This window comes from Pseudomonas sp. 2995-1 (assembly GCF_002742505.1).
Classification (GTDB): domain Bacteria; phylum Pseudomonadota; class Gammaproteobacteria; order Pseudomonadales; family Pseudomonadaceae; genus Aquipseudomonas; species Aquipseudomonas sivasensis.
The window spans coordinates 230,687-341,781 of the sequence record NZ_LJSA01000604.1; the positions used below are offsets into that span (position 1 = coordinate 230,687).

116 protein-coding genes (2 of these 116 running past the window's edge) are annotated in these 111,095 nt (G+C 60.0%); 48 read left to right on the top strand and 68 right to left on the bottom strand.

Annotated elements, in window-relative coordinates; genetic code table 11:
* Positions 1–709: the 5' portion of a DUF6515 family protein gene (locus AOA61_RS29310; protein WP_095186217.1), read on the bottom strand. 365 nt of this gene lie to the left of the window's left edge; the window shows 709 of its 1,074 coding nt (coding positions 1–709); its start codon is at positions 707–709; its stop codon lies beyond the left edge, outside the window.
* 416 nt (positions 710–1,125) lie between these two features.
* Here AOA61_RS29310 and AOA61_RS29315 point away from each other — a divergent pair, with 416 nt between their 5' ends.
* Both AOA61_RS29315 and AOA61_RS29320 read left to right on the top strand, forming a co-directional pair.
* The gene (locus AOA61_RS29315; protein WP_003176264.1) at positions 1,126–1,605 is read left to right on the top strand and encodes an Lrp/AsnC family transcriptional regulator; all 480 of its coding nucleotides are present in this window, start codon (positions 1,126–1,128) and stop codon (positions 1,603–1,605) included.
* Between the two features lie 196 nt (positions 1,606–1,801).
* On the top strand, positions 1,802–2,011 hold the full coding sequence (locus AOA61_RS29320) for a DUF2788 domain-containing protein (protein ID WP_032884769.1): 210 nt from the start codon (positions 1,802–1,804) through the stop codon (positions 2,009–2,011).
* On the opposite strand, the gene AOA61_RS29325 is transcribed toward AOA61_RS29320, so the two are convergent.
* The 4 genes from AOA61_RS29325 to AOA61_RS29340 all read right to left on the bottom strand — a co-directional run bounded on the left by AOA61_RS29325 (position 2,006) and on the right by AOA61_RS29340 (position 8,496).
* The gene (locus tag AOA61_RS29325; RefSeq protein ID WP_099603267.1) at positions 2,006–2,641 is read right to left on the bottom strand and encodes a pseudouridine synthase; all 636 of its coding nucleotides are present in this window, start codon (positions 2,639–2,641) and stop codon (positions 2,006–2,008) included. The two genes, AOA61_RS29320 and AOA61_RS29325, sit on opposite strands and share 6 nt — an antisense overlap.
* Before the next feature lie 72 nt (positions 2,642–2,713).
* Positions 2,714–4,186 carry an AMP nucleosidase gene (gene amn, locus AOA61_RS29330; RefSeq protein ID WP_163033266.1) on the bottom strand — a complete coding sequence of 491 codons (1,473 nt, stop codon included), beginning with the start codon at positions 4,184–4,186 and terminating at the stop codon, positions 2,714–2,716.
* 195 nt (positions 4,187–4,381) lie between these two features.
* Complete coding sequence (locus AOA61_RS29335) at positions 4,382–6,037, bottom strand: acyl-CoA dehydrogenase family protein (protein WP_099603268.1); 1,656 nt, start codon at positions 6,035–6,037, stop codon at positions 4,382–4,384.
* Positions 6,038–6,105: 68 nt separating this feature from the next.
* Entirely contained in the window at positions 6,106–8,496 is a 2,391-nt protein-coding gene (locus AOA61_RS29340) for a hybrid sensor histidine kinase/response regulator (RefSeq protein ID WP_099603269.1), read from the bottom strand.
* 275 nt (positions 8,497–8,771) lie between these two features.
* Between AOA61_RS29340 and AOA61_RS29345 the strand changes: the two genes are divergently transcribed.
* From AOA61_RS29345 to AOA61_RS29360, 4 genes are all read left to right on the top strand, one after another.
* Positions 8,772–9,569 (top strand): hydroxymethylpyrimidine/phosphomethylpyrimidine kinase, encoded by a 798-nt coding sequence (locus AOA61_RS29345; RefSeq protein ID WP_032884614.1) that lies wholly within the window; start codon positions 8,772–8,774, stop codon positions 9,567–9,569.
* A 31-nt stretch (positions 9,570–9,600) separates the two neighbouring features.
* A complete protein-coding gene (gene thiE, locus AOA61_RS29350) occupies positions 9,601–10,224 on the top strand; it encodes a thiamine phosphate synthase (protein WP_032884613.1) in 624 nt (207 codons plus the stop codon).
* A gap of 18 nt (positions 10,225–10,242) precedes the next feature.
* Entirely contained in the window at positions 10,243–11,526 is a 1,284-nt protein-coding gene (hemL, locus tag AOA61_RS29355; RefSeq protein ID WP_099603270.1) for a glutamate-1-semialdehyde 2,1-aminomutase, read from the top strand.
* A gap of 225 nt (positions 11,527–11,751) precedes the next feature.
* Positions 11,752–12,306, top strand: coding sequence for a tetratricopeptide repeat protein (locus AOA61_RS29360; protein WP_032884611.1), 555 nt, complete (start codon positions 11,752–11,754; stop codon positions 12,304–12,306).
* Between the two features lie 8 nt (positions 12,307–12,314).
* On the opposite strand, the gene AOA61_RS29365 is transcribed toward AOA61_RS29360, so the two are convergent.
* A complete protein-coding gene (locus tag AOA61_RS29365; protein ID WP_003236992.1) occupies positions 12,315–12,641 on the bottom strand; it encodes a DUF1820 family protein in 327 nt (108 codons plus the stop codon).
* Between the two features lie 131 nt (positions 12,642–12,772).
* Between AOA61_RS29365 and miaB the strand changes: the two genes are divergently transcribed.
* From miaB to lnt, 5 genes are all read left to right on the top strand, one after another.
* A complete protein-coding gene (gene miaB / locus AOA61_RS29370) occupies positions 12,773–14,101 on the top strand; it encodes a tRNA (N6-isopentenyl adenosine(37)-C2)-methylthiotransferase MiaB (RefSeq protein ID WP_099603271.1) in 1,329 nt (442 codons plus the stop codon).
* 193 nt (positions 14,102–14,294) lie between these two features.
* On the top strand, positions 14,295–15,299 hold the full coding sequence (locus AOA61_RS29375; protein ID WP_099603272.1) for a PhoH family protein: 1,005 nt from the start codon (positions 14,295–14,297) through the stop codon (positions 15,297–15,299).
* Positions 15,292–15,750, top strand: a complete 459-nt coding sequence (ybeY, locus tag AOA61_RS29380) for an rRNA maturation RNase YbeY (RefSeq protein ID WP_032884608.1) — start codon at positions 15,292–15,294, stop codon at positions 15,748–15,750. The genes AOA61_RS29375 and ybeY overlap by 8 nt, the downstream gene beginning before the upstream one ends.
* Positions 15,751–15,781: 31 nt before the next feature.
* Positions 15,782–16,621 (top strand): HlyC/CorC family transporter, encoded by an 840-nt coding sequence (locus tag AOA61_RS29385; RefSeq protein WP_005791724.1) that lies wholly within the window; start codon positions 15,782–15,784, stop codon positions 16,619–16,621.
* A gap of 8 nt (positions 16,622–16,629) precedes the next feature.
* A complete protein-coding gene (lnt, locus tag AOA61_RS29390) occupies positions 16,630–18,153 on the top strand; it encodes an apolipoprotein N-acyltransferase (RefSeq protein ID WP_099603273.1) in 1,524 nt (507 codons plus the stop codon).
* Positions 18,154–18,227: 74 nt separating this feature from the next.
* Here the strand turns inward: lnt and AOA61_RS29395 are convergent, their stop codons facing one another.
* Together AOA61_RS29395 and AOA61_RS29400 are read right to left on the bottom strand one after the other, a co-directional pair.
* Entirely contained in the window at positions 18,228–18,989 is a 762-nt protein-coding gene (locus tag AOA61_RS29395) for a YdcF family protein (protein WP_095186210.1), read from the bottom strand.
* A 98-nt stretch (positions 18,990–19,087) separates the two neighbouring features.
* Complete coding sequence (locus AOA61_RS29400; RefSeq protein ID WP_099603274.1) at positions 19,088–19,405, bottom strand: hypothetical protein; 318 nt, start codon at positions 19,403–19,405, stop codon at positions 19,088–19,090.
* A 261-nt stretch (positions 19,406–19,666) separates the two neighbouring features.
* Here AOA61_RS29400 and leuS point away from each other — a divergent pair, with 261 nt between their 5' ends.
* From leuS to AOA61_RS29425, 5 genes are all read left to right on the top strand, one after another.
* Positions 19,667–22,273, top strand: coding sequence for a leucine--tRNA ligase (leuS, locus tag AOA61_RS29405; RefSeq protein WP_032884604.1), 2,607 nt, complete (start codon positions 19,667–19,669; stop codon positions 22,271–22,273).
* An 88-nt stretch (positions 22,274–22,361) separates the two neighbouring features.
* Positions 22,362–22,967, top strand: a complete 606-nt coding sequence (gene lptE, locus AOA61_RS29410) for an LPS assembly lipoprotein LptE (protein WP_032884603.1) — start codon at positions 22,362–22,364, stop codon at positions 22,965–22,967.
* A 39-nt stretch (positions 22,968–23,006) separates the two neighbouring features.
* Positions 23,007–24,044: a DNA polymerase III subunit delta gene (gene holA / locus AOA61_RS29415; RefSeq protein ID WP_099603275.1), complete on the top strand. Its 1,038-nt coding sequence runs from the start codon at positions 23,007–23,009 to the stop codon at positions 24,042–24,044.
* A 228-nt stretch (positions 24,045–24,272) separates the two neighbouring features.
* Positions 24,273–24,437: an alternative ribosome rescue factor ArfA gene (gene arfA / locus AOA61_RS29420; RefSeq protein ID WP_003176285.1), complete on the top strand. Its 165-nt coding sequence runs from the start codon at positions 24,273–24,275 to the stop codon at positions 24,435–24,437.
* Positions 24,438–24,498: 61 nt separating this feature from the next.
* Positions 24,499–25,824, top strand: coding sequence for a lytic murein transglycosylase (locus AOA61_RS29425; RefSeq protein WP_032884601.1), 1,326 nt, complete (start codon positions 24,499–24,501; stop codon positions 25,822–25,824).
* A 120-nt stretch (positions 25,825–25,944) separates the two neighbouring features.
* On the opposite strand, the gene AOA61_RS29430 is transcribed toward AOA61_RS29425, so the two are convergent.
* The 13 genes from AOA61_RS29430 to AOA61_RS29490 form a co-directional block, all read right to left on the bottom strand.
* On the bottom strand, positions 25,945–26,865 hold the full coding sequence (locus AOA61_RS29430) for an LD-carboxypeptidase (protein ID WP_099603276.1): 921 nt from the start codon (positions 26,863–26,865) through the stop codon (positions 25,945–25,947).
* Between the two features lie 139 nt (positions 26,866–27,004).
* A complete protein-coding gene (lipA, locus tag AOA61_RS29435) occupies positions 27,005–28,006 on the bottom strand; it encodes a lipoyl synthase (protein WP_162163623.1) in 1,002 nt (333 codons plus the stop codon).
* 26 nt (positions 28,007–28,032) lie between these two features.
* Complete coding sequence (gene lipB, locus AOA61_RS29440; RefSeq protein ID WP_032884599.1) at positions 28,033–28,680, bottom strand: lipoyl(octanoyl) transferase LipB; 648 nt, start codon at positions 28,678–28,680, stop codon at positions 28,033–28,035.
* A complete protein-coding gene (locus AOA61_RS29445) occupies positions 28,680–28,955 on the bottom strand; it encodes a DUF493 domain-containing protein (protein WP_032884598.1) in 276 nt (91 codons plus the stop codon). Before AOA61_RS29445 ends, lipB begins: the two co-directional genes overlap by 1 nt.
* Before the next feature lie 84 nt (positions 28,956–29,039).
* Positions 29,040–30,197, bottom strand: a complete 1,158-nt coding sequence (locus AOA61_RS29450; RefSeq protein WP_032884597.1) for a D-alanyl-D-alanine carboxypeptidase family protein — start codon at positions 30,195–30,197, stop codon at positions 29,040–29,042.
* A gap of 180 nt (positions 30,198–30,377) precedes the next feature.
* Positions 30,378–31,379 carry a septal ring lytic transglycosylase RlpA family protein gene (locus AOA61_RS29455; RefSeq protein WP_032884596.1) on the bottom strand — a complete coding sequence of 334 codons (1,002 nt, stop codon included), beginning with the start codon at positions 31,377–31,379 and terminating at the stop codon, positions 30,378–30,380.
* Positions 31,379–32,389, bottom strand: a complete 1,011-nt coding sequence (mltB, locus tag AOA61_RS29460) for a lytic murein transglycosylase B (protein ID WP_032884595.1) — start codon at positions 32,387–32,389, stop codon at positions 31,379–31,381. Before mltB ends, AOA61_RS29455 begins: the two co-directional genes overlap by 1 nt.
* 17 nt (positions 32,390–32,406) lie before the next feature.
* Complete coding sequence (gene rodA / locus AOA61_RS29465) at positions 32,407–33,510, bottom strand: rod shape-determining protein RodA (protein ID WP_050442794.1); 1,104 nt, start codon at positions 33,508–33,510, stop codon at positions 32,407–32,409.
* Between the two features lie 31 nt (positions 33,511–33,541).
* Positions 33,542–35,440, bottom strand: a complete 1,899-nt coding sequence (gene mrdA, locus AOA61_RS29470) for a penicillin-binding protein 2 (RefSeq protein ID WP_032884594.1) — start codon at positions 35,438–35,440, stop codon at positions 33,542–33,544.
* 15 nt (positions 35,441–35,455) lie between these two features.
* Entirely contained in the window at positions 35,456–35,923 is a 468-nt protein-coding gene (gene rlmH, locus AOA61_RS29475; RefSeq protein ID WP_003176297.1) for a 23S rRNA (pseudouridine(1915)-N(3))-methyltransferase RlmH, read from the bottom strand.
* Between the two features lie 9 nt (positions 35,924–35,932).
* Positions 35,933–36,427: a ribosome silencing factor gene (rsfS, locus tag AOA61_RS29480; protein WP_003176298.1), complete on the bottom strand. Its 495-nt coding sequence runs from the start codon at positions 36,425–36,427 to the stop codon at positions 35,933–35,935.
* A 69-nt stretch (positions 36,428–36,496) separates the two neighbouring features.
* Positions 36,497–37,141, bottom strand: a complete 645-nt coding sequence (gene nadD / locus AOA61_RS29485; RefSeq protein WP_099603277.1) for a nicotinate-nucleotide adenylyltransferase — start codon at positions 37,139–37,141, stop codon at positions 36,497–36,499.
* On the bottom strand, positions 37,141–38,406 hold the full coding sequence (locus tag AOA61_RS29490) for a glutamate-5-semialdehyde dehydrogenase (RefSeq protein ID WP_032884592.1): 1,266 nt from the start codon (positions 38,404–38,406) through the stop codon (positions 37,141–37,143). Before AOA61_RS29490 ends, nadD begins: the two co-directional genes overlap by 1 nt.
* A gap of 174 nt (positions 38,407–38,580) precedes the next feature.
* On the opposite strand from AOA61_RS29490, the gene AOA61_RS29495 reads away from it, so the two are divergent.
* Positions 38,581–39,264: a DNA-3-methyladenine glycosylase gene (locus tag AOA61_RS29495; protein ID WP_099603310.1), complete on the top strand. Its 684-nt coding sequence runs from the start codon at positions 38,581–38,583 to the stop codon at positions 39,262–39,264.
* A 25-nt stretch (positions 39,265–39,289) separates the two neighbouring features.
* Entirely contained in the window at positions 39,290–40,606 is a 1,317-nt protein-coding gene (locus tag AOA61_RS29500; protein WP_099603278.1) for a bifunctional DedA family/phosphatase PAP2 family protein, read from the top strand.
* On the opposite strand, the gene AOA61_RS29505 is transcribed toward AOA61_RS29500, so the two are convergent.
* Genes AOA61_RS29505 through AOA61_RS29515 form a run of 3 tightly spaced genes read right to left on the bottom strand, consistent with a single transcriptional unit; the run spans position 40,600 to position 42,281 of the window.
* Positions 40,600–41,193: an LON peptidase substrate-binding domain-containing protein gene (locus AOA61_RS29505; protein ID WP_099603279.1), complete on the bottom strand. Its 594-nt coding sequence runs from the start codon at positions 41,191–41,193 to the stop codon at positions 40,600–40,602. The two genes, AOA61_RS29500 and AOA61_RS29505, sit on opposite strands and share 7 nt — an antisense overlap.
* Positions 41,194–41,214: 21 nt before the next feature.
* Complete coding sequence (locus AOA61_RS29510; RefSeq protein ID WP_032884589.1) at positions 41,215–41,931, bottom strand: LrgB family protein; 717 nt, start codon at positions 41,929–41,931, stop codon at positions 41,215–41,217.
* Positions 41,928–42,281 (bottom strand): CidA/LrgA family protein, encoded by a 354-nt coding sequence (locus AOA61_RS29515; protein ID WP_032884588.1) that lies wholly within the window; start codon positions 42,279–42,281, stop codon positions 41,928–41,930. The genes AOA61_RS29510 and AOA61_RS29515 overlap by 4 nt, the downstream gene beginning before the upstream one ends.
* A 164-nt stretch (positions 42,282–42,445) precedes the next feature.
* Here AOA61_RS29515 and AOA61_RS29520 point away from each other — a divergent pair, with 164 nt between their 5' ends.
* From AOA61_RS29520 to AOA61_RS29530, 3 genes are all read left to right on the top strand, one after another.
* Positions 42,446–42,901: a MaoC family dehydratase gene (locus AOA61_RS29520; RefSeq protein ID WP_032884587.1), complete on the top strand. Its 456-nt coding sequence runs from the start codon at positions 42,446–42,448 to the stop codon at positions 42,899–42,901.
* Positions 42,902–43,006: 105 nt separating this feature from the next.
* Positions 43,007–44,725, top strand: coding sequence for a C13 family peptidase (locus AOA61_RS29525; protein WP_099603280.1), 1,719 nt, complete (start codon positions 43,007–43,009; stop codon positions 44,723–44,725).
* A 29-nt stretch (positions 44,726–44,754) separates the two neighbouring features.
* Positions 44,755–45,396, top strand: coding sequence for an oxidoreductase (locus AOA61_RS29530; protein ID WP_032884585.1), 642 nt, complete (start codon positions 44,755–44,757; stop codon positions 45,394–45,396).
* Positions 45,397–45,533: 137 nt separating this feature from the next.
* On the opposite strand, the gene AOA61_RS29535 is transcribed toward AOA61_RS29530, so the two are convergent.
* The 4 genes from AOA61_RS29535 to AOA61_RS29550 form a co-directional block, all read right to left on the bottom strand.
* Positions 45,534–45,818, bottom strand: a complete 285-nt coding sequence (locus AOA61_RS29535; RefSeq protein WP_032884584.1) for a YceK/YidQ family lipoprotein — start codon at positions 45,816–45,818, stop codon at positions 45,534–45,536.
* Positions 45,811–46,440 carry a flavin prenyltransferase UbiX gene (ubiX, locus tag AOA61_RS29540; RefSeq protein WP_032884583.1) on the bottom strand — a complete coding sequence of 210 codons (630 nt, stop codon included), beginning with the start codon at positions 46,438–46,440 and terminating at the stop codon, positions 45,811–45,813. Before ubiX ends, AOA61_RS29535 begins: the two co-directional genes overlap by 8 nt.
* Positions 46,437–47,786, bottom strand: coding sequence for a UDP-N-acetylmuramate:L-alanyl-gamma-D-glutamyl-meso-diaminopimelate ligase (mpl, locus tag AOA61_RS29545; RefSeq protein ID WP_032884582.1), 1,350 nt, complete (start codon positions 47,784–47,786; stop codon positions 46,437–46,439). Before mpl ends, ubiX begins: the two co-directional genes overlap by 4 nt.
* Before the next feature lie 79 nt (positions 47,787–47,865).
* Positions 47,866–49,767, bottom strand: a complete 1,902-nt coding sequence (locus AOA61_RS29550) for a sigma-54-dependent Fis family transcriptional regulator (RefSeq protein ID WP_099603281.1) — start codon at positions 49,765–49,767, stop codon at positions 47,866–47,868.
* 272 nt (positions 49,768–50,039) lie between these two features.
* Between AOA61_RS29550 and AOA61_RS29555 the strand changes: the two genes are divergently transcribed.
* The 14 genes from AOA61_RS29555 to AOA61_RS29625 all read left to right on the top strand — a co-directional run bounded on the left by AOA61_RS29555 (position 50,040) and on the right by AOA61_RS29625 (position 65,860).
* Entirely contained in the window at positions 50,040–51,560 is a 1,521-nt protein-coding gene (locus AOA61_RS29555; protein ID WP_032884580.1) for an aldehyde dehydrogenase family protein, read from the top strand.
* Positions 51,561–51,705: 145 nt separating this feature from the next.
* Positions 51,706–53,139: an ethanolamine permease gene (eat, locus tag AOA61_RS29560; protein WP_099603282.1), complete on the top strand. Its 1,434-nt coding sequence runs from the start codon at positions 51,706–51,708 to the stop codon at positions 53,137–53,139.
* 52 nt (positions 53,140–53,191) lie between these two features.
* Complete coding sequence (locus AOA61_RS29565) at positions 53,192–54,586, top strand: ethanolamine ammonia-lyase subunit EutB (protein ID WP_099603283.1); 1,395 nt, start codon at positions 53,192–53,194, stop codon at positions 54,584–54,586.
* Positions 54,583–55,416, top strand: a complete 834-nt coding sequence (eutC, locus tag AOA61_RS29570; RefSeq protein ID WP_032884577.1) for an ethanolamine ammonia-lyase subunit EutC — start codon at positions 54,583–54,585, stop codon at positions 55,414–55,416. Before AOA61_RS29565 ends, eutC begins: the two co-directional genes overlap by 4 nt.
* Before the next feature lie 91 nt (positions 55,417–55,507).
* Entirely contained in the window at positions 55,508–55,966 is a 459-nt protein-coding gene (locus AOA61_RS29575; protein ID WP_032884576.1) for an N-acetyltransferase, read from the top strand.
* A gap of 300 nt (positions 55,967–56,266) precedes the next feature.
* Positions 56,267–56,923, top strand: a complete 657-nt coding sequence (locus AOA61_RS29580) for a DedA family protein (protein WP_032884575.1) — start codon at positions 56,267–56,269, stop codon at positions 56,921–56,923.
* A gap of 6 nt (positions 56,924–56,929) precedes the next feature.
* Positions 56,930–57,745, top strand: coding sequence for a zinc-dependent peptidase (locus tag AOA61_RS29585; protein WP_032884574.1), 816 nt, complete (start codon positions 56,930–56,932; stop codon positions 57,743–57,745).
* A 108-nt stretch (positions 57,746–57,853) separates the two neighbouring features.
* Positions 57,854–58,381 carry an inorganic diphosphatase gene (gene ppa / locus AOA61_RS29590; protein ID WP_003176323.1) on the top strand — a complete coding sequence of 176 codons (528 nt, stop codon included), beginning with the start codon at positions 57,854–57,856 and terminating at the stop codon, positions 58,379–58,381.
* Positions 58,382–58,592: 211 nt separating this feature from the next.
* Positions 58,593–59,369, top strand: coding sequence for an XRE family transcriptional regulator (locus AOA61_RS29595; RefSeq protein WP_095186197.1), 777 nt, complete (start codon positions 58,593–58,595; stop codon positions 59,367–59,369).
* A 425-nt stretch (positions 59,370–59,794) separates the two neighbouring features.
* Positions 59,795–60,427, top strand: a complete 633-nt coding sequence (gene ycaC / locus AOA61_RS29605; protein WP_027605204.1) for an isochorismate family cysteine hydrolase YcaC — start codon at positions 59,795–59,797, stop codon at positions 60,425–60,427.
* Between the two features lie 265 nt (positions 60,428–60,692).
* A complete protein-coding gene (locus tag AOA61_RS29610) occupies positions 60,693–60,935 on the top strand; it encodes an exodeoxyribonuclease VII small subunit (RefSeq protein WP_003176346.1) in 243 nt (80 codons plus the stop codon).
* Entirely contained in the window at positions 60,932–61,819 is an 888-nt protein-coding gene (ispA, locus tag AOA61_RS29615) for a (2E,6E)-farnesyl diphosphate synthase (RefSeq protein WP_032884572.1), read from the top strand. Before AOA61_RS29610 ends, ispA begins: the two co-directional genes overlap by 4 nt.
* Before the next feature lie 111 nt (positions 61,820–61,930).
* Positions 61,931–63,829 (top strand): 1-deoxy-D-xylulose-5-phosphate synthase, encoded by a 1,899-nt coding sequence (gene dxs / locus AOA61_RS29620; protein ID WP_095186196.1) that lies wholly within the window; start codon positions 61,931–61,933, stop codon positions 63,827–63,829.
* 141 nt (positions 63,830–63,970) lie between these two features.
* Complete coding sequence (locus tag AOA61_RS29625; RefSeq protein WP_099603284.1) at positions 63,971–65,860, top strand: TonB-dependent receptor; 1,890 nt, start codon at positions 63,971–63,973, stop codon at positions 65,858–65,860.
* Positions 65,861–65,879: 19 nt separating this feature from the next.
* On the opposite strand, the gene AOA61_RS29630 is transcribed toward AOA61_RS29625, so the two are convergent.
* From AOA61_RS29630 to nrdR, 11 genes are all read right to left on the bottom strand, one after another.
* Positions 65,880–66,668, bottom strand: a complete 789-nt coding sequence (locus AOA61_RS29630) for a cobalamin-binding protein (protein WP_178075229.1) — start codon at positions 66,666–66,668, stop codon at positions 65,880–65,882.
* Entirely contained in the window at positions 66,665–67,081 is a 417-nt protein-coding gene (locus AOA61_RS29635; protein ID WP_095186193.1) for a nuclear FMR1 interacting 1 family protein, read from the bottom strand. Before AOA61_RS29635 ends, AOA61_RS29630 begins: the two co-directional genes overlap by 4 nt.
* Positions 67,078–67,695 carry a GTP cyclohydrolase II gene (gene ribA, locus AOA61_RS29640; protein ID WP_032884567.1) on the bottom strand — a complete coding sequence of 206 codons (618 nt, stop codon included), beginning with the start codon at positions 67,693–67,695 and terminating at the stop codon, positions 67,078–67,080. Before ribA ends, AOA61_RS29635 begins: the two co-directional genes overlap by 4 nt.
* A 128-nt stretch (positions 67,696–67,823) precedes the next feature.
* Entirely contained in the window at positions 67,824–68,552 is a 729-nt protein-coding gene (locus AOA61_RS29645) for an ABC transporter substrate-binding protein (RefSeq protein ID WP_099603286.1), read from the bottom strand.
* Between the two features lie 66 nt (positions 68,553–68,618).
* The gene (gene thiL / locus AOA61_RS29650) at positions 68,619–69,584 is read right to left on the bottom strand and encodes a thiamine-phosphate kinase (RefSeq protein ID WP_032884565.1); all 966 of its coding nucleotides are present in this window, start codon (positions 69,582–69,584) and stop codon (positions 68,619–68,621) included.
* Between the two features lie 18 nt (positions 69,585–69,602).
* Complete coding sequence (gene nusB / locus AOA61_RS29655) at positions 69,603–70,103, bottom strand: transcription antitermination factor NusB (RefSeq protein WP_032884564.1); 501 nt, start codon at positions 70,101–70,103, stop codon at positions 69,603–69,605.
* Entirely contained in the window at positions 70,100–70,576 is a 477-nt protein-coding gene (gene ribE / locus AOA61_RS29660; protein WP_003176356.1) for a 6,7-dimethyl-8-ribityllumazine synthase, read from the bottom strand. Before ribE ends, nusB begins: the two co-directional genes overlap by 4 nt.
* An 88-nt stretch (positions 70,577–70,664) precedes the next feature.
* Entirely contained in the window at positions 70,665–71,756 is a 1,092-nt protein-coding gene (ribBA, locus tag AOA61_RS29665) for a bifunctional 3,4-dihydroxy-2-butanone-4-phosphate synthase/GTP cyclohydrolase II (RefSeq protein ID WP_032884563.1), read from the bottom strand.
* 15 nt (positions 71,757–71,771) lie between these two features.
* Complete coding sequence (locus AOA61_RS29670) at positions 71,772–72,434, bottom strand: riboflavin synthase (RefSeq protein ID WP_032884562.1); 663 nt, start codon at positions 72,432–72,434, stop codon at positions 71,772–71,774.
* A 47-nt stretch (positions 72,435–72,481) separates the two neighbouring features.
* On the bottom strand, positions 72,482–73,618 hold the full coding sequence (gene ribD / locus AOA61_RS29675) for a bifunctional diaminohydroxyphosphoribosylaminopyrimidine deaminase/5-amino-6-(5-phosphoribosylamino)uracil reductase RibD (protein ID WP_099603287.1): 1,137 nt from the start codon (positions 73,616–73,618) through the stop codon (positions 72,482–72,484).
* On the bottom strand, positions 73,615–74,085 hold the full coding sequence (nrdR, locus tag AOA61_RS29680) for a transcriptional regulator NrdR (RefSeq protein ID WP_163033267.1): 471 nt from the start codon (positions 74,083–74,085) through the stop codon (positions 73,615–73,617). The genes ribD and nrdR overlap by 4 nt, the downstream gene beginning before the upstream one ends.
* 139 nt (positions 74,086–74,224) lie before the next feature.
* Here nrdR and AOA61_RS29685 point away from each other — a divergent pair, with 139 nt between their 5' ends.
* The 3 genes from AOA61_RS29685 to trxA are packed head-to-tail and all read left to right on the top strand — an operon-like array spanning position 74,225 to position 76,244.
* Complete coding sequence (locus AOA61_RS29685; protein ID WP_032884559.1) at positions 74,225–74,680, top strand: YbaY family lipoprotein; 456 nt, start codon at positions 74,225–74,227, stop codon at positions 74,678–74,680.
* Positions 74,677–75,339: a methyltransferase gene (locus AOA61_RS29690; RefSeq protein ID WP_099603288.1), complete on the top strand. Its 663-nt coding sequence runs from the start codon at positions 74,677–74,679 to the stop codon at positions 75,337–75,339. Before AOA61_RS29685 ends, AOA61_RS29690 begins: the two co-directional genes overlap by 4 nt.
* 32 nt (positions 75,340–75,371) lie before the next feature.
* A complete protein-coding gene (gene trxA / locus AOA61_RS29695) occupies positions 75,372–76,244 on the top strand; it encodes a thioredoxin (protein ID WP_032884557.1) in 873 nt (290 codons plus the stop codon).
* Here the strand turns inward: trxA and AOA61_RS29700 are convergent.
* Complete coding sequence (locus AOA61_RS29700; RefSeq protein ID WP_099603289.1) at positions 76,241–76,588, bottom strand: hypothetical protein; 348 nt, start codon at positions 76,586–76,588, stop codon at positions 76,241–76,243. The two genes, trxA and AOA61_RS29700, sit on opposite strands and share 4 nt — an antisense overlap.
* A gap of 132 nt (positions 76,589–76,720) precedes the next feature.
* On the opposite strand from AOA61_RS29700, the gene AOA61_RS29705 reads away from it, so the two are divergent.
* The 5 genes from AOA61_RS29705 (at position 76,721) to AOA61_RS29725 (ending at position 80,633) form a co-directional block, all read left to right on the top strand.
* Positions 76,721–77,323, top strand: coding sequence for a DUF2796 domain-containing protein (locus AOA61_RS29705; protein ID WP_099603290.1), 603 nt, complete (start codon positions 76,721–76,723; stop codon positions 77,321–77,323).
* 6 nt (positions 77,324–77,329) lie between these two features.
* Entirely contained in the window at positions 77,330–78,040 is a 711-nt protein-coding gene (locus AOA61_RS29710; RefSeq protein WP_099603291.1) for an ABC transporter ATP-binding protein, read from the top strand.
* Position 78,041: 1 nt separating this feature from the next.
* The gene (locus AOA61_RS29715) at positions 78,042–79,307 is read left to right on the top strand and encodes an ABC transporter permease (RefSeq protein ID WP_027605183.1); all 1,266 of its coding nucleotides are present in this window, start codon (positions 78,042–78,044) and stop codon (positions 79,305–79,307) included.
* 11 nt (positions 79,308–79,318) lie between these two features.
* Positions 79,319–79,840 (top strand): DUF3299 domain-containing protein, encoded by a 522-nt coding sequence (locus tag AOA61_RS29720; RefSeq protein WP_032884553.1) that lies wholly within the window; start codon positions 79,319–79,321, stop codon positions 79,838–79,840.
* Positions 79,841–79,934: 94 nt separating this feature from the next.
* Complete coding sequence (locus AOA61_RS29725) at positions 79,935–80,633, top strand: OmpW family protein (protein WP_095186186.1); 699 nt, start codon at positions 79,935–79,937, stop codon at positions 80,631–80,633.
* A 126-nt stretch (positions 80,634–80,759) separates the two neighbouring features.
* Here AOA61_RS29725 and AOA61_RS29730 read toward each other — a convergent pair whose 3' ends face one another.
* The 5 genes from AOA61_RS29730 to AOA61_RS29750 form a co-directional block, all read right to left on the bottom strand.
* A complete protein-coding gene (locus tag AOA61_RS29730; RefSeq protein ID WP_032884551.1) occupies positions 80,760–81,644 on the bottom strand; it encodes a sugar nucleotide-binding protein in 885 nt (294 codons plus the stop codon).
* 112 nt (positions 81,645–81,756) lie between these two features.
* Entirely contained in the window at positions 81,757–83,841 is a 2,085-nt protein-coding gene (locus tag AOA61_RS29735; RefSeq protein ID WP_099603292.1) for a mechanosensitive ion channel family protein, read from the bottom strand.
* Between the two features lie 58 nt (positions 83,842–83,899).
* A complete protein-coding gene (locus tag AOA61_RS29740) occupies positions 83,900–84,730 on the bottom strand; it encodes a hypothetical protein (protein WP_099603293.1) in 831 nt (276 codons plus the stop codon).
* Positions 84,731–86,296 carry a hypothetical protein gene (locus AOA61_RS31010; RefSeq protein ID WP_122822295.1) on the bottom strand — a complete coding sequence of 522 codons (1,566 nt, stop codon included), beginning with the start codon at positions 86,294–86,296 and terminating at the stop codon, positions 84,731–84,733.
* Between the two features lie 18 nt (positions 86,297–86,314).
* Positions 86,315–87,757, bottom strand: coding sequence for an OmpA family protein (locus AOA61_RS29750; protein ID WP_218197413.1), 1,443 nt, complete (start codon positions 87,755–87,757; stop codon positions 86,315–86,317).
* A gap of 266 nt (positions 87,758–88,023) precedes the next feature.
* On the opposite strand from AOA61_RS29750, the gene AOA61_RS29755 reads away from it, so the two are divergent.
* Genes AOA61_RS29755 through AOA61_RS29765 form a run of 3 tightly spaced genes read left to right on the top strand, consistent with a single transcriptional unit; the run spans position 88,024 to position 91,002 of the window.
* Entirely contained in the window at positions 88,024–88,803 is a 780-nt protein-coding gene (locus AOA61_RS29755) for an endonuclease/exonuclease/phosphatase family protein (RefSeq protein ID WP_032884548.1), read from the top strand.
* Positions 88,800–90,068, top strand: a complete 1,269-nt coding sequence (gene clsB / locus AOA61_RS29760) for a cardiolipin synthase ClsB (protein ID WP_099603295.1) — start codon at positions 88,800–88,802, stop codon at positions 90,066–90,068. Before AOA61_RS29755 ends, clsB begins: the two co-directional genes overlap by 4 nt.
* Positions 90,058–91,002, top strand: coding sequence for a lysylphosphatidylglycerol synthase domain-containing protein (locus AOA61_RS29765; protein WP_099603296.1), 945 nt, complete (start codon positions 90,058–90,060; stop codon positions 91,000–91,002). The genes clsB and AOA61_RS29765 overlap by 11 nt, the downstream gene beginning before the upstream one ends.
* 5 nt (positions 91,003–91,007) lie before the next feature.
* On the opposite strand, the gene AOA61_RS29770 is transcribed toward AOA61_RS29765, so the two are convergent.
* From AOA61_RS29770 to AOA61_RS29780, 3 genes are all read right to left on the bottom strand, one after another.
* Positions 91,008–91,763, bottom strand: coding sequence for a S9 family peptidase (locus AOA61_RS29770; protein ID WP_032884545.1), 756 nt, complete (start codon positions 91,761–91,763; stop codon positions 91,008–91,010).
* Positions 91,753–92,862, bottom strand: a complete 1,110-nt coding sequence (locus tag AOA61_RS29775; RefSeq protein ID WP_099603297.1) for a DUF3182 family protein — start codon at positions 92,860–92,862, stop codon at positions 91,753–91,755. Before AOA61_RS29775 ends, AOA61_RS29770 begins: the two co-directional genes overlap by 11 nt.
* A gap of 171 nt (positions 92,863–93,033) precedes the next feature.
* Entirely contained in the window at positions 93,034–93,993 is a 960-nt protein-coding gene (locus AOA61_RS29780; RefSeq protein ID WP_099603298.1) for a GlxA family transcriptional regulator, read from the bottom strand.
* Positions 93,994–94,089: 96 nt separating this feature from the next.
* On the opposite strand from AOA61_RS29780, the gene AOA61_RS29785 reads away from it, so the two are divergent.
* Positions 94,090–94,653, top strand: a complete 564-nt coding sequence (locus AOA61_RS29785; RefSeq protein WP_032884542.1) for a cysteine hydrolase family protein — start codon at positions 94,090–94,092, stop codon at positions 94,651–94,653.
* Positions 94,654–94,673: 20 nt separating this feature from the next.
* Here AOA61_RS29785 and tam read toward each other — a convergent pair whose 3' ends face one another.
* The 4 genes from tam to AOA61_RS29805 all read right to left on the bottom strand — a co-directional run bounded on the left by tam (position 94,674) and on the right by AOA61_RS29805 (position 98,373).
* On the bottom strand, positions 94,674–95,435 hold the full coding sequence (gene tam, locus AOA61_RS29790) for a trans-aconitate 2-methyltransferase (RefSeq protein WP_099603299.1): 762 nt from the start codon (positions 95,433–95,435) through the stop codon (positions 94,674–94,676).
* Between the two features lie 89 nt (positions 95,436–95,524).
* Positions 95,525–96,331, bottom strand: coding sequence for a hypothetical protein (locus AOA61_RS29795; RefSeq protein WP_143521280.1), 807 nt, complete (start codon positions 96,329–96,331; stop codon positions 95,525–95,527).
* A gap of 122 nt (positions 96,332–96,453) precedes the next feature.
* On the bottom strand, positions 96,454–96,969 hold the full coding sequence (locus AOA61_RS29800; protein WP_003232445.1) for a single-stranded DNA-binding protein: 516 nt from the start codon (positions 96,967–96,969) through the stop codon (positions 96,454–96,456).
* A gap of 9 nt (positions 96,970–96,978) precedes the next feature.
* Entirely contained in the window at positions 96,979–98,373 is a 1,395-nt protein-coding gene (locus AOA61_RS29805) for an MFS transporter (RefSeq protein ID WP_095186176.1), read from the bottom strand.
* A 178-nt stretch (positions 98,374–98,551) separates the two neighbouring features.
* On the opposite strand from AOA61_RS29805, the gene uvrA reads away from it, so the two are divergent.
* The gene (gene uvrA, locus AOA61_RS29810) at positions 98,552–101,386 is read left to right on the top strand and encodes an excinuclease ABC subunit UvrA (RefSeq protein WP_032884538.1); all 2,835 of its coding nucleotides are present in this window, start codon (positions 98,552–98,554) and stop codon (positions 101,384–101,386) included.
* A gap of 63 nt (positions 101,387–101,449) precedes the next feature.
* Here the strand turns inward: uvrA and bfr are convergent, their stop codons facing one another.
* From bfr to rpsN, 16 genes are all read right to left on the bottom strand, one after another.
* On the bottom strand, positions 101,450–101,914 hold the full coding sequence (gene bfr / locus AOA61_RS29815; protein WP_032884537.1) for a bacterioferritin: 465 nt from the start codon (positions 101,912–101,914) through the stop codon (positions 101,450–101,452).
* A 155-nt stretch (positions 101,915–102,069) separates the two neighbouring features.
* Positions 102,070–103,518, bottom strand: coding sequence for a catalase (locus tag AOA61_RS29820; protein ID WP_099603301.1), 1,449 nt, complete (start codon positions 103,516–103,518; stop codon positions 102,070–102,072).
* Positions 103,519–103,755: 237 nt separating this feature from the next.
* Positions 103,756–104,142: a 50S ribosomal protein L17 gene (gene rplQ / locus AOA61_RS29825; protein ID WP_003176402.1), complete on the bottom strand. Its 387-nt coding sequence runs from the start codon at positions 104,140–104,142 to the stop codon at positions 103,756–103,758.
* 41 nt (positions 104,143–104,183) lie between these two features.
* Positions 104,184–105,185 (bottom strand): DNA-directed RNA polymerase subunit alpha, encoded by a 1,002-nt coding sequence (rpoA, locus tag AOA61_RS29830; RefSeq protein WP_003176403.1) that lies wholly within the window; start codon positions 105,183–105,185, stop codon positions 104,184–104,186.
* Positions 105,186–105,207: 22 nt separating this feature from the next.
* Positions 105,208–105,828 (bottom strand): 30S ribosomal protein S4, encoded by a 621-nt coding sequence (gene rpsD / locus AOA61_RS29835; RefSeq protein ID WP_003176404.1) that lies wholly within the window; start codon positions 105,826–105,828, stop codon positions 105,208–105,210.
* Between the two features lie 18 nt (positions 105,829–105,846).
* Entirely contained in the window at positions 105,847–106,236 is a 390-nt protein-coding gene (gene rpsK / locus AOA61_RS29840; protein WP_002555466.1) for a 30S ribosomal protein S11, read from the bottom strand.
* Between the two features lie 30 nt (positions 106,237–106,266).
* Positions 106,267–106,623, bottom strand: a complete 357-nt coding sequence (rpsM, locus tag AOA61_RS29845; protein WP_003210063.1) for a 30S ribosomal protein S13 — start codon at positions 106,621–106,623, stop codon at positions 106,267–106,269.
* 129 nt (positions 106,624–106,752) lie between these two features.
* Positions 106,753–106,869: a 50S ribosomal protein L36 gene (gene rpmJ, locus AOA61_RS29850; protein WP_002555468.1), complete on the bottom strand. Its 117-nt coding sequence runs from the start codon at positions 106,867–106,869 to the stop codon at positions 106,753–106,755.
* 27 nt (positions 106,870–106,896) lie between these two features.
* The gene (gene secY, locus AOA61_RS29855) at positions 106,897–108,225 is read right to left on the bottom strand and encodes a preprotein translocase subunit SecY (protein WP_017736663.1); all 1,329 of its coding nucleotides are present in this window, start codon (positions 108,223–108,225) and stop codon (positions 106,897–106,899) included.
* Positions 108,226–108,663, bottom strand: coding sequence for a 50S ribosomal protein L15 (gene rplO / locus AOA61_RS29860; protein ID WP_003176407.1), 438 nt, complete (start codon positions 108,661–108,663; stop codon positions 108,226–108,228).
* Positions 108,664–108,666: 3 nt separating this feature from the next.
* The gene (gene rpmD, locus AOA61_RS29865) at positions 108,667–108,843 is read right to left on the bottom strand and encodes a 50S ribosomal protein L30 (protein ID WP_003176408.1); all 177 of its coding nucleotides are present in this window, start codon (positions 108,841–108,843) and stop codon (positions 108,667–108,669) included.
* A 2-nt stretch (positions 108,844–108,845) separates the two neighbouring features.
* Positions 108,846–109,346, bottom strand: coding sequence for a 30S ribosomal protein S5 (rpsE, locus tag AOA61_RS29870; RefSeq protein ID WP_003176409.1), 501 nt, complete (start codon positions 109,344–109,346; stop codon positions 108,846–108,848).
* 3 nt (positions 109,347–109,349) lie between these two features.
* Positions 109,350–109,700: a 50S ribosomal protein L18 gene (gene rplR, locus AOA61_RS29875; protein ID WP_003176410.1), complete on the bottom strand. Its 351-nt coding sequence runs from the start codon at positions 109,698–109,700 to the stop codon at positions 109,350–109,352.
* A gap of 10 nt (positions 109,701–109,710) precedes the next feature.
* Positions 109,711–110,244 carry a 50S ribosomal protein L6 gene (gene rplF, locus AOA61_RS29880; protein ID WP_003176412.1) on the bottom strand — a complete coding sequence of 178 codons (534 nt, stop codon included), beginning with the start codon at positions 110,242–110,244 and terminating at the stop codon, positions 109,711–109,713.
* A 12-nt stretch (positions 110,245–110,256) separates the two neighbouring features.
* Positions 110,257–110,649, bottom strand: coding sequence for a 30S ribosomal protein S8 (gene rpsH, locus AOA61_RS29885; RefSeq protein WP_010566853.1), 393 nt, complete (start codon positions 110,647–110,649; stop codon positions 110,257–110,259).
* A gap of 208 nt (positions 110,650–110,857) precedes the next feature.
* Positions 110,858–111,095, bottom strand: the 3' portion of a protein-coding gene (gene rpsN / locus AOA61_RS29890) for a 30S ribosomal protein S14 (protein WP_003176414.1). It continues 68 nt past the right edge of the window; only the last 238 of its 306 coding nucleotides appear in the window; its start codon lies off the right edge, out of view; its stop codon occupies positions 110,858–110,860.

The following is a 111,095-nucleotide window of genomic DNA, read 5'->3' on the forward strand; positions in this document are numbered from 1 at the left end:
GCACCCGAATGCCATACGGCGGCGCCACGACTACATAGCGCGGGCCTTGAGGGCGGTACCAGTAGCCGCCGGAGAAGAAGTAATCCTGGCCACGGTACGGCACGCGGTAATTGCGGTCGGGGAAGCGGTCGACGATATAACCGGGACGATATTGCGGGCCAGGGCCCCAGCCGTTGCCATGCCCATCGGGACGGCCTGGCCAACGGTTATCGCCGGGATGGCCGTTGTTGTAACCGCCGCCGTTGTTGCCTGGACGTGAACCGGGACCACCGGCCTCCCAATGCTGGTTGCCGTCGTTACGACGCGGGATGTCACGGTAGTAACCCTGGCGTGGCTCCTGGGTCTGGCGCACGGTATCGGGGCGGCTCTGGATCGGCAGGTTATTCGCAGGCTGCGGTGCTGGCCGAGGCTGTTCGGCACCTTGCGGGCGACCTTGTCCTTGTCCGCCACCGTGCTGTTGTTGCTCGGCGCGATCAAAATGCGGGTTCTGTGGACGCGGCTGATTGTTTTCCGGCCGTGGTTGATTGTTCTGAGGCTGCGGGCGCGGCTGGTTATTTTGCGGGCGCGGCTGTTCGTTACCCTGCCGACCACGCTCCGCCCCTCTTTCATGCTGGCCGCCCGCTTCAGGGCGTTGCTCTTCAGCCATCACTTGCGTGCCGACGGTGACCACCAGCAAACCAACACCTGCCATACGCCAGATGCGCTTCATGCTATTCCTCACTGCGGATTAGGGCTTGAACATGAGACTGGAAAAGCCTCGCCCGGTTCTGAGACAGGTTATCAGTCACGAGAACAATTTTCTTAAGGCAAAAGAAAAGGGGTGACCCGTCGGCCACCCCTTGAGAACTTCGTCCATGCTCAACGCTTTTGACGTTGGCTCACCTCACGCCGTCTCGTGGACAGTGTGCAGCCTGGAGGCCGGCTCAACCCTGCTGGGGTGGCGGCCGCAGCAGGCCTGATTGGGCGAGCTGCTGTGGACTGTTGTCCAGGCGGTGATTCTGTTGATAAAGATACCCGCCAGCGCCCGACAGATGATTGCGAAGATTGCGTCAATAAACAGTGCTTGCGCAATTTTTAACCCTTCATGGATAATTCGCCGCAATAGTTACGACAAAGGCCAACCCAATGAGCAAGCTTGACCGATACGACCTGAGTATTTTGGCGGAATTGCAGCGCGACGCGAGGATCTCCAACCAGGAGCTGGCCGAGCGCATCGGCTTGTCGCCGTCGCCGTGCTCGCGCCGGGTCAAGCAGTTGGAGGACGACGGCTACATCTCCCGCCAGGTCGCTCTGCTCGACCGCAAGATGCTCGGCCTGAGCCTCACCGCCTATGTACTGATCGGTATGGACCGGCATACACCGGAGCGCTTCGAGAATTTCGAAGCAGCCATCCGCACCTTGCCCCAGGTGCTGGAGTGCAGTTTGGTGACGGGGATGGATGCTGACTATCAGTTGAAAGTGGTGGTGCCGGACATGGATCACTACCAGAAGCTGCTGCTGGGCCACCTCACTCGCATTGAAGGCGTGACCAGCGTCCGGTCGAGCTTTGTGCTGAACCAGGTGCTCAACAGCACCGAATTGCCGCTGACCCACCTGCGTACTTAAGATCGGTGAAGGTCAACTGTGGGAGGGGGCTTGCTCCCGATGACGGTGTGTCAGCCACAGATTAGCTGACTGACACACCGCCATCGGGAGCAAGCCCCCTCCCACATTTGGAACGCACTTCGATCCAAGTCAATGTTGCACCTGTGACGCTGCCGTATACTTGCCGCCTGCCCCGTCGGAAGCCCCCATGAATAACATCGACCCCGCACTCTTCGAAGAATGGATGATGACCGGCCTGGTCACCGTCCTGATCATTTTCATGGGCTTTATCGTCTGGGACCTGGCGAAGAAATCCAAGGCCGGGCGCTTTGGTTCGTTCATCCTGTTTTTCGTGCTGGGCCTGGGCGTGGCCGCGTTCATCATCAAGAGCGTGGTGATCGGCCTCATCGAGTCCGGCGCTTTATAAACGCGCGGGTACTTCCTTCCATTGGCCTTGGTCCAGGCCGTCGATTGTCCAATCGCCAATACGCACCCGTACCAGACGCAAGGTCGGCAGGCCCACGGCGGCGGTCATGCGTCGCACCTGGCGGTTACGCCCCTCTCGAATCACCAGTTCAAGCCAGTAAGTCGGTAGGTTTTTGCGAAAGCGCACCGGCGGGTTACGCGGCCATAACTCAGGCTCATCCAAACGCCGGGCCTCGGCGGGCAAGGTTTTGCCGTCGTTGAGTTCTACTCCGTCGCGCAGGCGTTGCAGTAATGCTTCGGTGGGTTCGCCTTCCACCTGCACCCAGTACGTTTTCGCCAGTTTGTGCTTGGGATCGGCAATACGCGCCTGCAACTGGCCATCGTTGGTCAGCAGCAAGAGGCCCTCGCTGTCACGGTCCAGGCGGCCTGCCGGGTAAATGCCGGGGATGTCGATAAAGTCCTTGAGCGTCGCGCGCCCGCCTTCGTCGCTGAACTGGGTCAGCACATCGAAGGGTTTATTGAACAGGACTAACTTCGGCTCGGTAGGCGGAGCCTTGGCAACACGGCGCGCAGCAGAATACGGAGGTTTCACGCCAGGGCGGCGCGAATCGGGGCGAGTAGGACGGGACATGGCAAAAGGAACATCTAACGGTCAGGACCGACAATGCTAGTGGCCTGACCGCTAAATGACCATCCCAACCGCTTAGCGGAACGGCGGCTCGTCGAAGCTGCGCAGCTTGCGCGAGTGCAGCGAGTTGAGTTCGGTGCGCAACAGGTCCACCGCCTCGATGCCAATCTTCAAGTGCTGGCTGACCGCACGTTCGTAGAACGCGTTGGCCGAACCCGGCAATTTGATCTCACTGTGCAGCGGCTTGTCCGACACACACAACAACGTGCCGTACGGTACGCGCAAGCGGTAGCCCTGGGCGGCGATGGTGCCGCTTTCCATGTCCACCGCCACGGCGCGGGACAAGTTGATCAATGGCCGTTCCTGTGCCCAGCGCAGTTCCCAGTTGCGATCGTCGTAGGTCAGCACGGTGCCGGTGCGCAGGCGCTTTTTCAGCTCTTCGCCTTTTTCGCCGGTGACGTTGGCGGCGGCTTGCTGCAAGGCCATCTGCACTTCGGCCAGGGCCGGGATCGGAATGTTCGGCGGCACCACGCGGTCGAGAATCCCGTCGCGGCGCATATAGGCGTGGGCCAGTACGTAGTCGCCAATGGTCTGGGATTGGCGCAGGCCGCCGCAGTGGCCAATCATCAGCCAGCAATGCGGACGCAGCACGGCCAGGTGGTCAGTGATGTTCTTGGCGTTGGACGGGCCGACGCCGATGTTCACCAGCGTTACGCCGTGACCATCGCTGGCCTGCAGGTGATAGGCCGGCATCTGATAGCGATGCCAGACCACGCCCGCGGCAATGGCCGATGCTTCGCCGTGGTCCATGCTCTTATCGATCACCACGTTGCCCGGCAGCACCATGCGGATAAAGCGCGGGTCGCTGCGCAGTTGCTCCAGGCCATGCAGGATGAACTGGTCGACATAACGGTGGTAGTTGGTGAGCAGGATCCATGGCTGCACATGGCGCCAGTCGCTGCCGGTGTAATGCACCAGGCGGCGCAGGGAGAAGTCCACACGCGCCGCATCGAACAGTGCCAGGGGCAGCGGGTCGGTGTTTTCCCAGTCGTAGAGGCCGTCGGCGATGCCATCGGTGGCGGCCGACAGATCGGTGCTGGGGAACACACGGGCCAGGGTGGCCGCGGTTACGCCAGAGCCGGCCAGTTCGTCGCCCTGCTCTACCACGTACGGGTACGGAATATTCTGCTGGCTGACGCCCACTTCCACCGTCACGGTGAAGTCGTGCATCAGCGGCACCAATTGTTCCAGCAAATACTTACGAAACGCCGCCGGATGGGTGACGGTAACGCTGTAGGTCCCTGGTAGCTGGACCTTGGCATACGCCCGGGTAGTCTGTGGGACTTCGCCGTGGCAATGGTAGGTCAGGCGCAATTCTGGATAACGAAACAACGCGCGTTGTGCGGCGTCGGGTTCGACGCGGTCCTTGAGGTATTGCTTGAGGGCTTGATTGAGCGCGCCGGTAGCCCGCTCATGCAGGGCCGCCAGCCGATCCACGGCCTCTTCGGCGGTTTGAACGACAACAAAAGCTTCGGTCACGGTAAGCATCCTGTGTTCTGACTTGCAGGCCTTTATCTTGCCTGTATCCCTGTCAGACGCAAACCTTGAATTGGAGTGCCCTCTCAAGATGGCTGCAATCCCTGTGGGAGGGGGCTTGCTCCCGATAGCGGTGGGTCAGTTTATAGATAGGCTGACGGACACTCAGCCATCGGGAGCAAGCCCCCTCCCCCATTTGGACCGTGTCTATTCAGAGACATTGGGGCTTGAGCGCGCGACGATGGCCCCGACATCGACGCCACGCGGCAAGGTGCCGTAGACGCGGCCAGACGACTGGCCCAAACGGCTGGCGCTAAACCCATCGCTGACCGCCCCATGACCGGCCTCCAGCAATAACTTGGCCTGCAGTGCCACGGCGATGTCCTCAGTCAACTGCCGCGCGCGATACTGAATGTCCTGGGTGTCCATGAACGCCGACTTCAGTTGTTCGATGTGCCGCGCCAGCTGCTTATCGCCATGCCCGTCACCGAGTTCGACAAACAGCGCTTCCAGCACGCCGGGCTCTTTGGACAGAGCGCGCAGCACGTCCAGGCACTGCACATTGCCGGAACCTTCCCACGTCGAATTTACCGGGGCCTCACGGTACAAGCGCGGCAGGATGCTGTCCTCGACATACCCCGCGCCGCCCATGCACTCGGCGGCTTCATTGATCATCGCCGGGGCGCGCTTGCAGATCCAATATTTGCCCACCGCTGTCACCAGCCGGGCGAATTTGGCCTCCCGCTCATCACCCAGATTATCCAGGGCGCAGCCCATGCGCATGCTCAAGGCCAGCGAGGCTTCGCTTTCCAGGGCGAGGTCGGCCAGCACGTTTTGCATCAGCGGTTGCTCACTGAGTACACGGCCACCTACCAAACGATGGGCGCAATGATGACTGGCCTGGGTCAACGCCTGGCGCATCAAGGCGCTGGAGCCGACCATGCAGTCAAAGCGGGTCATGGCGACCATCTCGATGATGGTCGGCACGCCACGGCCTTCTTCGCCGATCATCCAGGCCAGGGCACCGCGAAACTCCACTTCGCTGGAGGCGTTGGAGCAGTTACCGAGCTTGTTTTTAAGGCGCTGGATATAGAACTCGTTGCGCGTGTCATCCGGGCGGTGCCGAGGCAGTAGGAAACAGGTCAGGCCCTTGTCAGTCTGAGCCAGCGTCAGGAACGCATCGCACATCGGCGCCGAGCAGAACCACTTATGCCCGACCAGCTCATAAGCTTGCCCTGGACCGCCGGCCCCTACCGGATACGCGCGAGTGGTATTGGCCCGCACATCGGTGCCGCCCTGTTTTTCGGTCATGGCCATGCCGATGGTGGCGCCGGTCTTATGGGCGATACCGACATTGCGCGGGTCATATTCGGTGCTGAGGATTTTCGGCAACCACGTCTTCGCCAGGTCCGATTGCAGGCGCAGGGCCGGGACGCAGGCGAAGGTCATGGTCAGCGGGCAGCCAGTGCCGGCTTCGGCCTGGCTGTGGAGATAAGTCATCGCGGCCCGCGCCACATGAGCGCCGGACTGCGGGTGTGCCCACGGCAACGACGGCAGGCCGTGTTCGACGGCGATACGCATCAGTTCGTGGTAAGCAGGATGAAATTCCACCAGGTCGATGCGATGACCATAACGGTCATGGCTGTTGAACACGGGCTTGTTCTGATTCGCCAGGAAACCGGCCGCCATCAACGGCCCACCGGCCAGCGCGCCATAGGCATCGAGGCGCGGTTGTGCCCAGCCGGCACCAAAGCGGCGCGACCACTCTTGCAACGGCAGATCGATGCGGTAAAGGTTGGTGCCATCCAGGGATGGGGGCTGGTTAGTGACGTCGTGGGTTTCGGCGAACGGGTGCAGGTTCATGACGGGGCCTCATGGAAAAAGCCCCGTTGAGTTGAGGCCTGAATTTCAGTTAAGCACCGTCACCCGCCTTAAAAAAGTGACATACCCGCCGAATGCCCGGCGCTTTCACCCTCTTGCGGACACAGCACCCGGCGCTCCAACACCACCCGCAAGGCCTCAAAACGCACAGGTTTGGCGAGGCGGTCGGACACGCCGATGCCATGACAGTGCTCGCGCTCAGACACATTCAGCGACGTGCTCAAGGCAATCACCGGCAACTCTGCGCAGCCCGGCAGTGCACGGATCTGACAGCACAATGAGAAGCCGCCCTCAGGTATATCCAACACCACCGCATCGAAATTGCCTCTCTGCAAGGCCGCCAATGCGCTCGGGCCGCTGTCCACGTTTTTCACTCGGTAACCGAGCTTGAGCAACATGCCGCGCACCACCAGTTGGCCGATGCTGTTGTCATCCACCAGCAGCACCGCGCAATCCTGAGGCGCGCGCTGCCGATCCGCCGCCGGTTTTGCTTCAGGCGCCACCGGGCTGACTTCCACTTCCAGTTGAAAACGACTGCCCTTGCTTGGCTCGGAATGGTGCGTGAGGCGCCCGCCCAACAGCTCGATCAATTGCCGGCAGATAGCCAGGCCGATACCCATGCCGCCGTATTCACGAGTCATGGAGCCATCGAGCTGGAAAAACCGCTGGTACAGGGTGGCCTCGTCGAGGAAGGCGAAGCCAATACCGGTGTCGGTCACAATAAAGCTCAGGCGCAAGCCACCGTCGCTGTGGGGCACGCCCACCACCCGCAGGCGCACGGCGCCTTCGTGGGTGAATTTGAATGCGTTGTCCAGCAGGCAATCCAGGCACTGGATAAGTTTATCTGCGTCGCCCACCACGCGGTCCGGCAGTTCATCGGCCACATCGATGGAAAACGCCAAGCCTTTGGCTTGGGCGCTGGCGCTGAATTGCTGGCGCAAGGTGTCGAGCACGCCGCGCAGGCTGAACACCTGAAGCTGTGCACTGAGGCGCCCGGCCTGCAGTTCGGTGAGGGTCAGAATGCCGTTGACCATGCGCATCATGTCCCGCGCCGAGCCGGCGGCGGTTTGCTGGTATTGCGCGAGGTCGTCGTCCAGTGGGACGGTTTGCATCAACTCAAGGGAGCCGATCACGCCGTTCATAGGGGTGCGCAGTTCGTGGGTCAGGGTGGCGAGGAACTCATCCTTGAGCCGGTTGCTGCGGGCGAGTTGCTGGTTGAGCACTTCGAGCTTTTGGCTGGCGTCGAGCAGAATCTGCGCCTGTTGCTCACGCATGGCATTGATGCGATCAGCCAACGCCAAGGACAACAGCGCCACTTCAATCGCCGAGCCGATCTGGCTGGCGTACATCGTAAGGAACACATTGGGCAGGTAGCCCAGCACCATCAGCGTATTCACCACTCCGCCCAGCAGGAAGGCCGACCAAGCAATGATGAAATAGCGCGCCACCCGCTGCCCGCAGTACCAGGCCTTGATGGCGGCGACAAAGATAGTCACGGTAAACACCAACGCCAAGCCGGTAGCCAGGCGCAGCGCCAGGGCGTAGCTGGTCATCAGCGATAACAACATCACCACAGCACCGCAGGCCACCAACGCCAGCAGTAAGCGGTTGATCCAGCGACTGTGCTGCGCCGTATGCAGGAAGCTGCGCGCGAACAAGCTGCCAAACAACGCAGCCGCACCTATCAGGAACGGCGTCGCGGCATTCGCCCACCAGGGGTTGTTCGGCCAGAAATACTCCACTGCCGCGCCGTTGACCGACAACTGGTACATGCCGAACGAGGCGATATAGAAGATGTAATAGAGGTAGCTGGTGTCGCGCACGCTGAGGTAGATAAACAGGTTGTACACCAGCATCCCCAACAACACGCCGTAGATCAGGCCCAATACATACAAGCGCAGCGGCTGCTGTTCCAGGTAGGCGGTGCTGGACCAAAGGGTCAGCGGGGCCTGGATCGAGCCTTCGCTTTGCAGGCGCAGGTACACCGTTTTCGCCTCGCCGGGGGTGAAATCGATCTTGAACAGGTAGTTGTTCTGGCGAATCTCACGGGCGGAAAACGGCAACGCATCCCCGGTGCGCCCGGCCAGGCGATAGTTGCCGGTGCTATCGGGCAGGTACAGGTCAAGGTGGTCCAGCGGCGGGTAGGCCAACTCCAGCAACCAAGTGCGTTGGGCCTCGGGGCTGTGGGGCAGGTAATGCAGGTTGACCTTGAGCCAGAACACCGAGCGTGAATAGCCGGCATTGAGGGTGTCTTTATCGTGGGGTTTGAATTGTCGGGCGGCGGAAGGCGCGCTGACATCGGCAATCGTGAGGGCATCGGTCGGGTCTTCGAGCACTTGCATGGCTCGGCCCAGTGCCAGGCTGCGAGTGTCCTGGTTGAACTCGATGGCGTTGGCGAGCATCGGCAGCCCGCACAACAATAAGATCAGCAAATAGCGCATAGAGCCCCAGCGTGGCCTGTCCGGTTATGTCAAAAGCCCCCATTCCTTTTGAGAAGACGTACACCGGCGATACAGTTAAGTTGTTTGGATCCACTTTAGCATAGCCGCTAAAGGCCATTGGACACCATTGAAATAATTTTCCTGAAGGCTCTAGGACAAGGCTTTCAGCACACTTTTGCGAGAAGAAAAGTGCCAAAAAAGCGTCGCCGCCTGGACAAAATTCAACCATCGGGCGACGGCCACGCCAAAAGCGTTTGGTGGTAAGCTCGCGCACCATGAATATCTACAGCTCTCGCCCTGTTGTCCTCTGTCTCTCCGGCCATGATCCCAGTGGTGGCGCCGGCTTGCAGGCAGATATCGAAGCCCTGCTCGCCCAAGGGTGCCATGCGGCTCCGGCCGTTACTGCCCTGACCGTGCAGAACACCGTCAATGTCAGCGATTTTCGCGTGCTCGACCGCGAGTGGGTACTGGCCCAGGCCAATGCCGTGCTCGGCGATTCCGAAGTAGCGGCGGTCAAGTTGGGCATGCTCGGTTCCACCGCAATGGTCGACACCGTGGTCGAACTGCTGCAGGCGCATCCGCACCTGCCGGTGGTGTGCGACCCGGTGCTGCGTGCCGGCGGCGGCGGGAGCCTGGGCAAGGACGAAGTGGGCTACGCCATGCGCGAGCGGCTGCTGCCGTTGTCGCTGATTGCCACACCGAACCTGCCCGAAGCGCGCATTCTCGCCGAACTGCCCGAAGGCACCGCGGACGAATGCGCCGAAAAACTGCTGCCATTTATAAAGCATCTGTTGATCACCGGCGGACATGGCGACGAGCATGAAGTGCACAACCGCCTCTACAGCCGCGACGGCACGCACCAGACCTTTACCTGCCAGCGCCTGCCCGGCAGCTATCACGGTTCGGGCTGCACCCTGGCCAGCGCACTGGCCGGGCGGATCGCTCAGGGCGAAGGTCTGGTGAGCGCGGTGCAATCGGCGCTCAACTACACCTGGCGCACCCTGCGTGACGCTGAACAGCTCGGCCAGGGCCAGTTTGTACCGCGCCGGCTGCCGCTGGATTTCTGCTCGTAACTTCCTGCTCGAACATCAAGAGGCCTGCCCGATGAAACTACGTGGCCTTTACGCCATCACCGACAGCCAACTGTTGGCCGGCAAATTCCTCGCCTATGTGGAAGCGGCGTTGGACGGTGGCGTGACCCTGTTGCAGTACCGCGACAAAAGCAGCGACGAAGCTCGGCGCCTGCGTGAAGCCGAAAAGCTGCGTGAACTGTGCTCGCGCTACAAGACCCAACTGATCATCAACGATGACGCCGAGTTGGCCGCGCGCCTGGGCGTCGGCGTGCACTTGGGCCAGACCGACGGCCCACTGACACCGGCCCGTGCGCTGCTGGGCTCCAAAGCCATCATCGGCGCCACCTGCCACAGCCAGATTGAACTGGCCGAACAGGCCGCGCGCGAAGGCGCCAGTTACGTCGCCTTCGGTCGCTTCTTCAATTCCAATACCAAGCCTGGTGCACCTGCCGCCACCCTTGAAATGCTGGCTGAGGCCCGCAAGCGCCTGCACTTGCCGATCTGCGTGATCGGGGGCGTCACCCTGGAAAACGCCGAGCCCTTGGTGGCCCACGGTGCCGACTTACTGGCCGTGGTCCACGGCCTGTTCGGTGCCGACAGCACCCAGGAAGTCACGCGCCGCGCCCGCGCTTTCAACGCCTTAATCAAATCCTGAATTCAGAGAGCCCCCACCATGTCTCGTTCCGAAACCCTGTTTGCCAATGCCCAGAAACACATCCCCGGCGGTGTGAACTCCCCCGTGCGTGCGTTCAAGAGCGTGGGCGGCACGCCGTTGTTCTTCAAGCATGCCGAAGGTGCCTACGTCACCGACGAAGATGATAAACGCTATGTTGATTACGTCGGTTCCTGGGGCCCGATGATCCTGGGCCACAGCCACCCGGACGTGCTGGATGCAGTGCGTAAACAGCTGGAGCACGGCTTGTCCTACGGCGCCCCTACCGCCATGGAAACCGAGATGGCTGACCTGGTGTGCTCAATCGTGCCGTCAATGGAAATGGTGCGCATGGTCAGCTCCGGCACCGAAGCCACCATGAGCGCGATTCGTCTGGCCCGTGGTTTCACCGGCCGCGACAGCATCATCAAGTTCGAAGGCTGCTACCACGGCCACTCCGACAGCCTGCTGGTAAAAGCCGGCTCCGGCCTTTTGACCCAAGGCGTGCCCAGCTCGGCCGGTGTGCCAGCGGCATTTGCCAAGCACACTCTGACGCTGCCGTTCAACGACATAGCCGCCGTCGAGCAGATGCTCAACGAAGTCGGCCAAGACGTGGCGTGCATCATTGTTGAGCCGGTGGCCGGCAACATGAACTGCGTACCACCTGCACCGGGTTTCCTCGAAGGCCTGCGCGAGCAGTGCGACAAGCATGGCGTGGTATTGATTTTCGATGAAGTGATGACCGGCTTCCGCGTCGCCCTTGGTGGTGCCCAGGCGCACTATTGCGTCACGCCTGACCTGAGCACCTTCGGCAAGATCATCGGCGGTGGCATGCCGGTAGGCTGCTTCGGCGGCAAACGCGAAATCATGCAGCACATCGCGCCACTGGGTCCGGTCTACCAGGCAGGCACGCTGTCGGGTAACCCGCTGGCTATGGCTGCCGGCCTGACCACGCTGCGTTTGATCAGCCGCCCGGGCTTTCACGCTGAGCTGACCGACTACACCACTCGCCTGCTGGACGGCCTGCAACAGCGCGCCGATGCGGCCGGCATCCCGTTTGTCACCACGCAGGCGGGGGGTATGTTCGGCCTGTACTTCAGCGGTGCGGACGATATCGTCACCTTTGATGACGTGATGAGCAGCGACGCCGACCTGTTCAAACGCTTCTTCCACTTGATGCTGGAAGGCGGCGTGTACCTGGCGCCGAGTGCCTTTGAAGCGGGCTTCACATCGATTGCCCATGGCGAAACCGAGTTGCAACTGACCCTGGACGCCGCTGAACGCGCATTCGCTGCCCTGAAATAAACGGTCGCAACATCTGGCGTCGCTGTGGGTGGCGCCAGATTTGCTACTTTGCTTACAGAGATTTCCTTATTTTTTCGAGAATTCACCTGCAATCCGGCAGATAACTTGCCCAAGCAGCAGAAAAACGAGTAAAGACTTTGTAAGCAGAGGCCTGCTTATTTCATAATGCGCGCTTATTGGATCCCGTGAGGGTCCGCGCGCCCCGTCAGAGGTAAGTCGATTCCCATGAAACGCACCGGCCGCACCCTGGTACTGGGCTGCCTGTTGCTCCTTCAGCCGCTGCTGGCAAATGCCCAAGCAGGCGGCAACTCGTTGTTAATCCCAGCGATGGGTCGTTGCACCCTCAATACCCAGCCAGACAGCCAGGCCGAATCCCTGAGCGCGTGCCAGAAACAGGCCGACGAAGGTGATGCGCAGGCGCAATATGAGTTGGGCGAGTACTACCACGACAGCAAAAATCCCGCCCTCGACCTCAACAAAGCCTTGAGCTACTTCGAGAAAGCCTCGTTGCAGGGCCACGCGCAGGCACAATTCCAGCTAGGCACCATGTTCTTCAAAGGCGAAGGCGTGCCGGCCAATAACGTTCAGGCGTATATCGTGCTGAAAATGGCCGCCGTCAACGGCGCCGAAGACGCGCTGGACACGGCCGACGAAGTCGCCGAGCACATGCAGCGCGATGAACTGGAAGTGGCCACCCAGGTGTTGGGCCAGATTTTCCGCAACTACCTGCAGGAACTGCAGAGTGCCGATGGGCGTTCGCCCTTCTCACCCCTGCCCTGACAGTCGTCTTACTTCTCAGGCATTGGCATCGGAAACGGCATGACATTGCTCACGCCCCGTGCCTCGCTGATCTTCGGCGTGCCCAGCCGCTCGACTTCATCGATACGCACAATTGAATGCATGGGCACAAAACTGCGCACCACGCCTTCGAACTGCGCCTTGAGCTTTTCTTCGCCCGGGTCGACGACCAATTGGGTGCGCTCGCCAAAGACGAACTCTTCCACTTCCAGGAAGCCCCACAGATCACTTTGATAGATCTGCTTGGCGTACATTTCGAACACCTGGCCCTGGTTGAGGAAAATCACCTTGTAGATTGGAGCTTCGCGTTTGGTCATGGTGGGCGGATAACACATCGGGGATATAAAAGAGGGCGCGAACTATAGCATGGCACCCGATGCACAACGCTAGGAACCAATGGGCATGCCCCCTATAATGTGCGGTTCTTTACCACCAGTTGACGATTCCCATGGCCAAGAAGCTTTATATCGAAACCCACGGTTGCCAGATGAACGAGTACGACAGCTCGCGCATGGTCGATCTGCTGGGCGAACACCAGGCCCTGGAAGTCACCGCCCGCGCCGAAGATGCCGACGTGATCCTGCTCAATACCTGCTCGATCCGCGAGCGTGCCCAGGACCGTGTGTACTCGCAGTTGGGCCGCTGGCGTGAATTGAAACTGGCCAATCCAGAGATGGTAATCGCCGTCGGCGGTTGCGTGGCCAGCCAGGAAGGCGCCGCGATCCGCGACCGCGCCCCCTATGTCGACGTGGTCTTCGGCCCGCAAACCCTGCACCGCTTGCCGGAAATGATCGACGCGGCCCGTATCACCAAGCTGCCTCAGGTAGACGTCTCGTTCCCGGAAATCGAAAAATTCGACCATTTGCCTGAGCCGCGTATCGACGGGCCAAGCGCCTATGTATCGGTGATGGAAGGCTGCAGCAAGTACTGCACCTTCTGCGTGGTGCCCTACACCCGTGGCGAAGAGGTCAGCCGGCCCTTTGACGACGTGCTGGCAGAGATCATCCACCTGGCCGAAAACGGCGTGCGCGAAGTGACCCTGTTGGGCCAGAACGTCAACGGCTATCGCGGCTTGACCGAGTACGGTCGCCTGGCGGATTTGGCAGAGTTGATCCGCGTAGTGGCAGCAGTGGACGGTATCGAGCGCATCCGTTACACCACTTCGCACCCGCTGGAGTTCTCCGACAGCCTGATCCAGGCCCACGCCGACGTGCCTGAGCTGGTTAAGCACCTGCATTTGCCGGTGCAGTCGGGTTCGGATCGCATCCTGTCGGCAATGAAGCGCAATCACACCGCCCTGGAATACAAATCCAAATTGCGCAAATTGCGTGCAGCAGTGCCGGGCATCTGCATCAGCTCAGACTTTATCGTCGGCTTCCCAGGCGAGACCGAAAAAGACTTCCAGCAGACCATGAAGCTGATTGAAGACGTCGGTTTCGACTTCTCCTATTCGTTCGTCTACAGCCAACGCCCCGGCACACCCGCCGCCGATCTGGTGGACGAAACCCCGGAAGCGCTGAAAAAAGAGCGCTTGAACGCGCTACAACACCGACTTAACCAGCAGGGCTTCGAGATCAGCCGACAAATGGTCGGTTCAGTCCAGCGCATCCTGGTCACCGACTACTCGAAGAAAGATCCCGGCGAATTGCAGGGCCGCACCGAGAACAATCGGATCGTCAACTTCCGTTGCGACAATCCAACCCTGATCGGCCAATTTGCCGATGTGCACATCGATGCGGCGCAACCACACTCGCTGCGCGGCTCTCTGGTGCAATAAATGTGGGAGGGGGCTTGCTCCCGATGGCGGTGAATCAGACCACTCATTTATTGCTGGCACACCGCTATCGGGGGCAAGCCCCCTCCCACATAGGAGCCGTGCAACATTCCAATGACGTAAGTGCTTTCGTACCCGCGTCACTGGCGTTATCCTCTCTTTCACCTAAACAGCCAAAGGGCGGCTAAAAGCGACCTTGAACGCACCCACAGTAGAACCCCATCGTTTTATCCTTGAGCCCTTTGAGGCTCGCCGTTTCGCCAATCTGTGCGGACAGTTCGACGAGCACCTGCGCCTGATCGAACAACGCCTGGGCATCGAGATCCGCAATCGCGGCAATCAGTTCGAGCTTATTGGTGAAGTCCAGCCCACTAAATCTGCAGAAAATCTGCTGCGCCGTCTCTACCGCGAAACCAAGGGTAGCGAGCTGTCGCCAGAAACCGTGCACCTGTATTTGCAGGAGTCGGCTGTGGAAGACTTGGCTAACAACCCCGTCGCTGAAGCCAGCGTGGCATTGCGTACCAAGAAAGGCATGATTCGCCCAAAGGGCTTGAATCAGCAGAAGTACGTCAAGGCAATCCTCGGCAACGATATCAATTTCGGCATCGGCCCCGCCGGTACCGGCAAGACCTACCTCGCCGTGGCCTGTGCAGTGGATGCCCTTGAGCGCGAGCAAGTGCGCCGCATCCTGCTGGTGCGCCCGGCGGTCGAAGCGGGCGAAAAGCTCGGTTTCCTGCCCGGCGACCTCGCACAGAAGATCGACCCGTACCTGCGTCCACTCTACGACGCGCTGTACGAGATGCTTGGCTTTGAATACGTGGCCAAGCTGATCGAACGCCAGGTGATTGAAATCGCCCCGCTGGCCTACATGCGCGGCCGCACCTTGAGCAACAGTTTCATCATCCTCGACGAAAGCCAGAACACTACGGTCGAGCAGATGAAGATGTTCCTGACCCGCATCGGGTTCGGCTCGACGGCCATCATCACCGGCGACATTACCCAGGTTGACCTGCCCAAGGGCACCAAGTCGGGCTTGAGCCATGTGATTGAAGTGCTCAAGGACGTGCCGGGTATCAGTTTCACGCATTTCTCACCCAAGGACGTAGTGCGCCACCCGCTGGTGCAACGCATCGTCGAAGCCTACGAGCGCTTCGAACACCGCGACGACGGACTGTCAAAGGACGTTCGCCGCGATGCTTGAGCTTGACCTGCAACTGGCCACCGAGGCGCCCGCCCCCAGCGAAGAACAATTCCGCCAATGGTGCGCACTGGCCCTGCGCCAGCGCACTGCCGACTCGGAATTGACCATCCGTCTGGTGGACGAGCCCGAAGGCCGCGAGTTGAACCACACCTGGCGCCAGAAAGACTACGCGACCAACGTGCTGTCGTTCCCAGCCGACGTACCCGATGAGCTGCTGGATATCCCGTTGCTGGGCGATCTGGTGATCTGCGTCGAAGTGGTGGAGCGCGAGGCGAAGGAACAAGGTAAGACGCTGGAAGCCCATTGGGCTCATCTAGTCATCCACGGCTGCTTGCATCTCTTGGGTTACGACCATATAGACGATGACGAAGCCGAGGAAATGGAAACACTGGAACAAACGTTGCTTGCCGAACTGGGTCACCCTGATCCGTATGCAGACGACGAAACATAACTGACACAACAAAGGATTTAGAGTAATCGCTATGAGCGAAGACCGATCGAGCAACGGGCAAAAGTCATGGCTGGGTAAACTGACCCAGGCTTTTGCCCACGAGCCGAAAAACCGCCAGGAGCTGCTGGAGCTGCTGCGCGAGGCCCACCAGAACAAGTTGCTGGACAGCGAAGCGCTGGCCATCGTCGAAGGCGCCATCCAGGTCGCTGACCTGCAAGTACGGGACATCATGGTCCCGCGCTCGCAGATGATCAGCATCAAGGCGACCCAGACCCCGCGGGAATTCCTCCCGGCCGTGATCGACTCCGCGCACTCGCGCTACCCGGTGATCGGTGAAAGCCATGACGACGTCATGGGCGTCCTGCTGGCCAAGGACCTGCTGCCGCTGATCCTCAAGGAGAACGGCGACAGCTTCAACATCAAGGACCTGCTGCGTCCCGCCACCTTCGTACCCGAATCCAAGCGCCTGAATGTGCTGCTGCGCGAATTCCGCGCCAACCACAATCACATGGCCATTGTGATCGACGAATACGGCGGCGTGGCCGGCCTCGTGACCATCGAAGACGTGCTGGAACAGATCGTCGGCGACATCGAAGATGAGCACGACGTCGAAGAAGACAGCTACATCAAGCCGCTGCCGAGCGGTGACTTCCTGGTCAAGGCGCTGACGCCGATCGAGAACTTCAACGAGTTTTTCGACAGCGAATTCTCCGACGACGAGTTCGACACCGTTGGCGGCCTGGTAATGAGTGCGTTCGGGCATCTGCCCAAGCGTAACGAAACCACCGAGATCGGCGCGTATCGCTTCCGCATCCTGAATGCCGATAGCCGTCGTATCCACTTGATCCGCTTGACCCCTATTGCCCGTTAAGGACTGAAATGCGCCGCATGATCGCACCCGGCTGGCCCGGTAACTTGCTGGCCGTGGTGGCCGGCGCCATCACTACCCTGGCGCTGGCGCCGTTCGATCTGTGGCCGTTTGCACTGATCGCGGTCGGAGTGTTCTATGTCGGCCTGCGAGAGCTGACACCCCGTCAGGCGCTGGGCCGTGGTTGGTGTTTCGGTTTCGGCCTGTTTGGTGCTGGCACCAGCTGGATTTACTACAGCATCCACCACTTCGGCGGCGCTTCGGTGCTGCTGGCGGGGTTCCTGATGCTGTTGTTCACCGCCGCCATTGCCTGGTTCTTCGCCCTGCCTGCCTGGCTGTGGGCGCGCTGGTTGCGTCGCAATGAAGCACCGTTGGCAGATGCGCTGACGTTTGCCGCATTGTGGGTCGGCCAGGAAGCCTTTCGCGGCTGGTTCCTCACCGGATTCCCGTGGCTGTACTCCGGTTATAGCCAGCTCGACGGCCCCCTCACCGGCCTGGCGCCAGTGGGTGGCATGTGGCTGATTTCCTTTGACCTGGCACTGACGGCGGCCCTGCTGTGCAACCTGCCGCGCCTGCTGGCCAGTAAACGCAATGGGTTTATCGGCGCAGGTCTGGTGTTGCTGGTCGCCCCCTGGGCCATCGGCCTGGCGCTCAAGCATCACGCTTGGACGTCCCCGTCCGGCGCTCCGCTGACCGTAGCGGCCATCCAGGGCAACGTCGAACAAAGCATGAAGTGGGACCCCGAGCAGCTCAATGCACAGCTCGCGCTGTACCGCGACATGAGTTTCAGCTCCAAGCCTGTCGACCTGTTGGTGTGGCCGGAAACGGCGGTGCCGGTGCTCAAGGAGTCCGTCGAGGGCTACCTGGGGATGATGGGCAAGTTTGCCGCCGACCGACACACCGCGCTGATCACCGGCGTGCCAATACGCCAGGAAGTGCACCACCAGAAGCGCTACTTCAATGGCATCACCGTGGTAGGCGAAGGCGACGGCACTTACCTGAAGCAGAAGCTCGTGCCGTTTGGCGAATACGTGCCGCTGCAGGACATGCTGCGCGGACTGATTGCCTTCTTCGACCTGCCGATGTCGGACTTCGCCCGCGGGCCTGCCGACCAGGCGATGTTGCAGGCGAAGGGCTATCAGATCGCGCCTTTCATTTGCTACGAAGTGGTCTACCCGGAATTCGCCGCCGGACTGTCGGCCCAGAGCGACCTGCTGCTGACCATCAGCAATGACACCTGGTTCGGCCGCTCCATCGGCCCGCTGCAGCACCTGCAAATGGCGCAGATGCGTGCGTTGGAGGCTGGGCGCTGGATGATCCGTGCGACCAATAATGGCGTGACTGGGTTGATCAACCCGTTTGGCCAGATCACTGCGCAGATCCCGCAATTCGAGCGCGGAATCCTCTATGGCGAAGTGGTGCCGATGCATAACCTGACGCCATACCTGCAATGGCGCTCGTGGCCGCTGATCATCGTGTGCCTGGGGTTGTTTGGTTGGGCGCTGCTGGCAGGCCGGATGTCAAAAACCGTCTAACAGCCAACGCGAATCAAAATGTGGGAGAGGACTTGCCCCCTCCTACATCTTGATCTGCATTTTAATCAGCAGGGTTATCGATAGAACAACCGATACCCCACCTGCCCTACCGCCTCGTTGATCAACTGCCCGCTCTGCCACACCGACTTGAACTCGGGCATCCATCCACCCAGCGGCCGGGCATTGTCCACGCCCAGAAACCCCACCGGCGCCGGCACCACGGTGAAGCCGGCCTTTTCAAAACTCCACACCGAACGCGGCATGTGCCAGGCCTGTGTCACGACCACCACACGCTTGATGCCCTCGGGCAATAGAATCTCGGCACTCATCTGTGCGTTTTCCCAGGTGGTACGGCTGCGCTCTTCCTTCCAGCGCACCGTAACGCCGAAATCATCCTGCATCGATACCGCCATCAGCTCAGCTTCACTGGGCGGCGTACCGTAGTGCAATCCCCCGGTGGTAAGCACCGGCAGGCCGGACGCCTTGGCCAGTCGGGCGGCATACCGCTGGCGCTCCAGGCCAATACCGGTAGGCTGATCAGAACCCCATGCCGGGTCGCCGCGCTCACGTCCCGAGCCCAGCACCACAATGGCGTCGGCGCGCTGGGCCAGGGTCGACCAGTCTTCACGCGCCAACGGAGGCTCGGTCTCCAGGGCCCGCGCGCCCCACTCCACGGCCACCGGCAAGCTGATCAACCACATGCCGCCAAACCCCAGGGCAAAGCAGCAGCCGGCCAAACGTGGGCGAGTGCGTCTAAACCACCAGGCAAGGGCCAGCAGCAGCAAGAGAATGCCGGGCGGCAGGAGCAGTTGTTTAATGAAATAACGAATAGGCATCGGGCATCTCCAAAGATGCCCGAAGCCTAAGGTGTAACGGGGTTTAGCGACAATCTCTACAGTGAAATAGCGCAATGGTGTTGTTCAGCGGGGGTTAACTACTTGTAGCGGGCGGACCGGAATATTTCCGGGCCACGACCGGCCGGCAAGTCCTTGAGCCACACCACCTTGGCAGAGTGCGTAGGCTCTTGGACTGGCGGGGTTGCCACCCAAGGGGGCGCACTGCGTTTGTTGCGTTCCAAGTAAGCCTTGATCAGTTCCAACTCCGCGCGACTCAATCCACGCAGTTCCAACTCGACAGGCCGTTCATCACGCAATCGGCCCGCTGTCCTCGCTGCATCCAATGCACGACCCAATCGGTCGATCAGTCCCTCGTAGACGTCCGGTTTAGTTGCGATTCGCTGCGATTCAACCATCCCCTCACCTCATTGAAGAAAGACTTGCTCCCCACTGAACAGCGTAGCCCTCGTTGCTGCGCCTGCCCGGCGCCGCGACAGACGGCCTCGGCTACGCAATCAGGGTTTCCCTCGATAGAGTGGGGTCATGTATGCTACGGCGCTTCCTGTAACTCCACTTCCCGCAGGGTTTGGGCACGGACGCGCCGCTTTTTGGTGTCGAACAACCTGAACGTTGCACCGAAGAGGATTAGGCCACCCCTATCCAGTTCAAAAGTAGCCATGCACGAACAATATCAGCCCCGTGAAATAGAAAATGCCGCCCAAACCTTCTGGGACGAGCAAAAGTCCTTTGAAGTCAGTGAACAGCCAGGCAAGGAGACTTTCTATTGCCTATCGATGTTCCCTTACCCCAGCGGCAAGCTACACATGGGGCACGTGCGTAACTACACCATCGGCGACGTGATTTCCCGCTACCAGCGCATGCAAGGCAAGAACGTCCTGCAACCCATGGGTTGGGACGCCTTCGGCATGCCGGCGGAAAACGCTGCGATGAAAAACAACGTGGCTCCCGCCAAGTGGACCTACGAAAACATCGCCTACATGAAGACCCAGCTGCGCAGCCTGGGCCTGGCGGTGGACTGGTCCCGCGAAGTGACCACCTGCAAGCCGGATTACTACCGCTGGGAACAATGGCTGTTCACTCGCCTGTTCGAAAAAGGCGTGATCTACAAAAAAAGCGGCACCGTGAACTGGGACCCGATCGACCAGACCGTGCTGGCCAACGAGCAGGTGATCGACGGGCGCGGCTGGCGTTCCGGCGCGCTGATCGAAAAGCGCGAAATCCCGATGTACTACTTCAAGATCACCGCCTACGCGGATGAACTCTTGTCGAGCCTCGACGATTTGCCGGGCTGGCCTGAACAGGTCAAGACCATGCAGCGCAACTGGATCGGCAAGTCCAAGGGCATGGAAGTGCAGTTCCCGTACAACGTCGACTCCATCGGCGAAGCGGGCGCACTCAAAGTCTTCACCACCCGTCCCGACACCCTGATGGGCGCGACCTACGTCGCCGTGGCCGCCGAGCACCCGCTGGCCACCCAGGCCGCACAGAACAACCCCGAGCTGCAGGCGTTCATCGCCGAATGCAAAGGCGGCAGCGTGGCTGAAGCCGACGTCGCCACCCAAGAGAAAAAAGGCCTGCCGACCGGCCTGTTCGTCGAGCACCCACTGACCGGCGAGAAGTTGCCGGTTTGGGTCGCCAATTACGTGTTGATGCACTACGGCGATGGCGCAGTAATGGCTGTACCGGCCCACGACGAGCGTGATTTCGAATTCGCCACCAAATACAACCTGCCGATCAAGTCGGTGGTGCGCACCAGTTCGGGCGACACCAACCCGGCCCCATGGCAAGACGCCTACGGCGAGCACGGCACCCTGATCAATTCCGGAGAGTTCGACGGTCTGGACTTCGCCGGCGCCTTCGACGCCATCGAAGTCGCGCTGATCAAGAAGAACCTCGGCGCCTCGCGCACCCAGTTCCGCCTGCGCGACTGGGGCATCAGCCGCCAGCGTTACTGGGGCTGCCCGATCCCGATCATCCACTGCGATACCTGCGGTGACGTGCCGGTGCCGGAAGACCAGTTGCCAGTCGTGCTGCCGGAAGACGTGGTGCCGGACGGCGCCGGTTCGCCATTGGCACGCATGCCTGAGTTCTACGAGTGCAGTTGCCCTAAATGCGGCCAGCCTGCCAAGCGTGAAACCGACACCATGGACACCTTCGTGGAGTCCTCGTGGTACTACGCCCGCTACGCCTCGCCTCACTACGAGGGTGGCCTGGTGGAAAAATCCGCGGCTGACCATTGGTTGCCGGTGGATCAGTACATTGGTGGCATCGAACACGCCATTCTTCACCTGCTGTACGCGCGTTTCTTCCATAAGCTGATGCGCGACGAAGGCCTGGTGAGTTCCAACGAACCGTTCAAGAACCTGCTGACCCAAGGCATGGTGATCGCCGAGACCTACTATCGCCGCGAAGCTAATGGCGCCTACACTTGGTTCAACCCGGCGGACGTCGAACTTGAGCGCGACAGCAAAGCCAAGGTCATCAGCGCCAAGCTGATCGCCGACGGCCTGCCGGTGGAGATCGGCGGTACCGAGAAAATGGCCAAGTCGAAGAACAATGGCGTCGACCCACAGTCGATGATCGACCAGTTCGGTGCCGACACCTGCCGTCTGTTCATGATGTTCGCCTCGCCACCTGACATGAGCGCCGAATGGTCCGACTCCGGCGTCGAAGGCTCGCACCGCTTCCTCAAGCGCGTCTGGCGCCTGGCTCACGCCCATGTCAGCCAGGGCCTGCCGGCCAAGCTGGACGTGGCGTCCCTGAGCGACGAGCAGAAACTTATTCGCCGCAGCACCCACCTGGCCATCAAGCAAGCCAGCCAGGATGTAGGCCAAAACCACAAGTTCAACACCGCCATCGCCCAGGTGATGACATTGATGAACGTGCTGGAAAAAGCCCCGCAAGCGACCGAACAGGACCGCGCACTGGTACAGGAAGGCCTGGAAACGGTCACCCTGCTGCTGGCACCGATTACGCCGCACATCAGCCACGACCTGTGGAGCCGTCTGGGCCATAGCGACGCAGTCATCGATGCGCGCTGGCCGGTGCAGGATGACAGCGCCCTGGTACAGGACACGCTGCAACTGGTGATCCAGGTCAACGGTAAGCTGCGTGGCCAGATCGACATGCCGGCCAGTGCCAGCCGTGAAGAAGTCGAAGCGGCCGCACGCGTCAACGAGAACGTGCTGCGCTTTACCGAAGGCCTGACGATCCGCAAAGTGATCGTGGTGCCTGGCAAACTGGTCAATATCGTCGCTAGCTAATCGCATCGGGCGCAGGGCTTGAGCCCTGCGCCGAACAAAGCCTTCAAGGCCTCGATAAGGCCCACATGGTTTCAAGGGGAGCAACAAAATGATCAAACGCAATCTGCTGGTTATGGGCCTTGCCGTGCTACTGAGCGCTTGCGGCTTCCAGCTGCGCGGCACCGGCACCAATGACCTGACGATCAAGGAGCTGGATGTCAGCGCGCGCGACGCCTACAGCGAAACCGTGACCCAGTTGCGCCAGGTCCTGGAAAACAACGGGGTACACGTCTACACCGGCGCAACCTACAAGCTGTTCCTGGCGAACGAAAAAGAAACCCAGCGCAACCTGAGTTACGCCAGCGCAGGGCGCGCCTCGGATATCGAACTGAGCACTGTGCTCAGCTTTGAAATCCAGGGCCGCGACCACCTGCCATTGATGGGTGACAACATCCAGGTGCAGAAAATCGTCAGCCACGATGGCAACAACCTGGTGGGCTCGGATGCCGAAATCATCCAGGTCCGCAAGGAAATGCGTCGTGATCTGGTGCAACGCGTAGTCTTGCGCCTGTCGATGCTGACCCCGGAGAAGCTGGAAACCTTGCAGCAAGCCGCTGACAACAAGGCCAAGGCTGACGCCGATGCGCTGAAAGCTGCGAAAGAGTACGAAGACAACACGCCGAAACAATCGCCTGTTGAAGTACCTGTCGAGTAAGCCAGACGGGGCGCCCCAGGCGCCCCGCTCTACCTGCCTATGAAACTCGCCCCCGCCCAACTCGCCAAACACCTACAAGGTGGCCTCGCGCCTGTCTACATCGTCAGCGGTGATGACCCGCTGCTGTGCCAGGAAGCCGCCGACGCCATCCGTACCGCCGCACGCCAGCAGGGCTTCGATGAACGCCAGGTATTCAGCGCCGACGCCAGTTTCGACTGGGGCACGCTGCTGCAAGCCGGCGCGAGCATGTCGCTATTCGCCGAAAAACGCCTGCTTGAGCTGCGTCTGCCATCGGGCAAGCCTGGTGATAAAGGCGCGGCAGCACTGATGGAATACTGCTCACGTCCCGCTGAAGATACGGTCTTGCTGATCAGCCTGCCCAAACTCGACGGCAGCGCGCAGAAGACCAAGTGGGGCAAGGCCTTGGTAGAAGGGTCGCAGACCCAGTTCATCCAGATATGGCCGGTGGACAGCAATCAGCTGCCGCAGTGGATTCGCCAGCGCCTCTCACAATCGGGGCTGGCCGCAACGCAAGACGCCGTTGAGCTGATCGCCGCCCGGGTCGAAGGCAACTTGCTTGCCGCCGCTCAGGAGATCGAAAAGCTCAAGCTGATGGCCGAAGACGGGCAGATTACCGTCGAAACGGTACAAGGCGCCGTGGCGGACAGTGCACGTTTTGACGTATTCGGGCTGGTGGATGCAATCCTCAGCGGCGAACCCGCCCACGCCCTGCGCATGCTCGAAGGCCTGCGTGGCGAAGGGGTCGAGCCACCAGTGATTCTCTGGGCCCTGGCCCGAGAGCTTCGGGTATTGGCCAATATTGCCCTGCAGTACAGCCAAGGCACGCCGCTGGACAAGTGCTTCAGCCAGGCTCGGCCACCGGTGTGGGACAAGCGCAAACCCCTGATGAGCAAAGCCCTTCAACGGCACTCGGCGCAACGCTGGGCACAACTGTTGCTGGAGGCGCAGCGCATTGATGCGCAGATCAAGGGCCAGGCGGCGGGTTCACCGTGGATGAGCCTCAGCCGTTTGTCGTTGTTGATGGCCGGTCAGCGCCTGACACTTCCAGCCGAATAATCCTAGTTTCCAAACACCACAGAACCAATGTGGGAGGGGGCTTGCTCCCGATGGCGGCGCTGAAGTCGACACATGTATTGACTGAAACACCACCATCGAGGGCAAGCCCCCTCCCACATGTCCTATCGCGTACGCAATGAAATCTCCTACCCGCCGCCGGGCTTTACAGCTGTCCAACTTCGGCAGATGATTTGCACCGCTGCATCACATCTGAGGAGAGCATCGACCATGAGCAAAAAGCCATCCAAGCATGGCCCCAACAAGGCCAAATCCATCATCGCCCAGCCACTGTTCCGCAGCCGTCAGGAACGCGCCGGCAAGGGCAAGGGCAGCTACCGCCGCGAAGCCTTCCAGTCTAATAGCTGGGAGGCTTCTTACTTTCTGGCTGCCTGAAGGCAAGCGCCCCTCTGGCATGATAAGGTCAGCGTCTGATTTGTAATCCCTGGACCTGTGCATGCCCTCTCGTCTTTCCCGTCATTGGCACCTTCGCCAACTGATCGCTGCCTCCAGCCTTATTCTGCTTGTCGCCTGTGCGGAAAAACCTACCGCCGCCGACGCCCAACCGTTGCCAAAGCTCCAAACCGCACCCGTTGTAGCGCCCGCCGTCGTGGCCCCGCTGGCCGTGGACAATCTCGATATCCAACCGACCCAAACCTTCGCCGAATGGCAGGCGGGTTTCCGCGCGCAAGCCCTGCAGGCCGGCATTACCGCCGCCGTGTTCGACAATGCCTTCGCCAATGTCACCCCCGACATGGCGGTGATCCGCGCCGACCGCAGCCAGCCGGAGTTTTCCCGCCCGGTGTGGGAATACCTCGACGGTGCCCTATCGCCGTTGCGTGTGCGTAATGGCCAGGCACTGCTAATCAAATATGCCGACATCCTGCAAAGCATCGAGCAACGTTATGGCGTCGACCGCCAAGCGTTGGTGTCGGTGTGGGGCATGGAGAGTAACTTCGGCCAGTTCCAGGGCAACAATTCGGTAATCCGCTCCCTGGCGACCCTGGCCTATGAAGGCCGACGCCCAGCCTTTGCACAGGCGCAATTGCTGGCGGCACTGCAGATCATCCAACACGGCGATATCCAGGCCGACCAGATGAAAGGCTCCTGGGCAGGCGCTATGGGCCAGACCCAATTTATCCCGACCACCTACAACACCCACGCCGTGGACTTCGACGGCGACGGTCGCCGCGATATCTGGAATAGCCCGGCCGACGCCCTCGCCTCCACTGCGCACTACCTGCAAAGCTCCGGCTGGCAGAAAGGCCAGCCGTGGGGGTTCGAGGTGAAACAACTGCCAGCGAACTTCGATTACGCCCTGGCCGATGGCGGCACCCGCAAAACCGTCGCTGAGTGGCTGAAACTGGGCGTGCAGCTGCCGCCGGGCGCCAGCATGCCAAGCAATGTCGACCAACTCTCCGCCGCCCTGCTGCTGCCTGCGGGCTATCGCGGCCCGGCGTTCCTGGTGCTGGATAACTTCCGCGCCATCCTCAAGTACAACAACTCATCGTCCTACGCGCTGGCGGTTGGCCTGTTGTCGGAGCGGTTTGGTGGCGGTGGCGTGATTCGTGGCGAGTGGCCGAAAGATGAGCTGCCACTGAGCCGATCCCAGCGCATGGATTTGCAGACGGCGTTGAGTGCCAATGGCTATGACGCGGGCAACCCGGATGGGATTATCGGCGCCAACACCCGTAAGGCGATTCGTGCGGCGCAGCAGGCGCTGGGCTGGCCGGCGGATGGGTATCCGACGGTGAAATTGCTGGAGTCGCTGCAAAACCGTTAGATCTGCTTATGGCGACTATCGCTATCGGGGGCAAGCCCCCTCCCACATTTTGATTTGTGAATACATTCAAGTGTGGGAGGGGGCTTGCCCCCGATGGCGGTTTGGCAGGCACCAACAGATTCAGGGTTTGAACACCACATCCTGCTCCAACACCACCCGCTTCTCCCCTGCATCCAAACGCACCAACGCGCCCATTGGCAGCGTCAGGTTCGGATCGCAATGCCCACTGCGCCAGCCGGCCAACACCGGTATGCACAAAGGCTCGAACGTCTGCTTCAGCAGGCGCTCCAGCGCAGCGTTATCCACCCCCGCCACATCCCCCACCAGCACACCCGCAACCTGGGCCAATTTACCGGCCAGGCGCAAGTGCGTCAGCAACCGGTCAATGCGGTAGATCGGCTCGTTGACGTCTTCGATAAACAGGATGATGCCTTCAGCGTCGATTTCGTAAGGCGTCCCCATGACCGCCGCAATCATCGACAGGTTACCTCCCAGCAAGCGCCCACAGGCAATGCCAGGCTCGATCGTGGTCAGCGGGTACGCCACCGGGTGCGACAGCACACTGCCGGCGCCCAGCTGGCCGCGCAGAAGGCTGAACAATGACGATTCGGTAGGTTGTTGCTTGTCGCCGAGCAGGTCGGCATTGAGCATCGGGCCGTGGAAGGTCACGAAGCCGGCGTAGCGGTTGATCGCCAGATGCAACGCGGTGATGTCGCTGTAACCCACGAACGGCTTGGGATTGGACCGCAGCAGGTCGAAGTCCAGCGCGTCGAGCAGCCGTGGCGTACCGTAACCACCGCGCAGACAGAAGATAGCGTCGATATCCGGATCGGCGAAGGCGGCGTGCAGGTCACGCAGGCGCACTGCATCGCTGCCGGCGAGGTAGCCGTCGCGTTCATAGACACCGGGGAAAATCCGCAGATCGTAGCCGCGCGTGCGCATCCATTGGCCAGCCCTTTCAACGTCCAGCACGGCGGGGCCGGCAGGTGCGATCAGGGCGATGGTGCCTTCAGAACGAAGGGCTGGAACGGCTGCTGTCATACACAACTCTCCCTAACTAGCGCGGAACGAAATGTGGGAGGGGGCGTGCCCCCGATTGCGGTGGATCAGCCAGCACATGTAGCGACTGACATACCGCAATCGAGGGCAAGCCCCCTCCCACACTGGATCTAAACCCCTATCAGGAAACCAGGCTTGCCTTGACCAACTTGGCTTGTTCGTCAGCGTGGTACGAAGAGCGTACCAACGGGCCCGAGGCGACGTTCTTGAAGCCCATCTTGTAGCCTTCCTCGGCGAACCAGGCGAAGGTGTCCGGGTGCACGAAACGCTGCACTGGCAAGTGACTGCGCGACGGTTGCAGGTACTGGCCCAGGGTCAGCATGTCGATGTCGTGTTCGCGCATGCGTTTCATGACTTCGATGACTTCTTCGTCGGTTTCGCCCAGGCCCAGCATCAGGCCGGATTTGGTCGGAATGTGCGGCATCATCTGCTTGAATTTCTGCAGCAGGGTCAGCGACCACTGGTAGTCCGAACCCGGACGCGCAGCCTTGTACAGGCGTGGCACGGTTTCCAGGTTGTGGTTGAACACATCCGGTGGCTCGGCGGCGGTGATTTCCAGCGCCACGTCCATACGGCCACGGTAGTCCGGGACCAGGGTTTCGAGCATCACGTTCGGCGACAGTTTGCGGATTTCGCGGATGCAGTCGGCAAAGTGCTGTGCACCGCCGTCACGCAAGTCGTCGCGGTCCACCGAGGTAATCACTACATATTTGAGTTTCAGGTCGGCGATGGCGATGGCCAGGCTTTCCGGCTCGTTCACGTCCAGTGGCTTCGGCCGGCCATGGCCAACGTCGCAGAACGGGCAACGACGGGTGCAGATGTCACCCATGATCATGAACGTGGCGGTGCCGCCGGAGAAGCATTCGCCCAGGTTCGGGCAAGAGGCCTCTTCGCATACGCTGTGCAGCTTGTGTTTGCGCAGCAGGGCCTTGATACGGTCGACTTCCGGCGAAACCGGGATACGCACGCGAATCCAGTCAGGTTTCTTCGGAAGTTCGGTGGTCGGAATGATCTTCACCGGGATGCGTGCAACCTTCTCGGCGCCGCGCAGCTTGACGCCGGCTTCCACCTTGGCACGCGGGGCCGGGGCCGGACGCTCGGTAACGTCCAGCGTCGGGATCATGGTTTGCACTGCATCAGTAGTCATAATCAGTCGATTCCGCCCGTTAGGGTCGTCTGCTCAGCATAGTCGAGGTGTTTGACGAGCTGCGCGCGCAGCCGGGCACTTACCTCGGCAAATTTAATCGGTGTAGCGTGTTCGCTCAGTTGGGTCATCGCCAACCCGGCATAGCCGCACGGGTTGATCCGCCGAAACGGGGCCAAGTCCATGTCCACGTTCAGGGCCAGGCCATGAAAGGAACATCCGTGACGAATCCGAAGCCCCAGGGAGGCGATTTTCGCGCCATCCACATACACACCGGGAGCATCAGGCTTGGCCGCGGCGGTCACGCCATAACTGGCCAGCAACTCGACCAGGCAAGCCTCTATCCGGCTGACCAGATCGCGCACGCCAAATCCCAGCTTGCGCACGTCCAGCAACAGATAAGCGACCAACTGGCCGGGGCCATGGTAAGTCACTTGGCCACCTCGGTCGACCTGCACCACCGGAATATCCCCCGGCAGCAGCAAATGCTCAGCCTTGCCAGCCTGGCCCTGGGTGAACACCGGCGGGTGTTCCACCAGCCAGATCTCATCGGGGGCCGAGGTGCCACGCTCGTTGGTGAACCGTTGCATGGCGTGCCAGACAGGCTCGTAGGCCATCTGGCCGAGCTCGCGAAAGCCCAGGACCTCTGGCATCACAGCACCATGTGCACGAAGCCGGTGGCCCGCAGTTCGCTGTTGATGTCGTAGAGCTGGTCCTGGCCGGTCGCAACGATGTGCAACTGGATAGTCGTGTATTTACCGGTGGTGCTGGATCGCTCATCCACTCGGTTATCGTTGATCGTCGCGTGTTTACGCACGATCTCAAGAATCGTGTCCTTGCGGCCAACACCCGTGTCGCTGATCACCTTGATCGGGTAATCGACCACCGGGAATTCGATCTTGGGTGCCTTTACTTCGGTATCGGTCATGGCGTAACGGCCTCGTAAGCGGTAAGCCGTGGCGACGGCAAAGCCCCGCGTCGGATCAACGCGGGGCTTTGCAGGTGCACACTATCAGTTGAACAAGCCGTAGAAGAATAGACGGATGCTATCCCACACGCGGCGGAAGATACCACCTTCGTCGACAGCGTCCAGCGCGATCAGGTCAGCGCTGTGCACCACCTTGTCGTCCAGTTTCACTTCGACTTTACCGATCACGTCACCCTTGGCGATTGGAGCAACCAATTGCGGGTTCATAGTCATGCTGGCAGCGAGCTTTTTCAGTTGGCCTTTAGGCATGGTCAGGGTCAGGTCTTCAGCCAGGCCGGCCTTGACTTGAGAGGTTGCGCCCTTCCATACCGGCGCGGTCGCCAGTTCAGCACCCTTCTGATAGAAGGTCTGGGTTTCGAAGAAGCGGAAACCATAGGTCAGCAGCTTTTGCGTTTCGGCCGCACGGGCCTGCTCGCTGTTTGTGCCGAATACCACTGCAATCAGGCGCTGGCCGTCACGAACAGCGGACGACACCATGCAATAGCCAGCCTCTTCGGTGTGGCCCGTTTTCAGACCATCAACGGTCTTGTCGCGCCACAACAACAGGTTGCGGTTAGGCTGCTTGATGTTGTTCCAGAAGAACTCCTTCTGGGAGTAAATCGCGTAGTGCACCGGGTCAACACGAATGATCGCGCGGGCCAGGATCGCCATGTCGTGAGCCGACGAGTAGTGCTCAGGGTTTGGCAAACCAGTCGGATTCATGAAGTGGCTGTTGGTCATGCCCAGGTCGGCCACGGTTTTGTTCATCATGTCGGCGAATGCATCTTCGCTGCCGGCGATGTGCTCGGCCAGCGCGACGCTGGCGTCGTTACCGGACTGGATGATGATGCCGTGCAGCAGGTCACTTACGGTGACTTGCGAGCCCACCTTGATGAACATGCGCGAACCGCCGGTACGCCAGGCATTTTCGCTGACGGTCACCGGGTCGTTCTCGCCGATCTGGCCGCGACGGATTTCCAGGGTCGCGATGTAGGCGGTCATCAGCTTGGTCAGGCTGGCTGGCGGCAGGCGTTGGTCACCGTTGCTCTCTACCAGCACGTTGCCGCTGGCAGCGTCCATCAGGACCCACGCCTTAGCGGCCAGTTGCGGTGAAGCCGGCACCATTTCAACCGCCCAGGCGGCCGGGGTGATGATCAGCGAGATAAGCAGGCACGTGCGTTTGGCTAAGGTGGTGATGTTCATCCGTCTCTCGAAATTGCTTATGGAAACTTGCCCTCGCGGGCAAAACTTATTCAGACAGCCCGCTACCAGACTGTCACGTGTTCGGTTGCCCGCTCACCCCTTGCCCCTGGGTTTTTATTGTTCAACGAGCCAACAACCACAGCTCAAACCCGCGCACGGGCCTGAACCATCAATTCTTTGTTATTCAGCGGTGACCACGCTGGGTTGTCCCAGGTTGGCCATGCGAACGCTGTTCTGTACTTGCGCCACTTCGCTCGGCGAGCCGATCGGGCCCATGCGCACGCGGTGCAGGGTTTGCTGGTTACGCACGATGGAGCTGATAAAGACCGGCGCGTTGACCATGCCGCTGAGCTTGGACCTTAACAGTTCTGCCGCATCCGGGTTGGCGAAAGCGCCCACTTGCAGGTATTGCCCGCCAGCGACCGAAGCACCCGGCGCTGCGTGGGGCACGACCACCGTGTCCGGTGCGTGTTGCTGCGGTGGCGGTGTCCACTGTTCGATCTTGCCGGTGGATGCCGTCACTTGCGGCTGCGCACTCTGCGGTTCATTGAGCATCAGCGGGGCGGGCTTGCCACGCTGGGCCCAGTACTGCGCCGGGTCGATACCTTCGACCTTGACCCGCGCCGTACCGGTTTCGGCATAGCCGAGCTTCTTCGCGGCGGCGTAGGACAAATCGATGATCCGGTCCGAATAGAACGGCCCACGGTCGTTGACCCGCAGGATCACCGTGCGGTTATTGTCCAGGTTGGTCACACGCACATAGCTGGGCAGCGGCAAGGTTTTATGCGCTGCGCTCATGCCATACAGGTCATAGACCTCGCCGTTGGCAGTGTTCTGACCATGGAACTTGGTGCCGTACCAGGACGCCGTGCCCGATTGCACGTAGGTCTTGGATTCCTGCAACGGAAAGTAGGATTTACCCAGCACGGTATAGGGGTTGGCCTTGTAAGGGCCGGTGTGCAAGGTGGGCGTGGCATCCGGGATTTTCGACACGTCGACATCCCACCACGGCGCGCCGTCTTTGTGCGCGCGGTTGATGTCCAGGCCTGGCTGGGAACGTACGGCGGTACCGCCGGACTTCTGGGGTGCCGGGCCACGGCTTGTGGAACAACTGACGACCAGCAGGGACAACGCGGCGAACGCCACCAGCTTGAGCGGTTGATTGAACGGCGATGCCCGCATTACTTGTTGCCCCGTGCTTGGACCAGCATGTCTGACAGCTGATGCACGGCCATGGCGTACATCACACTGCGGTTATAACGCGTGATTGCGTAGAAATTCTTCAGGCCCATCCAATATTCAGGGCCATTTTCGCCTTCCAGGCGGAACGCCGTGACCGGCATATCATCGCGTGGCGCATTCTGACTCGACCAGCCCAGCGCCCGCAACTCCCCGACCGTCTTGGCCGGCTCGATGCCCTGGGTCAGGCCTTCATCGGCACGTTCCCCGCTGACGTCGGCGCGAATCACTACGGGCTCGCCGCCCACCCAGCCATGGCGCTTGAAGTAGCTGGCCACGCTGCCAATGGCGTCGTCGGGATTACTCCAGATGTTGATGTGGCCGTCACCGTCAAAATCCACGGCATAGGCGCGAAAGCTGCTCGGCATGAATTGCGGCAAGCCCATCGCCCCGGCGTAGGAGCCTTTGAGGGTCAGCGGGTCGACCTGCTCTTCGCGGGCCAACAGCAGGAATTCGCGCAGCTCCTTGCGGAAGAAGTCGGCGCGAGGCGGGTAATCGAAGCCCAGGGTCGACAAGGCGTCGATCACCCGATAGCTGCCGGTATTGCGTCCGTAAAAGGTTTCAATGCCGATGATCGCAACAATTACCTGGGCCGGCACGCCGTATTCCTGCTCGGCGCGGGCCAGCACGGCTTCATGCTGGCGCCAGAAGTCCACACCGCGCGCCACGCGGGCGTCGGTGAGAAACATCGGGCGATATTCCTTCCACTGCTTCACGCGTTCGGCGGGGCGGGAGATGGCGTCGAGGATCGCCTGCTTTTTCTGGGCTTCGCGGAACACGCCCATCAGCTGCTCACCTGCGAAACCGTAGTCGCGGGTCATCTCACCGACAAATTCGGCGACCTGGGGTGAACCATCGTAGTCACCGGCCTGCGCCTCTTGCGTTGCGCCCAGTAGCCCAATCAGGCCCATCCAGGACGCATGCCGAGTGGCCCAGCCGCGCATTACTTGCATTGACATCTTCACCTTATTCAAACCTGTGCGATCCACTTGCGATGCGTATGAATCGACATCAAAACCCCAAACGCTGACAGCAATGTCACCAGCGAAGTTCCGCCGTAGCTAATGAACGGCAACGGCACCCCAACCACCGGCAACAGGCCACTGACCATACCGATGTTGACGAAAACGTAAACAAAAAAAGTCATGGTCAGGCTGCCTGCGAGCAATTTGCCGAACAGCGTCTGTGCCTGTGCGGTAATTACCAGGCCGCGCCCGATCAGCAGCAAATAGATCAGCAACAGTGCGCAGATGCCTACCAGGCCGAACTCTTCGCCCATCACCGCGATAATGAAGTCGGTGTGGCTCTCTGGCAAAAAGTCCAGGTGCGACTGGGTGCCCAGCAGCCAACCCTTGCCAAACACGCCGCCGGAACCGATGGCTGCCTTGGACTGGATGATGTTCCAGCCGGTACCGAGCGGGTCGCTTTCCGGATCGAGAAACGTGAGGATCCGTTGCTTCTGGTAGTCGTGCATAAAGAAGAACCACATGGCCACCGCCACCGGTACGGCCGCAGCCAGCACACTGAGGATCCAGCGCCAGCGCAAGCCACCCATGAACAGCACGAACGCACCACCGGCGAGGATCAGCAGCGAGGTGCCGAGGTCCGGCTGACGAACGATCAGGATGAACGGTACGCCAATCAGAATCAGGCTGATGCCTACGTGTTTAAGCTGCGGCGGCAAGGTGCGCTTGGACAGGTACCAGGCAATGGTGGCCGGCATCAGGATCTTCATGAATTCCGACGGCTGGAAGCGAATCACCCCCGGAATGTTGATCCAGCGGGTTGCGCCCATGGCGTTGTGGCCCATCACGTCCACCACCACCAGCAGCAATACACCGGCGACGTAGCCAAGCGGCACCCACCGCGCCATGAAACGCGGCTCCAACTGGGCAATCACCACCATGGACAGCAGGCCCAGGCCAAAAGACGACGCTTGCTTGATCAGCAGGTCCCAGTTCTTGCCGCTGGCCGAATACAGCACAAACAGGCTACCGGCGGCCAGGGTCAGCAGCAGGATCAATAACGGGCCATCAATGTGCATGCGCTGCAGCAACGTCGCGCGGCGACGCATCACATCCTCGCTGGAGAGGATGCGGTCAAAATTACTCTTCACTGGCCGTAACCTCGGGGTTTGAAGGGGGGCCGCCATATTCGGGCTTGAGCCTGCCGTCGTCGGCCAACAACCAGGCATCCATCACCTGGCGCACCACGGGAGCGGCAACACCGGAGCCGGACTCGCCGTTCTCCACCATGACGGCCACGACGATTTTCGGGTCGTCTGCCGGAGCAAAACCGACGAACAAGGCGTGGTCGCGGTGGCGCTCCTGGACCTTGGTGCGGTCGTATTTCTCGCCCTGCTTGATCGCGACCACCTGGGCCGTACCGCTCTTGCCGGCAATGCGGTACTGCGCACCGATTGCGGCTTTTCGCGCGGTGCCACGGGCGCCGTGCATCACTTGCTGCATACCATGGTTGACCTTGGTCCAGTCGGACGAGTCGCGCAGCACGATGTCCGGGATCGGGTTGTCATCCACCGGTTTCTCGCCCTCGATGGTCTTGGCCAGGTGCGGGCGATTCCAGATACCTTTGTTGGCCACCAGCGCGGTAGCCTGGGCCAGCTGCAACGGGGTGGCCTGCATATAGCCCTGGCCGATGCCGAGGATCAGGGTTTCACCCGGGAACCACGCCTGACGACGGGTCGCACGCTTCCACTCCCGGGACGGCATCAGGCCAGGAGATTCTTCGAACATATCCAGGGAAACTTTCTGACCGAGGCCGAACTTGCCCATGTAGGCAGACAGCCGGTCGATCCCCAGCTTGTGGGCCAGGTCATAGAAATAGGTGTCGTTGGACCGCATGATCGCGGTGTCCAAGTCGACGTAGCCGTCACCGGTGCGGTTCCAGTTACGGTATTTGTGATCGTAGTTGGGCAGCATGTAGTAGCCCGGGTCGTACACGCGACTGGAAGCAGTGACCACACCTGCATCCAGGCCAGCAATCGCCACCGCGGGCTTGATGGTCGAACCGGGCGGGTACAGGCCGCGCAGCACGCGGTTGAACAGCGGTCGGTCGATGGAATCGCGCAACTCGGCGTAGGCCTTGAAGCTGATCCCGGTCACAAACAGGTTAGGGTCGAAACTTGGCTGGCTGACCATGGCCAGGACTTCACCCGTTTTCGGGTCCAGTGCCACCACCGCGCCACGCCGCCCACCCAAGGCCATCTCCGCCGCTTCCTGCAGCTTGATGTCCAGGCTCAGCACAATGTCCTTGCCGGGAATCGGGTCGGTGCGCTTGAGCACGCGCAATACGCGACCACGGGCATTGGTCTCTACTTCTTCGTAACCCACCTGGCCGTGCAGTTCCGGCTCGTAGAAACGCTCGATGCCGGTCTTGCCGATATGGTGGGTACCGCTGTAATTGACCGGGTCGAGGCTCTTGAGCTCTTTTTCGTTGATCCGCCCCATGTAGCCGACCGAGTGCGCAAAATGCGCGCCCTGCGGGTAATGACGTACCAACTGTGCCACCACTTCCACACCCGGCAACCGGAACTGGTTTACCGCGATGCGGGCGATCTGCTCTTCGGTCAACTCAAACAGGATCGGCACCGGCTCAAAGGGCCGACGCCCCTGCTTCATGCGCTTTTCGAAAATCACTCGGTCTTCCGGCGTGAGTTGCAGCACCTCGACGATAACATCGAGGACTTGCTGCCAATCGCCGGAACGCTCGCGGGTCATGCTCAGGCTGAAGCTGGGCCGGTTATCCGCGACCACCACACCGTTGCGGTCGAAAATAAGCCCACGGGTCGGCGGAATCGGCTGCACATGCACCCGGTTGTTTTCCGACAGCGTGGAGTGGTACTCGTACTGGATCACCTGCAGGAAATACAGGCGGGCGATCAGCACACACATCAGCCCGACGACCAGAATCGCACCAAACACGACCCGAGCGCGTACAAGACGTGCGTCTTTCTCGTGGTCCTTGATGCGGATCGGCTGGGTCATCGGGAGGGGCGCAGACTATTTGTGGTAAGGGTGCCCGGACAGAACTGTCCAGGCGCGATACAGCTGTTCACCGATCAGAATCCTTACCAACGGGTGCGGCAACGTCAGTGCCGACAGCGACCAACGCTGGTCGGCTCGCGCGCAGACTTCTGGCGCCAGCCCTTCCGGGCCACCGACCATGAAGTTGACGGTGCGCGAATCCAGGCGCCAGCGATCCAGTTCCACCGCCAGTTGCTCGGTGCTCCAGGGTTTGCCGTGCACTTCGAGGGTGACGATGCGCTCGTTGGGGCCGACCTTGGCCAACATGGCCTCGCCTTCCTGACGGATAAAGCGCGCTACGTCGGCATTCTTGCCCCGGGTGTTGAGCGGTATTTCCACCAGTTCCAGCGACAGCTCAGCGGGCAGACGCTTGGCATACTCGTGCCAGCCTTCTTCCACCCACTTGGGCATGCGTGAACCGACAGCGATCAGACGCAGGCGCACAGCCGTTCCTTATTCCTGGTCTTTGTTGAGCTTGTCGAAGTGCGCGTGGCCCACTTCCGGGCTGTGGTGCTTGCCATCAGCGGCACGGCTCTGCTCGGCGCCTTTCCACAGACGCTCCAGGTCGTAGAACTGACGGGCGTTGGAGGTCATCATGTGAACGATCACGTCGTCCATGTCCAGCAGCACCCAGTCGCTGTCGCCCTTACCTTCCTCACCCAGTGGCTTGACGCCTTGGGCTTTGACGGCTTCGCGGACCTTGTCCAGCATCGCGCCGATCTGGCGGTTGGAAGTACCAGTGGCGATGATCATGAAGTCGGTGATGCTCTGCTTGTCGCGTACGTCCAGAACCTGAATGTCCTGGGCCTTCACGTCTTCCAGGGCGGCAACGGCGACTTTTACCAGCTCTTCGCCAGCCAGTTCCGGACCAACGTGGGCTTCAACCGGCAGCGGGGCGCTTTTGAACGTGCCTTTGCGTTTTACTTTGCTTACGTCTTTGTTCGTCATAAAAAACTCGTTTTGCTCATATGTTCGGGCGCTCGCTGCACGACTGTTCGTGCGTTCAAGCGCGCCTTTTCAGTTCGACGCACGGTAAAGCCCGTGCGCATCGATGTAGGCCAGGACCGCGTCAGGCACCAGGAAACGTACCGACTTCCCGCTGGCCAGCAGTTGACGGATCTGGGTGGCAGACACCGCAAGCGGGGTCTGCCAGACGAATGCAATATTCCCGTTCGGCCCGGTCAGGGCCAAGGGGTCACTTACCGACCGCGCGGCCAGCAGGTTGCGCAAGGCATCCGGCGGTTCGCTGTCGGCATCCGGGCGTTGCAAAACCAGGATGTGGCAATGCTGGAGGAGTTCCTCCCAGCGATGCCAAGAGGGCAGGCCGCAAAATGCGTCCCAGCCCAAAAGCAGAAACAACTGGTCATCTACGGCCAACTCGGCGCGTACCAGCTCCAGAGTGTCAACAGTGTAGGACGGTTTATCGCGTTTGAGTTCGCGGTCGTCCACCACCAGCGGCGGTATGCCTTCTACGGCAAGGCGCACCATTTCCAGACGTTGTTGCGGTGACACCTGCGGCGTATCGCGATGGGGCGGCCGCGCGTTGGGCATCACGCGCAACTCGTCCAGTGCAAGGGCATCTGCGACTTCGAGAGCGCTGCGCAAATGGCCGATGTGCACGGGGTCGAAAGTACCGCCGAGCAGCCCGATGCGTTTAGCCATCAAGTGCGCACATGACCGTCGCCGAACACCACGTACTTCTCGCTGGTCAGACCTTCCAGGCCAACCGGGCCGCGTGCGTGAAGCTTGTCGGTGGAGATGCCGATCTCGGCGCCCAGCCCGTATTCAAAGCCGTCGGCAAAGCGCGTCGAGGCGTTGACCATCACCGAAGCGGAATCCACTTCGTTGAGGAAGCGACGCGCATCGCTGAAGTGCTCGGAGACAATCGCGTCGGTGTGCTTGGAGCCGTATGTGTTGATGTGTTCGATGGCCTGATCCAGATCATCAACGATGCGGATTGACAGGATCGGCGCCGTGTATTCGGTGTACCAGTCCTGTTCAGTCGCTTCGATCACGTCGGCGCCCAGCAGCGCGCGGGTGCGTTCGCAGCCGCGCAGTTCCACGCCCTTGTCGCGATAGATGGCAGCCAGCGGCGGCAGCACGCGATCGGCAATGCCGACGTGCACCAGCAGAGTCTCCATGGTGTTGCACGGGGCGTAGCGATGGGTCTTGGCGTTGTCGGCGATGCGGATGGCCTTGTCGATATCGGCGGCGATGTCGATGAACACATGGCATACGCCGTCCAGGTGCTTGATGACCGGAACCTTGGCATCACGGCTGACGCGTTCGATCAGGCTCTTGCCACCGCGCGGTACGATCACGTCGACGAATTCCGGCATGGTGATCAGCGCGCCAACGGCCGCGCGATCGGTGGTTTCCACCACTTGCACCACTTCGGCCGGCAGTTCGGCCACGGCCAGGCCTTGCTGGATGCAGGCGGCAATTGCGCGGTTGGAATTGATCGCCTCGGAACCGCCACGCAGGATGGTGGCATTGCCAGACTTGAGGCACAGGCTCGCGGCGTCAATGGTCACGTTAGGTCGCGACTCATAGATGATGCCGATCACGCCCAGGGGCACGCGCATCTTGCCGACCTGAATACCGGACGGCAGGTAACGCATATCGCGGATTTCACCGATGGGGTCAGGCAGCTTGGCCACCTGACGCAGGCCTTCGATCATGTCGTCGATACGTGCCGGGGTCAGCGCCAGACGGTCCAGCAGGGCCGGTTCCAGGCCATTGGCGCGGCCGTTGGCCAGGTCCAGTTCGTTGGCCGCGGCGAGTTCGGAGCGCGAAGCATCCAGAGCATCAGCGGCGGCCAGCAAGGCACGGTTCTTCTGCGCGGTGCTCGCACGAGCGATCAACCGCGAGGCCTGACGGGCAGCGCGACCCAGGCGGGTCATGTAGTCAAGAACGGACTCAGTCATGGTCAGGGAGTCTTGGCAAAGAGGAAAGCGGCAGATTATAGCTGTGACGCCGCCCGACTGACAGCGGTCAGGGGCGGATGGTCGAAATGAACTGTAAAAACCTGGGGTTCAGCGGTAATTAAGGTGGGAGTTGTTATGATTCCGTCACATTTAGCCGCATTTCCCCTGACCGCCATGCCCAGCTCATCGCCCCAACGCCCCGCCAGCTCCCTGCCCGACGGCTTCTTCGACCGTGACGCGCAAATTCTTGCGCGGGAACTGCTCGGCAAAGTTGTACGCCATCGCGTCGGCGAAATCTGGCTTTCGGCTCGAATTATTGAAACGGAAGCCTATTACGTGGCCGAAAAAGGTAGCCACGCTTCACTCGGCTACACAGAAAAGCGTAAGGCTTTGTTTCTGGATGGCGGCCATATCTACATGTACTACGCCCGTGGCGGCGACTCCCTGAACTTCAGCGCACATGGACCGGGCAATGCCGTATTGATCAAATCGGCCTATCCGTGGGTCGATGACCTTTCCGGCCAGGCGAGCCTCGCGCAGATGCAGTTGAACAACCCGAATGCCGATGGCAGCCCGCGCACCTCGCAGAAGCTGTGCGCCGGCCAAACGTTGTTGTGCAAAGCGCTGGGTCTCCAAGTGCCGATGTGGGACGCCAAGCGCTTCGACCAGGAAAGGCTGTATGTGGAAGATGTCGGCCAGGTACCGACGCAAATCATCCAGACGACCCGCCTGGGCATCCCCAGTGGCCGCGATGAACACCTGATGTACCGTTTTGTCGATGCAAGCTATGCACCGTACTGCACACGGAACCCGCTGCGCCGAGGCCAGGTCGAAGGCCGCGACTATTTTCTGATTTGAATTTTGTGGTGATGGAGTGACGTTTATGGGCCAATGGCTCGATAGCATTACCGGCTGGCTGACCCTGAACCCACAATGGCTGGCGGTGGCGGTGTTTATCGTCGCGTGCGTGGAATGCCTGGCGATTGCCGGTTTAATCGTACCGGGCACGGTATTGCTGTTTGCCATTGCCGCATTGGCCGGCAGCGGCGCGCTGTCGTTGAGTGAAACGCTGTTGCTGGGCTTTCTCGGCGGTTTGCTGGGCGATGGGGTTTCCTACTTCCTGGGCAGACATTTCCACCAGAACATCCGCCGCCTGCCCGGTCTGCGCCACCACCCCGAATGGATGAACGGTGCAGAGACCTACTTCCACAAGTACGGCATCGCCAGCCTGCTGGTCGGACGCTTCATCGGCCCCTTGCGCCCGATGCTGCCGATGGTGGCCGGCATGTGCGATATGCCGTTCCCACGCTTTGCGGCAGTGAGCGTCCTCGCCGCAGCCGGCTGGTCGGTGGCCTACTTGCTGCCGGGCTGGGCCACCGGCGCCGCGTTCCGCCTGCCATTACCGGAAGGCTTCTGGCCTGAGGCCGGCGTTGTCACGGCGAGCCTGGCGGTACTGCTGGGGCTGGGTTTGAACAGCAGCCTGCGCGACCACCGGCGCACCACCTTGTGGATAGGTTGCGCCAGCCTGACGTTGTTGATCGCACTGTTTATCGGTTATCCACACCTGAATGATTTCGATCAGGGCCTTAGCGCACTGGTGCAGGAGCATCGCAGCGCCTGGCTGGATGAAGCCATGGTGATGGTCACCCAATTGGGTGAGTTCAAGAAGATGTTTGTCGCCAGCGCCGTCTTCACCGGGCTTTTGCTACTGGCTCGACAGTGGCGCCACGCCATCTTTGTGGGCGCCACACTGGCCGGGTCGGCGGTAATCAACACCGGGAGCAAATTGTTTTTCGCCCGCGGCCGCCCTGAAATCCTTACCGACCCCCTGACCAGTTTCAGCATGCCCAGCGGCCATGCCTCCGGCGCCTTCGCGTTTTTCCTGGCGCTGGCGGTGCTGGCAGGTTGCGGCCAACCGACACGGCTGCGCCTGACGTGGATACTGCTGGGCTGCATTCCCGCCGCCTTTATCGCCTTGTCCCGGGTTTACCTGGGCGCCCACTGGCCCTCGGACATCCTGGCCGGCACGCTCCTGGCGATGACGGTGTGTGCGTTCAGCCTGACAGCCATCCAGCACCGCAGCCCACTGCCACCCTTGCGCAAAAAAACATGGTGGCTGCTGCTGCCTGCCATAGTGGCAGTCTTGAGCTTTATTGCACTCACCGGCACATCCCACGCACTGCTGCGCTACGCCTACTGAGTGAAAAGCTCTTCCTGTAGCTCATCAAGCAGCATCTGGATCGCATCCAGGCGCTGCTGTGGGTCGTCGAGTTGCAGCAGGTCGATCTTGTCGGCCTCGGTAAAGGGCAAGAGATAAGCAAGCTGATTGCCCAAGGCTTGCTGGCCCTCGGCGTGGGCGTCCATGTCCAGCGAAGAGACCATCGGATGCTCGGCCAGGGCCTGGAGCAATGCCAATAGATCAGCGTCCTCTTCTTCTAAAGGCTGGTCCGGCTGCTCATCCAGCCATTGCACCTCGGCCACCAGCAACTGGTCTTTTTGCACGCCCGTATCGAGCACGCGAAAGCGCCGCCCGCCTTCAACACGAATCCCCAGCAGGCCATTGTCCTGCTGCTTGAAGTCGCGAATCAGCGCTTCACAACCGATCAGCGCGTAGCCGTCCGGAGCCATGCCTACTTCCTTGCCGTCAAGGATGCACACCACGCCGAAGCTTTCGCCCTTTTTCATGCAACGGCTGATCATGTCCAGGTAGCGCGCCTCGAACAATTGCAGGTCGAGGGTGCAGCCAGGGAACAGCACGGTATTGAGCGGGAACAGCGCCAGACTCATAAAGGTTTCCTTAAACCTAGTTTAAACAATCACTGACACAGCCAACGGCAGGAACACCGCCGTGGCCACGCCCATCAGACTCATGGCCAGCGCCGCAAAGGCGCCACACTCTTCGCTCTCCTGCAGGGCCACCGAGGTGCCGACCGCGTGGGCGGTCATGCCCAACGCCATGCCACGCGCCTCGGGACTGTGCACACCCAGGCGCGAAAGTAACGCCGGCCCCACCATCGCCCCCACGACCCCAGTGATCAGCACAAACACCGCGGCCAGTGCCGCCACGCCGCCGATCTGCTCGGCCACCAGCATGGCGATCGGCGAGGTCACCGACTTGGGCGCCATGGTCATCAGCATCATGTGTTCAGCGCCGAACCACCAGCCGAGCAGCACACACAGGCCGGTAGCCAATACACCGCCTATCACCAGCGTAGTAAAAATTGGCCAAAATAATTGGCGAATGCGCCGCAGATTCAGATAAAGCGGCACCGCCAGCGCCACCGTGGCAGGCCCCAGCAGAATGCCCATGATCTCGGTGCTCTTGCGGTACTCGGCATAGCTCAGGCCGCATGTGAGCAACACGCCGATCACCAGCAGCATGGAGACCAGCACCGGTTGCAGGAAGATCCAGCGGGTTTTCTCGAACCCCGCCAGCACCAGTTGATAGGCGCCCAGGGTAATACCGATACCGAACAGCGGGTGATGAATCACGGACGTCCACGCGCCATGCCAGTCGAAGATCATTGATCCTTCTCCTTGCGCTTGACCATCTGCTGCATCAGTACGCCAACGAATGCCATGGCGATCACGAGTGACAACACCAGCGCGCCGACGATGGCCCAAAAGTCAGCCGCGATGTCCTTGGCGTACACCATCACGCCGACTGCCGGCGGCACCAGCAGCAGTGGCAGATACCGCAACAGGCTGCCAGCTGCCAGGCTCAACGGCTCGCCCACCTCGCCACGCCAGATCAGGAAACCCAGCATCAGCAGCAGGCCAATGATTGGCCCCGGCAGTACCGGCAACAGCAAATGATTGATCGCCGTACCGATCAACTGAAACAACACCAGCCATGTCAGACCACGTAACAGCATCCGCTTTCCCCCCCTCTGAACTCGCCCGCATTATAAGCATGCCGGCCCTATGCATCGGCATTCGCCAAAAGCATGGTGGGTTGACCGGGCTGGTTGCCCGTGATGATCTACATTGGTTCTCTGTAATCCATAAAAACAGCATCGATGAACCAAGGAGAGACGCAATGCCCTATGTACCTGTAGCGCAGCTCAAAGATTATGTCGGCAAGGAACTGGGACGTTCCGAATGGCTCACCATCGACCAGGCACGTATCAACCTGTTCGCAGAAGCCACTGGCGACCATCAGTTCATCCACGTCGACCCGGTCAAGGCTGCGCAAACGCCGTTCGGCAGCACCATTGCCCACGGTTTCCTGTCGCTGTCGCTGATACCCAAGCTGATGGAAGACATCCTGATCATGCCCGAAGGCCTGAAGATGGCGGTCAACTATGGCTTGGACACCGTGCGCTTTATCCAGCCGGTCAAGGTCAACTCCAAGGTGCGCTTGAACGTGATCCTCACTGACGTCACCGAGAAAAAGCCCGGCCAGTGGCTGTTAAAGGCCACTGCCACACTGGAGATCGAAGGCCAGGAAAAACCGGCCTACATTGCCGAGTCGCTTTCACTCTGTTTCGTGTAAGGCCATCCCTGTGGTGAGAGGCTGAAACTCACCACGGGGTATGTAAATTTATGTATGAAACTCGCAGCTGCGGCATACTCGGCGCTCAAATATCCGGATCCCGCTATGCGCCCACTCGCCCCCCTTGCCCTTGCCCTGTTGCTCACCGCTTGCGGAGACGGCGAATCGCTGTTGCCGCCCGATGCGCGCCTGCCCGACGGCGGCCGCTATCGGGGCGATGTGGTCAACGGCCTGCTGCAAGGCCAGGGCCGTGTGGACTACCCCAACGGCAGTTGGTACGTCGGCGCGTTCGACAAAGGCCAGTGGCACGGCCAGGGCGAGTGGCATGGCAGCAACGGCGAAGCCTATAAAGGCCAGTTCCAGCAAGGCCTGTTCGATGGACAGGGCAGCCTGACCACCGCAGCCAGCCAGTATGTCGGCGGGTTCCGCAACGGTCGGCGCAACGGCGAAGGCACCCTCAAAGAGGGGCAAATGACCTATCGCGGCGAATTCAAAGACGATCAGTATTCCGGTCTAGGCCGCCTGGAGCTGGCCGACGGCAGCCAATACCAGGGCCAGTTCGCCCACGGCAAGCCGAATGGCGAAGGCCAGCGCAACGACGACAGCGGCAATCAGTTCAGTGGTCGCTTCGTCGATGGCCAGTTGGAGGGCAACGGCACCTTCAACAGCGCCGACGGCGACATCTATGTCGGTCAGTTCAAGCAGAACCAACTCAACGGCAAGGGCCGCTATGAAAACGCTGACGGCGACGTGTGGATCGGCCAGTTCAAGGAAGGCGCGCTCAGCGGTAAGGGCGAACTGATCGGCGTGGATGGCAGCCATTACGTCGGCTATTTCAGCGATTGGCGCTTTACCGGCGAAGGCCGCCTGAACCTGACCGACGGCAGCTTCTACATCGGCGGCTTCGACAGCGACAACTATCAGGGACGCGGCACGCTGGTCCTCACCGACGGCACGGTGCAGGCCGGCACCTGGGTCAACGGCATGCGCGTGCGTGACGCGGACGGCACATTGTTGCCTGACCCACTGGAGATCGGCGTGCTGGCCCAAGGGCATTTGCTCGATGCTGCCTTTGCCGCCGTGCCCGCCTCCACCCCTGCCGTGGAGTTGTACACCCTGGCGGTGGCCGGCGACGGCAAACAAAGCGTGTTCCTGCGCGAAGCCGATTACGTCAGCAACATGCTCGCCACCCGCTTCGGCGCACGTGGGCAGATCCGTTTGGTCAACCACCGCGACCATATCGCCGACCGCCCCCTGGCCACCCGCGAAAGCTTGCGCCGTGCCGTGCAAACCCTGGCCGAGCGCACAGGCCCGGAAGACCTGGTGTTTATCTACATGACCAGCCACGGCACCCACGAACACGAACTGGTGCTGGATCAGCCGCGCATGGAGCTGGCCGATTTACCCGCCGATGAGCTGGCCGCCGTGCTGACACCGCTGAAAAACCGCGACAAGATCATCGTAATTTCCGCCTGCTATTCCGGCGGCTTTATCCCGGCACTCAAAGACGACCGTACGCTGATCATGACCGCCTCCCGCGCCGACCGCGTGTCCTTCGGTTGCTCCGAAGAGGCCGACTTCACCTACTTCGGCGACGCCCTCTTCGCCCAAGCCTTCAACCAGACCGACGACTTGCAGCAAGCCTTCAAGCTGGCACAGCTGCATGTGAGCGAGCGCGAACAGGCCGACAATTTCGAAGCGTCCGAACCGCAGATCTGGGCCCCCAAAGGCGTGATTGCCCACTGGCAACTTTTACGCAAACAGCAGGCACGAAAGGCGCTCGAAAGCGTCTCAATGAATAGCAAGGAAGCCAAAGGCAACTAAGCTGCAACGTGTAACAAGGGGGAAACACTATGTACCTGACACCTCAGCATATCTTGCTCGCAGGGGCCTCCGGCCTCACCGGCGAACACCTGCTCGACCGCCTGCTCAACGAACCCACCGTGACCCGCGTGCTCGCGCCGAGCCGCAAGCCATTGGCCGAACATCCACACCTGGAAAACCCGGTGGGCGACCCAGCGGTGTTCCTGCCGCAACTGAGCGGCCGGGTGGATATCGCCTTCTGCTGCCTGGGCACCACAATCAAAAAAGCGGGCTCGGAAGAGGCTTTCCGTGCGGTTGACCTGGATATGGTCGTCGCCTTCGCCAAGCGCGCACGGGAAATGGGCGCACGGCACCTGATCGTGATCAGCGCGATTGGCGCCGATCCGAAATCTTCGATTTTCTACAACCGAGTCAAAGGGGAAATGGAGCAGGCACTCAAGGCCCAAGACTGGCCGCAACTGACCATCGTGCGACCGTCGCTGTTATTGGGCGAGCGGCTGGAACCCCGTTTGGCCGAACAACTGGCAGGGCCGCTGTCACGACTGATTCCCGGCAAGTACCGAGGCATCGAAGTGTGTGAACTGGCCCGGGCCATGTGGCGCCTGGCGCTGGAAGAGCAGAATGGGGTGCGGATCGTAGAGTCGGACGAACTGCGCAAGCTCGGCAAATAAAGCCGAACACAAAGCAAAATGTGGGAGGGGGCTTGCTCCCGATAGCGGAGGGTCAGTCAACATATTGGGTGACTGATACACCGCTATCGGGGGCAAGCCCCCTCCCACATTGGTTTTGTATTGTCTTCGGGTCAGCGCTAGAGCCCGCCTGTGGCGTTAAATCCCACTCCGAGCACCGTCAACACCGACAGCGGCAACAGCAAAGTGTCGAGCAACGCACTGGCCGGCAGGTCGACACCGGGGTAGCTCGGCGCCTCAGCACCAAACCGGTCCTTGGCGCAGCAACCTCCGTTCATTGCGTACAAGTCCAACCGCGTGCCGGCATACACCACCGGCGCGCCGGGCTGCGCAGCGTCCAGCGTACGCGCGGTGGCGCAGCCGCCCAATTGCAACGCCAGTATCACCAACAGTGCCTTATTCATCGCTGCTCAAATGGTGTTCGCCCCAACGCGGCAGCATGTCCTGTGGAATATTCAGCAGGTTGAGAATCCGCGCCACCACAAAATCCACCAGGTCATCGATGGTCTGCGGCTGATGATAAAAGCCCGGCGACGCAGGCAGGATGGTCACGCCCATGTTCGACAACTTGAGCATATGCTCCAGATGAATGCTCGAATACGGCGCCTCGCGCGGCACCAGGATCAACTGGCGGCGCTCCTTCAATGTCACGTCTGCCGCGCGCTCGATCAGGTTATTGCAGGCCCCGGTGGCAATCGCCGACAAGGTACCGGTGGAGCACGGCACAACAACCATTGCCGCCGGTGCACCGGAGCCCGAGGCCACCGGCGACATCCAATCTTCTTTGCCGTAAACCTTGATCTGCCCCGGCGCCGCACCGGTGTACTCGGTGAGGAAGGCCTGCATCATCTGCACCTTGGGAGGCAGTGCCACGTCGGTCTCGGTCGCCATCACCAACTGCGCGGCCTTGGAGATCAGGAAGTGCACCTCGCGATCTTCACGCACCAGGCAGTCAAGCAGACGCAGGCCGTAGGGCGCGCCCGAGGCACCGGTCATCGCCAGGGTGACGCGTTCCGGCCCGCTCATTTCAGCGCCTCGGCCAGTTTGCCGTGCAAGCCGCCGAAGCCGCCGTTGCTCATGACCACCACATGGGTGCCAGGCTTGGCCTGCTGCTTGACGAACTCAATGATGCCCTCGATGGAATCACAGACTTTCGACGGCACCGTGCACTGGGCCGCAATCGCCGGCAAGTCCCAGCCAAGATTGGTCGGGGCGTACCACACCACCTGGTCGGCATCGTTGACGCTTTCCGGCAGGCCGTCGCGGTGTGCACCGAGCTTCATGGAGTTTGAGCGCGGCTCGACAATAGCAATGATCGGGGCATCGCCAACGCGCTTGCGCAGTCCGTCAAGGGTGGTGGCAATGGCGGTTGGGTGGTGGGCAAAGTCGTCGTAGATGGTAATCCCATTCACGTCGGCGACTTTTTCCATGCGGCGTTTTACGCTTTTGAATGCGCTCAGCGCAGCAATGCCCATGGAAGGCACCACGCCCACATGCCGTGCGGCAGCCAGAGTGACCAAGGCATTGGCAACGTTGTGCTGACCAGTCATGTCCCACTCGACGATGCCTTGGGCCTCACCCTCAAACAGCACTTCAAACCTGGAACCGTCTTCACTGAGCAACTTGACCTGCCATTGCCCTCCCGCCCCGGTGGTTTGCACCGGTGTCCAACAGCCCATCTCGATCACGCGCTGCAAAGCCGGCTCGGTAGTCGGGTAGATGACCAGGCCTTCGCTTGGGATAGTGCGCACCAAATGGTGGAACTGCCGCTCGATAGCGGGCAGATCGGGGAAGATATCCGCATGATCAAACTCAAGGTTATTGAGGATCGCCGTGCGTGGACGGTAGTGGACAAACTTGGAGCGCTTGTCGAAGAAGGCGCTGTCATATTCGTCAGCTTCGATCACAAAGAACGGCGTGTCGCCCAGGCGCGCGGAGACCGAGAAGTTTTGTGGCACGCCGCCGATCAGGAAGCCAGGACTCATGCCCGCGTGCTCCAGCACCCAGGCCAGCATGCTGCTGGTAGTGGTCTTGCCGTGGGTACCGGCAACGGCCAGTACCCAGCGGCCTTGCAGCACATGATCGGCCAGCCATTGCGGGCCGGAGACGTACGGTAAACCTTTGTTGAGCACGTACTCGACGGCCGGGTTGCCACGGGACATGGCATTGCCGATCACCACCAGATCCGGCACCGGGTCGAATTGCGCCGGATCGTAACCCTGGGTCAGTTCAATGCCCTGCGCTTCGAGTTGCGTGCTCATGGGCGGGTAAACATTGGCATCGGAGCCTGTCACGTGATGGCCCAGTTCTTTAGCCAGAACCGCCATCGAACCCATGAAGGTGCCGCAAATACCAAGAATATGAATGTGCATAGTCGACCTCGTAAACATCGAGGCAGGTTAGCGCAGGGGGGCGAAAATCGCACTCTTTAGCTGTAGGACCAAACCACGATCACCCGGGCAGGGACGCGCGTGCGATGCCGTGCCGGCGCAGCTTTCTATACAACGTATTGCGGCTGACACCCAGTTGCTCCGCCGTATGGGACATGTGCCAGCGCTGTTGTTCCAAGGCCGTTAGCAAGGCAAGTCGCTCGGCGTCTTCCAGGGGCGACTCGGCGGTCTTAGCCTCAACCACCGGTTGCGGCCGGGCCTGGCGGATCGACGCGGGCAAATCTTCAAGGCCCACGCGCCCGTCGTCACACAGCGCCGCCAACGTACGCAGCACCGTGCGCAGTTGTCGGACGTTACCGGGCCAGGCAAAGGTCAACAGCGCCGAACGCGCCGCCGGGTCGAGTTGTACAGTCTGCCCGCCCGCCTCTTCAGCCAGCAGAAAATCCAGCAACTGAGATTTATCGCTGCGTTCACGCAGCGGTGGCAGCCCAACTTCCAGCCCGTTGAGCCGGTAATACAAGTCCTCACGGAAACTGCCGTCCTGGACACGCCCCAGCAAGTTGCGGTGCGTCGCGCTGATAATTCTGACGTTAACCGCCTGAGGCTCACCGCCGATAGGCACCACCATGCGGTCCTCCAGAACCCTTAATAAGCGGGTTTGCAGAGCCAGAGGCATATCACCGATTTCATCGAGGAACAGGGTGCCGCCGTCGGCCTGTTGCAACTTACCTTGCATGCCCTCCTTCCGCGCGCCAGTGAAACTGCCACCGCGATAGCCGAACAGCTCGCTTTCGATCAGGCTTTCCGGGATGGCGGCACAGTTGAGGGCGACGAAGGCTTTGTCGGCACGCTGGCTGGCATGGTGCACGGCCTTAGCGAAGGCTTCTTTACCGCTGCCGGTTTCCCCATTAATCAGTAGCGGCACATCTCGCTCGAATACCCGCAGCGCCTTGCGAAAATCATTTTGCAACGCCGGATCACCCAGGCAGATGCCAGCCAGGCGGGCGGGCTCAGCCTTCGCGATGGGTAAAGACACGCTGCGTGGCTGACCACGCAGTGCGGCAAACAAGCGCCGCCCATCGCGGGTGCGCAGTGGCCAACTGGCGGTCGCATTGGCACTGGCGCGACCGAGTAATTGATCCAGAGAACAGTCGAAGAACGCCTCCACCGGCTGACCCAGCAGGTTGCCTCGAACCTGCCCCAGCAGATTCAGCGCGCTCTGGTTCATCGCGCAAATGCGCCCTTCACCATCGAACGCCAGCAACCCTTCGCTGAACAGGCCCACGGACTCGGCCTGCAGATGAAAGCGCAACAGCCAGTGGTGCTCGAAATGGCGCAGGAAGTAGCAGCTCTCGATCATCTTCGCTGACAGGTTCACCAGCGCCATGGTGTGAAACTGACTCTGGCGCGATACCGCTTCCCGGGCTGACGACACGTCCAGCACCGCCAGCAATTCACCATGGGGGTCGAACACCGGGCTCGCCGAGCAGGTCAGCCCGGTGTGGCGGCCACGGAAGTGTTCATCGCGATGAATGGTCAGGGACTGACGCTCCACCAGGCAGGTGCCGATGCCATTGGTCCCTTCGCAGGCTTCACTCCAATCGGCACCGAGCCACAGACCGGCGCGCTCGAAAATCTTGCGCTCGGACGGCGCAGTGACACAGTTGAGGATCACTCCGCGCGCATCGGTCAGCAGTACCGCGTGGCCGGCACCGGAGAGCTGCTGGTGCAGGCTATTCATCTCACTGCCGGCGATGTGCAGCACTTGCTGCAGACGCTCGCGGCTTTCCAACAGGCGCCCGTGTTCAAGCACGGTGGGTGCGATGGTCTGCGCGGGATCCAGGTGGTAATCCTCCAGGCACCGCAGCCAGGAACGGGCGATGGACGGATCGCTGGAGGGGTCACGGCCACGTGCCACGGTGAGGACTTGCTGGGCATGGCGACTGAAATGATCGTTGTGCATGTTCTTATTATTCTCCCTGCGTGAGAGCGTCCAGCATCCCCCAGCCCTGCAAGAGATGCAATCCCGTGCAGACCCACCGGTCACAGGCTGTACCGTTTATGGCACAAAGTGTCACCCAGGCTGTGCCAGGCGTGTGACAGCAATGCCTTGCAACACACCCCAACCCCTTGATTTACCTGGCCCTCAAGGCAGTGGCCCGACCTTTGCTCTACGCTTTATCAAGCGCTTGAGCGCTGCACTCCAATAAACATAAAAGCCAGGAGATACCCACCATGCGTTACGCACACCCCGGTACTGAAGGCGCGATCGTTTCGTTCAAGGCCAAGTACGGCAACTACATTGGTGGCGAATTCGTTGCGCCGGTCGACGGCAACTATTTCACCAACACCTCGCCGGTCAACGGCAAGCCCATCGCCGAATTCCCGCGCTCCACTGCCAAAGACATCGACAAGGCCCTCGACGCCGCCCACGCCGCCGCTGACGCCTGGGGCAAGACCTCGGCCCAGGACCGCTCGCTGGTGCTGCTGAAAATCGCCGACCGCATCGAACAGAACCTCGAACTGCTGGCCATTACCGAAACCTGGGACAACGGCAAAGCCGTGCGTGAAACCCTCAACGCCGATATCCCGCTGGCCGCCGACCACTTCCGCTACTTTGCCGGCTGCATCCGCGCCCAAGAAGGCACCAGCGCCGAGATCAACGAACACACCGCGTCCTATCACTTCCACGAGCCTCTGGGCGTGGTTGGTCAGATCATCCCGTGGAACTTCCCGCTGCTGATGGCCGCCTGGAAACTCGCCCCGGCCCTGGCGGCCGGTAACTGCGTGGTGCTCAAGCCCGCCGAACAAACCCCGCTGGGCATCAACGTGCTGATGGAAGTCATCGGCGACCTGCTGCCACCGGGCGTGCTGAACGTAGTCCACGGTTTCGGCAAAGAAGCCGGCGAAGCTCTGGCCACCAGCAAACGCATCGCCAAGATCGCCTTCACCGGCTCCACCCCGGTGGGTTCGCACATCATGCATGCGGCGGCGGAGAACATTATTCCGTCCACCGTTGAGCTGGGCGGCAAGTCGCCGAACATCTTCTTCGCCGACATCATGAAAGCCGAACCGTCCTTCATCGAGAAAGCCGCCGAAGGCCTGGTGCTAGCGTTCTTCAACCAGGGCGAGGTGTGCACCTGCCCATCCCGTGCGCTGGTGGAAGAGTCGATCTACGACGACTTCATGAAAGTGGTGATGAAGAAAATCGAGCAGATCAAACGCGGTGACCCGCTGGACACCGACACCATGGTCGGCGCCCAGGCGTCCGAGCAGCAGTTCGACAAGATCCTGTCCTACCTGGAAATCGCCAAGGGCGAAGGCGCGCAGTTGCTCACCGGCGGCAAGGTGGAGCAGCTCACCGGCGACATGGCCGGCGGTTATTACATCCAGCCGACGCTGCTCAAGGGCACCAACGAAATGCGTGTGTTCCAGGAGGAAATCTTCGGTCCAGTGGTGAGCATCACCACCTTTAAGGACGAAGCCGAAGCCTTGGCCATTGCCAACGACACCGAGTTCGGCCTGGGCGCCGGCGTGTGGACCCGCGACATCAACCGCGCCTACCGCATGGGCCGGGCGATCAAGGCGGGCCGAGTGTGGACCAACTGCTACCACCTGTACCCGGCGCATGCCGCGTTCGGTGGCTACAAGAAGTCCGGTGTGGGCCGCGAGACACACAAGATGATGTTGGACCACTACCAGCAGACCAAGAACTTGCTGGTGAGTTACGACATTAATCCACTGGGCTTCTTCTAACTAACATCCCCTCCCACTTTTGAAACAAGGTCATTGATGGGAGGGGGTTTGCCCCTCCCACACTTAGATCGTCACAAGTACTTGCGAATAGCATTCGGCACACAGAGGCCGAGTTAAAAACAATAACAACGAAAGGTACTTCTTCATGCCTAGCGAACCGACTGGATCTTCTGTCGACTTCGAAAAAGTCGACTCCCAATACTTCCAACAACGCGAACTTAAAAAAGGCGCCGCCGGCTGGGTGCTGTTAGTTGGGCTCGGCGTTGCCTACGTTATTTCCGGCGACTACGCCGGCTGGAACTTTGGCCTCGCCCAGGGTGGCTGGGGCGGTATGTTCCTCGCCACATTGCTGATGGCCACCATGTACCTGTGCATGTGTTTCTCCCTGGCCGAACTGTCTTCGATGATCCCTACCGCTGGCGGTGGCTACGGCTTTGCCCGCAGTGCCTTCGGGCCTTGGGGCGGTTTTCTCACGGGCACGGCCATTCTGATCGAATACGCCATCGCCCCCGCCGCCATCGCGGTGTTTATCGGCGCTTACTGCGAGTCGCTGTTCGGCATTGGCGGTTGGATGATCTACTTGGCGTTCTACATCATCTTTATCGGCATCCACATCTTTGGCGTTGGCGAAGCCTTGAAGCTGATGTTTGTCATCACTGCCATCGCCGCGATTGCACTGGGCGTGTTCCTGGTGTCGATGGTGCCGCACTTCAACGTCGCCAACTTGCTGGATATTCCGGTGACCGAGGCCAAGGGCGCCAGCACCTTCCTGCCGTTTGGCTACGTCGGCGTGTGGGCGGCGATTCCCTACGCGATCTGGTTTTTCCTCGCCGTAGAAGGCGTGCCGCTGGCCGCCGAAGAAACCAAGAACCCCAAGCGCGACCTGCCTCGTGGCCTGATCGGCGCCATTGTGGTGCTGACCAGCTTTGCCTTGTTGATCCTGGTGATTGCACCGGGCGGCGCGGGCACTTACGCGTTGATCAAATCCGGGAACCCGCTGGTGGAAGCGCTGGCGTTGTCCTACGGCGGTTCGACCTGGATGGGCAGCTTCGTCAACCTGGTTGGCTTGGCCGGACTGATCGCCAGCTTTTTCTCGATTATTTATGCCTATTCGCGGCAGATCTTCGCCTTGTCCCGTGCCGGCTATCTGCCGCGCAAACTGTCCCAGACCAACAAGAGTAAGGCACCGGTACTGGCGCTGGTGATCCCCGGCATTATCGGTTTCGGCCTGTCGCTGACCGGCCAGGGGGATTTGCTGATCCTGGTGGCGGTGTTTGGCGCGACCATTTCCTACGTACTGATGATGGCCGCGCACATAACCCTACGCATCCGTCGCCCCAAAATGGACCGTCCTTACCGCACGCCGGGTGGCATTTTCACTTCAGGGGTTGCCTTGGTACTCGCCTGCGTGGCCGTCGTTGCGGGCTTTCTGGTGGATCCACGGGTGGTGATTGGCGCCGCGATCATCTATGGAGTATTAATTGCTTACTTTGCTTTCTACAGCCGGCATCACTTGGTAGCAGGCACGCCCGAAGAGGAATTCGCGGCGATCCAGGCCGCAGAGGCCGCCTTGCACTAACTGCCGTAAACCTCGACGCGGGCTGCTGCCCGCGTCGTCAAGGAGACACTGTATGGCAAGCTTTTCCCACGCGGTGGGTGCACAAACCTACCGCTTCGACAGCCTCAAGGACGTGATGGCCAAGGCCAGTCCCGCGCGCTCCGGAGACTTTCTCGCCGGCGTCGCCGCGCAGAACGACGGTGAGCGGGTGGCGGCGCAAATGGCGCTGGCAAATATCCCGTTGAAACACTTCCTCGAAGAAGCGCTGATCCCCTATGAAAGCGATGAAGTCACCCGACTGATCATCGACACCCACGACAAGCAGGCTTTCGCCGTTGTCAGTCACCTGACCGTCGGTGGCCTGCGCGACTGGCTGCTCAGCGACGCTGCCGATGAACATTCCCTACGCGCCTTGGCGCCGGGTCTGACACCGGAAATGGCTGCTGCTGTGTCCAAGATCATGCGCGTGCAGGACTTGGTACTCGTGGCGCAGAAGATCCGCGTCGTCACCCAGTTTCGCGGCACCATGGGCCTGCGCGGTCGCCTGTCGACCCGCCTGCAACCTAACCACCCGACCGACGAGCCGGCGGGCATCGCTGCGAGCATTCTCGACGGCCTGTTGTACGGTAACGGCGACGCCATGATCGGCATCAACCCGGCCACCGACAGCATCGCCTCGATCTGCGCGATGCTGGAGATGCTCGACGCCATCATCCAGCGCTACGAAATCCCCACCCAGGCCTGTGTGCTGACCCACGTCACCACCTCCATCGAAGCCATCAACCGCGGCGTGCCGCTGGATCTGGTGTTCCAGTCGATTGCCGGCACCGAGGCGGCCAACGCCAGTTTCGGCATCAACCTGAATGTGCTGCAGGAAGGCTACGACGCGGGCTTGAGCTTGAACCGGGGCACTCTGGGCCAAAACCTGATGTATTTCGAAACAGGCCAGGGCAGCGCCTTGTCGGCCAATGCGCATTTTGGCGTCGACCAGCAAACCTGCGAAACCCGCGCCTATGCCGTGGCACGGCATTTCAAACCGTTTCTGGTAAACACGGTGGTCGGGTTTATCGGCCCCGAGTATCTGTACAACGGCAAGCAGATCATCCGTGCCGGCCTGGAAGACCACTTCTGCGGCAAATTGCTGGGTGTACCGATGGGTTGCGACATCTGTTACACCAACCACGCCGAAGCCGACCAGGACGACATGGACACCCTGCTGACCCTGCTGGGCGTGGCCGGGATCAACTTCATCATGGGTATCCCCGGCTCCGACGACATCATGCTCAACTACCAGACCACCTCGTTCCACGACGCCTTGTACGCTCGCCAGACGTTGGGTTTAAAGCCGGCACCGGAGTTTGAACAGTGGCTGGCAAAAATGGGCATTTTTACGCAAGCCGACGGCAAGGTGCGCTTCGGCAACAGCCTGCCACCGGCGTTTCGCCACGCCCTGGCGCAATTGGGATGAAGGAGCCGCCTGTGCAACTCGACCTGCCTGAAAACCCGTGGTTGGAACTGCGGCGCCTGACCCCGGCGCGTATTGCCCTGGGCCGTACCGGTACCAGCATCCCTACCAACGCCCAGCTTGATTTCCAATTTGCCCACGCCCAGGCGCGGGACGCGGTGCACCTGCCTTTCGACCATGCCGGTCTGAGCAGTCAACTGGCCGAACGTGGGCGTGACAGCCTGTTGCTGCACAGCGCCGCAACCGACCGGCATAGCTACTTGCAACGTCCGGATTTGGGGCGGCGCTTGAGTGACGAATCGGCACAGAGCCTGCGGGATTACGCGGCAGCGCATCCCGGCGGCGTGGACCTGGCGGTCGTGGTGGCTGATGGTCTGTCGGCGCTGGCAGTGCATAAACATACGTTGCCGTTTCTTACGCGCATGGAAGAACAAACCCACGCCGAAGGGTGGTCCTTGTCGCCGGTGATCCTGGTGGAACAGGGGCGCGTGGCGGTCGCCGACGAAATCGGGCAACTGCTCGGCGCCAAAATGGTGGTGATCCTCATCGGCGAACGGCCGGGGCTCAGTTCGCCGGACAGTCTGGGGCTGTATTTCACATACAACCCTAAGATCGGACTCACCGATGCCTATCGCAATTGCATCTCCAACGTGCGCTTGGAAGGCTTGAGTTACGGGATGGCGGCCCATCGTTTGCTGTATTTGATGAAAGAGGCGTGTCGCCGGCAGCTCTCGGGGGTAAACCTCAAGGATGAGGCACAGCTGCAGACCATCGAGTCCGACGATCCGAACCTGATGAAAGGTAATTTCCTGCTCAGCCCACCGCAGGACTGATCCCGGCACGATTGCGCTTTTTGGCGTCTTTAGGCAGCATCAATTCACGGCCGCACGTGTGGTCATACCCATTTGGAAGTTGAGGCCTGGCATGCGGATTACTCAAGCGACCCTGGAACACCTGGACCTGTTGACCCCGCTGTTCGTCAAATACCGCGAGTTTTATGGGGCCCTGCCGTTCCCGGACTCATCGCGGGCTTTTTTGGAAAAGCGCCTTCGCCGCAAGGAGTCGGTGATTTACCTGGCCTTGGCCGATGATGACGACAAGAAGTTGCTTGGTTTTTGTCAGTTGTATCCGAGCTTTTCGTCGCTTTCGCTCAAGCGGGTGTGGATCCTCAACGACATCTATGTGGCCGAAGACGCGCGCCGGCAACTGGTGGCGGATAACTTGATGCGCACAGCGAAGAAGATGGCCAAGGAGACTCACGCGGTGCGGCTGCGGGTATCGACCAGCAGTGATAACCAAGTGGCGCAGAAGACGTACGAGTCAATCGGGTTTCGTGAAGACACCGAGTTCAAGAACTACACCTTGCCGATCAGCGAAGACTGACTCCCGGACACCGTGGACACCTTGTGGGAGGGGGCTTGCCCCCGATAGCGGTTTGTCAGTCAGACTATTTATAACTGACCCACCGCTTTCGCGAGCAAGCCCGCTCCCACATTGATTTCTGGCGATCTTCAGACCTCACGCCACGACATCCCCCGCTACAAAACCAACACGCTTTTCACCTCTCAATCCGTATAATGCGGACCTTTCAGGGTTGTAAGAAATGCGGCATACACTTGTAGCCTTATTACCCGAGCTTCCGCACAGGCCCGCTGAGCCGGGCCGTTCACACAGGTGCCATCCATGGATTTCAACCCGCTCGACCTTATCCTGCATCTCGACGTCTACCTCGACCTGCTGGTAACCAATTACGGTCCGTGGATCTACGCCATTCTGTTTCTGGTCATCTTTTGCGAAACCGGTCTGGTGGTCATGCCGTTCCTGCCAGGCGACTCTTTGCTGTTTATCGCCGGAGCCATCGCCGCAGGTGGCGGCATGGACCCGGTATTGCTGGGCGGCCTGTTGATGTTGGCGGCAATCCTCGGCGACAGCACCAACTACGTAATCGGACGAACAGCCGGAGAACGCCTGTTCAGTAACCCGAACTCGAAGATTTTCCGCCGCGACTATCTGCAAAAAACCCACGATTTCTACGACAAGCACGGCGGCAAAACCGTGACCCTGGCGCGCTTCCTGCCGATTCTGCGCACCTTTGCGCCGTTCGTGGCCGGCATCGCGAGAATGCCCTACCCACGGTTCTTCGGATTCAGCGTGCTGGGCACTATCCTCTGGGTCGGCGGCCTGGTGACCCTGGGCTACTTCTTCGGCAACGTGCCCTTTATCAAGAAAAACCTGTCGCTGCTGGTGGTGTTCATCATCCTGCTGTCCCTGGTGCCGATGATCATTGGTGTGTTCCGCAGCCGTTTTGGCCGCACTTCCTCCGAAGCCAAGCAGCAGTAACCTGCGATGTGGTCCCTCAGCGCCTGGCGTCGCCGGCGCCTGCTGGCCAAGCACCCGATTGCCGATGAAACCTGGCAACGGGTGCGCCACCACCTGACCTTCCTCGACGGTATCAGCGCCGAGCAGGACCAGTGGTTGCGCGAAGCCTGCGTGGTGTTTCTCGCCGAAAAACACCTCACCGCCCTGCCGGGCGTCGAGCTGCACCAGGAACAACGCCTGCTGCTCGCCGCTCAGGCGCAATTGCCACTGATGAACCTCGGCGACCTCGACTGGTATCAGGGCTTCCACGAAATCGTGTTGTACCCCGACGACTTCCTGAGCCCCCAGCGCCATCGAGACAGCAGCGGTATCGAACACGAGTGGGACGGCGAACACAGCGGTGAAGCCTGGCAGCAAGGCCCGGTGATCCTCGCCTGGCCGGGCGTACTCGCCAGCGGCCAGTGGGAGGGCTACAACCTGGTGATCCACGAACTGGCCCACAAACTCGACATGCTCAACGGCGACGCCAACGGCCTACCGCCGCTGCACCACGACATGCGCGTGCAGGAGTGGGCCAGCGTGATGCAAAGCGCTTATGACGATCTCAATCGCCAGTTGGACGCCAACCCGGACGCCGACACCGAGATCGACCCCTACGCCGCAGAAAACCCGGCGGAATTCTTTGCGGTCACCAGCGAATATTTTTTCAGCGCCCCGGATTTACTGGTCCGCACTTATCCACAGGTGTATGCCCAACTCAGTCGCTTTTATCGCCAAGACCCCTTGGCCCGCCTGACCCATCTGCAAGCCCACGACCCGCGTTATCAGCCACAAGACGAATGACCGTACGACGTCTGGCGCATGGCATCGCCGTCAGAATATGCCTATAATCGCCGCCACTTTTAGGCCAATCCGGCCATGTCATATGGCCAACTACGGGGGCAACGCCCAATGAGCTACAGCAAGATTCCGGCTGGCAAAGACCTGCCGAACGACATCTACGTCGCCATCGAGATTCCGGCCAACCACGCGCCGATCAAATACGAAATCGACAAAGACAGCGACTGCCTGTTCGTTGACCGTTTCATGGCCACCCCGATGTTCTATCCGGCCAACTACGGTTTCATCCCGAACACCCTGGCTGACGACGGTGATCCCCTCGACGTGCTGGTCGTAACGCCTTACCCGGTCACCCCTGGTTCGGTCATCCGCGCACGTCCAGTCGGCATCCTGAACATGACCGACGACGGCGGCGGCGATGCCAAAGTTATCGCAGTCCCACACGACAAGCTGTCCCAGCTGTATGTGGACGTGAAGGAATACACCGACCTGCCACCACTGCTGCTGGAACAGATCAAGCACTTCTTCGAGAACTACAAAGACCTCGAAAAAGGCAAGTGGGTGAAGATCGACGGTTGGGGCAACGCAGACGCCGCCCGCGCCGAGATCATGAAGTCGGTTGCAGCCTACAAAGGCTGATACCCGCTCTTCATTGCCCCGGCAATTAAAAAGCCCCGATTATTCGGGGCTTTTTTGTGGGAAAACTAAACAACAAGTTCAAAAATTAATACACGCCGTTCAACTAAGCGATACAACTGAAAGATCAAGCCACAACTAAGCAAAAACCTACAGGCGCAATTCAACGCATGGTTTATTTGATTGGTTTTCTTGGCCAGTAAACTCTGCGTTTATGAATACATCAGGTGATCGTTTAAAAGTGCTATTGCAGGAAGTTCATCTTTCCGCATCCGACTTCGCCAAAAACCGTGGTGTCACGCCTCAACACGTGAACAACTGGTTCAAACGCGGTGTACCCATGGGCCGACTCAACGAGTTTGCAGAACTTCTCTGCGTCTCCAGCCGTTGGCTGCGCACCGGCGAAGGCCCCAAACACCCACCGGCCAACTTCCTGCTGGAAGGCCCAGACGCCCGGAAAGGACTGCCCAGCACCCGAGAAGGAGGCGGAAAGTACCTCACAGGCCCAACCTGCCCTCCGGAACCACTCGACGTGGAGATTCCCCTCCACCCCACATTCACCTCAACCGAGCGCATCCGCGTCTCCCTGCATACTCTCGAAACCCTTACCGTCAACCCTGACCGCGCGGTAGGCGCCTACATGGTCGACAACAGCATGATCGACATCATCCAACAGGGCGCCACCCTCGCCATCGACAAAGGCCGCACCCAAATCATTGATGGCGAAATCTACGCCGTCGAACACGACGGCATGCTGCGCATCAAATATCTCTACAACCGTCCAGGGGGAGGGTTGCGCATGCGAAGCCACAACGCCAGCGAACACCCGGACGAATACCTCAACCATGAAGAACGCTTCGAGCAGAACTTCAAAATCGTCGGCTGGATATTCTGGTGGTCCACCCTCAACAACCGCCGCCCGCCCGTGCCGCTGGATGAGCACCTATTAGGCTGGGAAGGCTCTAAATCGGAACCGGAGGTGGGCATTTAAGGTGAATGTGGGTATCATGCGCCGCACATTTGGCAGGGGGTGGCTTAAGGCTAACCACCCTGCTCGGCGAAGCGGAGGAGTTCCCGCGGATGCCCCTACTATTCAGCCCGACGCAATGTGGGCTGAGCGATTTGAAGGCTGGTGAGGTTTGTCAAAAACAAGCTGAGGCAGTCCCCGAGAAGCCGGCCACAAGCCGGCTTTTTAATGCCTCTAATAATCTCCCCCCCCTCTGCAAATCAAGCCAACGTGCCCCCATCCTCTTTGTCTCCGCTCGCTCCCAACGCCATGCCCAGCCTCCATCCTTTGTCCCTTTTTAGTTGACAGTAAGACTCCCCTCGCCCGATTTATCCTCCAATCACGACCCATTAATCTGTGCCCATGTTGAACGCAACGCCAAACCCACTTAAACAAAAAAGGATTCAACCATGAGCACTCCGACCTACAACCGCTTGAACAAAGACGACGCCGTAGTCCTGCTGGTCGACCACCAGACCGGCTTGATTTCCTTGGTGCAAGACTTCTCGCCCAACGAGTTCAAGAACAACGTGCTGGCACTGGCCGACCTGGCCAAATTTTTCAACCTGCCGACCATCCTCACCACCAGCTTTGAGCAAGGCCCCAACGGCCCTCTGGTGCCTGAGTTGAAGGAGATGTTCCCGGACGCGCCGTACATCGCTCGTCCTGGCCAGATCAATGCGTGGGACAACGAAGACTTCGTCAAGGCGATCAAGGCTACCGGCCGTAAGCAGATCATCATTGCCGGCGTAGTGACGGATGTGTGCGTAGCGTTCCCGACCTTGTCGGCGTTGGCAGAAGGGTTTGAGGTGTTTGTGGTGACCGATGCATCGGGCACGTTCAATACCACCGTGCAACAAGCGGCATGGAGCCGGATGACGCAAGCCGGTGCACAGTTGATGAACTGGTTCTCGGTGGCGTGTGAGCTGCACCGCGACTGGCGCAACGATATCGAAGGCCTGGGCAATCTGTTGTCCCAGCGTATTCCCAACTATCGCAACTTGATGAATGGTTATGCGGCGCTGACAGCCCATCAGAAATAAGTCAGCCGAAATTCCCGATAAGCCTGCCTTGAAAAGCAGGCTTTCGGTGTTCACCTGAGCGTAACCCGCCAGTTCACGCTCAACTTGCTCGAGGCTTGGCAACTGTTTTGCAACTGCCGGCAACATCCCCATCCCGCGTGTTGCGGGACCACCTGTGTTCAATCGACGGTGCGATTTACCACCTCGTAATTCCCACCACTCATTTGCCCCACTCCCCCATGTCTGCTAGTGTCCCGCCGGTTTACCGTCTACCGGAATAGCCGCCATGGCCCGCAAAAAAGTTGCACTCGATTTCGAACAATCCCTCGCCGACCTGCAAACCCTGGTCGAGCGTCTGGAGAATGGCGAGTTGTCGCTGGAGGACTCGCTGACGGCGTTTGAGCAAGGCATCGGCCTGACTCGCGACTGCCAGAGCGCGCTGGCGCAGGCGGAGCAGAAGGTACAGGTGTTGCTGGAGCGTGACGGGGAGTTGGCCGAAGAACCTTTCGATGCGGAACAGCCGGAATGATCGACGCGTATCAGGCCAGTAGCCAAGCCCGGGTGAATGCGGCGCTGGAGCCCTTGTTTGTTGCGCCCAGCCCAGAAATGAACCGTCTCTATGCAGCCATGCGCTATAGCGTGATGAATGGCGGCAAGCGTGTGCGCCCGTTGCTGGCGTATGCGGCGTGTGAAGCCCTCGGTGCGCCTGCCGAGCAGGCCAACGGCGCGGCGTGTGCGGTGGAGCTGATCCACGCTTATTCCCTGGTACACGACGATTTGCCGGCAATGGACGACGACGATCTGCGTCGCGGCCAGCCAACCACTCATAAAGCCTTTGATGAAGCCTATGCGATTCTGGCCGGTGACGGCCTGCAAAGCCTGGCGTTCAGCGCATTGCTGGACCCGGGCTTGAGCAGCGTCAACGCCGAGACTCGCCTGCGCATGGTCACCGCCCTCGCCCACGCTGCGGGCCCGGCCGGTATGGTCGGTGGGCAGGCGATCGACATGGGTTCGGTCAGTCTCAAGCTGGATCAAAAAGCTCTGGAACATATGCATCGCCACAAGACCGGCGCGCTCATCGAGGCTGCCGTGCACCTCGGTGCCCTGGCCAGTGGCCGTGCCGAAGCTGCGCAGTTGGCGGCCTTGCAGACGTATTCCCGGGCCATCGGCCTGGCTTTCCAAGTGCAGGACGACATTCTCGACGTGGAAAGTGACACGGCCACCTTGGGCAAGCGCCAAGGTGCCGATATCGCACGGGACAAACCGACTTATCCTGCGCTGCTTGGTCTCGACGCTGCCAAGGCATATGCCCTGGAACTGCGCGACCAGGCCCTGGACGCCCTGCGACCTTTCGACGCGGCAGCCGCGCCACTGCGTGACCTGGCGCGGTATATCGTCGAACGCCGCCACTGATAACAGCGGCCATTGCAGCCGCATATCGGCCAAGTTCGGCGCTCTGCGTGGGCAGTTTGCGATGCTTGAGGTAAACTGCCGCCTCTTCTTATACCTATAACGATTCGCCTGATGCCCACGACGTTTCAAGAGATTCCCCGCAAGCGCCCGTCCACGCCCCTGCTCGACCGTGCTGTCACGCCGGACGGCCTGCGTCGTCTGGGTGAAGCCGAGCTGGAAACCCTGGCCGATGAACTGCGCCTGGAATTGCTCTACACGGTCGGTCAGACCGGTGGGCATTTTGGTGCAGGCCTGGGCGTCATCGAGCTGACCATCGCGTTGCATTACGTGTTCGATACCCCGGACGACCGGCTGGTGTGGGACGTGGGCCATCAGGCGTATCCGCATAAAATCCTCACCGGCCGACGCGAGCGCATGAGTACCCTGCGCCAAAAGGACGGTGTTGCCGCCTTCCCGCGCCGCGCCGAGAGCGAGTACGACACCTTTGGCGTCGGTCACTCCAGCACCTCTATCAGTGCAGCGCTGGGCATGGCGATTGCCGCCCGCCTGCAAAACAGTGATCGCAAGGCGATTGCGGTGATCGGTGATGGCGCGTTGACCGCCGGCATGGCCTTCGAAGCGCTGAACCATGCTCCTGAAGTGAACGCCAACATGTTGGTGATCCTCAATGACAACGACATGTCGATCTCTCGCAATGTCGGTGGCCTGTCCAACTACCTGGCAAAAATCCTCTCCAGCCGTACCTACGCCAGCATGCGCGAAGGCAGCAAGAAGGTGCTCTCGCGTCTGCCCGGCGCGTGGGAAATTGCCCGACGCACCGAAGAATATGCCAAGGGCATGCTTGTCCCCGGCACCCTGTTCGAAGAGCTGGGCTGGAACTACATCGGCCCTATCGACGGCCACGACCTGCCCACTCTGATCGCCACGCTGCGTAACATGCGCGACCTCAAAGGCCCGCAGTTCCTGCATATCGTCACCAAGAAAGGTAAAGGCTTCGCCCCGGCGGAAGTCGACCCGATTGGTTACCACGCGATCACCAAGCTGGAACCTGTGGACGCCCCAGCCGCTGCGCCGAAAAAGGCCAGCGGGCCGAAGTATTCCGGTGTGTTTGGCGAATGGCTGTGCGACATGGCCGCTGCCGACTCGCGCCTGGTGGGCATTACCCCGGCGATGAAGGAAGGCTCCGACCTGGTCGCGTTCAGCGAGCGTTTCCCGCTGCGCTATTTCGACGTGGCGATTGCCGAGCAGCACGCGGTGACTTTCGCCGCCGGTATGGCCTGTGAAGGCGCCAAGCCAGTAGTAGCGATTTACTCCACGTTCCTGCAACGCGGTTATGACCAGCTCATTCACGATGTGGCGGTGCAGAACCTTGACGTGCTGTTCGCCATCGACCGCGCGGGTCTTGTAGGCGAAGACGGCCCAACTCACGCCGGCAGCTTCGACCTGTCGTACCTGCGTTGCATCCCCGGCATGCTGGTAATGACGCCGAGCGACGAGAACGAACTGCGCAAGATGCTCAGCACTGGCCACCTGTATAACGGCCCGGCCGCCGTGCGTTACCCGCGTGGTAATGGCCCGAATGCAGTGATCGAAAAAGATCTGGAGCCGATCGAGATCGGCAAAGGCATCGTGCGTCGCCAGGGCAGCCAGGTCGCGTTCCTGGTGTTCGGCGTGCAATTGGCCGAAGCACTGAAAGTCGCCGAAAAGATCGACGCGACCGTGGTCGATATGCGCTTCGTCAAACCGCTGGATGAAGCCTTGGTACGCGAGATCGCCGGTAGCCATGAGTTGCTGGTGACCGTTGAAGAGAACGCCATCATGGGCGGCGCCGGCGCGGCAGTCAGTGAGTTCCTGGCACGGGAGAATATCCTCAAGTCGGTGCTGCACCTGGGCTTGCCGGATGTGTACGTCGAACACGCCAAGCCAGCGCAGATGCTGGCGGAGTGCGGCTTGGACGAAGCAGGGATCGAGGCTTCGGTGCGCGCACGAATGGCGCTGCTGGACCTGTAGAAACCGGATCAACATGTGGGAGGGGGCTTGCCCCCGATAGCGGCAGTTCAGTCAACAACTATGCTGACTGACAGGCCGCCATCGGGGGCAAGCGCCCTCCCACATTTGATTTGTGTCACCTTCAAAAGCTGTGAACAGTCTATGAATCGCCTGTACCTTGCCCTGCTGCTTCTGCCCTCCCCTGAATTGCTCGCCGAAACCCGCGACGAGGCCCTGAAGCTCCCCGAAGTGGTTATCAGCGCCAACCGTCAGGTCCAGGCGCGCAACGACAGCAGCGCCGCCAACTCCGTCTTCACCCGCGACGACATCGACCGCCTGCAACCGACCAGCCTCACTGACCTGCTCAGCCGAGTGCCCGGCGCGCAAGTCGCGCGAACCGGCGGACGCGGCAGTTTGCCGGGGATCTACCTACGCGGCACTAAATCCGCCCAGAGCCTGGTGCTGGTGGACGGCCAGCGCATCGCCAACACCACGTCCGGCGACAGCGGCCTGCAATACCTGAATATCGACCAGATTGAGCGCGTGGAAGTCCTGCGCGGCTCGCGCTCGGTGATCTACGGTAGCGATGCCATTGGCGGCGTAATCCAAGTGTTCACCCGGCGCAACGCCGAGCAAGGCCTGCAACCGCGCGTGAAACTGGGTTTTGGCAGCAATAACACTTGGGAGCGCAGCCTCGGTCTCTCGGGTGGCGATGAACATACGCGCTTCAACCTTGGGGCGAGCCTGGATGAAACTGCCGGGATCAATTCGACCCACGAATCCTTCCCCAGCGACGGCGACCATGATGCCTATCGCAACCAATCGGTGAGCCTGAACCTCAGCCATTCGTTCAGCGATGCGCTGGAGGTGGGTTTCAACCTGCTGGATAACCGTGGCAAGTCGGAGTACGACAACAGCTTCGGCCGCTACGACATCGTCACCAAGCAGACTGTTGGGCAAAAACCCTACACCGACTACGCCGTGAGCAGCGCCAGCGGTTATATCGACGCCACGTTCAGTGAGCGCTGGCAATCGCGCGTGGAACTGGGCCACAGCGAGAACCGTGACACCAAACGCGACACCCTCAGTGATTATTTCAGCGCATTCAACACCTACCGCGACTCCGTCAACTGGCAGAACGACCTGACCCTGGATGAACAGAACAGCCTGATCTTGGGCGGTGACTGGTACGAAGACCGCTTCCACGGCTCCACCACTTTCACCGAAAACAGCCGCTGGAACCGCGCCGCCTTTGTGCAGCACCGCTTCCGCAGCGAACGGTTCTCCACAGAGCTGGGTTTGCGCCACGACGAGAACCAGCAGTTCGGCGGCCAGAACAGCTGGAGCGGTACGCTCACCGTGCCGGTCAATCCCGACAATGACCTGTTACTGAGTTACAGCGAAGGATTCCGTGCGCCGAGCTTCAACGACCTGTATTACCCGCAAACGCAATACAGCAACCCCAACCTGCAGCCCGAAACCTCGAAAAGCTACGAACTGCAATGGCGCAGCCAACTGAGTGACAGCACGCGCCTGGAAGCCTCGGTGTACCGCACCGACCTGAGCAATGCGATCATCCTCGACCGTACCGACAAACCGCAGAATGTGGCATCGGCGCGCATCGATGGCTTTGAAGCGGCGCTGAAACAGGAACTGTTCGGCTGGCAGGGCAACCTCGGTGTTTCGATCATCGACCCGCGCGACCGCGACAGCGGCCACACCTTGGCCCGTCGTGCACGCCGCACATTGAGCCTGGATATGGATCGGCAATTCGATCAGGTGGGCGTGGGCGCCAGTTGGCAGGCCATCAGCAATAGCTACGACAATGAAGACAACACGCAGCGCCTGGGCGGCTACGGATTGCTCGGGTTGCGCAGCAGTTGGGCGGTTAGCCGAGAAGTAGCGCTGTCGCTGAAGGTTGATAACGTGCTGGATAAATCCTATTCGCGGGCACGTTATAGCTACAACGATCCGGCATTTCTGAACAATCAGGATTACCGTGAAGAGGGCCGGGCGTGGATGCTTGGTGTGACCTGGACACCTGAAATCTGATTGTCGCCTGGTACTGGCTTCATCGGCTCGGGGCAATTACCTGACACAGCCGCGCCAGCGCTTCCAGCATCTGCCCGCTGGGCCGTTCCAGGCCTTTGTCCGGAACCAACTGTACCCGCGCCGCCATGCTTGGCCAGTCCTTCCAGGCGTCCTTCTGAGCCTGATCGCCCACCAGAATCATCTCGGGATTACGTTGCAACACCGACTCTATGCTGACCTGCGGTGCGGGTAGCTTCAGGTCGTCAAACACGTTGCGCGCACCGCACACGCTCAGCGCGTCGCTAATGATCTGGCCACCGCCCACGGTGTACAGCGGCTGGTTCCACACCTGATAGAACACCCGCAACGGTTCGACACGTTGATAACGCTGGCGCAACCCGGCCAGGCGCTCGCGCAGTTGCGCTGCCAATTGCCGGCCGGCGTCGGCACGGCCTAATTGCTCGGCTATGGCCTGGACTTGGGTGGTCAACTGTTCGAGGCTATGGGGTTCGGCGACGTACACCGGAATATTCAGGCGTTGCAGCTGCTCGCGCTGGGCCAGGCCGACACTGCCGGGCCACAGCAGAATCAGGTCGGGATTGAGGCTGAGCAGGCGCTCCATGTCTAACTGGCCGTAATGCCCCACCGATGGCACCTTCAGCAACTCGGCCGGCCGTTCGCCGCCATCAAGCACGCCTACCAGCAGATCGGCAGCACCCAGTTCGACCACGATTTCAGACAGGGATGGCGCCAGGCTCACCACCCGCTCGGCGGCCAAGGCCTGTGCACTCAGTGTCAGCAGCAGAAGCGCCAGCCAGCGGTGCATCATCCGAGTTGACGGGGAATGCGGTAGAGGTAAAACAGCACCATCGTCGACAGCGCCAGCAGGAACAGCGGCACCGCTTCCAGGCCAACGAACACCGCCAGCGCGCCCACCCACGCGGGAATCGCCGCCACCAGCAAAGCCGTGCGCCGGCGGGCCGCGAGGGTGATCCAGGCAGCCGGTTCTTCGGGAGTATCGAGAGCTTTTGAGGTGGCGATCAGCGCGTGTTTATAGCCGTGGAAGTAACGCAGGCTTAGGAACATCGAGGCCACGCCAGCGATGAAGAACGGCATCGCCAGCACGGGCAGCAGCGCTACCTGGCCAAACACCAAGTTGAGCACGAACAACGGAAGCAGCGCCAGGGCCAGGTACTGCCACCAGTTGAAGGACAGTCGCCGCTTTACCTGGCCACGGGTCACGCGCGGTCGACCTCGCCCTGATGCTCGTTGCCCATCATATGGTCGAGCTTGCTGGCTTTGGTCGCCAGATAGAGCTTGTTGTGGGGGTTTTGCCCGGTATGCAGCGGCACACGCTCGGCCACGGTGATGCCCATCTCGGTCAAGGCTTTGACCTTGCGCGGGTTGTTGGTCATCAGACGCAGGGATTTCACGCCCAGGTGCTCAAGCATTGGCAGGCAGATCGCGTAGTCACGCTGGTCTGCAGCGAAGCCCAGGCGCTCGTTGGCCTCAACGGTATCAGCGCCGCCGTCTTGCAGCTCGTAGGCGCGGATTTTGTTCAGCAGGCCAATACCGCGGCCTTCCTGGCGCAGATACAGCAGCACGCCACGGCCTTCACGGGCGATGGCGCGCATGGCCGCCTCCAGTTGCGAGCCGCAGTCACAGCGCTGGCTGAACAACGCATCGCCGGTCAGGCACTCGGAATGCACACGACCCAGTACTGGCGCGCCATCCGCGATATCGCCGAGGCTGAGCACAACGTGCTCACGCCCGGTGGCTTCTTCGAGAAAGCCGTTCATGGTGAACGTGGCAAAAGGGGTAGGCAGCTTGGAAGCGGCGACGAAAACGACGGGCACCGTGTGCTCCTGATTTCAGATTTTACAGAGGCGGGCATTGTAACAGCAGGTTCCTGCACACGCTTAAGCTGAATGATCGCTGATAAAGATCAATCGGTTCGATTGGCCTTCATCTCAGTTCTATGCAGTTAGAAGGGATACGGCAGGTTCCAGCGCTGGAAGATCGGCTTCAGCACGCCGCTTTTGACCAGCACGGCCATGCGCTGATCGTACACGGTGCGTAACGAACGGCCGCGCTCGGTATCGGCAAAACCAACGTATAGCGGCAGGTCGATGATGTGGGTAAGCCTGAACGCGGAAGGGTCTCGCGCCTGTTTGAGGACGTATTGCGTTTCGCTGAGGGCATCGATGTAGAAATCGGCCCGACCATGCTGGAGCATCGGTAAAATCCCATCGCGCCGCTGGATCTGGTTGAAACGTCGCACATTGGGCAAGTACGCCTCGTACCGATAGCCGCGTACCCAGGCCAGGCGGTATTCACCCAGCGTTGCGACGCTCGGAGTCGGGGAGGTTGCCAGCCCAAGGGCGTAGATAGCGTCGGAGTCCAACTTCCAGTGCGGGTAAAGGACGCCCGTGACCTCGTCACGGTAAGAGCCGACCCAACCATCTACCTCACCGCGCTGGGCCAGGCCCACCGAGCGGGTATAGGGCTCGATGCGGGTTTGCAGAGTGATCCCGACCGGCTCGAAGACCTGCCGCAGCACATCCCAGGCCAGACCGCTGCCGTCCGCATTGGTGTAGTCGTCCCAAGCCTCACTGGCGAGCATGATCTTGCCTGGTATAACAGATTCATCCTGCGCCAGGCCCCACGCCGGAATGACACACAGCAGTGTCAGCAGCCAGTGGCGCACATCCATGGGTACGACCTCCTGCAATGCCTTGCTTGCGTAATGACGTAGTAGAGGGTAGCGCAGCACGCCGACTCAGGGCGTCTCGCGAAAGTGCTGATAACCCCGGATGGCCGGAGTGATGTCCTGCCCGTTGGCGTCGAGGAGCGTCACGCCCTGCCCCGCCTGGACACGACCAATAACGTGCACCGGCCAACCTGCGGCCAGCAGCGGTGCCAACTCGACGGACGGCAAGGTGAAGGCCAGCACGTAGTCGTCGCCACCGCTCAATGCAGCCACCCGCGCCTGGTCATCACCGACAAACGCCAGCAAGGCGCTGGACAGCGGAAGCTTCTGACGCTCGATCAACAGGCTGACGGCCGACGCCTTGGCGATATGCCCGCAATCGGCCAACAGCCCGTCGGAGATATCCATCGCAGCCGTTGCCTTGCCCCGCAGCGCCAGCCCTAAAGCCAACTGCGGCTGCGGTGACCAGTAATGGGCCAGCAGAGGATCAGCGATGGCCGCATCGGCGTTGCGCTGGCCCAGCACGAGTGGCAAGGCGCCAGCGGCATTGCCCAACTCACCGCCCACGCACAGCAGGTCCCCCGGCTGCGCACCGCTGCGCGTCAACGCTTGGCCCGCTGGCACACGGCCGAACACCGTCAGGGTCAAACTGAGCGGCCCCCGCGTGGTGTCGCCGCCCACCAAGCCCACGCCGCAGCTTAGCGCCATGGCGTTCAAACCCTGGGCATAGCGTTGCAACCAGTCGGCATCGACGGTGGGCGTAGTGAGTGCAAGGGTAAACGCGAGGGGGTTGGCGCCCATGGCAGCCAGATCGCTCACCGCCACCGCCAGCGAACGCTGGCCGAGCAGGAACGGATCGCAGGGGTCGGCAAAGTGCACGCCGGCCACTAAGGTATCGGTGGAAATTGCCAGTTGCTCCCCGGCAGGAAGCGCCAGCAGGGCACAGTCGTCGCCGATCCCCAAGGCAATGCCCTCGCCGCCCTGCGCACAGGGCGCGGCGGCAAAGTACTTGTGGATCAGCTCAAACTCGCCCATCGAGAACTCAAGCGCAACTTAGCGCTTGTGTTCCTTCACTTCGGCTTCACGCAGGCGCGGAGCCAGCTTGTCGAGCACGCCGTTGACGAACTTGTGACCGTCGGTCGAACCATAGACTTTCGCCAGCTCGATACCTTCGTTGATCACCACGCGGTACGGCACGTCGACGCGCTTGAGCAGTTCCCAGGTGGACAGGCGCAGTACGGCCAGTTCAACCGGGTCCAGCTCTTCAAGGGTCAGGTCCAGGCACGGCGTCAATGCAGCGTCGATCTCGGTCAGGTTGGCCGGAACGCCGTGCAGGATGTCGTGGAAATAGCTCTGGTCGGCAAAGGTGAAGTCGTTGTCGACGCGAAATTGCGCTTCGATTTCGTTCAGCGAAGTACCGGCCATATGGCGCTGGTACAACGCCTGGGTGGCGAGCTGACGGGCAGCACGGCGCTTTTCGCTCTTCGAAGGTTTGCCGGCGTCCGCTGGACGCTCGTCGCGCGGGTTGAAACGATCGCTCTCGTCGGAAATCACTTGGCCTCCAACTGCGACAGCAGGCTGACCATTTCCAGGGCGGACAGAGCAGCTTCAGCGCCTTTGTTGCCGGCCTTGGTGCCGGAACGCTCGATGGCTTGTTCGATGGAATCAACGGTCAGTACGCCGAAAGCGACTGGCACGCCGAACTCCATGGACACCTGGGCCAGGCCCTTGGTGCATTCGCCGGCCACGTATTCGAAGTGCGGGGTACCGCCACGAATCACAGCGCCCAGGGCGATGATTGCTGCGTATTCACCCTGCTGAGCAACTTTTTGCGCAACCAGTGGAATTTCGAAGGCGCCAGGGGCACGGATAATCGTGATATCGCTTTCGCTCACACCGTGGCGAACCAGGGCATCCACGGCACCGCTTACCAGGCTTTCAACCACGAAGCTGTTGAAGCGGCCAACCACCAGGGCATAGCGGCCTTTGGGGGCGATGAAGGTACCTTCGATGGTCTTCAGGGTCATTCGACAAATCTCTTAAAGAGCCGGGACGCGAAAAGTGCGTCCCTCAGTGATGATTTAACCGCGAACAAGGGGCAATAGACGCCAGCCTTTATTCGGAGGGCACGTATTCTACAACTTCCAGATCGAATCCGGATATCGCATTAAATTTCATCGGTGCGCTCATGAGGCGCATTTTGCGCACACCGAGGTCACGCAGGATCTGCGAACCGGCACCGACGATGCTGTAGGTGGTCGGTGTTTTCACCTGAGTCTGCTCGGCGGTTTCGCGGATATGGGCAAGCAATACATCGCCGTCCACCGGGTTACCCAGCAGCAGCACCACACCGCTGCCCGCCTCGGACACCGCAGCCATCGCGGCGCGCAGGCTCCAACGGCCCGGTTGCTTGACCATCAACAGGTCGCGCAGCGGGTCCATGTTGTGCACACGCACCAGGGTCGGTTCGTCTGCGCTGATGGTGCCCAGGGTCAGGGCCATGTGCACATCGCCCTCCACTGAATCGCGGTAGGTCACCAAATTGAATTGGCCCAGTTCGCTGTCCAGTGGCTGCTCGGCAATCCGCTGAACGGTACGTTCATGGATCATCCTGTAGTGAATCAAGTCGGCAATGGTGCCTATCTTGATGTTGTGCTCGGCGGCAAATGCTTCGAGTTCGGCGCGACGAGCCATGGTGCCGTCGTCGTTCATCACTTCGCAGATCACACCGCTCGGCTCGAAACCGGCCATGCGCGCCAGGTCGCAGGCTGCTTCTGTGTGGCCGGCACGGGCCAGGGTGCCACCCGGTTGAGCCATCAGCGGGAAGATGTGGCCTGGGCTGACGATGTCTTCGGCCTTGGCGTCTTTGGCGGCAGCGGCTTGAACGGTGCGGGCGCGGTCAGCGGCGGAAATGCCGGTGGTCACGCCTGTGGTCGCTTCAATCGACACGGTGAACTTGGTACCAAAACCCGAGCCGTTACGCGGCGCCATCAACGGCAGCTTGAGCAGCTCGCAGCGCTCGCGGCTCATGGGCATGCAGATCAGCCCGCGAGCGTGCTTGGCCATGAAGTTGATGTGCTCAGGCTTGCAGGCCTCGGCGGCCATGATGATGTCGCCTTCGTTTTCGCGGTCTTCGTCATCCATCAGGATGACCATCTTGCCTTGGCGGATGTCTTCAACCAGTTCTTCGATGTTATTGAGCGCCACGCGGCACCCCCTTGGTCAGGATTTCAGGTAGCCGTTAGCGGCCAAAAAACTCTCAGTGATGTTCCCAGTTGCAGGCTCTGCGGCCTTATCGCCCATCAGCAGGCGCTCCAGGTAACGGGCAAGCAAGTCGACTTCCAGGTTCACCCGGCGACCAGGCTGGTACGACGCCATGATGGTTTCGCTCAGGGTGTGGGGAATGATGGTCAGTTCAAATTCGGCGCCATTCACGGCGTTCACGGTCAGGCTGGTGCCGTCGACAGTGATCGAACCTTTGTGGGCAATGTATTTGGCCAGCTCTTTGGGCGCGCGGATGCGGAATTCCACGGCGCGGGCATTTTCGCTGCGGGCAACGACTTCGCCGACACCGTCGACGTGGCCGCTGACCAGGTGACCACCGAGACGGGTGGTGGGCGTCAGGGCTTTTTCGAGGTTGACCGGGCTGCCGGCCTTGAGGTCATTCATCGCGGTGCAGTCCAGGGTTTCCCGGCTGACGTCGGCGGCAAAGCCGTTGCCCGGCAGTTCGATGACGGTCAGGCACACGCCGCTGACGGCGATGCTGTCGCCCAGTTTGACGTCGCCGAGGTCGAGCTTGCCGGTTTCAACCAGCAGGCGCACGTCGCCGCCCTTGGGGGTCATGGCGCGAATGCTGCCGATGGATTCGATAATGCCGGTGAACATGGCCTTCTCCTGGAAAACGGGGCGGGCACTTGAGCGCCCGGTCAGAATTATACGCTCGCTGCTGGCACAGGGATGGCAGTGACTCGCCAGTCGTCGCCTACAGCGCGCATTTCAGTGATCTTGAGTTGGGGGGCGTCGGCCAGTTTCTCAAGCGGCCAGTCCAGCAAAGGCCGGGCAGCGGAGCCGAGGAACTTGCCGGCGACGAAAATCACATATTCGTCCACCAGACCTTGCTGGGCAAACGCCCCTGCCAGGCTTGGGCCAGCTTCCACCAAGACTTCGTTGACGCCACGGGCGGCCAGCGCCACCAGCGCCGAGCGCAGGTCGACCTGGCCTTCTACGCCTGGCACCACCAGACACTCGGGGCCTCGGGGGAACTGGTTTTCCGGGGTGACACAAGTGATGACCAATGCCGGGCCCGCCTTAAAGAAGGGTGCGTTGAGCGGCACCCGCAGGCGGCCGTCGATCAACACACGCAACGGCGGGCGCGACATGGCCAGGGCGGTGGTTTCTTCATCCAGTCCCAGCTCGGCAGCACGGACGGTAAGCCGCGCACCGTCGGCCAACACCGTGTCGGCGCCAGTCAACACCACGCTGGACTCGGCGCGCAGGCGCTGCACGGCGGCGCGGGCGGCGGGACCGGTGATCCATTGGCTTTCGCCGCTGGCCATCGCGGTACGACCGTCCAGACTCATCGCCATTTTGATTCGCACGAACGGCAACCCGTGTTCCATGCGTTTGAGAAAGCCTTTGTTGAGCGCCCGCGCCTCACCTTCCAGTACGCCACTGCGCACCTCGATCCCGGCTTGGGCCAAGCGCTGCATACCGCGCCCGGCAACTTCCGGGTTAGGGTCCTGCATCGCCGCGACCACCCGCGCCAGCCCGGCGCTCACCAGCGCATCGGCGCACGGCGGGGTGTGACCATAGTGGCTGCACGGTTCGAGGGTGACGTATGCCGTGGCGCCTCGGGCCTTATCGCCGGCAGCCCGCAAGGCATGCACTTCCGCATGGGGCTCGCCCGTGCGCACATGCCAGCCTTCGCCGACAATCTGCCCATCGCGCACAATCACGCAGCCAACACGCGGATTAGGGTGGGTGGTGTACAGGCCGTTGCGCGCCAGTTCAAGGGCGCGGGCCATGTAATGGGCGTCGAGGACAGTTTGTTCAGCAGAAGGAGGAATCATGGTTTGACCGGCTCACGGGCCAGGCGGTCGATCTCTTCGCGGAACTCATTGAGGTCCTGGAAGCGTCGATACACCGAAGCGAAACGGATATAGGCGACTTCGTCGAGCTTTTGCAGCTCGCCCATCACCAACTCTCCCACCACCAGGCTCTTGACCTCGCGCTCGCCAGTCGCTCGCAGCTTGTGCTTGATATGCGCCAGCGCCGCCTCCAGCCGCTCGACACTCACCGGGCGTTTTTCCAGCGCGCGCTGCATACCGGCGCGCAGTTTTTCTTCGTCGAAAGGCTGGCGGCTGCCGTCGGACTTGATCAGACGTGGCAATACCAGTTCGGCGGTTTCGAAGGTGGTGAAACGTTCACCGCAGCCAGAGGCCAGGCATTCGCGCCGGCGACGTACTTGATCGCCCTCGGCGACCAGACGCGAGTCAATGACCTTGGTGTCGTTGGCACCGCAGAAGGGACAGTGCATGGTGGCAGGCAACAAAAAAAGGGAGGGCCATGGTAGCGCATCCCTGTGGCAAGACAAGCCATAGCCTTTACGGTATACAGGCGGGCTATTATGTTTCTTACATTTCAAGCCACGGATTTTGTCCTTTCTGGAGCCGTACATGCAGTTACGACCACTTGTTTTGCTCACCCTGTTCAGTGTCCTGGTCGCCTGCAGCAGCGAAGCCCCCAAGCCGTCTGCGCCCCAACCGGTGCCTGCGCAGGAGAAAAAAGTCCCTGGCATTGAAGACCTGGGCCCCCTACCCGCCTACCAACGTGAAATCAACGGCAGCCTGACCAACGTCCCCGCCGGTGCCGAAGTCGAGATGGCCCTGCTGGTGATCGACGACCGTTCGCGCCCGCAACAACTGCTCGCCAGCAGCGTACTGACCGGCAACGGCAAGCCCGTGGCCTTCCGCCTGCGTTTTAACCCAGAGGCTTTCCCGGCCGGTGCACGGGTTGAGCTGCGTGGCCGCGCCAGCCAGTCCGGTCAGTTGATCCTGCACCTGCCCGCCGTACGCATCACCCAAGCAATCACCCAGACCACCGGCCCCCTGGAACTCGTCAAGGCACCATGACGCCCCCGTTGGACTTGCAGCGCGCCCTGAGCGCGCTGATCGGCGACGCTCAACTGGTGCCCTGCCCGCTGCCGGGCACCGAGCTCTCGTTGTGGCTGTTGGATGCGGACAACATGGACCGCGCCTTCAGCCCGGAAGAAACCCGGCGCATCCTGCATGAGCCGCCCTACTGGAGTTTTTGCTGGGCCAGCGGCCTGGCATTGGCGCGGTATTTGGCGGCGAACCCCGAGTGGGTCGCGGGCAAGCGCGTGCTGGACTTCGGCGCCGGTTCCGGCGTGGCCGCGATTGCGGCGGTTAAGGCGGGCGCGGTGGAAGTAGTTGCCTGCGACCTGGATACGCTGGCGTTGGCATCTTGCCGCGCCAATGCCGAGCTCAATAACGTGGAATTAACCTATTCGCCGGACTTCTTCGCCGAAGCCGATCGCTTCGACCTGATCCTGGTAGCCGATGTGCTTTACGATCGCGCCAACCTGCCACTGCTGGATCATTTCCTCAGCCGCGGCCGCGAAGCACTGGTGGCGGACTCACGGGTGCGCGACTTCCAACACCCGGCTTATCAGCGCCTGGAAATCCTCGATGCGCTGACGTTGCCGGACTTGGCCGAGCCTTGGGAGTTTCGCAAGGTGAGCCTGTACCATTCGCGACGCCAGCCCTTATAGTTGCCCCATTCCCGCTTTATTCGAGACGCCCCATGAGTGAGCCCACGCCGTACATCTTCGACGTCACCGCCGCCAACTTCGACCAGGCCGTGATTCAGAACTCCTTCGAAAAACCCGTGTTGGTGGATTTCTGGGCCGAGTGGTGCGCGCCCTGCAAGGCCTTGATGCCGATGCTGGCGCAGATTGCCGAGAGTTATCAGGGCGAGTTGCTGTTGGCGAAGGTCGATTGCGAAGCCGAGCAAGACATCGTTGCGCGCTTTGGTATTCAAAGCCTGCCGACGGTGGTGCTGTTCAAGGATGGCCAGCCGGTAGACGGGTTCGCCGGAGCCCAGCCGGAGTCGGCTGTGCGAGCGCTGTTGGCGCCGCATGTGCAGATGCCCGCGCCGAAGGCGGCGGATCCATTGGTACAGGCACAAACGTTGTTTGCCGAAGGGCGCATCAGCGACGCCGAAGCCGTACTCGTCGCGCTGCTGGGCGAGGACAACACCAACGCCGCCGCGCTGATTCTGTACGCACGCTGCCTGGCCGAACGCGGTGAGCTGGGTGAAGCCCAAACCGTGCTCGACGCAGTGAAAAGCGACGACCACAAAGCCGCGCTCGCCGGGGCCAAGGCGCAAATCACTTTCCTGCGCCAAGCCGCCGACCTGCCGGACGCCGCCGACTTGAAAAGCCGTCTGGCGCAAAACCCGCAGGACGATGAAGCTGCGTATCAGTTGAGCATCCAGCAACTGGCGCGCCAGCAGTACGACGCCGCGCTGGAAGGCCTCCTCAAGTTGTTTATCCGCAACCGCGGCTACAGCGAAGGCCTGCCGCACAAGACCCTGTTGCAAGTGTTCGAACTGCTGGGCAATGACCACCCGCTGGTCACCGTGTACCGCCGCAAGTTGTTTGCCGCGCTGTACTAATCACCGATCCAACTGTACAGCGGCGTATCCCCGCCGCTGCTCACCTTGACCTTAGCGCTGTGGCGCAGGCGCACCAACAGTCGCTTGCCCGCCGCAGCATCCCCCGCCAAACCTTCCAATCGATCAAGCAACTCCAGGCCACTGAGTTGTCCGGCGTTGCGCAACAGGTCCTGGGCGTTCTGCCACAGGTCATCATTGTGTTTGACCGGCGCTACCGGCGCGGCGGCGGCGCTGGCTGCCGGCGTCGCCTGCAATTGCGCGCCCAACTTTGCCCAATCGCCGTCGTCCAGTTCCAGGGTTAAGTCCACCGGCAGGTCGCCGATGGTTCCACGAATTCGCAACATCGTCCTGACTCCTGCAGTTTTTCTGACGGGCATGCTCCCATGCGGCTTGCGCAACGCCAAGCAGACGGTCAAACTCTCGGCCTTATTGTTATAAGATCACATAACATAACTTTCATGTTCTGGAGCCCTCTCATGCGCCGTCTGCTGCTCGCTTTGCCGTTTGCCCTGCTGCCACTGGCCATTGCCCATGCGGCTGAAGACCATGATCACGACCACGAACACGGCAGCCTCGGCGCGCACGAGCACGGCGTCGGGCGTCTCAACGCCGTACTCGACGGCCAGACCCTGGAGCTTGAGCTGGACAGCCCGGCAATGAATCTGGTGGGTTTTGAGCACGTCGCCACCACGGCTGCCGATAAGGCCAAAGTCGCCGCTGCACGCAAACAGCTGGAAAACCCATCGGCCCTGTTCAACCTGCCCAAGGCCGCCGGTTGCGTGATCAGCTCCCAGGAGCTCAACAGCCCGCTGTTCGGTGACAAGCCGGAAGCCGACCACGACGACGATGACCACGATCACGACGCCAAAGACGGCGCCCACGAACATCATCACGACCACAGCGAAATCCACGCCCACTACCAATTCACCTGCGCCACGCCGACTGCGTTGAGCAATCTGGACCTGACCCAGGTATTCAAGACCTTCCCCGCCACTCAGAAAATTCAGGTGCAACTGATCGGCCCGAGCGGCCAGCGAGGTGTTGATGCCACCGCCACAGCAGCCACCCTGAAGTTCTGAGTTCACATGACCCAAGCACTGATCGAACTGTCTGACCTGCGCTTCAACTGGCCCGGTCACCCACAGTTGCTGGACATCCCCGCCTTCCGCCTGGAAGCGGGTGAAACCCTGTATCTCAAGGGCCCGAGCGGCAGCGGCAAAACTACGCTGCTTGGTCTGTTGGGCGGCGTGCAGAAACCCAGCCGAGGTAGCATTCGCTTGCTCGGCCAGGAGCTGACCGAACTCTCGGCCGGCGCCCGTGATCGTTTCCGCGTCGACCATACGGGCTACGTCTTCCAGCAGTTCAACCTGCTGCCGTTCCTGTCGGTGCGCGAAAACGTTGAGTTGCCTTGCCACTTTTCCAAACTGCGAGCGCAGCGGGCAAAGCAGCGCCACGGCAGTGTCGACCAGGCCGCCGCTACATTGCTCGCGCATTTGGGCTTGAAGGATAAACACCTGCTGGAGCGCCGCGCCGATTCGCTGTCCATCGGCCAGCAACAACGGGTGGCTGCCGCACGCGCGCTGATCGGCCAACCGGAATTGGTGATCGCCGACGAACCCACCTCAGCCCTGGACTACGACGCCCGCGAAGCTTTCCTTCAGCTGCTGTTCGCTGAATGCCGCGACGCCGGCGCCAGCCTGTTGTTTGTCAGCCATGATCAGAGCCTGGCGCCGCTGTTCGACCGCAACCTGTCGCTGGCCGAACTCAATCGCGCCGCCACGCCCGCAGAGGTTTGAGATGTATTTGTTTCGTCTAGCCATGGCCAGCCTGGCTAACCGTCGCTTTACCGCGATCCTCACCGCGTTTGCCATCGCGCTTTCAGTCTGCTTGTTGCTCGCAGTGGAACGGGTTCGCGTTGAGGCGCGCAACAGTTTCGCCAGTACCATCAGCGGCACCGACCTGATCGTCGGCGCCCGCTCCGGTTCGGTCAACCTGCTGCTGTATTCGGTATTTCGCATCGGCAACGCCACCAACAACATCCGCTGGGACAGCTACGAGCACTTCGCCGCCAGCCCCCAGGTGAAATGGGCGATCCCGATTTCCCTCGGCGACTCCCATCGCGGCTACCGGGTGATGGGTACCAACGAGTCGTACTTCGAGCATTACCAGTACGGCCGCAAGCAAAACCTCGAACTGGCCAGCGGCCGTGCCTTTGCCACCGACCCGTTCGAAGTGGTGCTCGGTGCCGAGGTCGCTGATGCCCTGCACTACAAGCTCGGCGACAAGCTGGTACTGGCCCACGGCGTGGCGGTGGTCAGCCTGGTCAAGCACGATGACAAGCCGTTCACCGTGGTCGGTATCCTCAAGCGCACCGGCACGCCGGTGGATCGCACGTTGCACATCAGCCTGGGCGGCATGGAAGCTATCCATATTGACTGGCACAACGGTGTGCCGGCCCAGGGCAAAGGCCGCATCAGCGCCGATCAGGCGCGCAATATGGACCTGACCCCGCAGGCCATTACCGCCTTCATGCTCGGCCTGAACAACAAGATTTCCACCTTCGCCCTGCAGCGCGAGATCAATGAATTCCGTGGCGAGCCGATGCTGGCGATCCTGCCCGGCGTGGCGCTGCAAGAGCTGTGGAGCATGATGGGCACCGCCGAAAAAGCGCTGTTCGTGATCTCGCTGTTTGTGGTGCTGACCGGCTTGATCGGCATGCTCACCGCCATCCTTACCAGCCTCAACGAACGCCGCCGCGAAATGGCGATCCTGCGTTCGGTGGGTGCACGGCCGTGGCATATCGCAACGTTGCTGATCTTCGAAGCCTTCGCCCTGGCCCTGTCCGGCGTGATCGCAGGCGTGGGCTTGCTGTATGTATGCATTGCCGCGTCGCGTGGGTATTTGCAGGCCAATTACGGGCTGGACCTGCCGATGTCCTGGCCGAGCGAATATGAATGGACCTTGCTCGCCGGTATCCTGGCTGCTGCGCTGTTGATGGGCAGCGTGCCGGCCTGGCGCGCCTACCGACAATCCTTGGCCGATGGCCTGTCCATACGTTTATGAGGAAGGACTCGATGCGTCGCGCCCTGTTTGCACTATTGTTGCTGGTGGCGGTACCCGCCTGGGCCGATGAGCAGCCCAAGGATTTGTCCTGGCAGGAGATGATCCCACCGGACGCGCCGCCAGAAGTCCCGAATATGAAACCGCTGCACGACCTGTCGAACATGGCCGATGCCTTGTCCGTCGAAGCCGCGCCGGCGGCCAAGCAGGACCTGCCCAACGCGCCGGTGGTGCAGAGCCTCAATGGCCAGCACATCCGCCTGCCGGGTTATATCGTGCCGCTGGAAGTCAGCGAAGAAGGCCGTACCACCGAGTTCCTGCTGGTGCCGTATTTCGGCGCGTGCATCCACGTACCGCCGCCGCCGTCGAACCAGATCGTGCATGTGAAAAGTGAAGTCGGCGTGAAGCTCGATGAGCTCTACCAGCCGTATTGGATCGAAGGCGCGATGCAGGTCAAGCCGTCTACCAGCGAACTGGCGGACGCCGGTTACCAGATGGATGCCGAGAAGATTTACATGTACGAACTGCAGGAATAACGCTGATCGTCCTTTCATTGAGCTGAGTCAACAGACCGAACGGAACGATCTTTACCATTGGACGTACAACTTTTAAACGTCCTTTGGAGCTCCCATGAACAAGTCTCTGCTCGGCGCGTCCCTCTTCGCGCTCGCCCTCGTCGCCCCCATTGCCCATGCTCACGAAGCGGGCGACATTCTGGTTCGCGCCGGTGCTATCACCGTGAACCCGAAGGCCGACAGCAGCACCGTCAAGGTTGACCAGGGCCCGCTGGCCGGTACCAACCTGGGCGGCAAGGCGACCATGAGCAGCGACACCCAACTGGGCCTCAACTTCGCCTACATGCTGACCAACCACGTGGGTATCGAACTGCTGGCCGCCACGCCGTTCGAGCATGACGTGAAGATCAAGGGCACCGCCCTCGGCGGCGCCAACGGCAAGCTGGGTACGCTGAAACACCTGCCGCCAACCCTGAGCGTCGTGTACTACCCGCTGGACAACAAATCCCCGTTCCAACCGTACGTAGGCGCCGGTATCAACTACACCTGGATCTACGACGAACACGTCGGCAGCCGTGCACAGGGCGCAGGCTTCAGCAACTTCAAAGCCGAGAACTCATGGGGTTGGGCTGCGCAGATCGGCGCGGACTACATGATCAACGACAAGTGGATGATCAACGCCCAGGCGCGTTACATCGACATCAGCACCAAGGCTACCGTGGAAAACAACGCCGTGGCGCCGGGCACCCGTGCCAAGGTCAATGTGGACGTGGACCCAATGGTTTACATGGTGGGTATCGGCTACAAGTTCTAAGCAAAACTGCATAAACAACTGTGGGAGGGGGCTTGCTCCCGATGACGGTGGATCAGTCAACAAACCAGTGACTGGTACACCGCTATCGGGAGCAAGCCCCCTCCCACATTTGGTTGTGCGTTGGGTTCAGCTGTGGCGGTAAAACCGATCCAATAGCGCCGGAAGCCCCGCCCGCCAGGCCCGCGGCTTGATGCCAAAGGTATGCAGGATTTTCTTGCAGGCTAACACCGCGTGCTGCGGCTCGTCCGTCGCATCCGGCCGGGCCGCGTGGGCTTGGGCGGTGGGCGATTCAATGGCCAACGGATGGAAAGTGCGCGCTTCGGTTAGGATCGCCTGACCCAGCGCCAGCGGCGTAGTCGCCTCCTGGCCGGCGTAATGGTAAGTGCCCCACAGCGGCGCCGCGCAATCGAGTTGCTTGAGCACCGAAATGATCACCCGCGCCGCATCATCCACAGGCGTCGGGTTGCCACGGCGGTCATCCGCCATCAGCAATTCATCCGGTTTCTCGGCCCGAGCCAGGAAGCGCCCGAGGGTGCCATCCACACTGTCATCCAGCAGCCAGCCAAAGCGCAGCAACACATGCTGCGGGCACGTGGCGCGCACACTCTGTTCGATACGCCACAACGCCTGGCCACGCAGGCCCAGGGGCACCGGCTCGTCCTTTTCGCTGTAGGCGGTGGCACGGGAGCCATCGAATACGCGGTAGCTGGACGGTTGCAGCAGGGTGATGTTGTGGTGTTGGCACAGTTCGGCCAGGCGCTCGATAGCGAACTCCTGCGAAGCCAAACGGGTTTCGCTGACGGCTTCGGCCTGGAACCAGTCGAAGTAGTAGGCGAGATTGATCAAGGCATCGGGACGGGTGTCGTCGAGCAATTGGGTGAGGCTCGCGGCATCCCAGCCGTCTTGGGGCGGTTTGGGTGCGAGGAAACCGATGTCTTCCTCTGCACCGAGGCGAATCAGCGCCTGCCCGAGGGCATTCCCGCCGCCCAATAACATAAGGCGCATTCGCATAGATTGAGCAGGCCCGGTCTGTTTGGAACGTTGGCTATGGTCGGCAGGCCCGTGGGCCTTGCCGCTGGCATTTGCCAGAATCGTTGCATTTTGCGGGTTTGTAGCGCAACCGTCACGGATTAAGTGTCTTGACGCCTGGCTCTGCGGGCTCATGCTCCAACGCCGAACGCTGGGGCACCATGACCTGCTGTGGATAAGTCTGCGCGAAGTGCACCTCGGGGCAGTTATCCACAAGCTTTTTCAGACGCTGGTTAAACGCGCGACTGACAGCATATTGCCCACCCGATACCGTGCGGAACTGCGCTGTGAGCACCACGCCATTGAGGTCCATCTTGTCGACACCAAACACTTCCAGCGGCCCTTGCAGGTTGTACTTGAGGAAGACATCGTCGCGGATCGACTGACCGGCTTCACGAATCAACTCCACGGCCTTGTCCACATCGGTGTCGTAGGTGAACTGCACCGAGAAGAACGCATAGGCAAATTGCCGCGACTGGTTGGTGACCGCCTTGATCTGCCCGAACGGCACCGAATGCACAAAGCCCTTGCCGTCACGCAGACGCAGGGTGCGGATAGTCAGGCCCTCGACGGTGCCGGCGTGGCCGGAGTCGAGCACCACCCAGTCGCCGATGGACAGCGTGTCTTCAATGATGATGAACAGCCCGGTGATCACATCTTGCACCAGTTGCTGAGAGCCAAAACCAATGGCCAGGCCGACCACACCAGCACCCGCCAGTAGCGGCGCGACATTGATGCCAAGGTTGGCCATGGTGGTGATCGCGCAGATGACCACCAGGATGATCTTCACCGCATTACGCAACAGCGGCAGTATGGTTTTCACCCGCGTGCTCGGCTGGCGACTGGAGCGCTTGTTTACCGGCGGTTTCAGCGCTTCCTGGATCGCCGTGTCGAGCACCACCCAGAACAACCATGTCATCAGCAGGATCAGGCCGATGCTGCTCAAAGAGTCGCTGATTGCCCGCCCTACCGAGTTGCGCTGGGCAAACTCGAACAGGGACACGCCCCAGATCCGCCCAAGGATTTCGATAAAGGCGATCGCCATGACAATGCGCAGGATCGCGTGCAACAGGCTCAAGAAGCGATCTTTATAGGCGCTGCTGCGCTGGATCGCTACCTGGCTGCGGGACTTGAACAGGTGTTGCAACACGGTGCTCAAGAACACGGTGCCAATCAGCAGAATCGTGGTGAACAGCGCGCAACGCAGGGCTTTCTGGTTATCGTCACCGGCGCCGATGAGGTTGATTGCCGAGACCAGCACCATCAATAGAATCGGCCAGTACCAAAGGCCGGAAAACACCCGCAAAGATTGCTGCAACGCCGGATGTTTAAGGCGCTGGGCCAGTGGCCGATTGCGGATCAGATGGGCGACCGGCCGACGCAAGCGCACCACCAGCACGCCGAAAATCACCGCCGCGAACAGGCCGGTAAATACCGCAATACTGCTGGTGATATTGCCGCCAAGCTGGCGGGCAATTTGCGGGCTGGTCAGGGCATCGCTGAGGGCGGCGAGGAAGCCAATCAGGAACAGCGGCTTGGGGCAGTAATCGCGAATAATCTGCACCGCCGGCCGCTTGTGGCCGAAATTGAACATGACAATCACGCACAACAGCATCGAGGTGGAAAAGATCCCGCTGCTGGTGGCATAGGCAAAACACAGTGCCAACGCGCGCCCCACCGAAGTGGGCAGGAAGTGACTGACATAAAGGGTCAGCGGCAGGCAGATCAGCGCCGGGATCGTGTAGGGCACCACATACCCGAGCACCGCATGCAGGCGTTTGCGCTGTGCGACGAATGACCGTCGGCCCAAGCGCTGCACGATAAACCGCCCCAGCAACGTCAACACGGTAAATGCGCCGACCCACACACCTGACAGCAGCAGAAAATTCCCGGCCACACTCCACGGCGAACGTTCTGACGTTTGGTCGACCAACCGCCCTACTTCATCCGCCGCCCTGTCCGCACGCAGGCGCCAGGCGTCGATCAGGCTCTGATTGAGGTCGAGCTTGTCCTGCACGTCGTCGATGCTGGAACTGATGGCACCGAGCAGTCCGCCTTCCACCAGCAACTCTGGCTTGGCCGGCGTCTCGGGTTCGGGCGCAACCGCCGCGGCGTGCAGTGCGCCACTGCCGCAAAACAGCAGCGCACCGAGCAGTAATGCAGTCTTGAGATTCAGCAAAACACCGAGTTCCTTCAGAAGGGTCTGTAAGGAACTGACGGGTTTCAGCAGGGATGGTTCACTTCAGGTCGACATTCAGGCTTGGCGCGCCAAACGCTACCAACTGCGCGTTAGAGCCGGCGAAATAGCCTTTCCAGAAGCCTTCCAACGCTTGGATGGTCTTGCCGGAGCGATAAGCCTGCTTGACGTCCTTGGTCACCAACGCCGCACCGGCCACATAGACCCGCGCGCCCTGCAGATCGGCGAACAGGCCTTTGTCGGCCACCCGCTTCAGCTCGGCGTCGGGTTGCAGATCACGAATCCGGTTGTTGGCGTAGAAGCTGCCGAAGTCGCTGTTTTCCAGCATGTCGGAAATCAACAACACCACACGTTCCTGAGCCGGTTGCTGGCCCAGGTCTTTGCCTATATCACGCAACGACTGGAAGATCTCACTGCGCGCAATATCTTCGGACGCTTCACGCAGCGTGGTCACAAACACCTTGCCAAAGGTCTTGTTGAAAAAGCTGCGCTGCTCGGCCAGGCACGTATCAAAGGTGCGCAGCGATTGCATGCCCACGCGCTCACGGACTTTCTCGTCGATGCCCTGGTTGAGTTCACCGGCAAAGCGCAATTGCATGAACTGCCCCGGCAGAAACGCCGAGAAGCTGTACAGTCGGACCTTATCGCCCGGCTGTACAAAGCGCTGCACCTGGGCCCAAGTGGCCTTCTGAATAACCTCAGGCATCGGGATCGTTTGATCAATGATCACCGTCAACTCGCGCCCCGCAGCCACGGGCCGAAACTCAGCGACCTTGGCGTACGGATAGCAATCCGGAATGTCGTTGCGCTCGCCGGCCACCGCCATCAATGGCGCCAGCAACAGGGCACAGAAAAAGCGCGGGATCATCATTCAAGCACCTGTTGCGTCAAAGTCTTTAACCAACTGCTGTTCGGCACGCAGCGCCAGCACATCTTCCAGGGCGTGGCCTTTGGCACGGCTGATCGTTGCCAATTGCTCTTCGGTGTAGGCCGTCAGGTCTTTGCCGCGCAGGGCGTCGAGACCTTCCGAGGCAGCCACCGCCACTGGCGCCTGCACCGGGGCTGGGGCTGGTGCAGCGACTTCTGCTACCGCCGGTGCGGCAGGTGCGGCAGGTGCAACCGGAACATTGACGGGTTTGGCCGCCGGTTGCGGATTCCCTGGCAACGCCTGTTTGCGCGCCACGAAGGTCTCGAAACTGCGATTGTGTGCAGTGGTCAACGCCGCCTGCTGCTGGGCGTTGGTGGTGGTGCGCCCGGCGAGCTTGAGCTGCAATTTGCTCAATTTGTGATCGGCATGGGAGGCAATTTCCACGCGCTGGCTCTGCATCCAGTTTTCCAGGGCTTCGCCGCTGGAGAACTTGTGGGTGTGCTCCCAGGCAGTCTTGGACTCAACCCCGGCAAAACCGAAGATCGACGCCAGCCAGATACTGGTGATCTGAATCGCGATGTAGATCACCGACAGCACGATGAAGGTGATCAGCGAGGCTTTGCGGATCGCGTCCATCTTGTCGGTCAGGGTTTGCTTGTCTGCCTGATCGTTGATCGCCGCCGAATCGGCCGGCAGCTCGAACGGGCTGGCCGAGTCGTAATTCTGCTGGGCAAAGGCATGCGGGCTGCCGACCATTTCGGTCTCGATGCTTTTGAGCTGCATGGTGCGGATACCGAACGCCGCAATCGCGATAATCGCGATCCAGATACCGGTGGTGATCATCCAGCCACGGCTTGGTGTCACGGTGTGGTTGGTGTTGATGCGCGCCAGGATACGGTTGTAGTCCTTGCCGTCTTTATCGCTTTCGGTGTCTTTGATCCCGATGCCCGGCAACTCCTTGAGCTGATTCGGGCGATCGCTGTCGCTGTCGTTTTCCCACCAGTGGCGAGCCTTGCTGATCAGCGCGTTCTTGTGCGCAGCACGGCCGGTGACTTCGGCCAGGATCGCCGAGGCGACCGCCAGCAGGAAGGCAAACAACCAGCCCATCCAGCTTTGGTCATTGGCCGACAGGTTCTGGTTAATGAATGGCACCAGTACGTAGGCGAAACCCACGGCCTCGAACATGATCAGCATAAAAATCAGGGCAAACACCCAGAAAGGTCGCTCCCGGCGGCCACGCTCGCCGATGGTGCGCAGGTAGGATTCGCTTTTATTAAAGAAATCGACGTCTTCCGCGCCGATTTTTTCATAGCGCGAGTAGTACGCGTCGCACAGCTCGCTCTCGGATTTCGGCCAGCCATAAGCGTCGAGCATCAGGCTCTGCTTGGACAGGCGCGCTACCTTGCCGATCACGGGCACGCCGTGCCAAACACGCATGACGAAATAACCCACTTTTTCCCAATACGCTTGAATCAGGATCGCCGCCAGCAGCGTGGAAATCACCAGGCCGGTGATTAGCTTGTTTGCCCAGAGCAGGGCCGTCAGCGCATTAAAGCTGAAGTCTTCCATGGTGTATGTCCTTGAGTCTTACGCGCGAATCGGCACGAAACGGGTAGTGAAAGCTTCACGGCTGCGCGGGTAGAACAACGCACCGTCCGTGGCTTCGGAGTTTTTCTTGCTGAACACCACGTCGATACACGACACCGGTGCCTTGGGGTCTTGGATGAAAACGCGATAGAGCACCCGGTCCTCACCTTCGTAGGTGTTGGCCACGGCTTTGCTTTTGATCGACTTGCGGTTGCCGTCCTTGTAGCCCTGGACCACTTCGATGAAGGGTTGGCGGTCGACGCTGGCGCCGTCACGCAGGATCGAAACCGGCGACAGCGTCACGAGGTGGCCATTGACAACATTGGCCCACACGCGGTTGTTGTAGCCCGGCAGGTACTCGGTGGTGACTTGGGTGTCGAGCGCCTTGCCGCTGGCGAGGTTGAACACCTTGCCGGTTTCTCGCGGGCGGTCGGCTTCGCAACTGCTGTTGGGCAGATCGTTGGCTTGCGCGCTGCTGACCAGAGCGAACCCGGCCTTTTTCGGCGCGATGCCTTGGGCCAGGGTCCAACGCGTGTCGCTGGCCGGCTGGCCGCCAAAGTCGACCAGGGCGGTACCGGCATCGGCGGGCTTGCTCTCGGCAGCCGGTTTGGTGGTGGCAGCAGGCTTGTTTTTCGGCGCGCGGGCGACGGTGCGCGCAGGCTCGGTCGAGGTACCGTGCGCCAGGTATTTGGAGTTGTTCTGTTCGGCGTTGACCCGTTTGACCAGCATGTTGCGGTCAGTCACTTCAACGATCTCAACCCGACGGTTCTTGCCGCGTTGCTGCACATCGCTGTTGTCGGCGATTGGCCGCGAAGCCCCCGCCCCCTGGAAAAACATACGCTGCGGGGCGATGCCTTGCTCGGCCAGGATCGACGCCACGGCGCGGGCACGTTGCTCGGACAACCGCTGGTTGGTGGCGGCGCTGCCGGTAGCGTCGGTGTGGCCGACGACCAGAATAGCCGCTTGGCTGTTCTGGCCCTGCTTGGGCGCGAACGCGGCGGCCAACTTGCGGACCTGGCGCTGACCATTGGCGCTCAACTGCGCGCTGCCGGTGGCGAACATGCCTTCATCCTGCACTTGGGCAACGATGCCCGCTTCAGTCGGTGCCGGCGCGCGGGCGTTTCCGCTGGCGACCTCCTGGCTTTGCAGGGTTTGCACCTGGATATTCAGGTTCTCTTCCTTGGCGATCCGCTCCAGTTCCTGCAAACGGTTCTGCCACAAGTTACCCGCCACACAACCGGCCGCCGCGCCCACACCACCGCCGACGATCGCCTTTTTGGCATCGCCCGTGATCGCATACGTCAGGCCTGCACCGAGCAATGCACCACCGGCGCAACCGATGGCCGTGCCGTAGTTTTTGCCGGCGTCGTTAAGCGTCGCGCAGCCGCTGAGCGCCACGGCGCCAGCAAGCAGGCTGATTTTTCGGGTAAAGGAGGTATTCACTTGATGGGTTCCGGCCTTCATGAAAAGAGCCGCCGACCCACTGCCAACGCCGAATACGCGCCAACTGCATCATCCATGAACAGGCCCTGCACAATCGTTGAATGGGGTAAATAGCGCGGGATTGGATCACGTCAGTGATGGCAATTCAACAGCATTTGTAATTCCATGCGTCCTTCAGAACCGTCCGTAGGACGCTCGAAACTTTCTCCAGCCGCCAGCAGTCAGCCATTACATGAAGCCAAGCCCCACTCTTCACAGGAATACACATGACTGCGATCCCCGACTGGGTGCCCGTTACCCCCAGCGTCGCCATCACGCGCTTTACAGTGCTGACGGTCAATATCCACAAGGGCTTCACCGCCCTGAACCGACGCTTCATCCTGCCCGAGCTGCGAGAAGCGGTGCGCAGCGTGGGCGCAGACATGGTGTTCCTGCAGGAAATCCATGGCACCCACGAGCGCCATCCGCAGCGCTACAGCGACTGGCCGAACATGCCGCAGTACGAGTTTCTGGCCGACAGTATCTGGCCGCAGTTCGCTTACGGGCGTAACGCGGTTTATCCCCATGGCGACCACGGCAATGCGCTGCTGTCGAAATTCCAGATCGTGAGCTACGACAACCTCGACATCTCCCAAAGCGGCCATGAAAACCGTGGCCTGCTGCATTGCGTGTTGCGCTTGCCGGGCAGCGGGCAGGAAGTGCACGCAATCTGTATCCACCTGGGCTTGCGCGAGGTGCATCGCCAGCAGCAATTGCGTTTGCTGGAGCAGCGCATCCGCGAGATTCCTGCCGATGCGCCGTTGGTGGTCGCCGGCGATTTCAACGACTGGCGCCAGCGGGCCGATTTGAGCCAAAGCGGCCTCACCGAGGTGTTCGTGCACACCCTTGGCAAACCGGCGCGCACCTTCCCGGCACGCCTGCCGTTGCTGCCGCTGGACCGCATTTATGTGCGCAACGTGAAGGTTCACAACCCACAGGTGCTGACCACACGGCCGTGGTCCCATCTTTCAGACCACGTGCCGCTGTCGGTGGAGATTGAGCTATGAACGTTGCGGTCGAGCACATCTCTACCGACCAGCCGCCGGACGAAACCAAGGCACGCGACCTGGATTACGGCTGGCAAAGCGGTAATCAGGTCGAGTTGCTGGAGAACGGCGAAGCGTACTTTCCCAAGGTATTCGAGGCGCTGCGCCAAGCCCGGCGCGAGATCCTGCTGGAAACCTTTATCCTTTTCGAAGACAAGGTTGGCCATGAGCTGCAACGTATCCTGATCGAGGCGGCGCAGCGTGGGGTCAAGGTCGTGGTCAGCCTGGATGGCTTTGGCTGCGGCGAGCTGAGCGCGGGGTTTCTCGGTGAGCTGGCCGAAGCCGGCGTGACGGTGCAGATGTTCGATCCGGCGTCCAAGACGCTGGGGATTCGCACAAACTGGTTCCGCCGCCTGCACCGCAAGATTGTGGTGGTGGACGCCACCGTGGGGTTTATCGGCGGGATCAACTTCTCTGCTGATCACTTGGGGGATTTCGGCCCCGAGGCCAAACAGGATTACGCGGTGCAGGTAATTGGCCCGGCGGTGGCAGACCTGCATCACTTTGCCTTGGCACAAAGTGGCCGCCAGGTGCGCACGCGGCGCGGGTGGCGACGGCGCCAGCAGCGGCCTTCAGCGTGGTCGAGCGAGCACGGCGACGGCATGGTACGGTTGATTTACCGTGACAACCTGCAACACCGCGACGATATCGAAGAAGCGTATATCCATGCCCTGAGCAAGGCCCAACACCGAGCGGTGATCGCCAACGCGTATTTCTTCCCCGGCTACCGCCTGCTGCGGGAAATCCGCAACGCCGCGCGCCGCGGCGTGCATGTGCAGTTGATCATGCAGGGCCAACCCGACGTGCTGCTGGCCAAACTGGCAGCACGCATGCTCTACGACTACCTGCTCAAAGACGGCGTAGTGATTCACGAATACTGCCAGCGCCCGCTGCACGGCAAAGTCGCCTTGGTGGATGACGAGTGGAGCACTGTAGGTTCGAGCAACTTGGACCCGTTGAGCCTGGCACTGAATCTGGAAGCCAACGTGTTGATTCGCGACCGCGCGTTTAATCAGCAACTGTACGAGCGCCTCGAAGTGCTCAGTAAAAATCACTGCCAGACCATGCCGGAAAACCGCAAGCCACGCCTGTGGTTGTGGCGATTGACCGTCGGCTTCCTGGTGTTCCATGTGATGCGCCATTTCCCCGCGCTGACCGGTTGGCTGCCTGCGCACAAACCGCGCTTGAAACCCTTCGTGCATGAGGAACAGCGCCATGAAAGCTGAGCGTTTCAAGCGTTGGAAGAAGCCCCTGACCATCGCCTTCTTCCTGCTGCTGATCGTGCTGTTCACCCTGCTCGCCCGCAGGATCGACTGGAGCGAGGTGGTCCAGACGCTGGGTGATTTCAAACTGCGTACCTTGCTGATAGCAGGCGCGTTGACCCTGTGCAGCTTTATCGTCTACGCCTGCTTCGACCTGATCGGCCGCACCTACATCCGCCAGCCATTGCGCTGGAAGCAGATTCTGCCGGTGGGCATCATCAGCTACGCGTTCAACCTCAACCTCAGCGCGTGGGTCGGCGGCATCGCCATGCGCTATCGGCTGTATTCGCGGTTGGGCGTGAGCACCGGCAATATCGCCAAGATTCTGGGCCTGAGCCTGGCCACCAATTGGTTTGGCTACATGGCGCTGGCCGGCGCGGTTTTCAGCAGCGGGCTGGTGACCATGCCGCCGGGCTGGAAGCTGAGCAGCGGCGCGCTGCAAGGGGTGGGTGTATTGCTGGTGTTGGCCAGCCTGGGCTACCTGGCGGCCTGCCAATTTTCGAAAAAACGCGCGTGGTCGATCCGAGGCATCGAGATCAACCTCCCATCGCTGCGCATGGCCTGCTTGCAACTGGCGTTGGGCGCGTTGAACTGGTCGCTGATGGCGGCGGTGATTTTTACCCTGCTGCCCGCCAAGTTGGACTATCCGCTGGTACTGGGTGTGTTGTTGATCAGCGCGATTGCCGGCGTAGTCACCCATATCCCAGCCGGGCTTGGGGTGCTGGAAGCGGTGTTTATCGGGCTGTTACAGCATGAGGCGTCGCGGGGCAGTTTGCTGGCGGGGTTGATTGCGTATCGGGCGATCTACTTCATCTGCCCGCTGCTGATTGCACTGGTGATGTACTTGGGCGTGGAAGCCAAGGCCAAGGCGTTGCGGGTGAAGAAAACACCCGCCTGAACGCACTACTGGGATTGGATGATGCTCAACCGCTCGCCGACCACCATCTCGGTGATCCAGTCCACCAGGATCGAGGTGTAGGCCTGTTGGGAAACCGGATCGCTGAGGGAGTGGTCAGCGCCATCGATGATGCGGTGAGTCAGGGAATGGGTCTGCTGGCACGCGGCGCGGTAACTCATGATGGTGGCGTGGGGCACATGGTCATCTGTTTCCGATTCGACAATCAGCACATCACCGGTAAACGCCGCACAAGCATGTAAGGCGCGGTTGGTCTCGGCATGCACCAGGGTGCTGCGGTAATCCATCAAATCGACCTTATCCAGATCGCGCTTGGGCTTGAGCCATTCCTGATCGCGGTACAACGCCGGCACACGCAGCGCCAGCCAGCGTACCGGGCGCAGCGAGGTGAGGATTGCAGCCAGGTAGCCGCCATAACTGGTGCCCACGACCGCCACCGCCGAGGTGTCGATGGCAGGATGGGCGAGCAGCCGGTCATACGCCGCCAGCAGGTCCCGCAAGTTGTCTTCGCGGGTGACGCGGTTCAATGGAATACCGTTGCCAGCATGGCCGCGTAGGTCGAAGGTCAGGCACACACACCCAAGGCCGGCGATGCCTTTGGCCCGCTCCAGATCCCGCTCTTGGCTACCGCCCCAGCCGTGCACAAACAACACGCCCGGCACTTTGGATTTAGGGCTCAGAAACGTGCCGCTCATTTGTTCGTCGTCGATATCGATGGAAATGGTTTCACTTCTAGCCGTCATAAGATTTAACCGTCACGTACTTGAGAAGAAAGTCGCTGTTTTCCGCGGGGCCGCGGTACACCTCAATGGCATCCGCCGGCAGCGCTTGGTCCACGTAGGTTTCTACCGAGGACACATGAATGGCTTTAAGGCCCGGGTGGTTGATGAAGCTCTGCAGCGCCGCGACTTCCGCGCTGCTGGCGCCGCCCATGCGCCAGGATTGTTCGAGCACGCCACTGCGACGCTGGCCGTGGTTATCCAAACCTTGAGCGATGTCGTAGTTGCGCCGTGAGGCATAGAAGCCGGGGTAGGCTTCATCAGCTGCCGTGTCGAAGACCTGCGCTTGCTCGATGGCCAGGCGTACGTCCTCGGGCAGATCGAGCTTAAGCAAGTCTTCGTAATAACCGGGTACGACCAGCAGGTCGGATCCGCCATAGACACCTTCGCCCTCCCCGTCTTCGGTCAGGTATTGCTCGCCGCAGTAACTGAACACGTGATCGCCGATAAAACTCTGGCCCACGCTATGGGTGACCACATCATGCAGGTCCTGCTCCAACACCACGCCTTCGTCGAACAATTGCACGGCCTCAGGTCGGGCCAGCACGACTTTGAAGGCATCGAGGCTGTGGATAACTTCCTGGCCGCGCCCAGCGCAGGCGTGCACTGGTTTCAGGCGAATGGGCCCGTCGTTGAGCAAACGGGTGGCAGCGGGCAGTGCGTCTTCGAGCGCGAATACACTGAGGCCTTCCAACACGACTTTTTTTACCCGCTCGCAGAACAACGGCGACCACCCCTCTGGCGCCTTGGCCTCAGGGCTTAACAAACCATGGCTGATGGCTTTGGTGCAGATGAAGTCGTGATCGACATAGCCGCCCCACAGATCTTCGGGGCCTTTGACGTTAAGGGCGCGGGCCTGCGCCGGGCCCACAAGGGTTTGCGTGGGCAGTAAATACAGCTCACGGCCAGCATGTTTTTGCGGATCGTAGCTGCCGCCGAATTTAAGCCCCAGAATTTGCGCCAGCCAGCGGGCCAGGGCGAGGTTTGTGTCCACTTCATGCTGAGGTGCGCCCTCTCGTGTGGAGTAAGCGACCACCCATTTTTTGCGTTGTGTCGGGGTCATGCGTCCCCCTTGGCCGTCCGGCCATGTGTGTATCAAGAAGGCTGCAGGGATCAGGCCAAAACACGGAGGGGCGGGACCGGTTTGAAATCAATCAGTTACTGAAAAACCGATGGCATTTGGCCTGTTTTATTCTGCACGACGAGGCGTCAAGTGCGCGGCGTTCTGCACGATTCACACGCCAAAACGGCTGCGATAATCACTGGGCGCCAGACCTGTGATTTTCTTGAAAATGGCGCGAAAGGCGCTGGGATCCTGATAGCCCACGGTCCAGGCGATATGGTCGATGGTGCCGTTGGTGAACTCCAACATCTGCCGCGCCTTGCCCACACGCAGGTGCTGGCAGTATTCGGTGGGTTTCAAGCCAGTGGCGCCGCGAAAGCGCCGCAGGAAAGTACGTTCTTCTAACCCCGCCTCTTGCGCCATGGTCGCGACGGACACATCTATCGCCCCGCTGGCTTGCAACCAATGTTGAACCTTGAGAATGGCCGCGTCGCCATGACCAAGGATCGGCGCAAAGTTACTGCCGCACTGGCTGGCGCTGTCGCTGTGTTCGATGACCAAGAACCGCGCGGTGTCGGCAGCGATGCTCGGCCCCATGAGACGGTCAACCAGACGCAGGCCCAGTTCGGACCACGCCATCAGCCCGGCCGTGGTAATCAGGTCGCCGTCATCGACAATAGGTTTGTCCGCCTCCAGGCGCACGGAGGGGTAACGTGCGGCAAAAGACTTGGCGGAAGACCAATGGGTAGTAGCGCTGCGCCCATCCAGCAAGCCACTGCGCGCCAGCATGATCGAGCCGATACAGACGCCACCGAGTACGGTCCCCGTCGCGTGCTGCTGACGAAGCCACTCCAGCAGCGCAGGCGGCGCTTGTTCTTCGGTGAACTCACCAATCGACGGGGGCACCAGCACGGCCATCATCGGCTGGTCGGGGCCTGGGTGGCTGTCGAATACCCTTTTCGGCGAGCCATCGGCACTTACCTGCCAATGGCTGATACGCAACAGCGGCAGTTGTGCAGACTGATGCTCGGCCGCAATCCGGTTGGCCACGCCGAACAGGTCGGTCAGGCCATGCACGGCGGCCAATTGCGCCCCTTCGTAGATCAACACGCCCAGCTCAACAACCGCCATTGTCAGTTTTCCCCCTGTTATTGTCGGTGCAGCCAATCCCCGGCGCCGGCGCCAGCTAAGATACTGGGCCCATCAACCCATCTCGAGGCAATACCCATGGCCAAGCAAGCGCTCATCCTAATCGATATCCAGAACGACTACTTCCCCCAGGGCAAGTGGCCGCTTGATGGTGTGGAAGCTGCGGCGGACAAGGCTGCGCAGGTGCTCAAGGCGTTCCGCCAGGCAGGTGATGCGGTGATTCATGTGCGCCATGAATTCACGTCCGAAGATGCACCGTTCTTCACGCCTGGGTCACAAGGCGCGCAGTTGCATCCAAAGGTACTGAACGAAAGCAATGAGCCTGTGGTGCTTAAACATTTCGTGAACTCGTTTCGTGAAACCAATCTGCGCGCCTTGCTGGAACAACGCAGCATCACCGAACTGGTGGTGGTCGGCAGCATGAGCCATATGTGCGTCGATGCCGTGGTGCGGGCCGCAGCGGATCTGGGCTACAAGGTCACGGTCATTCATGATGCCTGCGCCACCCGCGATCAGGAGTTCAACGGGCAGGTGATTCCGGCCGCGCAGGTGCATGGCGCGTACATGGCCTCGTTGGCGTTTGGGTATGCGGGCGTGGTGTCGGCGGAGGAGTATTTGAAGGCGCAAGCAGCGGCGGCGTAAACGCTGCTTGCCTGGGTGTTTTAGCGGGTCGCGATAATAAAGAGGCGCGGGAACGGCAGTAACACGGTGCCATCGGCCAGGGCTGGATACGCCTGGGCAATCCGCGCCTGATATTCCTGTAGAAAGGCGGCTTTTTCACCATCGGTCAAAGGCGCAAGGAATGGACGCAATCCCGTGCCCTTGAACCACTCCACCACAGCCCCGTGATCCGCCAACGGGTGCAGGTAGGTCGTGCGCCATACGTCAACGGCAGCGCAGTGCTTGCTCAGCAACTCGTAGTAGTAGCTCGCCGCGTACCGCTCATTGTGTTTGACCGTACCAAGCTTTGCAGACCACGGGCCATCGGCCGCGACTTCACGCGCAAGCCGGTGTGCAGGCTCATCGAGGTTGTCCGGGGTTTGCACTGCCAGCGTGCCGCCGGGCGTCAGCTGGTTGACCAGATGAGGGTAAAGCGTGCTGTGGTTGGGCACCCATTGCAGCGAAGCGTTGGCCAGGATCACGTCGAATTTTTGCGCGGGACTCCAGGCGTCGATATCGGCCAGTTCAAAGCTCAATTCCGGCAGGCGTTTGCGGGCGTCGATCAACATATCGTCGGAGCTGTCCATGCCGATGACATGTGCTTGAGGGAAGCGCTCGGCCAGCACTTCAGTGGAGTTGCCAGGGCCGCACCCCAGGTCAACGGCGGTTTTCACGTCACTATTTGGAATGGCTGCAACCAAGTCACGGACCGGACGGGTGCGTTGTTGCTCGAACATCGTGTACTGCTTGGCAGACCAGGTCATCGCGGCTTTCCTTGTTCTTTGGAAGGGGCTACAGCCTAAATCGTGTGACCCATGAGGACAAATGCCAGGGCCGGAGATCTTCTATGCCGTCATTTCATCCGCTTCAGAAAACTCATGTACGGATCGCCATTGAGGATGAAGTCTTCGCGCATCCGGCCGTCAAGCATGGGTTCAAGACTGGTAGGGGTGAGTAATTTGTGCTTTGGGAGACGAAACGCCTGTTCATGGTCCGAGTAGGTATACCGTTGGAAATGCAGTGCATTGCCTATCCAGTGAACGTCGTTGTAGAGGTAATGCCAGTTTTTGTCACTGGGCGTACTCAGGTAAAAAACCCCGTTCACATCTCGGGTAATTTCATACATCACAAAATTACTAGAGCTCCATTTGCCGACGTAGCGGTCCATACCCGGATGGTCGGGAATGGCTGGGGCAGCGACGAAATCAGTGTCGGTGTAGGGCGTACTCCGGGCCTGCTCGGCCTTGAGCTGAGGGTAGCGTTCGCACACAGAATCGATGCTGTCGACTTTTTCAAGGTCGTACCTGATTTCCATGCCATCCGTTCGGGAAGTGAACTGCATGGCCTCGGGAGAAAAGGTCAGCACCTTCAGCTCAATGGTTTTGGTCGGTAATATCATGTTGATTACCTCCCCATTGTCAGCCACGGAATAAGCGACCACGTTCGTCGGTTCCCGAGTTGATTTCACGCAGTCGAAAGCGTGCATCAACAATTGGCCATCGGACCTGAACTCAGCCACGGTCGTTTGACCTTCGTTCAATGCCTGCATGGCCCAGAGGCCGACAATCAGGTTTTTAGAAGCCTTTGGCTCAGCGTGTAACGCGGTGCAGCCGGCCGCCAAAACGACGGCCAATACGTAGCGCAGCAGTGTGTTCGACACGATGTTCATCCATGACTGTGTGGGTCGGCGGTTCTCAATGCGAACCTACAAACAAAAAAGCCCCAAGAGCAGGGCTCATGGGGCTTTTCGGGAAAGCTTTACGGATTGCTCCGAGCGATATCCTAGAAAGGAATATCGTCATCAAAGCTATCGAAATCCGGAGCCGGTTGCGGAGCGGCCTGTTGTGGCGCTGGACGCGACTCACGCTGTGGCTGCTGGCTTGGCTGTGGACGCGACTGCTGTGGACGCGGTGCCGAGTTGGACATGCCGCCCTGGCCCTGTTGATCGCCTTGTGGACGACCGCCCAGCAGTTGCATGGTGCCTTGCATGTCGACCACGATTTCAGTGGTATAACGCTTGATGCCGTCTTTTTCCCACTCGCGGGTCTGCAGTTTGCCTTCGATGTAGACCTGCGAACCTTTGCGCAGGTATTCGCCGGCGATCTCTGCAACCTTGCCAAACATCGACACACGGTGCCACTCGGTTTTCTCGACCTTCTGGCCGGTTTGCTTGTCGGTCCACTGTTCGCTGGTCGCCAGACTCAGGTTGGTCACGGCGTTACCGTTAGGCAAGTAGCGAACTTCGGGATCCTGGCCGCATGTACCGACCAATATGACTTTGTTAACCCCACGGGCCATAACGTTCTCCTAAGCTGGGCGCGCTGTCGGCACTGGATTGACCAGTTGCTCAAGCGTCGCGCGATCCAATAATTCGGTGTCCAATTTGATGTAAATGGCCGCCTCTTCAGCGACCACGACTGCATCTGTTACCCCTACGACTGCCTTCAGGCGCTCTACCAGGCCGCTTTCACGGATAGCCTCAGGCGATAGCGGCAAACGCAGACTTGTGACGTAGGGAGGTTCGCGCATGGTAACAGCAAAGACCAGCCAAAGTGCAGCAAGCCCGGCGCATCCGAGGAACACAACCGACAAACCGCCATGCTGGAACATCCAGCCGCCCATGATGCCGCCCAACGCCGAGCCAAGGAACTGGCTGGTGGAATACACCCCCATGGCCGTGCCTTTGCCACCCGCCGGTGAAACTTTACTGATCAGCGAAGGCAATGAAGCCTCCAGCAGGTTGAACGCGGTAAAAAACACCACCGTCCCGATCACAAGCGCCCGAAGGCTGTCGCCGAACTGCCAGAAGAATAGTTCAGTGAGCATCAATGTCGCGACGGCGCCCAGGAGAACTCGTTTCATTTTGCGTTTCTTCTCGCCGTAGATGATGAACGGAATCATGGCGAAGAACGAAATCAGCAGAGCAGTGAGGTAGACCCACCAGTGCTGCTCCTTGGGCAGCCCGGCTTTTTCCACCAGGGCCAGGGGCAAGGCGACGAAGCTGCACATCAGCATTGCGTGTAATACGAAGATACCTAAATCCAGGCGCAGCAGGTCTGGGTGCTTGAGCGTCGGCAACAACGCCTTGCGTGCGACACCCGACTCCCGGTGCTGCAACGTGCCGGTGGAGCGCGGCACCATAAAGGCCACGATCACGATTCCGAACAACGCCATGCCGCCAGTGGCCAGGAATAAGCCGTGCAGGCCAAAAGCACGAGTCAGCAAGGGACCGACCACCATGGCCACCGCAAACGACAGGCCAATGGTCATGCCGATCATGGCCATGGCCTTGGTGCGGTGTTGTTCGCGGGTCAGGTCAGAGAGGAGCGCCATCACCGCAGCGGAAATCGCCCCAGCACCTTGCAGGATACGCCCGGCGATCACACCCCAGATGGAATCGGACTGCGCCGCGAGCACACTGCCGAGGGCGAAGACGATCAGCCCGAGGTAAATCACCGGACGCCGGCCAATGCGGTCGGAAATGATCCCAAAGGGGATCTGAAAAATCGCCTGGGTCAGGCCATAGGCGCCAATCGCCAGGCCGATCAGTGCGGGGGTCGCGCCTGCCAGATCCATTCCATAGGTCGCCAGTACCGGCAACACCATGAACATGCCAAGCATACGGAACGCGAACACCAGGGCCAGACCGCTTGCTGCTCGGGTCTCGCCGCTACTCATGCGTTCGCTGTGGGGATCGTGCATGGAAAAACCTCGTGTGAACCGGCGGCGATTCTACCAGTCCCATCGATTGAGAGGGTATATGCGGCGCTTTGCCGCGCAGCTTTCATGTAAGGCTGTACCCGGCACTTTGACAGTGTATATTCATCCAGTCTTAAGCCGTATACTCCGGCATTATTTACGCCCGCCGTGCGAGGCCATCTTGGACAAGATCCTGATTCGTGGGGCTAGAACCCACAACCTGAAGAACATCGACCTGACCCTGCCCCGGGACAAACTGATTGTCATCACCGGCTTGTCCGGCTCGGGCAAATCGTCCCTGGCGTTCGACACGCTGTATGCCGAAGGTCAGCGCCGCTATGTGGAATCGCTGTCGGCCTATGCCCGGCAGTTCCTGTCGATGATGGAAAAGCCTGACGTCGACACCATCGAAGGTCTGTCGCCGGCGATTTCCATCGAACAGAAGTCGACCTCCCACAACCCACGCTCCACCGTGGGCACCATTACCGAAATCTACGACTACCTGCGCCTTCTGTACGCGCGGGTAGGTATTCCCCGCTGCCCGGACCACGACATTCCGCTGGAAGCCCAGACCGTCAGCCAGATGGTCGACTTGGTACTGGCCCAGCCGGAAGGCGCCAAGCTGATGCTGCTGGCCCCGGTGATTCGCGAGCGTAAGGGCGAGCACCTTTCTGTTTTCGAAGAGCTGCGTGCCCAGGGTTTTGTACGCGCACGCATCAACGGCAAGCTGTATGAGCTGGATGAAGCGCCAAAGCTCGACAAGCAGAAGAAGCATTCGATCGATGTAGTGGTCGACCGTTTCAAAGTGCGCGCCGACCTGCAGCAGCGTCTGGCCGAGTCATTCGAAACCGCGCTGAAACTGGCGGACGGTATTGCCCTGGTGGCGCCGATGGATGACGAGCCGGGTGAAGAGATCATCTTCTCCGCCCGCTTTGCCTGCCCGATCTGTGGCCATGCCATCAGCGAGCTGGAACCCAAGCTTTTTTCCTTCAACAACCCGGCCGGCGCTTGCCCGACCTGCGATGGTCTTGGGGTAAAGCAATTCTTCGACATCAAACGCCTGGTCAACGGCGAGCTGACGTTGGCGGAGGGGGCAATACGCGGCTGGGACAGGCGTAATGTCTACTACTTCCAGATGCTGGGCTCACTCGCGTCTCACTATAAATTCAGCCTTGAAGTGCCATTCAACCAACTGCCGGCAGATCAGCAGAAGGTCATCCTTAATGGCAGTGGCTCGCAGAACGTCGACTTTAAATACCTGAACGACCGTGGCGACATCGTCAAGCGCTCCCACCCGTTCGAAGGCATCGTGCCGAACTTGGAGCGGCGCTACCGCGAGACCGAATCGGCGAGCGTGCGCGAAGAGTTGGCGAAATTCCTCAGCACTCAACCTTGCCCGGATTGCCGTGGCACTCGCCTGCGTCGTGAGGCGCGGCATGTATGGGTGGGTGAGAAGACGCTGCCGGCAGTGACCAATCTGCCGATTGGCGATGCCTGTGAATACTTCGGCGTCCTCAAGCTGACAGGACGCCGTGGGGAGATTGCAGACAAAATCCTCAAGGAAATCCGTGAGCGATTGCAGTTCCTGGTTAACGTGGGCCTGGATTATCTTTCGCTGGATCGCAGTGCCGATACTCTGTCGGGCGGTGAAGCGCAGCGTATTCGCCTGGCCAGCCAGATTGGTGCGGGGCTGGTAGGCGTTTTGTACATCCTTGATGAGCCGTCCATTGGTTTGCACCAACGGGATAACGACCGACTGCTGGGTACGCTGAAACACCTGCGGGATATCGGCAACACGGTAATCGTAGTCGAGCACGACGAAGACGCGATTCGCCTGGCGGATTATGTGGTCGATATTGGCCCAGGTGCCGGCGTACATGGTGGGCATATTGTTGCCGAGGGTACGCCGGCCGAAGTCATGGCTCACCCGGACTCGTTGACCGGCAAGTACTTGTCTGGCCGCGTGAAGATTGAAGTACCGGCTAAACGCACGCCGCGCAACAAGAAGATGGCGCTACACCTCAAAGGCGCACGCGGGAACAACCTGCGTAATGTCGACCTTGAAATTCCGCTGGGCTTGCTGACCTGCGTGACCGGTGTTTCCGGATCGGGCAAGTCGACACTGATCAACAACACGCTGTTCCCACTGAGCGCAACCGCCCTGAACGGTGCAACCACCCTGGAAGCGGCGGCACATGACAGCATCAAAGGCCTGGAGCATTTAGACAAGGTCGTCGACATCGACCAAAGCCCGATTGGCCGCACACCGCGTTCTAACCCAGCGACCTACACTGGGCTGTTCACACCGATTCGCGAGCTGTTCGCCGGTGTTCCGGAGTCACGCTCGCGTGGATATGGTCCTGGCCGGTTCTCGTTCAACGTCAAGGGCGGGCGCTGTGAGGCGTGCCAAGGCGATGGCCTGATTAAGGTGGAGATGCACTTCCTGCCGGATATTTATGTGCCGTGCGACGTATGTAAGAGCAAGCGCTATAACCGCGAAACCCTGGAGATCAAGTACAAGGGCAAGAACATCCACGAAACCCTGGAGATGACCATCGAGGAAGCTCGCGTGTTCTTCGACGCGGTTCCAGCATTGGCGCGCAAGCTGCAAACACTGATGGATGTAGGCCTGTCGTATATCAAGCTGGGACAGTCGGCGACCACGCTGTCCGGGGGTGAGGCGCAGCGGGTGAAGCTCTCTCGCGAGCTCTCCAAGCGCGATACGGGCAAGACTCTGTATATCCTCGATGAGCCGACCACGGGCCTTCACTTCGCAGATATCCAGCAACTGCTGGACGTGCTTCACCGATTGCGCGACCACGGCAACACTGTGGTCGTGATTGAGCACAACCTTGATGTGATCAAGACTGCTGACTGGTTGGTGGATCTGGGGCCGGAAGGCGGTTCCAAGGGTGGCCAGATCATCGCGGTAGGTACACCGGAGCAAGTCTCCGAAATGCCGCAGTCCCACACCGGTTACTACTTGAAGCCGCTGTTGGAGCGTGATCGGGCCTGATGTATGCCCCATAAAAAAGCCCCTGTCACTTTGCGGTGACAGGGGCTTTTTAGTAGCCGGAAATCAGAACTGCGATTGCAGATAATTCTCCAGCCCTACCAACTTGATCAGGCCCAACTGCTTTTCCAGCCAGTAGGTGTGATCTTCTTCGGTGTCGTTTAACTGCACACGCAGGATTTCCCGCGTGACGAAGTCACTGTGCTGCTCGCAGAGCTCGATGCCCTTGCAGAGCGCAGCACGCACCTTGTACTCAAGGCGAAGATCGGCTGCGAGCATGTCAGGTACGCTGGTGCCCACGTCCAGATCATCGGGACGCATGCGCGGCGTGCCTTCGAGCATCAGGATACGACGCATCAGCGCGTCAGCGTGCTGTGCCTCTTCTTCCATCTCGTGGTTGATACGCTCATAGAGTTCGGTAAAACCCCAGTCTTCGTACATACGCGAGTGGATGAAATATTGGTCACGAGCTGCCAGTTCGCCCGTCAGCAACGTGTTGAGGTAATCGATTACGTCGGGGTGACCTTGCATCGCCCTACATCTCCCTGCTTGAAAGTCTGTAGTTTGAACCATGATGACTCGGAGGTCACGGGACTAACGGCATAAAAGTGAAGATTTCCGGAGAAAAGTAGCGAAAATAACGCAAAAACCGCCCAAATGAGGGCGGTTCTGCTTATCGTTTAGAGTCAGTTAAGCGATACACCCAATGCCTTTGCGATTGCTTCTCCATATGCAGGGTCCGCTTTGTAAAAGTGCGCCAATTGACGCTGAACCACATCATTGGAAACCCCAGCCATTGCACCCGCGATGTTATTGGTGAGCAGGGCTTTCTGATCATCGTTCATCAGGCGGAACAGCGCCCCGGCGTGGCTGTAGTAATCAGTGTCTTCCCGATGATCGTAACGATCAGCGGCACCGCTCAGGGCCAAGGCTGGCTCGGCGTACTGCGGAGCTTGCTTAGGTGCATCGGCGTAGCTGTTTGGCTCGTAGTTAGGGGCGGCACCACCGTTGTTGCCGAAAGCCATCGACCCGTCACGCTGGTAGCTATTTACCGGGTTGCGCGGCGCATTTACCGGCAACTGCTGGTGATTGGTGCCAACACGGTAGCGGTGGGCATCAGCGTAGGCAAAAACCCGACCTTGCAGCATGCGGTCTGGGGACAGGCCAACACCTGGGACCATATTGCTCGGGCCGAATGCTGCCTGCTCAACTTCAGCAAAGTAGTTTTGCGGGTTGCGATTGAGCTCAAGCTCACCAACTTCGATCAACGGAAATTCCTTCTGCGACCAGGTTTTGGTCACGTCGAAAGGATTCTCGTAGTGAGCGTTAGCCTGGGCTTCAGTCATGATCTGGATGCAGACGCGCCATTTCGGGAAATCACCGCGCTCGATCGCACCGAACAGATCACGCTGGGCGTAATCGGGGTCGGTACCGGCCAAGCGTGCAGCATCGGCTGGAGCCAGATTCTTGATCCCCTGCTTGGTTTTGTAGTGCCATTTCACCCAGTGACGCTCACCATTAGCATTGATCAGGCTGTAAGTGTGGCTGCCAAAGCCGTGCATGTGACGGTAGCCGTCTGGAATGCCACGGTCCGAAAACAAGATGGTCACTTGGTGCAGCGCCTCAGGGGAGTGCGACCAAAAGTCCCACATCATCTGTGCGCTTTTGAGATTGCTTTGCGGCAGACGCTTCTGAGTGTGAATGAAGTCAGGGAATTTCAGCGGGTCGCGAATGAAGAACACCGGAGTGTTGTTCCCCACGATGTCCCAGTTGCCTTCCTCAGTGTAGAACTTCAAGGCAAAACCACGTGGGTCGCGCTCAGTATCAGCAGAACCACGCTCACCTCCCACAGTTGAGAAGCGCAGGAAGGTCGGGGTCTGCTTACCCACAGATTCAAACAGCTTGGCGCTTGTGTACTGAGTGATGTCTTGGGTGACTGTAAACGTTCCGTAGGCACCCGACCCTTTGGCGTGTACGCGGCGCTCAGGAATGTTTTCACGGTTGAAGTGAGCGAGCTTCTCGATCAGATGGAAATCGTCGAGCAACAGCGGGCCACGCGGGCCAGCAGAACGGGAATTCTGGTTATCTGCAACGGGAGCACCGCTGGCGGTAGTAAGGATTTTATTCTGGCTCATGCTCAATTTTCCTCAGGTCGGACTTAGAACTGCCGGCTAATCGGCTTGGGAGGATTATTGATCAGCAACATGACACGTACAAATTCATTAAATTTCACGCATCAATAGAAAATTACTAACAACAACCTCAACAGCATAGTGCCAAGCCCCTACCCCGAAAACTTGTACAAATCGCGCTTTCGTTACGCGCACAAAAAACCGGGCACTAGGCCCGGTTCTTTGTTACAGCTTGTCGTCTTACTCGGCGCTTACAGCTTCGCCGGCAGTAGCACGATCAACCAACTCAACGTACGCCATAGGGGCGTTGTCACCAGCGCGGAAACCGCACTTGAGGATGCGCAGGTAGCCACCCTCACGGGTAGCGTAACGCTTGCCCAGGTCGTTGAAGAGCTTACCAACGATAGCTTTCGAACGAGTACGGTCGAAAGCCAGACGGCGGTTAGCCAGGCTGTCTGTCTTAGCCAAAGTAATCAGCGGCTCAGCAACGCGACGCAGTTCTTTAGCTTTCGGCAGTGTAGTTTTGATCAGCTCGTGCTCGAACAGCGACACCGCCATGTTTTGAAACATGGCCTTGCGGTGCGAGCTGGTACGGCTCAGGTGACGACCACTTTTACGATGACGCATGGTTCATTCCTTACCAAACTCACGTTCGGTGATTACGACGATCAGGCAGTCGCCTTGTCGTCCTTCTTAAGACTTGCAGGCGGCCAGTTGTCGAGGCGCATGCCGAGGGACAGACCGCGGGAGGCCAGAACGTCCTTGATTTCAGTCAAGGATTTCTTGCCCAGGTTCGGAGTCTTCAACAGTTCTACTTCGGTACGCTGAATCAGGTCGCCGATGTAGTAAATGTTTTCCGCCTTAAGGCAGTTAGCCGAACGTACAGTCAGTTCCAGATCGTCAACCGGGCGAAGCAGGATCGGATCGATCTCGTCTTCCTGCTCGATTACCACTGGTTCGCTGTCACCTTTGAGGTCGACGAACGCAGCCAACTGCTGTTGCAGAATGGTTGCAGCGCGGCGGATAGCCTCTTCAGGATCCAGAGTACCGTTGGTTTCCAGATCAATAACCAGCTTGTCCAGGTTAGTACGCTGTTCGACACGGGCGTTTTCCACCACGTATGCGATACGGCGAACCGGGCTGAACGAAGAGTCGAGCTGCAAGCGACCAATGCTGCGGCTTTCGTCTTCATCGCTCTGACGCGAGTCGGCCGGTTCATAACCACGACCACGAGCTACAGTGAGCTTCATGTTCAGGGCGCCGTTAGACGCCAGGTTAGCGATTACGTGATCGGGATTAACGATCTCGACATCATGATCCAGCTGAATATCGGCAGCGGTAACCACCCCCGAACCCTTCTTCGACAAGGTCAGCGTAACTTCGTCACGGCCGTGCAGCTTGATAGCCAGACCTTTAAGGTTCAACAGGATTTCAATTACGTCTTCCTGTACACCTTCGATGGCGCTGTACTCGTGGAGCACACCGTCAATCTCGGCCTCGACTACTGCACAGCCGGGCATTGAGGACAACAGGATGCGGCGCAGCGCGTTGCCCAGGGTGTGGCCAAAACCACGCTCGAGAGGCTCGAGTGTGATCTTGGCGCGGGTTGGACTGACAACCTGCACATCAATGTGGCGGGGTGTCAGGAACTCATTTACCGAAATCTGCATGGATGCACCTATTTTCTAGCCCTTACTTGGAGTAGAGCTCGACAATCAGGCTTTCGTTGATGTCGGCGGACAGATCACTGCGAGCAGGAACGTTCTTGAAAACGCCCGACTTCTTCTCAGTGTCTACTTCTACCCATTCTACGCGGCCACGTTGGGCACACAGATCGAGAGCTTGGACAATGCGAAGTTGGTTTTTTGCTTTCTCGCGAACTGCGACCACGTCACCAGCACGAACCTGATAAGACGGAACGTTTACGGTCTGACCGTTAACGCTGATCGACTTGTGCGATACCAGCTGACGGGATTCGGCACGAGTCGAACCAAAGCCCATACGGTATACAACGTTGTCCAGACGGCATTCGAGCAGTTGCAGCAGGTTTTCACCAGTTGCACCTTTCTTGCCAGCAGCTTCTTTGTAGTAGCCGCTGAACTGACGCTCGAGAACGCCGTAGATACGACGAACCTTCTGCTTTTCACGCAGTTGGGTGCCGTAATCGGACTGGCGACCGCGGCGTTGGCCGTGGATACCAGGTGCTGCTTCAATGTTGCACTTCGATTCGATCGCGCGCACGCCGCTCTTCAGGAAGAGATCGGTGCCTTCGCGACGAGCGAGTTTGCATTTTGGACCAATGTAACGAGCCATTCTTTACAATCTCCTGGATTACACGCGGCGCTTCTTCGGCGGACGGCACCCGTTGTGCGGGATTGGCGTCACGTCGGTGATGCTGGCGATCTTATAGCCACAGCCGTTCAAAGCACGGACAGCAGACTCACGACCTGGACCTGGACCTTTGACGTTAACGTCGAGGTTTTTCAGGCCATATTCCAGCGCAGCTTGACCAGCACGTTCAGCAGCTACTTGAGCAGCAAACGGGGTGGACTTGCGGGAACCGCGGAAACCCGAACCACCGGAGGTAGCCCAAGAAAGCGCGTTACCTTGACGGTCGGTGATGGTCACGATTGTGTTGTTAAAAGATGCATGGATGTGGGCGATGCCATCAACCACTGTCTTTTTAACTTTTTTACGAGGACGAGCAGCAGGTTTTGCCATGATTAATTTCCTGTCGATTCGCGTGGGCGATTACTTGCGGATCGGCTTACGCGGACCTTTACGGGTACGCGCGTTAGTCTTGGTACGCTGACCGCGTACTGGAAGACCACGACGATGACGCAGACCACGGTAGCAACCGAGGTCCATCAAACGCTTGATTTTCATGTTGATTTCGCGACGCAGGTCACCTTCAGTGGTGAACTTCGCCACTTCGCCACGCAACAGCTCAATCTGCTCGTCGCTCAGATCCTTGATCTTAGCGGCTGGGTTTACCCCAGTGTCTGCGCAAATTTTCTGCGCAGTAGTGCGACCAACACCATAGATGTAGGTCAGCGAGATAACAGTGTGCTTGTTATCTGGAATGTTAACGCCTGCAATACGGGCCATTCAGTGGGACTCCAATTGACAGCTACCTACGCCCCGGAAGCCAAGAAATAGGGCGCGAGATAATATCGCTGTAATAACAAATAATCAACCCGGCAGCGCACTAGCTGCCGGGCTTCAAGCGGATCACACTCAGCCTTGGCGCTGTTTGTGACGCGGTTCCGCGCTGCAAATTACTCGAACAACACCTTCGCGGCGAATAATCTTGCAGTTACGGCACAGCTTTTTCACCGATGCACGAACTTTCATCACCAACTCCTCGAACCTTATGGGTACTCAGCGCAACATGCCGCTGCCGTAACCCTTCAGGTTGGCTTTCTTCATCAGGGATTCGTACTGGTGCGAAACGAGGTGCGATTGTACTTGGGACATGAAGTCCATCACAACCACGACCACGATCAGCAACGAGGTCCCGCCAAGGTAGAACGGAACGTTTGCTGCAACCACAAGGAACTGGGGCAACAGGCAGACGGCCGTCATATATAGAGCACCGAACAGGGTCAAACGAGTCAGAACGCCATCAATGTAGCGCGCAGACTGCTCACCTGGACGGATACCCGGAATAAAGGCACCGGACTTCTTCAGGTTTTCCGCTACGTCTTTCGGATTGAACATCAACGCCGTATAGAAGAAGCAGAAGAAAATAATCCCTGCACTAAACAGCAGAATATTCAACGGCTGACCAGGAGCGATCGACTGAGAGAGGTCCTGCAGCCAGCCCATATTTTCAGACTGGCCAAACCAGGTACCCAACGAAGCCGGAAACAGCAAAATGCTGCTCGCGAAAATTGCCGGAATAACACCGGCCATATTCACTTTCAGCGGCAAGTGGCTAGTCTGCGCAGCAAAGACCTTACGGCCCTGCTGACGCTTGGCGTAGTGAACAGCAATACGACGCTGGCCACGCTCAATGAACACCACAAAACCGATAATCGCTACTGCCAGCAAACCGATAGCAACTAGGGCGAAGATATTGATATCACCCTGACGTGCAGACTCGAAAGACTGCCCAATCGCTCTCGGAAGACCGGCGACGATACCTGCGAAAATCAACATCGAGATACCGTTACCAACACCGCGCTCAGTAATCTGCTCACCCAGCCACATCATGAACATCGCACCAGCCACAAAAGTGGATACCGCGACGAAATGGAAGCCAAAGTCACCAGTGAACGCAACGCCCTGCCCAGCCAGGCCAACGGACATGCCGATAGCCTGAACCAGAGCGAGGGCAACAGTGCCGTAGCGGGTGTACTGGCTAATCTTGCGACGGCCAGCTTCACCTTCCTTCTTCAACTGCTCCAGCTGCGGGCTGACGGCAGTCATCAACTGCATGATGATCGATGCCGAGATATACGGCATGATCCCCAGTGCAAAGATGCTCATCCGCTCCAGCGCGCCGCCGGAAAACATATTGAACAAGCTAAGAATGGTCCCCTCATTCTGTCGAAACAGGTCTGCGAGTCGGTCCGGGTTGATACCTGGAACCGGGATGTGTGCGCCTATTCGGTAGACGATAATCGCCAGGAACAGAAAACGCAGACGAGCCCAAAGTTCAGACATACCGCCTTTGCCGAGCGCTGAGAGAGCACCTTGCTTAGCCATTTATTCCTCGAACTTGCCGCCAGCTGCTTCGATAGCCGAACGCGCACCTTTGGTGGCGCCGATTCCCTTGCCGATAGTGACAGCGCGAGTCACTTCACCGGACAGCATGATTTTCACACGCTGTACGTTGACGTTGATCACGTTGGCATCTTTCAGGGTCTGCACAGTAACGATGTCGCCTTCCACTTTAGCCAGCTCGGACAGACGCACTTCTGCGCGATCCATAGCTTTCAGGGATACGAAACCGAACTTAGGCAGGCGACGATGCAGCGGCTGTTGACCGCCTTCAAAGCCTGGAGCAATGGTGCCACCGGAGCGGGAGGTTTGACCTTTGTGACCACGGCCACCAGTCTTACCCAAACCGCTACCGATACCACGGCCCGGACGATGCTTTTCGCGACGGGAGCCCGGCGCTGGACTCAGATCATTGAGTTTCATCGATTAACCCTCTACACGCAGCATGTAGTAAGCCTTATTGATCATCCCGCGATTCTCGGGAGTATCCTGGACTTCTACAGTGTGACCGATGCGACGCAGACCCAAACCTTTAACACACAGTTTGTGGTTAGGAATGCGGCCGGTCATGCTTTTGATCAGCGTTACTTTAACGGTAGCCATGATCAGAAGATCTCCTTGACAGTCAGACCACGCTTAGCAGCGATGGACTCAGGAGATTGCATGGCTTTCAAACCTTTGAAAGTGGCGTGAACCACGTTTACAGGGTTAGTCGAGCCGTAGCACTTGGCCAGAACGTTCTGAACACCAGCAACTTCGAGGACAGCACGCATAGCGCCGCCAGCGATGATACCGGTACCTTCAGAGGCAGGCTGCATGTACACCTTCGAAGCGCCATGGGCGGACTTCATTGCGTACTGCAGAGTGGTACCGTTCAAATCAACTTGGATCATGTTGCGACGAGCAGCTTCCATTGCCTTCTGGATCGCAGCAGGCACTTCACGTGACTTGCCACGGCCGAAGCCAACGCGCCCTTTACCATCACCTACCACGGTCAACGCAGTGAAAGTGAAGATACGGCCGCCTTTAACGGTTTTAGCTACGCGGTTAACTTGAACCAGCTTCTCAATATAGCCTTCGTCGCGCTTTTGGTCGTTATTTGACATAACTTAGAACTCCAGCCCAGCTTCACGAGCAGCATCAGCCAGCGCTTTCACGCGGCCGTGGTACTTGAAGCCAGAGCGGTCGAAAGCCACTTGCGAGACGCCCGCGGCCTTAGCACGCGTAGCGACCAGCTGGCCAACCTTAGTGGCCGCGTCGATGTTGCCAGTGGCACCATCACGCAGTTCTTTATCCAAAGTCGAGGCGCTTGCCAGGACTTGGTTGCCGTCGGCCGAGATGACCTGGGCGTAGATGTGCTGCGACGAGCGGTACACGCAGAGACGCACGACTTCGAGTTCGTGCATTTTCAGGCGTGCTTTGCGAGCGCGACGCAGTCGAGTAACTTTTTTGTCGGTCATTTGCTATGCCCTACTTCTTCTTGGCTTCTTTACGACGGACGACTTCGTCCGCGTAGCGCACACCTTTGCCTTTGTAAGGCTCTGGTGGACGGAAGTCGCGGATCTCAGCGGCCACCTGACCTACCAGCTGCTTATCAATACCCTTGATCAGGATATCGGTTTGGCTAGGGGTCTCAGCGGTGATGCCTTCCGGCAGTTCGTAATCCACTGGGTGCGAGAAGCCAAGGGCAAGGTTCAAAACCGTGCCTTTTGCTTGCGCTTTGTAACCAACACCGACCAGCTGGAGCTTGCGCTCGAAGCCTTGGCTTACGCCTTGGACCATGTTGTTTACCAACGCACGCGTGGTACCGGCCATTGCGCGAGTTTGTTGATCGCCATTGCGAGCAGCGAAACGCAGCTCACCAGCTTCTTCAACGATCTCAACGGACGAATGGATGTTCAGTTCAAGAGTGCCCTTGGCACCCTTCACCGAAAGCTGTTGGCCTGCGAATTTGACTTCGACACCGGCTGGCAGCTTAACGGGGTTCTTAGCGACGCGAGACATGCTTATCCCCCCTTAGAACACAGTGCAAAGAACTTCGCCGCCGACACCGGCAGCGCGCGCAGCACGATCCGTCATCACACCTTTGTTGGTGGAGACGATAGACACGCCAAGACCGCCACGAACTTTCGGCAGATCTTCAGCGGACTTGTACTGACGCAGGCCTGGACGGCTAACGCGCTTCACTTCCTCGATGACCGAACGGCCTTCGAAGTACTTCAGCTCGATGGACAGCAGTGGCTTGGTTTCGCTGCTGATCTGATAACCCGCAATGTAGCCTTCGTCTTTCAGGACTTTGGCAACAGCTACCTTCAACTTGGAAGATGGCATGCTTACGACGGACTTTTCAGCCATCTGGGCATTACGGATACGAGTTAGCATGTCCGCTAACGGGTCCTGCATACTCATGGGCTAGACGCTCCTAATACAAAAAAATTAGCCTTGCGGCTACATATGTCGCCGAGAATCTCCGAGCGTAAAAAACACGGGCTCAGGCGAGCCGCGTATTTTAGACACACTCCGGAAATGAAACAAGCCCCAAAAGGGGCTTGTTCCAGATTCAAGGTCACCGGCGGTCAGTATCTTGCGATGCAGACCCCCTAGACGCTGAAAGTACTTACCAGCTAGCTTTAACCAGACCTGGTACGTCACCACGCATTGCCGCTTCACGCAGTTTGTTACGGCCGAGGCCGAACTTGCGGTAAACGCCGTGTGGACGACCGGTCAGGCGGCAGCGGTTACGCATGCGCGAAGCGCTTGCGTCACGTGGCTGCTTCTGCAAAGCAACTGTAGCTTCCCAACGCGCTTCTGGACTTGCGTTCAGATCAACGATGATTGCTTTCAGTGCTGCACGC

What these genes read in the sequence shown, in the direction of transcription:
- AOA61_RS29315 (WP_003176264.1), top strand. Translation starts at nt 1,126, where the DNA reads ATGAGCAAGCTTGACCGATACGACCTGAGTATTTTGGCGGAATTGCAG.
- AOA61_RS29325 (WP_099603267.1), bottom strand. Translation starts at nt 2,641, where the DNA reads ATGTCCCGTCCTACTCGCCCCGATTCGCGCCGCCCTGGCGTGAAACCT.
- amn (WP_163033266.1), bottom strand. Translation starts at nt 4,186, where the DNA reads ATGCTTACCGTGACCGAAGCTTTTGTTGTCGTTCAAACCGCCGAAGAG.
- AOA61_RS29335 (WP_099603268.1), bottom strand. Translation starts at nt 6,037, where the DNA reads ATGAACCTGCACCCGTTCGCCGAAACCCACGACGTCACTAACCAGCCC.
- AOA61_RS29340 (WP_099603269.1), bottom strand. Translation starts at nt 8,496, where the DNA reads ATGCGCTATTTGCTGATCTTATTGTTGTGCGGGCTGCCGATGCTCGCC.
- AOA61_RS29345 (WP_032884614.1), top strand. Translation starts at nt 8,772, where the DNA reads ATGAATATCTACAGCTCTCGCCCTGTTGTCCTCTGTCTCTCCGGCCAT.
- thiE (WP_032884613.1), top strand. Translation starts at nt 9,601, where the DNA reads ATGAAACTACGTGGCCTTTACGCCATCACCGACAGCCAACTGTTGGCC.
- hemL (WP_099603270.1), top strand. Translation starts at nt 10,243, where the DNA reads ATGTCTCGTTCCGAAACCCTGTTTGCCAATGCCCAGAAACACATCCCC.
- AOA61_RS29360 (WP_032884611.1), top strand. Translation starts at nt 11,752, where the DNA reads ATGAAACGCACCGGCCGCACCCTGGTACTGGGCTGCCTGTTGCTCCTT.
- AOA61_RS29365 (WP_003236992.1), bottom strand. Translation starts at nt 12,641, where the DNA reads ATGACCAAACGCGAAGCTCCAATCTACAAGGTGATTTTCCTCAACCAG.
- miaB (WP_099603271.1), top strand. Translation starts at nt 12,773, where the DNA reads ATGGCCAAGAAGCTTTATATCGAAACCCACGGTTGCCAGATGAACGAG.
- ybeY (WP_032884608.1), top strand. Translation starts at nt 15,292, where the DNA reads ATGCTTGAGCTTGACCTGCAACTGGCCACCGAGGCGCCCGCCCCCAGC.
- AOA61_RS29385 (WP_005791724.1), top strand. Translation starts at nt 15,782, where the DNA reads ATGAGCGAAGACCGATCGAGCAACGGGCAAAAGTCATGGCTGGGTAAA.
- lnt (WP_099603273.1), top strand. Translation starts at nt 16,630, where the DNA reads ATGCGCCGCATGATCGCACCCGGCTGGCCCGGTAACTTGCTGGCCGTG.
- AOA61_RS29395 (WP_095186210.1), bottom strand. Translation starts at nt 18,989, where the DNA reads ATGCCTATTCGTTATTTCATTAAACAACTGCTCCTGCCGCCCGGCATT.
- AOA61_RS29400 (WP_099603274.1), bottom strand. Translation starts at nt 19,405, where the DNA reads ATGGTTGAATCGCAGCGAATCGCAACTAAACCGGACGTCTACGAGGGA.
- leuS (WP_032884604.1), top strand. Translation starts at nt 19,667, where the DNA reads ATGCACGAACAATATCAGCCCCGTGAAATAGAAAATGCCGCCCAAACC.
- lptE (WP_032884603.1), top strand. Translation starts at nt 22,362, where the DNA reads ATGATCAAACGCAATCTGCTGGTTATGGGCCTTGCCGTGCTACTGAGC.
- holA (WP_099603275.1), top strand. Translation starts at nt 23,007, where the DNA reads ATGAAACTCGCCCCCGCCCAACTCGCCAAACACCTACAAGGTGGCCTC.
- arfA (WP_003176285.1), top strand. Translation starts at nt 24,273, where the DNA reads ATGAGCAAAAAGCCATCCAAGCATGGCCCCAACAAGGCCAAATCCATC.
- AOA61_RS29425 (WP_032884601.1), top strand. Translation starts at nt 24,499, where the DNA reads ATGCCCTCTCGTCTTTCCCGTCATTGGCACCTTCGCCAACTGATCGCT.
- AOA61_RS29430 (WP_099603276.1), bottom strand. Translation starts at nt 26,865, where the DNA reads ATGACAGCAGCCGTTCCAGCCCTTCGTTCTGAAGGCACCATCGCCCTG.
- lipA (WP_162163623.1), bottom strand. Translation starts at nt 28,006, where the DNA reads ATGATCCCGACGCTGGACGTTACCGAGCGTCCGGCCCCGGCCCCGCGT.
- lipB (WP_032884599.1), bottom strand. Translation starts at nt 28,680, where the DNA reads ATGCCAGAGGTCCTGGGCTTTCGCGAGCTCGGCCAGATGGCCTACGAG.
- AOA61_RS29445 (WP_032884598.1), bottom strand. Translation starts at nt 28,955, where the DNA reads ATGACCGATACCGAAGTAAAGGCACCCAAGATCGAATTCCCGGTGGTC.
- AOA61_RS29450 (WP_032884597.1), bottom strand. Translation starts at nt 30,197, where the DNA reads ATGAACATCACCACCTTAGCCAAACGCACGTGCCTGCTTATCTCGCTG.
- AOA61_RS29455 (WP_032884596.1), bottom strand. Translation starts at nt 31,379, where the DNA reads ATGCGGGCATCGCCGTTCAATCAACCGCTCAAGCTGGTGGCGTTCGCC.
- mltB (WP_032884595.1), bottom strand. Translation starts at nt 32,389, where the DNA reads ATGCAAGTAATGCGCGGCTGGGCCACTCGGCATGCGTCCTGGATGGGC.
- rodA (WP_050442794.1), bottom strand. Translation starts at nt 33,510, where the DNA reads ATGCGTCGCCGCGCGACGTTGCTGCAGCGCATGCACATTGATGGCCCG.
- mrdA (WP_032884594.1), bottom strand. Translation starts at nt 35,440, where the DNA reads ATGACCCAGCCGATCCGCATCAAGGACCACGAGAAAGACGCACGTCTT.
- rsfS (WP_003176298.1), bottom strand. Translation starts at nt 36,427, where the DNA reads ATGACGAACAAAGACGTAAGCAAAGTAAAACGCAAAGGCACGTTCAAA.
- nadD (WP_099603277.1), bottom strand. Translation starts at nt 37,141, where the DNA reads ATGGCTAAACGCATCGGGCTGCTCGGCGGTACTTTCGACCCCGTGCAC.
- AOA61_RS29490 (WP_032884592.1), bottom strand. Translation starts at nt 38,406, where the DNA reads ATGACTGAGTCCGTTCTTGACTACATGACCCGCCTGGGTCGCGCTGCC.
- AOA61_RS29495 (WP_099603310.1), top strand. Translation starts at nt 38,581, where the DNA reads ATGCCCAGCTCATCGCCCCAACGCCCCGCCAGCTCCCTGCCCGACGGC.
- AOA61_RS29500 (WP_099603278.1), top strand. Translation starts at nt 39,290, where the DNA reads ATGGGCCAATGGCTCGATAGCATTACCGGCTGGCTGACCCTGAACCCA.
- AOA61_RS29505 (WP_099603279.1), bottom strand. Translation starts at nt 41,193, where the DNA reads ATGAGTCTGGCGCTGTTCCCGCTCAATACCGTGCTGTTCCCTGGCTGC.
- AOA61_RS29510 (WP_032884589.1), bottom strand. Translation starts at nt 41,931, where the DNA reads ATGATCTTCGACTGGCATGGCGCGTGGACGTCCGTGATTCATCACCCG.
- AOA61_RS29515 (WP_032884588.1), bottom strand. Translation starts at nt 42,281, where the DNA reads ATGCTGTTACGTGGTCTGACATGGCTGGTGTTGTTTCAGTTGATCGGT.
- AOA61_RS29520 (WP_032884587.1), top strand. Translation starts at nt 42,446, where the DNA reads ATGCCCTATGTACCTGTAGCGCAGCTCAAAGATTATGTCGGCAAGGAA.
- AOA61_RS29525 (WP_099603280.1), top strand. Translation starts at nt 43,007, where the DNA reads ATGCGCCCACTCGCCCCCCTTGCCCTTGCCCTGTTGCTCACCGCTTGC.
- AOA61_RS29530 (WP_032884585.1), top strand. Translation starts at nt 44,755, where the DNA reads ATGTACCTGACACCTCAGCATATCTTGCTCGCAGGGGCCTCCGGCCTC.
- AOA61_RS29535 (WP_032884584.1), bottom strand. Translation starts at nt 45,818, where the DNA reads ATGAATAAGGCACTGTTGGTGATACTGGCGTTGCAATTGGGCGGCTGC.
- ubiX (WP_032884583.1), bottom strand. Translation starts at nt 46,440, where the DNA reads ATGAGCGGGCCGGAACGCGTCACCCTGGCGATGACCGGTGCCTCGGGC.
- mpl (WP_032884582.1), bottom strand. Translation starts at nt 47,786, where the DNA reads ATGCACATTCATATTCTTGGTATTTGCGGCACCTTCATGGGTTCGATG.
- AOA61_RS29550 (WP_099603281.1), bottom strand. Translation starts at nt 49,767, where the DNA reads ATGCACAACGATCATTTCAGTCGCCATGCCCAGCAAGTCCTCACCGTG.
- AOA61_RS29555 (WP_032884580.1), top strand. Translation starts at nt 50,040, where the DNA reads ATGCGTTACGCACACCCCGGTACTGAAGGCGCGATCGTTTCGTTCAAG.
- eat (WP_099603282.1), top strand. Translation starts at nt 51,706, where the DNA reads ATGCCTAGCGAACCGACTGGATCTTCTGTCGACTTCGAAAAAGTCGAC.
- AOA61_RS29565 (WP_099603283.1), top strand. Translation starts at nt 53,192, where the DNA reads ATGGCAAGCTTTTCCCACGCGGTGGGTGCACAAACCTACCGCTTCGAC.
- eutC (WP_032884577.1), top strand. Translation starts at nt 54,583, where the DNA reads ATGAAGGAGCCGCCTGTGCAACTCGACCTGCCTGAAAACCCGTGGTTG.
- AOA61_RS29575 (WP_032884576.1), top strand. Translation starts at nt 55,508, where the DNA reads ATGCGGATTACTCAAGCGACCCTGGAACACCTGGACCTGTTGACCCCG.
- AOA61_RS29580 (WP_032884575.1), top strand. Translation starts at nt 56,267, where the DNA reads ATGGATTTCAACCCGCTCGACCTTATCCTGCATCTCGACGTCTACCTC.
- AOA61_RS29585 (WP_032884574.1), top strand. Translation starts at nt 56,930, where the DNA reads ATGTGGTCCCTCAGCGCCTGGCGTCGCCGGCGCCTGCTGGCCAAGCAC.
- ppa (WP_003176323.1), top strand. Translation starts at nt 57,854, where the DNA reads ATGAGCTACAGCAAGATTCCGGCTGGCAAAGACCTGCCGAACGACATC.
- AOA61_RS29595 (WP_095186197.1), top strand. Translation starts at nt 58,593, where the DNA reads ATGAATACATCAGGTGATCGTTTAAAAGTGCTATTGCAGGAAGTTCAT.
- ycaC (WP_027605204.1), top strand. Translation starts at nt 59,795, where the DNA reads ATGAGCACTCCGACCTACAACCGCTTGAACAAAGACGACGCCGTAGTC.
- AOA61_RS29610 (WP_003176346.1), top strand. Translation starts at nt 60,693, where the DNA reads ATGGCCCGCAAAAAAGTTGCACTCGATTTCGAACAATCCCTCGCCGAC.
- ispA (WP_032884572.1), top strand. Translation starts at nt 60,932, where the DNA reads ATGATCGACGCGTATCAGGCCAGTAGCCAAGCCCGGGTGAATGCGGCG.
- dxs (WP_095186196.1), top strand. Translation starts at nt 61,931, where the DNA reads ATGCCCACGACGTTTCAAGAGATTCCCCGCAAGCGCCCGTCCACGCCC.
- AOA61_RS29625 (WP_099603284.1), top strand. Translation starts at nt 63,971, where the DNA reads ATGAATCGCCTGTACCTTGCCCTGCTGCTTCTGCCCTCCCCTGAATTG.
- AOA61_RS29630 (WP_178075229.1), bottom strand. Translation starts at nt 66,668, where the DNA reads ATGATGCACCGCTGGCTGGCGCTTCTGCTGCTGACACTGAGTGCACAG.
- AOA61_RS29645 (WP_099603286.1), bottom strand. Translation starts at nt 68,552, where the DNA reads ATGGATGTGCGCCACTGGCTGCTGACACTGCTGTGTGTCATTCCGGCG.
- thiL (WP_032884565.1), bottom strand. Translation starts at nt 69,584, where the DNA reads ATGGGCGAGTTTGAGCTGATCCACAAGTACTTTGCCGCCGCGCCCTGT.
- ribE (WP_003176356.1), bottom strand. Translation starts at nt 70,576, where the DNA reads ATGACCCTGAAGACCATCGAAGGTACCTTCATCGCCCCCAAAGGCCGC.
- AOA61_RS29670 (WP_032884562.1), bottom strand. Translation starts at nt 72,434, where the DNA reads ATGTTCACCGGCATTATCGAATCCATCGGCAGCATTCGCGCCATGACC.
- ribD (WP_099603287.1), bottom strand. Translation starts at nt 73,618, where the DNA reads ATGATTCCTCCTTCTGCTGAACAAACTGTCCTCGACGCCCATTACATG.
- nrdR (WP_163033267.1), bottom strand. Translation starts at nt 74,085, where the DNA reads ATGCACTGTCCCTTCTGCGGTGCCAACGACACCAAGGTCATTGACTCG.
- AOA61_RS29685 (WP_032884559.1), top strand. Translation starts at nt 74,225, where the DNA reads ATGCAGTTACGACCACTTGTTTTGCTCACCCTGTTCAGTGTCCTGGTC.
- AOA61_RS29690 (WP_099603288.1), top strand. Translation starts at nt 74,677, where the DNA reads ATGACGCCCCCGTTGGACTTGCAGCGCGCCCTGAGCGCGCTGATCGGC.
- trxA (WP_032884557.1), top strand. Translation starts at nt 75,372, where the DNA reads ATGAGTGAGCCCACGCCGTACATCTTCGACGTCACCGCCGCCAACTTC.
- AOA61_RS29700 (WP_099603289.1), bottom strand. Translation starts at nt 76,588, where the DNA reads ATGTTGCGAATTCGTGGAACCATCGGCGACCTGCCGGTGGACTTAACC.
- AOA61_RS29705 (WP_099603290.1), top strand. Translation starts at nt 76,721, where the DNA reads ATGCGCCGTCTGCTGCTCGCTTTGCCGTTTGCCCTGCTGCCACTGGCC.
- AOA61_RS29710 (WP_099603291.1), top strand. Translation starts at nt 77,330, where the DNA reads ATGACCCAAGCACTGATCGAACTGTCTGACCTGCGCTTCAACTGGCCC.
- AOA61_RS29715 (WP_027605183.1), top strand. Translation starts at nt 78,042, where the DNA reads ATGTATTTGTTTCGTCTAGCCATGGCCAGCCTGGCTAACCGTCGCTTT.
- AOA61_RS29720 (WP_032884553.1), top strand. Translation starts at nt 79,319, where the DNA reads ATGCGTCGCGCCCTGTTTGCACTATTGTTGCTGGTGGCGGTACCCGCC.
- AOA61_RS29725 (WP_095186186.1), top strand. Translation starts at nt 79,935, where the DNA reads ATGAACAAGTCTCTGCTCGGCGCGTCCCTCTTCGCGCTCGCCCTCGTC.
- AOA61_RS29730 (WP_032884551.1), bottom strand. Translation starts at nt 81,644, where the DNA reads ATGCGAATGCGCCTTATGTTATTGGGCGGCGGGAATGCCCTCGGGCAG.
- AOA61_RS29740 (WP_099603293.1), bottom strand. Translation starts at nt 84,730, where the DNA reads ATGATGATCCCGCGCTTTTTCTGTGCCCTGTTGCTGGCGCCATTGATG.
- AOA61_RS31010 (WP_122822295.1), bottom strand. Translation starts at nt 86,296, where the DNA reads ATGGAAGACTTCAGCTTTAATGCGCTGACGGCCCTGCTCTGGGCAAAC.
- AOA61_RS29755 (WP_032884548.1), top strand. Translation starts at nt 88,024, where the DNA reads ATGACTGCGATCCCCGACTGGGTGCCCGTTACCCCCAGCGTCGCCATC.
- clsB (WP_099603295.1), top strand. Translation starts at nt 88,800, where the DNA reads ATGAACGTTGCGGTCGAGCACATCTCTACCGACCAGCCGCCGGACGAA.
- AOA61_RS29765 (WP_099603296.1), top strand. Translation starts at nt 90,058, where the DNA reads ATGAAAGCTGAGCGTTTCAAGCGTTGGAAGAAGCCCCTGACCATCGCC.
- AOA61_RS29770 (WP_032884545.1), bottom strand. Translation starts at nt 91,763, where the DNA reads ATGACGGCTAGAAGTGAAACCATTTCCATCGATATCGACGACGAACAA.
- AOA61_RS29775 (WP_099603297.1), bottom strand. Translation starts at nt 92,862, where the DNA reads ATGACCCCGACACAACGCAAAAAATGGGTGGTCGCTTACTCCACACGA.
- AOA61_RS29780 (WP_099603298.1), bottom strand. Translation starts at nt 93,993, where the DNA reads ATGGCGGTTGTTGAGCTGGGCGTGTTGATCTACGAAGGGGCGCAATTG.
- AOA61_RS29785 (WP_032884542.1), top strand. Translation starts at nt 94,090, where the DNA reads ATGGCCAAGCAAGCGCTCATCCTAATCGATATCCAGAACGACTACTTC.
- tam (WP_099603299.1), bottom strand. Translation starts at nt 95,435, where the DNA reads ATGACCTGGTCTGCCAAGCAGTACACGATGTTCGAGCAACAACGCACC.
- AOA61_RS29800 (WP_003232445.1), bottom strand. Translation starts at nt 96,969, where the DNA reads ATGGCCCGTGGGGTTAACAAAGTCATATTGGTCGGTACATGCGGCCAG.
- AOA61_RS29805 (WP_095186176.1), bottom strand. Translation starts at nt 98,373, where the DNA reads ATGCACGATCCCCACAGCGAACGCATGAGTAGCGGCGAGACCCGAGCA.
- bfr (WP_032884537.1), bottom strand. Translation starts at nt 101,914, where the DNA reads ATGCAAGGTCACCCCGACGTAATCGATTACCTCAACACGTTGCTGACG.
- AOA61_RS29820 (WP_099603301.1), bottom strand. Translation starts at nt 103,518, where the DNA reads ATGAGCCAGAATAAAATCCTTACTACCGCCAGCGGTGCTCCCGTTGCA.
- rplQ (WP_003176402.1), bottom strand. Translation starts at nt 104,142, where the DNA reads ATGCGTCATCGTAAAAGTGGTCGTCACCTGAGCCGTACCAGCTCGCAC.
- rpoA (WP_003176403.1), bottom strand. Translation starts at nt 105,185, where the DNA reads ATGCAGATTTCGGTAAATGAGTTCCTGACACCCCGCCACATTGATGTG.
- rpsD (WP_003176404.1), bottom strand. Translation starts at nt 105,828, where the DNA reads ATGGCTCGTTACATTGGTCCAAAATGCAAACTCGCTCGTCGCGAAGGC.
- rpsK (WP_002555466.1), bottom strand. Translation starts at nt 106,236, where the DNA reads ATGGCAAAACCTGCTGCTCGTCCTCGTAAAAAAGTTAAAAAGACAGTG.
- rpsM (WP_003210063.1), bottom strand. Translation starts at nt 106,623, where the DNA reads ATGGCCCGTATTGCAGGCGTTAACATTCCAGATAACAAGCACACTGTT.
- rpmJ (WP_002555468.1), bottom strand. Translation starts at nt 106,869, where the DNA reads ATGAAAGTTCGTGCATCGGTGAAAAAGCTGTGCCGTAACTGCAAGATT.
- secY (WP_017736663.1), bottom strand. Translation starts at nt 108,225, where the DNA reads ATGGCTAAGCAAGGTGCTCTCTCAGCGCTCGGCAAAGGCGGTATGTCT.
- rplO (WP_003176407.1), bottom strand. Translation starts at nt 108,663, where the DNA reads ATGAAACTCAATGATCTGAGTCCAGCGCCGGGCTCCCGTCGCGAAAAG.
- rpmD (WP_003176408.1), bottom strand. Translation starts at nt 108,843, where the DNA reads ATGGCTACCGTTAAAGTAACGCTGATCAAAAGCATGACCGGCCGCATT.
- rpsE (WP_003176409.1), bottom strand. Translation starts at nt 109,346, where the DNA reads ATGTCAAATAACGACCAAAAGCGCGACGAAGGCTATATTGAGAAGCTG.
- rplR (WP_003176410.1), bottom strand. Translation starts at nt 109,700, where the DNA reads ATGACCGACAAAAAAGTTACTCGACTGCGTCGCGCTCGCAAAGCACGC.
- rplF (WP_003176412.1), bottom strand. Translation starts at nt 110,244, where the DNA reads ATGTCTCGCGTCGCTAAGAACCCCGTTAAGCTGCCAGCCGGTGTCGAA.
- rpsH (WP_010566853.1), bottom strand. Translation starts at nt 110,649, where the DNA reads ATGAGTATGCAGGACCCGTTAGCGGACATGCTAACTCGTATCCGTAAT.